Genomic DNA, 113,643 nt, shown 5'->3' with positions numbered 1-113,643 from the left:
CACCACCTGCGACGCGCCGCTCGCGGGCGTCAGACGCAATTGCTGGATTGAATAATGGACCGTCGCTTCATAGCGATACGACGTGTCGTGGCGGATCGTCAGGTACATAGAAACTCCGTCAGGCGACTGGCAGCATCAGATAGGTCCGCGCGACCAGGTTGCCCAGCTCGAACACGCGAGCCAGGAACTGGGTCAGATAGCCGTGCAATCCGGCTTCCAGAATCTGCCGGATGTCGGAATACAGCAGCTCCGCGCGCAGCTTGCCGGCAAAGCGTTCGCACTGGGTCGAACCCGCGGTGCGCAGCATCGCCAGATTCGCGCACACGCCTTCGAGCGACGCGAGCAGCGAGCGCGGCATCTGCTGGTTGAGGATCATCAGTTCGACCACGCGCGCCGGCGTGATGACATCGCGATACACCTTGCGGTAGATCTCCAGCGCCGATACCGAACTCAGAATCGAGGTCCAGTAATAGAAGTCTTCGAGCTGGCGCGCGGCATCGCGTGAATTCGGTTCGACATCCGCGAAGCGCACGTCGAGAATTCGCGCGGTATTGTCGGCGCGTTCGAGGTAGGTGCCGAGTTGCGTGAAAAAGAACGCGTCGTCCTGCAGCGCGGTACCGATCGTCACGCCGCGCGACAGATGCGAGCGGAACTTCACCCATTCGAACAGCGCGCCCGGATTGTTCGCGGCCTGCCCCGACGCAATGCGCTCGTTGAATTCGAGCCACGTGTCGTTGATCGTCTCCCACCATTCGGTGGTCAACGTGCCGCGCACGGCGCGGGCGTTTTCGCGGGCCGCCTGCAAACACGAATGGATGCTCGACGGATTGTTGGCGTCGGCCACCATGAAATCGAGCACGTATTCGCGAGTCGGCTCGTCGTAGCGCTGCGCGAACGCGGCTTCGAGTTCGGAGATGCGCAGCACCGAACGCTGCGCGCGCGCCTCGTGTTCGGGCGTCTGCGGCAACAGCAGCGCCTTCAGGTTGATGTCGAGCATGCGGGCGGTGTTCTCCGCGCGCTCCATGTAGCGGGCCATCCAGAAAAGGTGATCGGCGGTGCGGCTTAGCATGACGGCGTTCCGTATCTGATGAGGCCGGGCTTGCGTCGAAGCAACAGGCCCGCGCCGGTTATCCGTGGGCGCCGGCGGCGGGTTGCATGCCGCCGCGGCGCGCCGGGTTGCGAACGCTGGCCCGAGCGCGCGATGAGCGGCCCAGGCAAGCGCACCGACAACTGCGTCAGTCGACCATCCAGGTATCTTTGGTCCCGCCCCCCTGCGACGAGTTGACGACCAGCGACCCCTCCTGCAACGCGACGCGCGTGAGCCCGCCGGCCACCATCGTGACGGTCTTGCCGGACAGCACGAACGGACGCAGATCGATATGGCGCGGCGCGATGCCCGCTTCGACGAAGGTCGGACACGCGGACAGCGCCAGCGTGGGCTGCGCAATGTAGCCGCCCGGCCGCGCGATCAGACGTTCGCGGAACGCCTCGATTTCGGCCTGCGTCGACGCCGGCCCCACCAGCATCCCGTAGCCGCCGGCGCCATGCACTTCCTTGACGACCAGCTCCGACAGATGCGCGAGCGTGTAGGCCAGGTCATCGGGCTTGCGGCACTGGAACGTGGGGACGTTGTTGAGGATCGGCTTTTCGCCGAGGTAGAACCGGATCATTTCCGGCACGTACGGGTAGATCGATTTGTCGTCCGCGATGCCGGTGCCCATCGCGTTCGCGAGCGCGACGCGTCCGGCGCGATAGGCAGTGAGCAGCCCCGGCACGCCCAGCGCCGAGTCGTTGCGAAATGCCAGCGGATCGAGAAAGTCGTCATCGACACGGCGGTAGATCACGTCCACGCGTTTGGGCCCTTGCGTGGTGCGCATGAACACGTAGTTGTCGTCGACGAACAGGTCTTTGCCTTCCACCAGTTCCACGCCCATTTGCTGCGCGAGGAACGTGTGCTCGAAATACGCGGAGTTGTACATGCCCGGTGTGAGTACCACCACCACCGGATCGTCGACGCCTTCGGGTGCGACCGAGCGCAACGTATCGAGCAGCAGGTCGGGATAGTGCGCGACCGGTGCGATGCGATTTTGCACGAACAGTTCGGGGAAAAGCCGCATCATCATCTTGCGGTTTTCCAGCATATAGGAGACACCCGAGGGCACGCGCAGATTGTCTTCGAGCACGTAGAAGTCGCCCTCGTCGCCGGCGCGCACCACGTCGACACCGGCAATATGCGCGTAAACACCGAGCGGCACATTCACGCCCTGCATCTCCGGCCGATACTGCGCATTGGTATAGACCTGCTCGGCCGGCACGATGCCCGCGCGAACGATGTTGCGATCGTGATAGACGTCGTGGATGAACAGATTGAGCGCCTGCACCCGCTGGCGCAAGCCGGCTTCCAGCGTCTGCCATTCGCCGCGCGCAATGATGCGCGGGATCAGGTCGAAAGGAATTAGCCGCTCGGTGCCCGACAGATCGCCGTTCACCGCGAACGTGATGCCGACCCGGCGAAACAGCAAGTCGGCTTCCGCTCGCTTGCGAGCGATCGCCTCGTTGCCCTGCGTGACCAACCATCGCTCGAAACGCGCGTAGTGAGGCCGCACGGCATCGTCTTGATGACGCATCTCGTCATAGCATCGCATGTCACGCCCCACTCTTGTTGTCGTATGGAAGGCGAATGCGCTGCGCATTCGGTGTTCGACCTCAACAAAGCAAACGCTATGCCATTGGGTTTCTGGCACGCGAAACAGGTTGCCTGCCCGCTAACAGCGTCTTCCGGACGACCTCGCTACGTTGCCATCGTACTGCGGCGTTCTACGATGCGCTAGTACGGTGCATGGGGAGCACCGCGATGCACGCGCGCAGGCTTCGCCGGCCGCGAGCGCACGAAAAAAATCCCCGTGGATTCGCACCCACAGGGATTTGACAACTTGCACTGCCGATCTACTCAAACGTCAACCATGGTCAAACGCTGCGTTTCGCTGCGCCAAGCGCACCATGGCGACGCGTGATGTGCGATCAGCCGCCTGCAGCGTCTTTGAGCTTCTTCAGCGCGCGCGCCTTGATGCGCACGCTAGCCGGCTTGGCCGGGAACCAACGCTCTTCACCCGAGAACGGGTCCTTGCCGAAGCGGCGCTTTTTCGCCGGCACAGCTTGCACGACGATTTTCAGCAGGCCCGACAGCGTGAATTCGCCAGCGCCCTTCTTGTGCACGGCGCCGAGGATCGTGTCTTCGAGCGCGGCCAGCACGGCCTTGGCGGTCTTCGGTTCAACAGCGGCGCGTTCAGCGACGTGAGTAGCCAACGAGGCCTTCGTGAAGGTGTCCTTGATCGGCGACGGTGCGCTGGACGCCTTCACGGCGACCTTCTTGGCTGCGACGGCTTTCTTCGCAGGGGCTTTCTTTGCAGCAACCTTTTTGCTCGGTACCGGGGCAGCAGCCTTCTTGGCCACCTTTTTTGCGGAAGTCGGCATGTTTCTCCTACCTGTTGTGGTCAGTGAATTGCTCGAAGCGCACACGCCATGTGCACGCTTCAACGCCGGATTCTACAAGCGCCAATGCGATTTGCGCGACTCTTTTGTGTATCAGGCTCAAGGTTTGTTGCGCGGCGCAGACTCCGCAACACATTTTGATGCTTGTTTTAGCGGGTAAACGTGTGTGGACGAGGTGGGCAACAGCGGCGCGTAACGCACGTTACAGTTCATTTCCACACCTGAATACAGGCATTTTGCGCGTGCCAACGCATCGCGATATCTCGCGCCACAGGGGCGGCGCGCGCGTGAGGCGCATCACGAGCGGGTTGGTCGGCGCGGCGCCGTTCATGCTCGAGCAGCGCAAAACACGGCGGGCGCGCCCGATTTCGACCGGCCGACGCGAGCCGTCAGCGCCCCACGCGCGGCAGAATGCCCGCTAGCTTCGTGAGCGCGGCGTCGATGTGTTCGACCGCGATGCTGCCGTACCCGAACATCAGCCCGGGCTGCGGCTGCACACGCCGATGAAACGGCGCGAGTCCATACAGCCCAATCGACGCCTCGCGCGCCGCTTCTATCACCGCCTGTTCGGCCAACGGCGCGCGCAGACGTGCGGCCATATGGATGCCCGCGGTCGGCACGATCGGCTCCAACCAGCGCGCGAGATCGCCCTGCAAATGCTCGAGCAGCATCGCGCGACGCGCGGCGTACACCTTATGCACGCGCCGCAGATGCCTGGCGAAGTCGCCGTTGAGCATGAACGACGCGAGCGCGGTTTGCGTGAGCGTGCAGCCGTGCCAGTCGGCAATCTGACGCGCCTTGAAGAGCGGCCCGTAGAGCGACGCGGGCGGCACCACGTAGCCGACCCGCAGTTCGGGGAAGATCGTTTTCGAAAAAGTGCCCACGTAGGCGACGAGTCCCGCGCGATCGAGGCTCTTGAGCGGTTCCATCGGCCGGCCTTCGAAGCGGTATTCGCAGTCGTAGTCGTCTTCGATGATCACCGCGCCGCGCTTTTGCGCCCATTCGAGCAGTTCGACCCGGCGTTCGAGGCTCATCGGCATGCCCAGCGGAAACTGATGCGAAGGCGTCACATACACGAGTCGCGCCTTGTCCGGCAGCTTGCCGACGATCAGCCCTTCGCTGTCCACGGGCACCGGCACGACCTGCGCACCGGTGGCGGTGAAGCATGCATGTGCGGGCGGATAGCCGGGGTCTTCGAGCGCGGCGACTTCGCCTCGCCGCAACGTGATGCGCGCCATCAGATCGAGGGCGTGCTGCGCGCCTTGCGTCACGATCACGTCTTCCCAGTTGCTGGATACCGCCCGGTTGAACGCGAGGTAGCGGGAGATCGCGAGGCGCAGTTCCTGCTCGCCGGCCGCGTCGCGATACATGCCCGGTCCGCGCGCCTGCGCACGCAGCGCGTGATTCACGCAACGACGCCAGGCATCGAACGGGAACAGCGCCTTGTCGGTCGCGCCGCCGACGAAATCGTACGGCGCAGGCACAGAAGGGCGCGGCAGCGGCATGCGCGCGGGCATCTGCTCCCATAGCGGCAGCGCGCGGGCCGCCGGCCTGGCCTTGCTCCGTTCACCCGACCAGCCGGCGGCCCGCGCATGCGCGGAGCGCTCGATCGGCAGGCGTTGCAGACCCTCGGCGACGAAGGTGCCCGAACCGGCGCGCGCGCTCAGATAGCCTTCGGAGAGCAGGCGCTCGAACACATCGAGCGTGGTCTTGCGCGACACGCCCAGTTGCGTGGCGAGATCACGCGTGGACGGCAAGCGCGTGCCGCCGGCGAGCCGTCCTTCGAGAATCCCCGCGCGCAGTTGCCGATAGATCTGTCCGGACAGGTCGTGCTGCCCTTGAACCGCGATATGAATGTCCATTCCTGTGACTGCTTTGGAGAGGCGGGAAATCGCTTTCTGGAAACACCGGCGCTGCACGTAAGCGTGCCGCTGCCCGACGCAGGCGCAGCGCAGATCGGTGAAAACGAGCGTCTCATGACCGACGCGCGCAAGCACGGCGAAAGCGAGCGGCGTTCTGGCTTACGCGACGTCAGGAATCCTGCACGTCGACCTGCTGGCCGTACGAACGGGCCGGGCGCAAACGTCGGCCTAGAAAATCACCGAAATCGCCACCGCGAACCAGATCGCCATCACGCCTGTGAGAAACAGATGCCGTGCAATGCGAATCCGCGCATCGCTGGTTTCCGGCACGACGGGGCTCGTCGCCATCCACGGCACGAGCCCGAGGCACGCAAAGCCGATCAGCGCGGCCACGAATACGACGATGTCGGCCACGCGCCAATGCGTCGGCTCATACAAGCCCCAGTAGCCGAGAAAGACGATGCCGATCGAGAAGATCGTCGCCGAAGCGGCACTGAGCGCGGGTACGGAGCCGGTTGGCGTCGGCATGGTTCACCTCCGATCGTTGAACTGCGATGGTGGTCCTGCTCCATCCACTTCGATCCCGCACCGGCTTCGGCAATCGCTCACTCAGGACGTGCGGGCCTGGCGTGCTTCATATGTCTTCAGGTGAGTATGGGCGATGCGCAGCAGCGACAAACCGTGCTCGCCGTTTTGTGCGTCGCCGCCGCGCGAGATCAGATCGCCGAGAATGTGATCCGCCTCCGTATGCGCGTGATTCTCCACGTCGCGCAGCATCGACGCGGTGAGCGGCGCGGGCGTGAACAGCGTCTGCGTGGCGCGTGCGTCGAAGTCCGGCTCCATCGCGAAGCCGTTGCGTTCGGCCACCGCGCGGCATTCGCCGAGCAGATTCTCGATCACGCGTTTGCCGTCGGGCGCAGCCAGAATATCGCCGACCGAACCGCGCATCAAGCAGGTGCTCGCTGCCAATGTGGCCAGGAAGACCCATTTCTCCCACATGCGCAGCAAAATGTTGTCGCTGACCGAGACCTCGAAGTTCGCGCCGGCCATCGCGTCCGCAACGGCCTGCACACGCTCGGACGTGCCACCCGCCAGCTCGCCGAACGTCATGGCCTGCATCTCGTTGAGGTGCACGATGTGCTGCTCGGCATCGAGCGTCGCGGCGATCACGCATTGGCCGCCCAACACGCGCGACGCCCCGAACTTCGCGGTGAGCGCGTCGATGTGGCGCATGCCGTTGAGCACCGGCAGGATCAGTGTCGATTCGCCGACTAGCGGTGCGAACGAGTCGATGGCGTCGTCGAGACTGTAGGCTTTGCAGCTGAGCAGCACCAGATCGAACGGCTCCGCGTTCACACCGGCGAGAATCGTCTTCACGTCGCGCAACGCAAGGTCGCCGCGCGGGCTCCTGATGACGAGCCCCTCGCGCTGGAGCTTTTCGGCACGGCCCGCGCGCACGAGGAAGGTCACGTCCTGGCCCGCTGCCGCAAGACGTCCGCCGAAGTAACCACCGACCGCACCCGCACCCACCACCAGAATTCGCATCTTTGGCCTCTTGAGAAATTTTCGTCACGCGCGCCGCGCGCGACAGCGACCAGATACGCAGTCGCGTACGCGGTACCTGTGCAGCAATGTAGCAAAGAATGCGGGCCGGCATGGCGCGCGCGCACCGCAACGGGATGTGCTGCGACGCAGTGTCGGGGTTGGGGTCGGCTGGAATGGAAGCTGGACCGCCACGAGCGCGGCGGCCGGTGCAATCGCGTCAGGCGGCAATGCCTGGCGCCCTCGCTGCGGGGTTCATCTGCGCGCCCGCACCGCGCCCATCGAATCGCTCTCGTCAATTTCGGCCGAGCGTGCCGCACAGCGTGCGTTCGTACAGCGCCAGCACGCCTTGCACGTCGACGCCGACACACACGTTGCAGTCGGGGCGATGATCCCAGTCGGGCGCCGGCACGGGTAGCGTCGAAGGCTTCTGAATGGTCTGGCCTACGGCGATGCCTTCGGTCAACACACGCACGGGACCGCTGCGCGTCGTATAAAGATGGGGCGCCAGCAGGTACGCGACCGCCGAGGCGTCATGCGCATAAATGCCCTGCAGTTGCGCGCTTTCCTGATGAAACGCCTCGTAGTGCCGCGACACGTCCCACACGAACTGGCCCGCCGCGCCGCCGCGCTCGCGCAGCGACGCCAGATAGCGGCGGCTCATGATGGTAAGCTGCGTGACGTCGAGACCGACGATCGTCACCGGCCACGCCGCGCCGAGCACGAAATCGGCCGCATCCGGGTCGCCCAGCATGTTGGCTTCCGCCGCGGGCGTCACGTTGCCGAGCACGCCGCCCGTGCCGAACGCCCCGCCCATGATCACCACCTGTTTGACGAGCGCTGCGATTCCGGGATCGTCCGCGAGCGCCAACGCGAGGTTGGTGAGCGGACCGACGGCGAGCAGCGTGACTGCGCCGGGATGCGCGCGCACGGTGTCGATGATGAACCGGTGTGCAGGGCGCGCGTCGAGCGGCGCCTGGTCTACCGCTTGGTCTACCGCTTGATCAACCGCTTGTTTAACCCCTTGTTCAACCGCTTTTTCAACCGCTTCTTCAACCATAGCGAGCGCGATGTTGCCCAGGCCGTTGTCGCCATGAATCCGCGCGAGGGGTTCAGGCGCGGCGCGTTCGAGCGGCGCCGCCGCGCCCCGCGCGACCGGCACGCCAGGCGCGAAACGCCCGGCCAGATAGCGCGCGTTGCGGGTCGTGGTTTCGATCGTCGCGTTGCCGAACACGCTCGTCAGACCGAGCAGCGCGATGTCCGGATGCAGCGCCTGAAAGACCAGCGCCATCGCATCGTCGACGCCGGGGTCGGTATCGTAGATGACCTTGTGCTTGCTCGTCGTCACAGGTAGAACGCGTCCGGCAATTGTTCGCGCGCGGTGGTGTCGCGGGTCGCGCCGCGCAGATTGCCAAGGCGGATCGGTAAGTTCGGGCCGCCGAGTTCGAGGATCACCTGCCGGCACGCGCCGCATGGCGCTATAGGGTGGTCCGTATCGCCGATCACGGCGAGCGCCGCGAACTGGTCGCGCCGATACCCCGCGGCGATGGCGCTGAAAAATGCGGTGCGTTCCGCGCAATTGCACAAGCCATACGCGGCATTCTCCACGTTGCAGCCGTCGAATACACGGCCGTCGCGCGTCAGCAGCGCGGCGCCGACCTTGAAGTGCGAATACGGCGCATAGGCCTTTTCCCGCGCGACGCCCGCGCGCTCCAGCAGTTCTTGCATAGTCATGCGGCGATCCTCGATTCCAACCGGCTCGATGAGCGGGCCCTCGGCAGCACGCGGCACGAGAAAAACGCCGCATAGTGCGAACGACAGCATATCAAGCCGGTATGAATCGGGCACCGGCAATCGCGACGGCGTTGCAGTGCGTCGAGCGCCTAGCGAATGAGGACGACCCAGGCATCCACATCGACCTCGACCTTCAGCGCATCCAGATTCGCGCCCGCGCACGGCCCTTCGATGCAATGTCCGTCCTCGAAGCGAAACAACGCGCTGTGATGCGCGCACATCAGCACCTGCGCGCGATAGCAGGAGACGAGCCCCGGCTCGAAGTCGAGCGGCACCGAAAAATGCGGGCAGCGGTTCGCGTAAGCCCACACCCGCGCGCCCCGCCGCACGACGATGATGGGCGCGTCGGCGTGCGCTGCGTCGACGACTCGTGCGCCACCGTCCGGCACATCGGCAAGACGGCACAGCTGCATCGCGCTCATCGCTCAGACTCTCCGCTCGGGATTGCCCAGGCTCCAGTCCCACGGGCGGACCTCGACCCGGTCGAACAAACCCGCCTGCATGTACGGATCGCGGCTGACGAAGTCCATCACCTCGTCGATGCCTTCGGCCTCGACGACCAGCAAAGTCCCGTTCATCGCATCGCATTGCGGCGCGAGCGTCGGACCGCCGAGCCGCACGAACACGCCGCAATGCGCGGCGCTGCGCAGCCAGTTGCGATGGATCGGACGGACCCGCTCGCGCACTTCACGCATGCCGGGTTTATCGGTGGCGAAAACGGCGAAGTAACGTGCCATCGTCTTCAGCTCCGGTCGAGGTCGAGGACGAAGTCGTAGCGCGCCTCGCGAAACGGCCCGTCGAACCCGAATCTGCGCGCGAGCTCATGGTCCGCCCCGCATTCGCGATAGGCGACCATCAGCGAGGGCTTCACGCCGAACACCGCGTCAGACTGCAGATACGGATCGGCCTCGTCGAACAGATGCGTGACGAGCTTGCGGTGCCGGGGCGCGTCGATCATGAAGTGCAGATGCGCGGGGCGCCACGGGTGCCGTCCGGTCGCGTCGAGCATCCGGCCCACTGGGCCGTCGGTCGGAATCGGATAGCTCACCGGCACGATGGTGGAAATCGCGTAGCGGCCTTCGGCGTCGCTACGGAAACGGCCGCGCAGGTTGCCGTGCGGCTGCGCGGTGTCCTGTCCGGAGTACATGCCGTTTTCGGCGGTCTGCCACACGTCGAGCACCGCGCCTTCGATCGGCGTGCCGTCCGTGGACAGCACGCGGCCGTGGACGAGCGCGGGCGTGCCGGGGCTGAACGCGATGTTCTCGCCATAGGCCCGCTCGGGCATCCCGCGAATGTAGAACGGGCCGAATACGGTCGTGTCGGTCGCACCCGTCGCGTAACGGTGATTGATCGCATCGACGAGCATCGAGACGCCCAGCGTGTCGGACAGCAGGATGAACTCCTGGCGCACGAGGTCGTCGCACATCTTGCCGGTGTCGGTCAGAAAGCGGATCGCCGCCATCCATTCCGTCTCGCTCGGCTCGACTTCGCTCACGAACGCGTGCAGGTGCCGCACGAGGCTTTGCATCAGCGTGCGCAGCCGTTCGTCGGGTGTCGCGGCGAAGCTCGCCACCACCTGCTCGGTCAAGGCTCGTTCGGCGTCTTTGTCGTTGGTCGACATGTCTTCCTCCACTATGATTCGCGACGGCGCTCAGGCGGGCGCCGATCCTTGCCACGCGCGCTGCAACAAGGCGCGGATCGCATCGCGCTCGACGGCACGCGGATTCGCGTACGGATTCCGACACGCGAGCTCCGCTGCTTCGTCGAGTCCCTGTTCGGGCATGCCGAGTTGCGCGAGCGCGGCCGGAATGCCGAGCGCGCGATTCAATTCGAACAACAGCGGGCCGGCGTCGGCCGCCTCGTTGCCGCCGAGGGCGCGCGCCACGCGCCCGAGCGCCTCGGGCGCGGCCGCGTGGTTGTAGTGCGCGGTGTGTGGCAGCATCGCGGCGTGAGTTTGCGCGTGCGGCAAATTGAAGGTGCCGCCCAGCGTGTGACAGAGCTTGTGGTGCAGCGCCATGCCCACCGCGCCGAGACACGTGCCGGCGAGCCATGCGCCGTAGAGCGCGCGGCTGCGCATCGGCGCGTCGTCCGGTGCGCGCACGATGACCGGCAGCGCTTCGCCGAGCGCACGGATGGATTCCTCGGCCATCAGACTGATGACCGGGTTGGCGTCCTCGGCGTAGAGCGCTTCCATCGCGTGGGCCATCGCGTTCACGCCCGAGGCCGCGGAAATGGCCGCCGGCAGCGAAAGCGTCAGCGAAGGATCGTAGATCACGGTACGCGGCAGCACGCGCGGATCGCGCCCGGTGCGCTTCAGACGGCCTTCGGTCAAGCCGTAGATCGGCGTCATCTCGGAGCCCGCGTAGGTGGTGGGCACCGCGACGATCGGCAGCGACGACTCGAGCGCGATCGCCTTGCCGAGTCCCACGGTGGACCCGCCGCCCACGGCCACGCAGCAGTCGGCCTCGAGTGCGGAGGCGGCGTCGCGCGCGGCGCGCGCCACTTCCACGGGTACGTGCATCACGGCCTGCGCATGCACGCCCGCCGCGCGCGCGCCGAGCACGCGCATCACCTCGTCGGCCAATGGCCGTTGCTCGGGCGTGGCGAGAATCAGCGCGCGCCGGGCCCCGAGCCGCTCGACTTCCGCGGGCAGCGTCGCCAGCGCGCCCCACGCGAATACCACGCGCGACGGCGTCCCCTGATAGACGAAGTGCTCCATGGCGGCCCTTAGCGTTTGAAGTGAGGCGGCACGTTGCCGTCCACGTTGACCCAGACAGAGCGCGCTTCGGTGTAGTCGTGCATCGCCTCGAAGCCCATCTCGCGCCCATAGCCGGACTGCCCCACGCCGCCGAACGGGCTGCCCGGATTGACGCGCTTGTAGCAATTGATCCAGCACATGCCCGCGTCGATCTGCCCGGCGACACGGTGCGCGCGCGACAGGTCGCGCGTCCACAGTCCGCTGCCGAGTCCGTACGCGGTGCCGTTGGCGATCGCCAGCGCTTCGTCGTCGGTCTTGAAGCGCAGCACGGTCACGAACGGGCCGAACACTTCCTCCTGCGCGACGCGGTCGTTCGGGCTCGCGGCTTCGATCACCGTGGGCCGCACGTAGTAGCCATTCGCGAGCGATGCGTCTTGCGGTGCCGTGCCGCCGGTCAGCACGCGGCCGCCTTGGCCGCGCGCCACGTCGACGAAAGCCAGCACGCGCTCCTGATGCTGCTGCGAAGTGAGCGGCCCCATTTCGGTGTGTGGATCGAGCGGATTGCCGACCCGGATGGACCCAGCGAGCGACACGAATCGTTCGAGAAACGCATCGGCGATGCGCTCGTGCAGGATCAGGCGCGAGCCGGCAATGCACGCCTGGCCCTGGTTGTGGAAAATCGCCCAGGCAGCGCCGTTGATGGCCGCGTCGAGATCCGCGTCGTCGAACACGATGTTGGCGCCCTTGCCGCCCAGCTCCAGTTGCACACGCTTGAGGTTGCCTTGCGACGCCTCGACGATGCGCCGCCCGGTCGCCGTGGAACCGGTGAACGCGATCTTGCCGACGCCTTCGTGCTCGGCGAGTCGCTGCCCGGCCGTATGTCCGTAGCCTGGGACGATATTGACCACGCCCGCCGGAAAGCCGACCTCGGCCATCAGTTCGACGATGCGCAGCGTCGACAGCGGCGTGATCTCGGAAGGCTTGAGCACGACGGTGTTGCCTGCCGCGAGCGCCGGGCCCATCTTCCAGCTCGTGAACATCAGCGGAAAGTTCCACGGCACGATCTGCCCGACCACGCCGATCGGCGCACGCTGCACGTAGTTCAGAAAGCCGGTCTCGACGGGAATCACCGAGCCTTGCAGTTTGTCGGCCATGCCGCCGAAGTAGCGGAAGCAGGCGGCCGTACGCGGCACGTCGAGCATGCGCGAATCGCGGATCGGGTGGCCCGTGTCGAGCGACTCGAGCTGCGCGAGTTCCTCGGCATTCGCTTCGATGGCGTCGGCGAGGCGCAGCAGCAGCAGGCCGCGTTCGGCGGCGGGCATTGCGGCCCATCTCGGGAACGCGCGGGCGGCAGCGGCGACGGCGAGGTCGACGTCGGCGGCCGTGGCGGCGGCGATCTTCGCGATCAGCGAGCCGTCGTGCGGGTTGAGCACGTCGATCGTGCCGCCTTCGACGGCGTCGGTGAAGCGGCCGTCGATGAACAGTTGGGTTTGCATGAAGGGTCCTCGGTGGATGCGGGCGCGGCGGTTCGAAGTGGGCCGCTCAGAAGTCGACCGGATACGGTTTCAGTTCACCGCTTTCGTAGCGCTTGGGCAGGTTGGGCGTGGCGTTTTCCCACACCAGCAGCATCGAGCGCTTGGTGGAATAGCCCTGATGGCGGATGTCGGCCGGCATCGCGCAGATGTCGCCCGCGCGCATCGTGATGCGGGCGCGCGGCGCGCCGGTGTTCTTGTCGCCAATGTCCCAGACGATTTCGTCCGACAGTTGCAGGAACCACTCGACGCGGTCGTTGCCATGAAAGACCGGCAGAATGTATTCCTCGGTGGTCGGGCAGAACAGGCTCTGAGCGCATACGGACGTGACCGAAGGATTCCACGTCACATCGGAGCGCGACAGATACTTGAACAGGTTGAACGCGTGCAGCTCGCCTTCGAAGCCGGGCTCGACGTGCACTTGCGGCTCGTCCTGCTCGACATCGGCAAACGCCCGGTTCACCGGCAGATGCTCGCGCAGCGGCGAGTCGCCTGCGAGGCCCGGCATGCGGCGCGTCGCGACGCGTGTGCGTTCGATCGCCGCGCCGTTCTCGCCATGCTTGCGGCCGAATGCGCTGCCGGTTTCTTCCGGCGCCGCGAACGGGTCGAAGCCCTCGTTGGTCCAGTCGTGCAGCATCGCCTTGAAGGTCGCCATGATGGTCGGCGTTTCGAAGGCCTCCATGTAGTCGACGCCCGCTTCTTTCATGATGCCGTTGAACGAGCCCGCATATACGTCGACCTTGCCGTAATGATTGCACGTGCCGAACACATGATCGAAATTGACCCAGCCGTAGAAAAAGCCCCAGGCGACGTCGCGCATCATCGCGCGCAGGAACGCGTCGGCGGGGACCGCGTGAGTGCGGGTCCGACCTTTGGCCGGCCAGTTGATCTTGACGAAGTACTCGTCGCGCAGGAATTCGAACGCGCCGAGCGTGAAGCGGCGATAGCCGGTCACGGCATCGGGCTCGCTCGCGCGCACGGTGTCGGCGGCAAAGCCGGCCGGGTGGTCGAAGGTTTCGAGAGTCGCCATGGGTTGTCTCCTGAAGATGGACGAATGAGCGATGCGGGTAGGTGATCTGACTACGCGAGCGGGACGCGCATCAGTGCACGCAGATGTCGGCCCACTTCTCTACCGACAGTTCGCCGAGCATGGTCTGCAGAAGCGCCACGCCGGTGGTCGATGCGCTAAAGCGGTACGCGCAGCCGGCCGGCAACAACGCCTGGTGGCCGCGGCGCAGCACCACATGGCCCATCGGGCGGCCGGCCGGCTGCGAACCCGCGTCGACGCTACCCGCACCGCTGTGCGGCGGCGTGTCGAGCTTGATGAAGTCGATGCGGAGTTCGCCGTCCATCAGGATCACGAACTCGTCGTGCGCACAGGCGAACCACGTCGATTGCCCTTCGGTGCGCAGCGCCTCGATCACGTATTCGAGGTTCTTGCCGACCACGACTTTCTCAAAGGGCGCGGATACGGAAGCGACTTCGAATACATTGGAGAACACATAGTGGCGGGCATCGCCGCTGGTGATTTCGATCTCGCCCTTGCGGTAGCCGTCGAGCGAGCCAAAGACGGTGTGAAATGACGACTCGGTCATTGCTGTCTCCTGTTGTTGGAAGCTGTCGTTGGATTGAACTTTAGATCCGCTACAGGATGGCAACAACCGGCGATCAGCCGATTACATCATTTGCGCTTTGCAAATAATCGCCGCGCTAGCTGACCCAGCCACGTTCGATGAGCGGCCGGTCCCATGCGGGCTCCGGGCCCAGATATTCGGCGAGAAACTCGACGAGCGCCTTGACTTTCAGCGCCTGTCGCTGGGTGGCCGGATAGACGGCCGCGAAGCTCAGCGGTGAAAGCGTGTAGTCGGTGAGAATCGGTACCAGCGAGCCGTCCAATAGTGCCGCGCTCGCCACCAGCGTGGGCAGGCACACGACGCCACCGCCCGTCAGTGCGTAATCGCGCAGCAGATGCACCGAGTTCGAACGGATCATGCCGGGTAGTTCCATCTCGACGACTTCGTCGCCACGCGTCATCACCCAGCGGTTTCGCGACGGGTAGCCTGAATAGAGCGCCGTGGTATGTTGCAGCAGCTCGCGCGGATGTTGCGGCGCGCCATGCTGCTCGACGTAGGCGGGCGTCGCGCAAAAGAGCCGCCGCACCGCGAAAAGCCGCCGTTCGATCAGCGACTCCGCAATGGGCGGAAAGATCTGGAATGCGACATCGAAGCCCTCTTCGATCGGATCGACCACGCGGTCATTGACGATCACGTCGAGCTGGATGCCCGGATAGCGCCGGTTGAATTGCGCGAGCGGCGCACCGAAGTGGCCGAGCGCGAAGCCCGGCAGCATCTGGATGCGCAGCCGCCCGGTGGGTGTGGCGCGCAACTCGCGCATCTGGTCGGTCAGCTCGTTGACGCGCCCCACCACTTCCGAGCATTCGCGATAGAACGCCTCGCCCACTTCCGATAGACGCACGTGCCGCGTGCTGCGATGAAAAAGCGGCGCATTGACGAACTTCTCCAGCTGCTGGATGCGGGTCGTGACGACCGAGCTCGTCACGCCCAACTGCCTCGCGGCCTCGGCGAAGCTGCTCGTCTCCGCAACGCGCACGAAGGCTTCGATGCTCAGAAAACGGTCCATGCTGCTCCTGCTCCGCCAGTCCGGGATGCCAGTTTACACGGGCTGGTGCGGGGCGTGCGGGTGAATCCCGACGATGCATTGCACCGATCATCCGCAAGCAAGGGCGCCTGGGTGGCTGGGTCGGTTGGCCGCTGTTTGTGCTGGCAGCCGTGGTATCGAGCCAATTCATCGGGATGCGCGAAGCGGCGGGCATGGCGCCCGACCTGGCCTGCTTGCTGTATTCACCAGGCGCAGGTATGGATGCGCCTGGAGCGGGTTCTTTATTCGGGCTGCTCGCTCGCCGGCAGCTCGATTCCCGCACGGACTCGCCGACGTAGTGGGGCAGGCGCGGTTTCTTCGAGCAACAGGCATACACCGATGCCGAGCACCACCGCGCAAATCGGCAGCCAGAGAATATTCTGGATTCCGAAATGTGTCGCGACGAAACCGGCCAGCGCCGGCGCGACGCCGCCGCCAAAGATCTCGCCCGCACCCACCACGACGCCGATCGAAGTCGAGGTCATGCCGGCCGGCGCGGCTTCCGTCGCAACGGGACCCGACAGCAGCGACACCAGTCCGAGCGTGAAGAACGAAGCGACGAACAGCACCGCGAACAGTTCGAGCGGCTGCGCCCCAAGACCGCGAAACAGGTACAGCATGACCGCGGTGCCCGCAAATCCGACGATGCCCGCCATGCGCCGGCCCACCAGATCCGACAGACCCGGCAAGCCGAACTGGCCGATGAACCCGCCGAAGCCGATGGCCGACACCACGACGCCCATGCGCTGTGTGTCGAGCGCGAGATAGTCCGTGAGATATAACGGCAGCATGGCGCCCAGCACGAACACGCCGGTCATTGCGCAGAACAGCGCCACCATTGCGACGCGGATGTTGCGGCTCTTCAGCACATCGTGCCAGTTGCCGCGCTCGGTGCGCGTTTCGGTACCCCTCTGAGCGCCGTTCGGCGCGGTTTTCGGTTCGCGAATCACACGGAACATCAGCAGTCCCAGGATCAAGCCGGGAATCGACACCAGCGCGAATACCCAGCGCCACGTCATCACATTGAGCAGTTGCGTCGCGATGATCGGCGAGAGCGCGAGGCCGAAAAGTGCGAAACCGCTTTGCTGCAGTCCGAGATTGAAGCCGCGACGCTTGGGATGCGACGCGTCCGCGGTGGCCGCGAAGCTCGTCGGACAGAAGGAGCCCTCGGCGACACCCATCAGCGCGCGCACGGCAAGCAGGCTCGCGAGGCCACCGGCCAGCCCGGAAAAACCGGACAGCAGCGAAAAGACGAGAATCGCCGGGATCAGGACTTTGCGGCGGCCGACTTTGTCGGAGATGCCGCCCATCAGCGCCGCAAAGATACCCCAGGACAGCCCGAGGATGCCGATGCAGTTGCCGACGTCCTGCGCGTTCAGGTGCAGGTCTTTCATGATGGACGGAAAGAGCGGCGCGATCAGCCACCGGTCGAGCCCCACCAGCCCGAAGCCGAGGGCCAGCAGCACCACGGCCTTCCATTCGTAGGCCACATCCCAGTCGTTCGTTTTCATCTGCGTCTCCATGGGCCGCCCGGCGCACGCGGAGGACGTTGTCGATCGGACCTCCCTGCTGACGGACGACGTTTTTTGTTGGCGCTGGCTGCGCCGTCGGGTTGGTTGAGTTACAAAGTTGCGACGCTCCGCGGTTTGCGGATGCGCGGAGTTGTCGATGTCCGTGACGAGGTAGTTCGCTGCGCTCGATGTTCGTCGGAGGACAAACGGGTGGTGATGCGCGGGGGCGGCATCGCGATATCGGGCGTCGACGGGGCAAAGATATTCGCAAGTGCGCGCGGGCGGTACGGGGCAACTGGCGAATGGGCTATTTGGGAATTGCGAATAATGATGCGAGCCGGGCGATGGCCTTACCGACGGGGAGCGAATAATTTGGACGGCCGAAGTGACCGATCGGTGATCGGCGCCTTCATGACGCAGTCAGCGCGAACACGTGATAGCCCCACGGCGGCAAATCCAGGTAAAGACCGCGCGAGACGACGTCGTTGCCGTCGCGATCGAAACTCGCCGCTCCGATCATGTCCGTCAGCCGCACGGTGGTGCCGATCAAGTCGAAAAACGGGATCCGGACATGACACTGACTCCGGTTGCCGGCGTAGTTAACCACGACGAGCCGTCGTTCGCCGTCCTCGCGCTGCCAGGTCCACGCGATGAAGCAATCCGAAGTCCAGTTGCCGTCCCACGCCGGTGCGATTTCCGCGAGGCTCCACGTACCCTCCCGAAAGACCGGCTGCCGCAGCAAGGCCATCAGGTGCGCATAGAATCCTCGCAAGTTTGCGTCGACGGCCTCTTGGGGCGCGCGCACCAGATGCGGCGAAATCCGTTTCCTGCGGCCCTGGAACTGGCCATCGTGAAAGAAGCGCAAGCCGGGCGAAAGAAACGCGATGACCGCTGCTGCTTCGTGTTGGCCAGGTCCAAAGGTCGCCGCAGCCCGGGGCTCATCATGGTTTTCGAGGAAGCGGGCCAGTTTCTGCTGGTAATCGAGCCTGGCGTGCAAGTGCTCCCGCACTCGCCGCGCGTTCCCATCGCGCAAGCGGTCGTACAGCTGCTTGTCGTACGCGTAATCGAAGCCCTGCTGCTGCATCGTCCATTCGAGACCCCAATACACTTCAGCCATGAACAGGAAGTGCGGATGCTCGCGCCGCACCGCCTCTATCGCCTTCGGCCAGAAAGACTCGGCGCGGATGCCCCAGGTCCGTTCGAACACGTCGGGCAGGAGCAGCATGGCCATGTCGCAGCGCAAGCCGTCGCACTGTCCCGCGATGCGCTTCAGTTCACCGATCATCGCCTGCTGCAACGCCGGATTGCCGTAGTCGAGCTGCAGCGTGTCAGGCCATCCGTCGAAGTAGGGATCGCGGCCGTGGGCGAATACGAGCGGCCCGTTGCTCGTCTGGACACGGCAATAGTTGCGCGGTGCGCGAACCAGGTCCGACTCGCTGCCCTGGACGAAGTACGCCGGATGCGCGTCGACCCAGTCGTGATCCGGGGCCATGTGATTCGGCACAAAGTCGAGCATCAGTTTCAGCCCGCGTCGCCGCAGGCGCTGCCGCAAGCGCGCGAGCGCCTCGGCGCCGCCCAGATCGCGATGAACCGTGTAACCGCGGATTGCAAAACCGGAGCCGGCGATGTCGTCTTCGGTAAGGTCCGGCAGCGTCGCCGCAAACTCTTCGCACCAGCCGGTATGCGCGCACGAGATCGCCCGGGCCGCCGGGCCGGTCTGCCAGACACTCAACAACCATATCCAGTCGAAGCCCAGCGCGCTCAGCCGATCAAGTTCGGTATCCTGAATATCGTCCAGGGTCGCGCACCTGCCGAGCACGCGCGACAAGCCGGTCAGCCAGACGCGCGTGTTGATCTGGTACAGCGAGGGGCAGAGTACGTCGGGCACTTTGCTTGCCTCATCGTTCACCGGCGCCCTCCCCGCTCACCTGTTCCCTGACGACCTGCGACATCACGTGTCCGCGATCGCTTTCGAGCGCGGTCTTCGCGTCGACGCGCCCGAAGAGGTCGAGCAACGGCGCGACGAGACCCGTCCAGCCGGTTTGGTGACTGGCTCCCAGGCCCGCGCCATTGTCACCGTGGAAGTACTCGTAAAACAGAATCAGGTCGCGCCAGTCAGGATCGTTCTGGAATTTTTGCGTTCCCCCGTAGACCGGTCGTTTGCCGTCCGCATTACGCAGGAACGTGCCGGTCAGACGACGAACAAGCTCCTGCGCCACTTCGAAGAGCGTCATGTGCTGCCCCGAACCGGTCGGACATTCAACCTTGAAGTCATCGCCGAAGAAACTGTACAAGTTCACCAGCGCGCGAACGATCAGCAAGTTGACCGGCATCCACACCGGTCCCCGCCAGTTGGAATTGCCGCCGAACATGCCCGTATTCGATTCGGCCGGCAGGTACTGCACCTTGTAATCCGCTCCGCCGAGGTTGATCACATAGGGATGTTCCAGGTGATAGCGGGAGAGCGAACGGATGCCGTGCGGTCCGAGGAATTCGTTCTCGTCGAGCATATAGCGCAGCACCCGTTCCAGCTTGCGCTTGTTCAGAACGGACAGCAGCCTGCGCTGCTTGTAGCCGATGAAGCCGGCATCGGTCGGCGCGATGTGCGCGAGCAGTTCGGGGTAGCGTTTGCGAAACTGCGCGATCAGCTCGACCAGCTTGGGCAAGTGCTCGAGTGAGTGCGCCTCGTACACCGTCGACGCGCACAGCGGCAGCAGTCCGACCAGTGACCTTATCTTCAGGCGCGTGGTCTTGCCGTCGGGCAGGCGCAGCAGATCATAGAAAAAGCCGTCCTGCTCGTCCCACATCTCGTCTTCGTGTTCGCCACGCCGGTCCATCGCATAGGCGATCCACATGAAATGCTGCACGAACTTGAAGGCGACCTCTTCATATAGCGAGTCGTACTCGGTCAGATTGATCGCCATCTCCAGCATGGTCTGGCAGTAAAACGCCATCCATGCGGTGCCGTCCGCCTGTTCCAGCGACCCGCCCGTCGGCAGTTCCGCGCTGCGATCGAACACGCCGATGTTGTCGAGCCCGAGAAAGCCGCCGGCGAACACGTTGCGGCCTGATGGGTCCTTGCGATTGACCCACCAGTTGAAGTTGAGCATCAGCCCCTGAAACGAGCGCTCCAGGAAACGCGGGTCGGCTCGTCCCAGTTCTTTCTCATACTTGTACAGCCACAGCGTGGCGGCGGCATGCACCGGCGGATTGACATCACTGAAGTTCCACTCGTAGGCGGGAATCTGGCCGCTCGGGTGCACGTACAGGCTGCGCAGCATGAGTAGCAGCTGCTCCTTCGCAAAGTCGAAATCGACCTGCGCCAGCGCGATCGTGTGAAAGGCCAGGTCCCAGGCCGCGTACCACGGATACTCCCACTTGTCCGGCATCGAGATCACGTCGGCGTTCAACATGTGAAACCACTCGGTATTGCGCACATCGCGCCGCGCGAAGTCGAGCAAAGGATGACTGTGATGCTCGCGCAGCCACAGTTCGAGATCGAAGTAATAGTACTGCTTGCCCCACAGCATGCCCGCCAACGCCTGACGATGCACCCGGCGCTGGTCTTCGGACAGCGATCTGGGCGTAATGCGGTCGTAGAACTCGTTGGCATCAGCGAGGCGGCTGTCGAAAATCTGCTCGAAGCCGCCGAAGGCGTCGTCGAGCCTGGCTGGCGCAAGGCGCAAGCGGATGGTCGCGCTGCCGCCGCCAGGCACGTCGCAGGTGTAATGGGCCGCGGCCTTGGTTCCGGTTTTCGCGGGATTCACGGCGTCACGCTGTCCCGAGACAACGTACGCGTGAAAAGCATCCTTGACGTAGCGCGACCCGTTGGGCTGGTCCCATAGGCGCTGCGTATTGCTTTCGTTTTCGGTGAAGAGCGTCTCCGGTGCGCCGTCGCAGTGGAGCCAGTATTCGCCGAGATCCAGGTGCGCGGCCCGAATGACGCCGGCGCCCATCTCTTGCACGGACGGCTTGCGTTCGTCCTCGCCCCATGACCAGGTATTGCGGAACCAGAGCGTCGGCAGAACCCGCAACGGTGCGGCCTCGGGCCCGCGATTGTGCACGGTAATGCGCACGAGGATGTCTTCCGGCGCCGCCTTCGCGTATTCCACGAACACGTCGAAATAGCGGTCGTCGTCGAAGATGCCGGTGTCCAGCAGTTCGTATTCCATCTCCTCGCGCGACCTGTGGCGGTTCGTCTCGATGAGATCACGGTACGGATATTCGCGCTGCGGATATTTATAAAGGTACTTCATGTACGAATGCGTGGGCGTGCTGTCGATATAGAAGTAATACTCCTTCACGTCCTCGCCATGATTGCCCTCGCTGTTGGTGAGGCCGAACAGGCGCTCCTTCAATATGGCGTCATGCCCGTTCCACAGCGCCAGCGCAAAGCACAGCCGCTGCTGGTCGTCACACAATCCGCCGAGCCCGTCCTCGCCCCATTTGTAGGCGCGTGAACGCGAATGGTCATGGGTGAAGTAATTCCACGCATCGCCGTTGTCACTGTAGTCTTCACGCACGGTGCCCCACTGCCGCTCGCTGAGGTAGGGCCCCCACTTCTTCCACGGCACGTGCGCCTCGCGCGCGTCGTTCAGGCGTGCTTGTTCCACTACATCGGCGATTACGGGGCACATGCTATTCCTCCATAAGGGCTGAACAAACCCGGCTCGACGCAGTGCGCGGGAGGCCGCGCATGGCGCGCCGGAGGTCGGCAGCGCCGATCCTCTCCAAGTGTAGGTTGTGCCGGTGCGGATGCCAGCCCGGTAACGATTTCGCGATGCGACGTGAGCGCACCGTTGTCCGGGCAACGGGATTGGCGTCGAACGGATGCCCGTTGTCCGAAAGCGACCGGCACGCAAAACCGACCCGCAGTGACAAAGTGCGTTGAGTACGATGGCCGCGAATTTTTTTACTTTTCTGGGGACCGTCGGCCGTCGCCCAGCCTGCGACCATAGGCAGCAGTCAGGCTTTCGATCGCGACAGCTATGTCAAGCAGCGCTCACCCCTGCCATCACTCGGCCACACACTGGCCCGTCTCGACTCTCGCCAACATCGCTTCGAATTCGTCGATCGGCAAAGGGCGGCAGAAATAGTAGCCTTGATACGCATGACATCCTGCCGCGGCGAGAAAGTCCCGCTGCTCGGCGGTCTCGACGCCTTCGGCAATCACGCCCAGACCCAGGCTGCGCGCAAGCGCCACAATCGTTTTCGCAATGACTGCGTCATTGGGATCCACGAGCACATCCCGCACGAATGACCGGTCGATCTTCAACTGATCCAAAGGCAAAAGCTTCAAATAGGAAAGCGACGAATAGCCAATGCCGAAGTCATCCAGCGAAAAGACGACGCCCTTCGCTCTCAGCGCGCCCATTTTTTCGATGATGTCCTGCACATTGTCCACCAGCACGCTTTCCGTCAGTTCCAGCTTTAACCTGTCGGGTCTTGCGCCGGTCTTACGAATGATCGCGAGCACCGTGCCGACAAAATCAGCTTCGCGAAACTGCTGGATACTGACATTGACCGCAATCGCGAGATCCGTCGTTTCCGCCCGCTTGGCCCAGCGCGCCAATTGCGCGCAGGCCGCCTCCAGAACCCAACTGCCCAACGCGACGATGAGCCCTGTCTCTTCGGCCAGCGCAATGAAATCGGCGGGAGGCACGATACCGCGCATAGGGTGCCGCCAGCGCACCAGTGCTTCTGCGCCCGTGATGCGGTTGCCGTCGATCTGCGCCTGGTAGTGAAGCACGAATTGAGCGTCGTCGATGGCGTTGCGCAATCCCGCTTCCAGCGCCGCGCGCTTCAGCACCACGGTCTCCATGTCGGGATCGAAGAAATGCACGGCATTGCGTCCGCGTTCCTTCGACTTGTACATTGCCAGATCGGCCTGCTTGAGCAACTCATCCATCGCGGCCTGATGCGCCATGAACACAGTCGCGCCGATACTTGCCGTACTGCGGTATTCAATGTCGTCAAGCTGATAAGGACTGCCGAGAACGGTGAGGATCTTTTCGGCCATCGCTTCTGTCTGGCGGGCCGCTTCCTGCCGGCTTTTATGCAGATTGCCCAGCACCACCACGAACTCGTCACCCCCTACTCTCGCCACCGTGTCGTTCTCGAGCATGCTTGCTGCGAGACGCTGCGCTACTTGCTGCAGCAGCAGATCGCCTTTGTCGTGACCGAGCGTATCGTTCAAGGTCTTGAAGTGGTCCAGGTCGATGAACAGCAAAGCGCCGCAGGCCTCGTTGCGCGCGCTGGCCTCGATCGCCTGCTTCAGCCGGTCCAGCAGCAGCGTGCGGTTCGGCAAGCGGGTCAGCGCATCGAAGAAGGCCAATTCCTTGATTCGCTCTTCGGCGATCTTGCGCTCGGTAATGTCATGATGAGTGATGACGTAGTGGCTGACGACCTTATCGTCGCCCATGACCGCTGAGATGGTGAGCCATTTCGGGTACACCTCGCCGTTCTTGCGGCGATCCCATATCTCGCCTTGCCACACGCCGGCATCATCAATCGCATCCCACATCGCCTTGAAAAACGCGGCGTCGTGACGATCGGAATGAAGCACGCACGGCGTGCGGCCGACGATTTCTTCGGCCGTATAGCCCGTGCACTCGGTGAATGCGGTGTTCACGCGCAGAATCGTGCTGTTCGCGTCGGTGATCATCATCGGTTCCATCGAGTCGAACGCGACGGCCGCGATTCGAAGTTCAGCCTCGATCTGCTTGCGCTCGGTAATGTCGCGCCCGCTCGTGCGAAAGCCGATGAAAGCGCCCTTGGCATTGGTGATCGGAACCCATGACGCCGAAAGCCACATCAGCGAACCGTCCTTGCGACGGCAGCGAAATTCCAGGTCGTCGCCACGCAAGCCCTTGAGCGCCTTCCGGAACTCGGGTCGAACGCGCGGAGCATCTTCGGGATACATTACCGTGCCGGCAAAATCCGCCATCGCGATGCACTCGTCCACCGTATAGCCGATGTACTGCTGCACCGCCGAGTTCATCCAGCGGGGCTTGCCGTCGGGTCCCCACCAGATTTCCCAGTTGACGGTGCAATCGGCAATCGCGCGAAACTTCTCCTCGTTTTCGCGCAGTTCGCGGGTCATCGCCGACGCAAGCCGCATGGCGCGTCCGCGACCGGTCGTCATCAGCCAGGTGAGCAGCGCCAGCAGCAGGCTCAGGCCGGTGCCGATAGTGGCGATGAGAAACGCCGCGTTACGACCGAAACGCGCATTGAAGTCGTCGTGCGCACTCATCGTGAGCGTCCAGTCATGTCCGCCCACGACCAGATACTCATTGGCCGACATGGCCGCAGCGAGAGGGTGGCCGGGCCCCTCGGGCGTCTTGTGCAACAGCGCGGCGGGCGACTGTTCGACGCCGTCGTAGATGGCCATCGTCAGACCGGGCGGCTGCTCACCGTACAAACTGGCGATGACATCGTGCATCCGGAAGGACGCATAGACCCAGCCCGTCAGATGCGCGCGACGCTGCGCGACGCTGTCTTGCGGCTCGCCTCGCGCATAGACCGGCAGGTACATGATGAAACCGGGCGGCGCATTGTTGTGCGCATCTACTGCCAGACGGATCTTGCCGGAAATGGCCGCCATGCCGGAGTCGCGCGCCTGCTCCATCGCGCGCCGCCGCACGGGGTCGGCCCACGGGTCAAAGCCGGCGGGCGCGCGATTGATGCCGACATACGGCTCGCGCTGGATGATGGGTGCGTAGTTCTCGCGCAAGCCTTCGGGCGTGATCGTGTAATCGGCCACGCCTTGCCGGCGCATCCTGGCGATATGCCCGACCTTTTGCGCGGCGGGCACCCACGCGGCGATGCCGAGGGCCTGGATGCCGGAGAAGTTCGGATCCAGACTGAGCGTTTCGACATAGTCGCGAAACTGCTCGCGGCCGAATTCTCCGCTGGCGGCGAACAGGCTTTGCACGCCGCGCAGCATCAGTTCGTACGTGCCCATACGCTGCTCGATACGGCTGACGGCATCGCCCAGCGAGAAGTCGAACTGCGTCTGCAGTTCATGGCGGGCAGCTTGCCGCTCATGGTCCCACAGCGCCCACGTCACACTGAGTGACGCGAACAGGACACATAGTGGCAGCAGGACAAGGCGGGTCCAGTTCACTGCGGCGTCTGGAAATTGACCATCGACGCGGCGAGGTCCGGTTTGAAATACTTGCTGAAGATTCGCAGAACCGTGCCGTCCGCGCGCATCTGGTCCACGAGAGCGCGCCACTTCTGCCGTTCAACAGGCGGCAGCGCCTTCTTCGACATGATGAGGCCGTGCGGTATGGCAGGGTCGTCGAACTCCACGATGCTGGTCACGTCGCGGATTTTCTTTTCGTCGATTGCGGGGTAGTCGAAAGGCTCGATGATCATCCCTTCGATACGCCGCAGGGTCAGCGCCTGGTACAGCGGCTCCAGCCCGCCCGCCTGACTCACACGGTTTTCGGCCGACAAGGTATCGACCAGCCGGTTGGCCGACACGCTATAGCGGAAGCTGCGGATCACGCCGAGCTGGAACTGGTCGTTATGCTCGAAATCGGCGAGACGCCGGATGCCGGCGTCCTTGCGCACCAGCAGATAGTATTTGTTGCTGAAGTACCAGGCGAAATCCGCGTACTGATTGCGCTCGTCGTTGGCAATGCCCGACAGGCTGAAATCAAGTGCACCGGAGTCGATCAGCTTCCAGATGCGGGCCCGCGACATCAGGCTCACGCGAATCTGGCATCCGCTGCGGCGAATCAGCTCGTCGGCGAAGTCCTTGTCGATCCCGCTATCCGTGTCGACCGAATAGAGCAGACCGTGATCGTGTAAAGCCAGGGTGAAAGAGCGCGAACAGTCCGGGCCAGCCGCCATCGCATTGCCCATGCAGCTCAGCGCCAGCAGTAACCCGCCAAGACCATGTCGAATCACAATGTTTCCGCCGTACGAAGATCACTTGTATACCCCATTCAATTTTTCCAGCCAGGGACGCTGACGACGTGCCCTGTTCTCTGGTCACCTTGAATGCGGCTGGAGAGGCCTTTTGGCGGATGGGTCAGGAGGCACCGGTCCGCTGAACCTTCGGAGCATTCAAACCGAAGGCGGTCTACACGCAATTACGGCAGCGGGCGGCGCTTCTTTAGGGGACTTGGGGTTTTCCAGTAGATCTTCTGGCGGCAGCGCGATGGGGCGGATCGTCGCGCTAGTCCCTCGAAGCATTCACCGCGGCCACCTCGTCTTTCGCATCCCAACCGCCGCCCAGCGACCGGTACAACGCAACCGCTGCGAGCGCATGCTCGCGCTTTGCCTCATTCAGCGATTCAGAGTCGCGCAGAAACGCTTCCTGCGCGGCAAGCACGTCCAGAAAGCTCGACGCTCCACCCTTGTACAGTTCGGTCGACAGACGCAGCGCATGATTGGATGCATCGAGCGCGCCGCCGAGCCGCTGCACCTGAACGGCGCCACTCACGAGATCGCTGCGGTTATCCTCGATTTCCTTGAGCGCCTGCAACATAGTCTGCTGCAAGCCGAGTTGCGATTCGCGCATGCGGCTCTCGCTTGCGTCGATATTCGCAGTGATGCGGCCCGCGTTGAAGATCGGGCTCGCCGCGTTCAGCGCGGCGCTAAAGAGGTTGTCCGTAAGTGTCGGCAAGCCGAGGTAGGACGACGCAAGCAGACCATCGGCGAGATTGATCCTGAACTGCGGATAGCGCTGGGCCTTCGACGCTCCTACCTCGGCGGCGCGCTGCTCGACTGTCGCAAAGGCGTTGCGCACGTCGGGCCGTTGCAGCAGCGCGTCGGACGGCAGCACTTGTGGCGCGTGTTGCGCGGGCACCGGAATCGCGCGGGCATCGGCGAGCACGAAAGTGTCGACACTCTCCGGCGTGCGCCCCGAATACACCGCGATCAGACTCAATTGGTGCTGCATGGTGGATTGAATGCGGGGAATCTGCGCTTGCAGGTCTTCCAGCTGATTGCGCGCACGGGCGACGTCGAGCTGCGTCGACAATCCGTAATGCAGACGTTCCTGCGTGAGCTTCAGCGCCCGCGCACGAATCTGCTCGTTCTCGCTCAGTATTTGCAGCTGCGCTTGCGCCCAACGCAAATCGATATACGCGGCAGCGGTGTTCGCCGCAAGCGCGAGCCGCAACTGATTCAATGACGCCGCACGTCCCGACACCTGCGCCTGCGCGGCCAGCACGGCGAGGCGTTCGCCGCCGAACACGTCGGGCGTCCAGCTCGCGGCCACGCCGACACCGGCCTGACGCACATAGCCGAGCGGTGGCGGCGTGTTCTGCCGCCCGGTCGAAGCCGTGGCGGTCGCATTCAACTCGGGCAGCAGCGCAGCACGATCTTGCTTCACGAGGTCCTGCGCCTGCTTCACGCGTTCCACTGCGGCCTGAACGTCGAGATTGCCGGTCAGCACCGCCTCGACCAGTCGATGCATCACGGAGTCGCCGAATTGCGCCCACCACGCGTCAGCGCTCACGCTGTCTTGCGGGGCGTCGACACTCCACGCAACGGGCGCGATCGTGTTGACGGTTTGCGGCAAACTGTCGTGCGTCGCGGGTTGCACCGCACACGCCGCGAGCGTCAGCAATGCCGCGCTCGCCAGTACCTTGATCATTATCGGCTTCATGTTGGGTCCTCAATGAGCGTCGGGCGGCGGTGCGGTATTGCCGAATGGGCGCGAGAACAGCACGCTCAGCAAACCGACCACGAAACAGAGCGACACGGCAAAGAACGCGTCGGAAAATGTCAGCACGAGCGCTTCGCGCATCAACAGCGCGTGCAATTGGTCCAGTCCTGCGTTGGCCGCATTGAGCACGTCTCCTCCGATTGCCGCTAAATAGTCGGCCTGTTTCTGCAACAGCGACTCGACCACGGGGCGGCCTCGGGTCAGGTGCTCGTCGAGCCGCTCGTAATGAAAGTTCAAACGATCGTTGAGCATCGTGCTGCTCACCGCGATGCCGATCGCACCGCCCAGGTTGCGCATCAAATTGAACAGCCCGCTCGCGGAGCGAAGCCGCGACGGCGGCAACGCGCCTAACGCCATCGTGACGATGGGCGGAATACAGAACTGCTGGCCGATGCCGCGCAATGCCTGCGGAATCAATAATTGCTGCCAGCCCCATTGGCTTGTCAGCGGCACATACAGGTAGCAGCCAATACCAAACAACGCGAGCCCGAACACCATCAGCAAACGCATGTCGACAATGCGCGCGAGCGCCGAATACGCAACCAATGCCAGCAATTGGAAACAGCCGACCGACAGCAACGCCAGCCCAATCTGCAACGAATCAAAGCCACGTACACGCGCCAGAAACACCGGCGTCAGAAACACCGTGCAGAAGATGCCGATGCCCGTGATGAACGACAGCAAGCTGCCGATACCGAAATTGCGCACCGCCAGCGCACGCAAATCGACAATTGGCTCTTTCGCCGTGAACGCGTGCACGATGAAAAGAAACCCGCAGATCGCCGACACCCACGTGCACAGAACGATCACGTCGTCGCCGAACCAGTTCTTGCGCGGGCCTTCTTCGAGCACGTATTCGAGGCACCCGAGAAACCCGGACATCAGGAGGATGCCAGGATAGTCGCCCTTTTTCAGCAGCGAGAGATCGACTCTGTCGATATGAACGTACTTCGGCACCATCAGCGCAACGGCAATGCCGGGCACGAGATTCAGATAGAACAGCCAGTGCCATGACCATTGCGAGGTGATCCATCCGCCGATCACCGGACCGATGGTCGGCGCAAGCGAAGCCAACGCACCGATGGTGGTGGACGCGATCAGCCGCTGTTTGCCGGGAAACAGCACGAATGCGGTGGTGAACACCGTCGGAATCATCGCGGCACCGAGCGCGCCTTGCAAACCGCGAAACAGGATCATGGAGTTGATGTCCCAGGCCAGACCGCACAGCATGCTGGTGACCGTGAAGCCGAACGCGGAGAACGTGAACAGCCAGCGCGTCGAAAACACGCGCGTGAGCCAGCCGGACATCGGAATCACGATGATTTCCGCGATCAGATACGAAGTCTGCACCCACGAGAGTTCGTCCTGGCTCGCGGACAAGCCGCCGCCAATGTCGCGCAGCGAAGACGCGACGATCTGGATATCGAGCGTCGCCATGAAGAAGCCGACGCACATCAGTGCGAACGCGAAGACCTTGGTGCGGGTCGGCTGATCGGCGGGATTGTCGAGAATCTGGCTCATGATCGGCTCATCCGCGCTGCGGCGTGTCGTTGCTGTCGACATGCACTTTCACGGTTGCGGAGAGGCCTGGCCGCAGCACGCCTTGCATGTCCTTCGGTACCTCGAGGCGCACGCGCACCGGCACGCGCTGCACGATCTTCGTGAAGTTGCCGGTGGCGTTTTCTGCAGGCAGCACGCTGAACGTTGCGCCGGTGGCGGGCGCGAGACTCTCCACCACACCGCGAAGCCGCCTGCTCGATGCGTCGAGATCGACGTCGACCTGATCGCCGATGCGCATCTTCTTCAACTGGTCTTCCTTGAAGTTCGCGTCGATCCACAGTCCGCTGGAAGGGACCACCGTCAGCAGCGAGACGCCGGTGTTTGCGAGCAGTCCGACGCGCGCGGTGCGATTGCCGACATAGCCGTCGATGGGCGAGCGAATCGTCGTGTATTCGACGTTCAGTGCGGCGACGCGCTGCGCCGCCTGCGCGGTGGCGATGCGCGCCTGGGCGTCGCCGATCTGCGCGTCGAGCACCGCAATCTGGCGTTGCGCCGCAATCAGCGCGGCGCCGCTGCGATCGACCGCGGCATGCGCCTTGGTCAGATCGGCATCGGCCCGCTCGACGACCTGGCTCGATACCGCGTCGTCCTTCACAAGCTCACGGTAACGCGCCTGATCCGCGGCGCTGCGCGTCAGCTCGGCGCCGGAAGCCCGCACCTCGGCGGCCTGCTCGTTGATCGTCGCGAGTTGCAGCAACTTCTTCGCCTGCAACTCCGTGAGCGCGGCCTGCGCGCGCTGCACTTCCGCACTGGCCTGCGCGAGACGTGCGTCGTAATCGCGCGCGTCGAGACGAATCAGCACCTGGTTCGCGTGGACGAACTGGTTGTCGTGCACCAGCACGTCCGTGACAAAGCCGTTCACCTTCGGCGCCATCACAGTCACGTCGCCGCCCACGTAGGCGTCGTCGGTCGTTTCGACGAAGCGCGCTACGAAGAACCAGAACGACACGGCCAGCGCCAGCGCGACGAGCACCGCGAGGATCGCAAGCAGCATCCACGGAATGCGCCGTGCGCGTTTGGCGGTGTGGGCCGCGCTCGGCGGGGCGACAGTCGAAGGGGTAGTGGACATGATCTCGATGTGTGCGTACGCACTCTATGCGTTGAAAAAAACGGCGCGTGGCGCCGACCCGCGTTACCGCCAGAAACGGTCCTTCAATCTGAATCCCGGATAATGGCGAACAGTTCGCCGCGCAACGCGGCCGCGCGCTTTTCGCCGAAGCGGTGCTCGAATTCGACTTGTGCGGCGTACCAATGTTCGCGCGCTGCTCTGAGCCGGGCTTCGCCGTCGGCCGTCAATGCAATCGACAGCGTTCGCGGATCCACACCGAGCGCCTCGCTCGACACCAGGCCGTTGCGGCGCAGCGGCTGAATTGTGCGGACCAGCGTAGTGCGCTGCATGCGCATGGCTTTGGCCATTTGCTTCATCGTCATCGGGCCCGTACGTTTGAGCCGGCCCAACAGCGAAAACTGCGTGATCGTCAGGCCGACATTCGCCAGATGCCGGTCGTAAAGCTGGGATACATAACGCGCGGCCTGGCGGATCGCAAAGCAGTCGTCGTCGAGCAAGCCTTCCATTGCCGGTCCTTTCTCGCTTCGCTTCGTCGTTTGTAAGTGCATATACACAGAAATTGGCGCATTGGCGCTTGTCGATCCGAGCGCGTGCGTAGGAGCTAACCGGTGATGCCGAACAATTCCGCGCGCAGCGCCTTGGCGCGCGCCGGGCCGAACTTTTTCTCGAACTCGTCCTGCGCGGCGCGCCACGCAACGGTCGCCCGGTCGAAAGTGGTCTCGCCTTTTTTCGTCAAACTGAACACGAATGTGCGGCTGTCGTGCTCCGCCGATTCCGCAATCACGAGACCCTCGCGCTGCAGCGGCTTCATTGCGCGGACCAGCGTGGTGCGCTCCATCACCATTGCGTCCGCGAGGTCCGCCATTGGCAGACTCGGCTTGCGAGCGAGCTTGGCGAGAATAGTGAATTGCGCGGCCGTGAGGCCGACCGCGCCGAGATGGCGCTCGTAGATTTGCGTAACCCGCCGCGCCGCCTGCCGCAGCGCGAAGCAGTTGCATTCGTCGTAGGAGATTGGACGGTTCATGATGGGCAGTCTATCTGTGCATACGCACTCTGTCAAGCTTATTTCGATTCGACGGGTGGTCGATATTCTGGCAAATGCATGCTGCCGCTAGAAGATAAACGTCCGGTTAGCCGGACCCGCATAGAATAGTCACGAAGATTGCCCCAGGTTTGCACTCATAGCCGCCGTACTCACCAGCCCGGACCGATGAAAACCTTCCACTGCAATCACTGCACGCAACTCGTTTTTTTCGAAAACGTTCGCTGCGAACGATGTGAGTCGTTACTCGGCTATGTTCCTGAACTCGCCGAAATCAGCGCGTTCGAAGATGCAGGCGAACGACGCTGGCGCAGCGTCCATCCACAGGCGCACGGCGCGTTGTTTCGCCAGTGCCACAACTACGCCGTCGAACACATCTGCAACTGGATGATCGCCGCCGACTCGCCCGACATCTTGTGCCCCGCGTGCCAGTTGACCGTGACCATTCCGAATCTCAGCGCGCCGGACAACAGGCTCTACTGGTATCGCCTCGAAGTGGCAAAGCGGCGGCTTCTCTATACGCTGTCCGACCTGCGAATCGATGTGAAATCGCGGCGTGCGGACCCCGAGCATGGCCTCGCATTCGAATTCCTCGCGGACGGCGCCGACGGCTCGCGCGTGATGACCGGTCACCACAACGGGATGATCACGGTGAACATCGCCGAAGCGGACGACGCGCATCGCGAGAAGCTGCGTACCTCGATGGGCGAACCCTATCGCACCTTGCTCGGCCACTTGCGGCACGAGACCGGGCACTACTACTTCGACCGGTTGGTGCAAAACGATTCGCGCCGGCTCGAAGCTTTCCGCAAGCTGTTCGGCGACGAGCGCGCCGGCTATGGGGAGGCACTGACCGCGCACTATCACAACGGCGCGCCGGCCGACTGGCAGGCGTCGTACATCAGCGCGTATGCGACGATGCACCCGTGGGAGGACTGGGCGGAAACGTGGGCCCACTACCTGTTGATCGTCGATGTACTGGACACTTCGACTTCGTACGGGCTTGCGCTACTGCCCGAGGATCCGCGCGAGCCGACACTCGCCGACCGCACGCCGGTCGCGCATGCCAGCTTCGAGAATCTGATGAAGCGCTGGTTTCCGCTCACCTACGCGTTGAATAGCCTGAACCGCAGTCTTGGAATGAAAGACGCTTATCCGTTCACGCTGCCCGCGCCGGTGGTGGACAAGCTGCGCTTCGTGCATCAGGTGATTGCGGCAGCCGGTGAAAGTTCTGCGGCGTCCACCGCTGACGCATAGAAAGCCGCTGACACGAATTCGGCGCTTGTGGCGTCCCGGCATTGGCCCCTTGCTGACGCAAACCGAGCCACTCGACGGCCCTTGAAAGAGTCCACCGCCGGGCCCACCGGCAGGGCTTCATCGACCCGATGCGGAAACCCTCCAGAGCCATCGCTCAGTAGGCGACGTAGGGTCCGGTGCCGCCGGGCGTCGCGTGCTGCTCGATCGCCGCATACACGTTGCGGCCGTAAAAAAACGGCAATCCCCAGTCGAAGGTCGTCGAAGTCACGAAAGCGGGGCCGGCCAGCAGCGGCAGCGCTGCATCGCCGTTGTAGCTCTGCGCGATCGACGCGCCATTGCCGACGCTAAAGCTCACCGCGCTCGTCACACCGTTGACGCCTTCGATCAGCGCACTCAGTTGCTCGGTCGACACCGGGCAGTAGTACGCGCTGTTCGGGCTCGCGCAAGCGGGTATCGCGCTCGTCTGAAAGAATAGCCCGGTCGAGCCGCTGTCGAGGAGGCTGTGCGAGTATGTCGTGCCGTTATGCACGGTCGTGAACGTGCCGTTCGACGCACTGACGCCGATCACCTGCGCGCCGCCGAGCGCATTGTTGGTCTGCGTGCCGATGCCGAACACCAGTTGCCCCGTGACCGACTGCGCGCCACCGGACACCGCGGGCAGACTCAACATGGAACCATTGTTGTCGGTCGCGAAGTACGGCACCGGGTTCGCGACCTGCAGCACTTCGGCAAGCGCAATCGCCGTGCAGGCCGTGTCCTTGCAGCCGTAGTATGTGCCCGGCAGCGCCTGTTGCACGCAGTTCGCGCCGCAGTCGTGCTTGAACACGCCGATGCCGAGAATGCCGTTCGCCTGCAAAGCAGACGGCGTGTTACGGGGCGCACACAAGCTCGCGCAATCGGCAGGGAGCGCAGCGTAGTTCGGATCGATCACCTGAATCGGCAACGAGGCAGCTTTCTCGCCGGCGATCTGCAGGTCCGCGAGCTTGACAGAGCCCCACGTGTAGCCGTCGGAAAACTGCATGCATTCGGCGATCAGATTGCCTGAAGCGTCCTTCTGCTGCGGCAGGTTCATCGACGCGGGCAACTGCGAGGCAAACACCCGCACACCCCATGAGCCCGTGTCGACGAGCACGTGATCGATGGTCTGGCACGCGCTCGTCCCCGGCGCGCAAATCGTGATGCTGACGAACGGCATGTTCGGCACGCTGCTTACGCCGGCGTCGACGGTGACGCGCGCCACGTTCGCGGCAAGCACTTGCGGCGCAGGCGAACTGTTGCTCACGGTCGTGCCAGATGGCCCGTTAGTCGAACTGGAATTGGCGGCGGGGCTCGGGCTGCCTGAGCCGCCGTCGGAGCCCCCGCCTCCCCCGCCGCACGCACCAACCAGCAAAGCAAGCAGGGCCGCACTCAGCAGCGTCATGAACGAAGACATGTGACGCATCAGACGCTCCGTTATTGAATGACGCCGACGTCGACGCCGGCGGGCACCGCTTGCGGCAAATAGGCGTGGCCCGAGAATGCGCGCAAATGCCCGCCCGAGAACACGACAAGATCGCTGCTCGACACCGCGAGCGGCGTGCCGCGCCGCGTTGCGGTGGCGGCGACGTAGGTCTCGAAGGAAGTGCCTAGCATCGCCTTCAGATCCGGCAACGTCGGGCCTTCCCACGCGACGCCAAACACGATGCCGTTGCGCGCAACGTATTCACGCACCAGCGTGCCCGAGGGCATCGTCATCAGGTGTACCGAATACGCGTTGTGCGTAGTCGTCGTGCGAGCGACCGCATGCAGGCGTGTCTGATCGGCATCGACACTGCTGACGTTCTGGCCGAGCGCGGCGTGCGCGGCAAACGAGAGCGCGCAGCTTGCGCCGAGCGTCGCGCGAGCCATGCGGGCAGGGAGCATTCGTTTCAAGAGAATTCCTTCGAGATGAATCGTGGGTGACGCGCATGCCGGTCACGAACGCGAGATTAGAGGCGCGCATCTGACGGGCGATGTGGATGCCGCATTCACGTCAGGGGCAACGTCAATGCGTCTACGGAGTGGCGGAACGAAACTTTAATGGATTGCAGCGATGCGCGGGCAATCGTTTGCGGGCCTATTGGACTGTTTGCCAGGCGGCGAGCAGTCCGACGACATTCACGATGGACGTCGCGATCGCGAAGGGGCGCTGGTTTCGCGCCTGTTTTCCGGGCGATAGTGCGTTCCAGCTAACAGTCGCGAGAACAACAGCGTGCGCAAAGAAAGAATCTTTTCGCTTTGCAGACGCTGTGCTTCGATGTAAACAGTTGCTGCAAAAAGCCCGTCGTCGCAGTGCTTTCCTCTGAGGAGTAGGGCTCGATGCGGGCTTTCGGCTGAAGAAAGACGTTGAGCCCACTGTTGCGGGGACAACTGTCATAAGCCGAAAAAAAACCGCGAACGACATAAAGTCGTGCGCGGCAGTGACCACTATTGCTCCCACGTTGTCGCTACTTCTTTTGCTCCAGTAGCGACTTCAGTTCCTGCACGTTTTCTTCCACGCGTTTTGCGATCACCGCATACGATTCCGCTTGCGTCTGATATGCGGCTTGCGCGAGTTGCTGCATGTCGGCGAGCGACTTGTGCAGGCTTTGCTGGATCAGCTCGGCAGTCTTCGCTGAAGGCGCCGCGCCGCCCGCCGACAACTGCCCGGTCAGCGACTGCAATTCGCTCAGCGTCGTGCGCAACATGTCGGCCTGCTTCTGCGCGAGCGACTGCATTCCCTGGAAGGCGGTCTGATTCGCCTGCACCAGCGCTTCCACATCTTTGCGTCGCGCTTCCATGATGGCGGGCACGTCGAAGCCGGGGAGCTTGAACTGCTCCAGCATTTTGGTGAAATCGCCAAACGGATTGGCGGCGTCAGGTCGGTCCATGCGAAATCCTCCTTAACGGTTGAATACTCGCCGGCGGTGCACCGCTGCGACACGATTGCGGCACGGATGCAACGCCGGCTTCTTGCGCCGCGAACTCCGCCAAGGCTTGCTTGTGGGGTCGGACGGCACATTGGCTCAATCATGCGCCATCCGGACACATTGCGCCAGCGGTCCTCGCCCCGGCTCGCTGGGCCGGCGTTTGGCGGCCTGCGTTGCGGGCTTCGACGGCGAGGCGCGACTGAGCTACGCGACTCAATTCAGAAGCGTCGCCAATAATGAACCGGGCATGCATTCGGCACACTGCGTTAGCTGGCCAACACTATTGACTCGCGGGCTACTTTGTCGTTTTCCGCCAGGTCGCTACGATTAGTGCAATAACATGCTAGTGCGTGGTGAGAAATGCGCTATCCATTGAATCTGCTGGTCGCCGCCGCGCTGCTCATCTTCGTTCTGGGCTGCATCGTCAAGCTAGCGCTGAGCTGAGACGCGGTTATGGCGGCGCGCCGCGCGCGGCATCGTCGCTTAACCCGCTCGCCGCCAACGCCGAGCGCGACTCGCACGCCACTCGCACGCCACTTCACGCACGTAACCCCCGCTTCTTCACACCGCACACCACCGCGAGCGACACCGCGCGCGCCGCCGCTTTGGGGCGTGACATCACTCGAAATAATTGCTCGATGGAATCCGCGAAGTGATTTGCCCATACTTCATTTCGCCGCCGGTGCGTACGAACAAGGACGCATGAGATCAAGAGTGCTTCACGCGCGAATACGTTCGCCGATGATCAACGATCCCACGGTTGCCCGATCATCGGCTGATACGTTCGAACATTCCGGCACCGTGTGCCGATCACAGGATGAACATGTCGACTTCAGTGAATTTCTTCAAAAGGAACGCTACCCGTCTGGTCTGCGCGGCGATGGTCTGCTGCACCGTGTTGCTGACCGGTTGTGCGGGCAGCAGCATCAGGAACGCGAGCGCAGCGAGCGTGCAGCCGCAACTGCGTCCGGACACCATCTACGTCTACACATTCGACGCCGATCCCGATCAGGTCAAACTCGACGGCGGCATGCTGCAGAAATTGAAGACGCACATGGGCGGTGCGTCGGCGGAGCAAAAGCAGATTGCCGACGCGGACCAGGTGCGCGAGCAGGCCGCCGACGAAATCGTGCATCAACTCCAGGCGTTGGGTCTGCACGCGATTCGCGCCGATGGCCCCGCGCCGGCCAACCAGAACGTGCTGCTCGTACAAGGCAGTTTCGATACCATCGACTCCGGCAATCGCCGCCGACGGATAGTGATTGGCCTCGGCGCAGGCAAGAGCCAGGTCAGCAGTTCCGTGCAGATTCTGTATCAGCCCGCCGGCGGCGCACCGCGCCTCGTGCAAAGCTTCACGGCCGGCGCGGACAGCGGCAAGGCGCCGGGCATCGCCGAAACTGCGGGCGTGGGCGCGGCCACAGGCGCCATTGCGACGACGGCGGCAGTGGGCGGCGGCTTGCATGCCGTATCCGAAACCAAACGGGCCAGCGTGTCGTCGGACGCAAAACGCGTTGCCGACGCGGTGGTGAAACAGATCGCACAGATCGGCGTCGACAGTGGATGGTTGTCGACAGCGCATACCAAGAGCTGATCGACTGCGCCCGGTCAAGGCCGGGCACTTGAGAAGCGCGATGCCGCAGTGCGGAGAAGCATCCCACTTTCACACCGACGGCACGTTCCGCATTCCCATTTCGCTACGGCAAGTCCGCGATCTCCAGACTCATCAACGCGGAACTCAACGACTTGCCATGCGCGTCTAATGCCAGCGAACGTGTGACGCCGCCGCCAAGCGCATCCCGCAGTACAAAGTTGAATGCGGCCAGATTCGGAAGTTCGTAGCGAACCACATCCCCACGCACGATCTCATGCAGATGCAACTTCACGCGCTCCGCGGATAATTCCCGCCGTAGATGTTCATAGTGACTCGGGTCATAGCAAATGACCGACACGTTCAGCGTATTGCCCTTGTCGCCGGTTCTGGAATGGGCCAGCTCTCGCAGTTTCAACTCATGCCTCCACAAACTGGAACGACGGATCGACATGGACGCGCGGCAGCAGCACGGATTGAACCGCCAGCACTTCTCGCGTGAGCCTGGTAACGCCGCCGCCTCCTGCCGGACCGTTCGTATAAAGCGTTTCGACTTCATTGCCGATCCGCACGGCTTGCGCCGCCGACGTCGCACGTCCCGCCACGCGTGCGCGCACCTCATACGGTTTCGCACCGCAAGCGCCCAACGTGTCGCCATGCAGAGCGTTCACGCCAATCAGATCGAAGCGCAGCTCGCGCGTGTCGACGCCCGTGAGTTGCAACCTCTCCCTGACAATATCGAGTGCGAGCCGGCCTCTTTCGAGCGCGCCTGGACCGGCATACGATATCTGCCCTTCCCCAATGTAGCCGTCGACATAGGCCACCGACACCTTGAGCGTATCGGTGCACGGCGTGCCGCGCCCGCCGCTCACACGGACGCGATCTGGCGCTTCCTCGGTCACGCGAACACCGGTGAAATCAGCGACGACATCGGGTTGCAGATAACGAGCCGGGTCGTGAATCTCATAGAGCAGTTGCTCCTTGCAGGTCGCCTGCGTTACGCGGCCGCCCGCATGCGCCACTTTGGTCACGATCACGGAACCGTCCTCGCCCACTTCGCCAATAGGAAACCCGAGGCGCGCGAGGTTCTGCACGTCCTTGAAGCCGGGGTCGGCGAAGTAGCCGCCTGTCACCTGGCCCGCGCATTCGAGCAAGTGCCCGACTACGGTCGCTTGACCTAATGTGTTCCAGTCGTCCATCTTCCAGCCGAACTCATGAATCAATGGCGCCGTGAAAAGCGACGGGTCCGCCACGCGCCCCGTCAAGACGATATCCGCGCCGGCCGCGAGCGCGGCGACAATGGGCGCTGCGCCGAGATACGCGTTGGCCGACACGATGCGGTCAGTGAACGAAGCGACGCTCTCTGCCGATTCCTCGAAATGAAAATGGCCTTGCTGCACGATGTCCAGCACGTCGTCGCCCGTAACGGCGGCGATCTTAAGGCCGTCGAGTCCGAGTTCGCGCGCGATCTCCGCAGTCTTTCGCGCGGCCGCAACGGGGTTGGCCGCGCCCATGTTGGAAATGATGCGCACGCCGTTGCGCGCTGCGACCGGCAGCACCGCATTCATGCGCGCCTCGAGCAGCGGATCGTAGCCGAGCGCCGGATCTCTACGCCGGCTTTGTTGCGCGAGTGCGATCGTGCGCTCGGCAAGGCATTCGAACACGAGATAGTCGAGCGCGCCGTGTTCGGCCAGTTCCACCGCGGGTTCGATGCGGTCGCCGGAATAACCCGCTCCTGCGCCGATGCGCACGCGTCGTTGAGCTTGAGTTGTGGTCATACGGATAGCGCCTATCGGAAAAGCTTCACAAAGGAAACACGCCGAGCACGACGCACGCGATCGTCATGACGATCGACGCGCCGAACAGCAGCGGGAACGTGAACTTCTGGTGGTCCGCGAGATCGATGCCGCACAGACCGACCACCAGAAACGTAGCGGGCGTCAGCGGGCTCACCGGAAAGCCCGTGGTCATCTGACCCAGCAAAGCCGCCTGGCCGACATGCACCGCGGGCACACCGAGTTGTCCCGCGACTTCGGCCACCACGGGCAGCACGCCGAAGTAAAACGAATCGGGGTCGAACAGCATGCTCAAGGGCATCGAAACGAGCCCGAGCGCGATCGGAATGTGACTCGCCATGGGCTGCGGCACAAAGCCGACCGCGGCCTGCGCCATTGCCTTGAGCATGCCGCTGCCCTGCATGATGCCGGTGAAAACACCCGCTGCGAGCAGAATGCCGGCCATCATCAGTGCGGCGCGCGCGTGTGCATCGATTCGTTTGCGCTGCATGTCCACGTTCGGATAGTTCACCATCAGCGCGATACACAAGCCAACCATGAACATGATCGCCGGCGGCACTTTCTCACCCAACACGACCATCGTGCCGAGCACCACCACAGTGAGCACGATGTTGAACCAGAAATTCTTCGGCCGACGCAGCGCCTGTTCCTCTGCAGTGAGCTCACGCCTGGGCAGGGGCACCGAGCCGTCCGCGCCCGCATACCCAAGGCGCTTCTCCTCGCGCCGGCCGAGCCAGAACGCCATGCCGAACACAAACACGAGCCCGACGATCTGCACCGGAATCAGCGGATTGAACAGCGCCGAAACGGGAAGATGCAGCGACGCCGACGCGCGGATCATCGGCCCGGTCCATGGCAGGAAGTTGATGCCCGCGGCCATCGACACCGCGGCGGCGAGTACGCGCCGATCCATTTTCAGGCGGTCGTAAAGGGGCAACATCGCCGGAATCGTCACGAGGAAGCAGACCGCGCCTGAGCCGTCGAGATGAATCAGGAGCGCGAGCAGCGTGGTGCCCATCACGATGCGGGTCGGCTTGGTGCCGACTGCGCGCAATATCCGGTCGATGATCGGGTCGAGCGTGCCTGCATCAGCGATGGTTCCAAAGTAAAGGATCGCAAATACGAACATGCCGACGACCGGCGCGAGGCTCTTCAGCCCCTCGATGACGAACTTGCTGGTCTGAAACCCGAAACCGCCAAGCAGCGAAGCCGCGATGGGCACGATGATGAGCGCGACGAGCGGTGACATGCGTTTCGAAAGGATCGCCCCGAGCAGGACGACGATGGTGGCCAGCCCCAACAATGGAAGCATCAGCTTGTCTCCAATCTGTTTTTTAATGCCGTCCAGCCTAATTTCCCGCCTACAATAAAGCAATTGAAATGATTTGATCGCAACAATCACAAAACGTAATGGACCTGATCTTCCGCGATATTCGCGCTTTCATCGCCGTGGCCCAGGCGGCCAGCTTCACCCGCGCGGCGACGCGCCTGAACATCTCGCAGCCCGCGTTGACCGTGCAGATCCGCCGTCTGGAGCAGACGGTCGGGGTGCGGCTGCTGGACCGCAACAGCAGGAACGTCGCATTGACGCCCGCGGGCCGTGAGCTGCTACCCGTGTTGCAAAAGTCGCTTCAAGACATGGAGCACGTATTGAGCGACGCACGCTCGCTCGGCGACGGCACGAGCGGTACGGTAAGACTCGCGTGTCTGCCCACATTCGCGGCGAGCGTATTGCCCGAGTTGATCCAGGATCTGAAGAGCCAGGTGCCGGGCGCGCGCTTTTTCATTCGCGATGTCGTCGCGGACATGGTGAACATGTTAGTGCGCACTGAAGAAGTCGACATCGGGCTAACGGGGGGCGATTGGTCCGATACGGATCTCGAAGTTTTGCACGCCGGTGTCGATCGGTTGGTTGTCGTATGCCCGGACGATCATCGTTTGGCGCGCGGGCGGTACGTCAAGCTGGAAAGTCTGGCGAGCGTGCCGCTGGTGCTCACCGCGCAGGGTACGAGCGTCAGGGCCGTGGTCGACGCCGCGTTTGCAAGCAGCGGCTACACGCCCGACATCGCGTGCGAACCGACCTACATGATGACCGCTGTGGCGATGGTTCGCGGCGGACTGGGCGTGACGATTCTGCCTGGCTCGGCTCGTGAAGTCCGCGCGGAACCAGGGCTGGTGGCGCGCCCGATCGCAGGTCGGGCGTTCGTGCGTCCCATCACGCTGATCAAAAAACGCGGGCTTACTTTGCCCGCAGTAACCGAGAAATTCGTCGCGGCGATGAAGAAAAAGATCGGGGCGACGCGGCGCACTCCATAGCAAGATCGAGCCGTACACGCCTTCAACCGGTATCGCGTTCTGCCATCAGCGCGCCGAGTTCGCCTGCGTTGCTTGCTCGCAGCGCAGCCGCTCGCGGTTGTCGTTCCTCGCGTGGCGTGGGCATCGTTTGGCATTCCGAATGATCTACGCGTACCGGTCATCGTCCTGCTTGCGATGCACACAGCGGCCGCATCTTCACGAGTCAGTGCATAACCGAGCGGATCAGCGGCTCCTTCGCGGCGACGGGCTGCTCCTGCGCTGGCTCCCCGCAGCGTTGGACGCGATCTGTCCCGCCGATTCCCGGTCAAGCACGGCGCGCGCCCTGTTCATATCGAGCGCACCCTCCCAACGCGCGACCACGATGGCCGCTCAAGCGGACAACTTGCGCATCTCGGCAATCAGATCGGCTTTGCCTTCGAAGCCGATGCCCGGCAAATCGGGCATGGTGATGTACCCGTTCTCCACTTTCACGCCATCCGGAAAGCCGCCATACGGCTGGAACAGATCCGGATACGACTCGTTGCCGCCGAGACCGAGGCCGGCTGCGATGTTCAGCGACATCTGATGCCCGCCGTGAGGAATGCAGCGGCTTGGCGACCAGCCATGCTGACGGAGCATGTCGAGCGTGCGCAGATACTCGACGAGGCCATAGCTCAATGCGCAGTCGAATTGCAGCCAGTCGCGATCGGGGCGCATGCCGCCGTAGCGGATCAGGTTGCGGGCGTCCTGCATCGAGAACAGATTTTCGCCGGTGGCCATCGGCTTGTCGTAGTAATTGCGCAGCGTCGCCTGCAGTTCGAAGTCGAGCGGGTCGCCCGGCTCCTCGTACCAGAACAGGTCGTATTGCGACAGCGCCTTTGCGTACTGAATGGCCGTGTCGAGATCGAAGCGGCCGTTCGCATCGACCGCAAGTTTCTGTCCGTCGCCGAGCACGCTCAGTATCGAGTCGATGCGGCGCAGATCTTCGTCGAGCGACGCGCCGCCGATCTTCTTCTTGACGACCGTATAACCGCGATCGATGTAGCTGCGCATTTCGTCTTTCAGCTTGCCGTGATCCTGGCCGGGGTAGTAATAGCCGCCCGCCGCATAGACGAAAATCTTGCGCTCGGGCTGGCCGTTGCCATAGCGATCGGCGAGCAACTGGAACAACGGCTTGCGTTCGATCTTCGCGACCGCATCCCAGATCGCCATGTCGATCGTGCCGATCGCTACCGAGCGCTCGCCGTGACCGCCCGGCTTTTCGTTCGTGAACATGGCGGCCCAGATCTTGTGCGGGTCGAGGTTGTCGCCGGTCGAGTCGACGAGCGTCGAGGGCTCGGCTTCGAGAATGCGCGGAATGAAGCGCTCGCGCATCAGCTTGCCCTGGCCGTAGCGGCCGTTGGAGTTGAAGCCGTAACCGACGACGGGCTGCCCATCGCGTATTACGTCCGTCACCACGGCGACGAGACTCAGCGTCATCTTGCTGAAGTCGATGTAGGCATTGCGGATGGGGGAACTGATCGCAACGGTCTGTTCGCGGATTTCAACGATTTTCATGGAATGTCTCCGTAAGGCACGGCCGGTTGTCGAAGCAACGGGCGATGGGAGTGCGTAGGTTATGCGCGCCGACCGGCGTTATGATTCACCTGAAGTCACTTCTTTATTAACTCACGGTGAAAAGCGATCTTTCGTCCCAACTGGAGTTCTTTGTCCTGCTGGCGCGCAACGGCAACCTGTCCGCCGTCGCGCGCGACATGGACATCACGCCGCCGGCCGCGACCAAACGGCTCGCGCAACTGGAAGCGCGCCTGGGGGTGCGGCTCGTCAACCGCACGACGCGCAGCATCAGTCTGACGGCCGAAGGCGAGACGTATCTGGAGTACGCGACGCGCATCCTGAGCGACGTGCGGGAGATGGAGGAAGTCGTTTCATCCAGCCGGTCGGTGCCGAGAGGCTTGCTCCGGATCAATACGACGCTTGGTTTCGGGCGCACTACGATCGCGCCGCTCGTCTCCGTGTTCGCGAAGCGCTACCCGCACGTCGAAGTGCAACTGGACGTCACGGACAGGCCCATCGATCTGGTGGAGAGCGGCGTAGACCTCGCGATCCGTTTCGGCGAGTTGCCGGACAAGCGGCTCAACGCTCGCCGAGTCATGTCGAACCGCCGGTTTCTGTGCGCATCGCCGCGCTATCTCGAACTGCACGGCACGCCTCGCACGCTTGCCGATCTGGCGGATCATCAGTGCATCGTTCATCGGCAGAACGACGACGCGTACGGCATCTGGCGACTGGTCCAGAACGGCGATGCGCATGCGGTGAAGGTGCACGGCATGCTGTCGAGCAACGACGGCGATATCGTGCTCGGATGGGCGCTCGACGGTCACGGCATTCTCGTGCGATCGGAATGGGATCTTGCGAAGTATCTGGAGAGCGGCCGCTTGACGATCGTGTTGCCCGAGTTCACGCAGCCTTCGGCCGACCTGTTCGTCTATTACCCGAATAAACGCAATCAATCGGCACGCGCCAGAGCATTCATCGACTTTCTCGTGGACCGCTTCAAGCGCAACACCAATACGCTACCGCCGATATCCGCGTGACGGGGTGGCCGTTCTGTTCGGCGCGGCAAAGCGACCGGTGCCGTGCACTCGAAAATCAATTCGGTTTGGCAGTGGAAACTTCGGGGCTAAACTCCGTTGGTTCATGCGCTGCAGCACATGCGGTTGCGAAGCGATGTCTCGCGGCTCGCGTCCTGTGCGGTGCTTCTCGGGTCGCGCTTGCGCGGCGCGAGAAGCTAGCCGCGATCATCGCGTGAGGTCCCGACATGGACGTCATTCTCGTCATGAATTCCGGCTCGTCGAGTATCAAGTTCGAGGCGTTTTCGGTAAGCGGCGGCACACGCGAACCGATCGCGGGCGGCAAGCTCGAAGAGCAATGGATTGCAGCCGGAGCATCGCCAACACGATGGGATTTACTGCAGTGGAAGGGCTGGTGATGGGCACCCGCTCCGGCAGTCTCGATCCGGGTGTGCTGCTGTGGCGAGCGCGAACGCGCGACATGGACCGCGCATCGACGATACGCAAACTGCGATCGAACTATGGGTCACACCCGACGAACAAAGAATTGATGATTGCCCGGCATACGTTGAGTCGTCTAGACGGCTGAGCATGGAGGCGGTTTGCGCCCAGCCAATCGCGCAACGCAAGCTTCTGATAGCCGGCATTGCCACTGGGCGCTCGACCGCCTACGCATGCACACGCGGCTTTCGCGAGTTGCGCGCGGACCTCGCGATTGCCTATCTCTGCGACGAAGCTTTCCGGCTCTAAAAGCGTTGCCGCTCGAACCCCGGCAGTGCCCGCGTTCCCTCCACGGCGACCGAATGCAGCAGTTCAGGGTTGAGCCCAAGCATGCGCAGGATAGTCGGTGCGACCTGTGTGGTCAGTACCGGTTCGTCGATAGTTTGTCCCGCTCGGCGAGTGCCCGGAACGGACACAACCAGACCGAGATGGTTGTCGTCTGCCGCGTTACCGCCGTGCTCTTCGTCTTTGGATTGGCTCGACATATAGATCACACCCGGATTCGGCTGCACGATGATATCGGGCGTACGGCCGCGCGCCGGATCGCCGAAGGGCTCGGCAATTTGCGAGCCGTACAGGATGTACGCCTGCGGACCATCCGCGCGAATGCCCGGCGCATTGCACCAAGGTTGACGTTGAGCGTCTTCACGACTGCCGGCAATTGACCTTGGTCACGCAACCAGATGAGCCCGACGTCATCCGACTGGACCATGCCAGTACCGACCAGCCCCGTGCCGTCGTTCAGACTGCCGCTCTTCGTCGCGTTTTGCCCGAAGTTGCCATCGAGGTCCAGAAAATTGTTTGCTTCCAGCAATCTCGAGAGCGTGTCACCGTTCTTCACCAGCTTCGAGTGATCGGTCGGCGACTGACCATGTTTGGCCGTGACGATGATTGCCGTGGACGAATCGAGCCCGCGCTGCTTGAGTTCGGACACGACACGGCCCAAAGCATCGTCCAGATAGGCCATCGCACCGGCAACCTGCGGGCCCGGCGTAAAGCTCGCATCCAGATAGCCGCCGCCTGCCGCGACGGTGGCCTTCTGGGCTACGCTGAGCGTCTGAAAGTTGGTGCCGAATAGCGTGGGTACATCGGCCTGCGACTTGCCCGTCGAGTCCTTACTATCGATCTCGGCGTATGGGCGTTGCTGTAGTTCATACCCGACTTCGCGAGCAACGCGAGATTGGGACAGGAGTTGGAACCGATACAGCGGGCGACGTCCTGTTCATGCAAGCCGTCAAAGCTGATCAACAGCACATGCTTCACCAGCTCGCGGTCATGATCGCCGAAAGCACCCGCAACCGCGCCTGCGGCGTGGAGGGCGGCGAGAAACGCAACGCCAGCCGCAGCGGTTCGTCGTACGCACATCCATCTCCTGCTTGTCTCCATATCCGATCCTTTTTCAAGTCATTTTCGAAAGCCCTCGCCACCAAAGCTGAACGTGCAATGAAATTTAGTCATGCCTATGTATCGAAACTTTCGTTTCGCCGACACGAGGGACTTTTCCCGTGCCTCAAAAGGCCGCTGTGCAACATCATCATGCTTATTGCATTTGGTGCACCGCAGTTGATTTCATCGTCCAACGCATGCGATGCTGTCCATTCTTGTATTCCGGCAGTGCCGTATCGGACCCGCATGCCGCAAACAGACGGCATCGCATGACGTAGCGCGACGAGACCAGTGAAGCGCCCATACTCCCCAGGAGGCGAAATGAGCATCCAGTCACAGTCTCGTATCAGCGCAGCGGCAGCCAGCGACGCGCAATCCGTCGAACCGCCGTTTCACGCATCCGCATCGCGGCTCGCTTTAAATCTTTCTAGCAGTCGAAAGCGCACCACGCGACAGCGTTCGCTCACTGCGATTCGCGCCGCGTGCATTGCAACGGTCGTGTTCGCGTCGGCGAGTGGCCTTGCCGATACTCAGGTCGGCTCGGCGTTGCCGCCCGCACCGGATATTCTGTATGGCGATTTGTTCGTGGCCGTGCAGACCGCGCAGATTTACAGCGATCAGAAAACTTTCGTGGACTCGACGCCGAAGATCAACCCCGCGACAATCGTGCAGCTTTACGAAGCACAGAAGAACCAGCCGGGCTTTTCACTGCTGGCATTCGTGAACCAGTACTTCACGCCGCCAGCCGACCAGAGCATCACGCCGCCGCCCAACCAGAGCCTGCGCGAGCACATCGACTGGCTATGGTCGGGTCTCACGCGCACGACAACGAGCGCGCCCGACTACAGCTCGCTGATCCCGATGCCCCAACCGTATGTCGTGCCGGGGGGCCGTTTTCGCGAAGGCTACTACTGGGATACCTATTTCACGATGCTTGGCCTGCAGGAGTCGGGACGCGAAGATCTCGTCGACAACATGCTCGACAACTTCGCGTACATGATCGACACGTTCGGCCATATCCCGAACGGCAATCGCACGTACTACCTCAGCCGGTCGCAACCGCCCTTCTATTCCTATATGGTGGAACTCGCCGCGCAGAAGGAAGGCAATAAGGTCTATCAGAAGTACTTGCCTCAATTGCGCAAGGAGTACGCGTACTGGATGCAAGGTGCAACCAGCACCGCGCGCGGTAGCGCGACGCGCAATGTCGTCATGCTGCGTGACGGCACCCTGTTGAACCGCTACTGGGACGAGCTGGATACGCCGCGCGACGAGTCATACATCGAAGACGTGCAGACCGCGGCGCAGGCGAGCGGGCGGCCGGCGAACGAGGTCTACCGCGATCTGCGCGCCACCGCCGAAAGCGGCTGGGATTTCAGTTCGCGCTGGTTTGGCGACAGCCAGAACCTGTCGACCGTGCGCACCACGTCGATCATTCCAGTCGATCTGAACAGTCTGCTGTTCCACCTCGAGACGACGATCGCGCGTGGCTGCACCATCAGCCGCGATTTCCGCTGCGTCGCGCAATTCATCGGCTACGCGGCGCGCCGCGCGGAGGGAATCAACCACTACCTGTGGAACAGCAAGGGCTACTACGGCGACTATGACTGGCAGCTCGGCAAGGCTCGCGACAATCAGACGCCCGCAATGCTGTATCCGTTGATGGCGGGCGTCGCATGGCCCGAGCGCGCATTCAAAACCGCGCAGACCGTGCAGAGCGTACTGCTGAAGGAAGGCGGTCTCGCAACCTCGACCTACAACACGACGCAGCAATGGGACGCGCCGAACGGCTGGGCGCCGCTGCACTGGATCGCGATCCAGGGACTCAAGCGCTATGGACGCGCCGATATTGCCAGGCCGATCGGCACGCGCTTTCTGGCGGATGTCGAAAACGTCTATAAGACGCAGCAGAAACTCGTCGAGAAGTATGTCGTCGAAGGGGCCGGAGAAGGGGGTGGCGGTGGCGGCGAATATCCGTTGCAGGACGGCTTCGGCTGGACCAATGGCGTGACCTTGATGCTGCTCGACCTGTACGGCAACGGCCAGTAATGTCGGCGCCGCAGACGATGCCTGCAACTTGCGCTCACCGCACGCGGTGAGCGCAAGTTGTCGTTGGACCGAGCGTCATCGCTTCGGCCGTCGTACTTCGAATCAAAAGCCGCGCCGTACAAAAAGCGTTGCGCCTGTACTGTGCGAATGCAGGATAGCGATACGCGCAGTGGCGGAAAAGACCCAGTCGTCGACCTTTAACGTGAGCCTTCGCTGCGGCCCCGAACCGATCGTCAACGTCGCGTTTGCTGATTCGACAATCGAAAGCTGTGGCGCCGTGGACGCAGTGAGATGGAGAACATTCGACGCCGGTTGCAATGCCGGGTCGCGCGTTGGCGAGGTATTCGCGGCGCCGAACTGAAACTGATGCGTCAATGGTGCGCTATAGAAATTCTCGATTTGCGTATGAAACGGCGAATCCTGATTCGACGCGTGTTCCATTTCATAGTGCTGCAAATAGGTTCCCGGCTGCGGAACAGGCGCAATGACCTCCACGGGCAGCGTTGGGATGTTCGCAACCGTCATGGGTGCGGGCGAGTCGAATGCAAAGTCGCCCGCAAACGCGAAGCCACTGTGCAGAACAAAGATAACGCAAACAACCCTTTCGTTCAGGCACGTCATGAGCATGCCTCCAATGAAGGAATTGAAACGTCACACTACTGAACGCCGCGTCCAGGCCGACCGGATCTGAACCGGGAGCCTTCCCGCCCGCTTGCATTTACACAGTGTAGTCAGTCATCCGCGCTTGGCTACTACACAATGTGCAAAGCGGTAATGGCGACGAGCGGCATCGCGCGAGACATCAGGATGATGGTCTCGAAGTAGCACTCCGCGTGCCGCGCCGAAGCGACCCGGGGCATCTGGTTCTATACGTTGAGCAAGTGGCTGTTGTGCGGCAGTGCGCGGCGAGGCGATCCATTGCAGGCTTTACAATGGCGCGAATGAATCCTTGGACAACTGCGCCCGATGACGGACATGCTGACTTCGTTTTTCTGGAGCGGCGACGCGATCCGCAGTCGACGCGTGAGCGACCTCGTGCTATCGGGCATGGTCGACGTGCGCGAGCCCCCTCGTCGCCTGCTGGCGGATTGGGACAGGGAGATATCGTCGAACGTGATACTCGAACCCGGAGACGTCGAAGCATTGCCATTCGCCAGGGCGCGCGCGCGTTGGCCGGACTACGCGCGCTGCGTGCAGGCAGTGTCCGACTGGACGCGCGCACTCGGAATGCCTGCTGCGCTCGCCGCCAGTGACGTCGCCCTCATGGCCTGCCGTGGCGCGAGGTATCACCATGACGGCGATCAATATGGCAGCGCGGCCTTTTGCAATCTCTTCCTGAGCGACGACAAGGAACTCGACCTGCATTTTGCCGCGACCGGCCATCGCATTCCTCTGCGCCGCGGCACGGTTGTGATCTTCGACACTTGCCAGCCCCATGCCGTCGTTCGGCGCGGCAGCAGTGCTTTCAATGCCGCCGACTTCGCGCCGGATCAGGATTGCCTCCAGATTTTCCTCACGTGGGAGCTTCCTATCGAAAATACCGACGTTGCCCAAGCGCTCGGGATTGCATTCGACGTCTGCCCTTCGACCTCCCCGCAACCCGATGCGGAGCAATTGCTGATGAATCACGAACCGGCCACCGTGTGTCCGGAGTCGGGTCGTTGGCGCGGCGGTCGGTAATCGACACTCAGGCCGCGATGCTGCGCTGAGCGGCATGCGCTGCCTCATGCTTAACGACAGCCGTCGAGCGCCTGTATGATGGCGGCCTCGCGCCTCCCGCAAAAGACGAAGGCGGCAACTCATCCATTCACGATTGTCCGGAGAAAAACCGTCATGACGGCCGCAACGCAATTCGATCAGGTTTCCGTTATCAAACGCGCCAACGTTTACTTCGAAGGCAAGTGTGTCTCACACACGGTTCTCTTCGCCGACGGCACCCGCAAGACGCTCGGCGTGATCTTGCCCGGCTCGCTGAACTTCGGCACCGACGCGCCGGAACTGATGGAAGTGCAGGCAGGCCGATGCCGCATCCGCCTCGAAGGCAGCGATGCGTGGACAAGCTACGGCGCGGGCGAGTCTTTCCACGTGCCGGGAAAGAGCCGCTTCGATATCGACGTGATCGAAACGCTCGACTACGTCTGCAGCTACCTGTAAGACGCTCGCGCGCGGTCAAAACCGCTGAATGCCAGCGGGTCGAACCCGTACCGGCCAGCATCCGCGCAAGCGTATCGGTACTGTACCGGCCCCGCTCGCTAGAATGGGCTCCATCGTCTTGCCGCCGACACCGGAGCCATCATGTCGTACCTCACTCTCAGCGCGTTGCCCGCCGGTATTCTGTTCGCGCTCGTCACCAGCATCACGCCCGGTCCCAACAACACGATGCTGCTCGCCTCGGGCGTGAACTTCGGCTTTCGCCGCACGCTGCCGCATCTTTCCGGCATCAGTCTCGGGGTCGTGCTGTTGATGCTGTCGGTCGGTATCGGTCTGGGCGAAGCCTTCGTCCATTTTCCTGTGCTCTACACGGTGCTCGAAGTCGCGAGCGTGGCTTATCTGCTGTACCTCGCGTGGAAAATCGGCACTTCCGGCGAATTGAAAATGAAAAAAGGCGAGCGCCGGCCGATGCGCTTTCACGAAGCCATCGCGTTCCAGTGGGTCAATCCCAAGGCATGGATGATGGTGCTGACTGCGGCGACGACCGTCCACCTCAGCCACAACTACAGCATGAACGCGGTCGCCATGGCGGTCATCTTTTATGTGGTCGGCTTTCCGTGCATCTGTCTGTGGGCCGGCTTCGGCACCGCGATGCGCCGTGTGCTGTCGGACCCGAAGCGTTTGCGCATCTTCAATGTGGCGATGGCGCTGCTGCTCGTGTTCTCGCTGTATCCGATCGCGCTGCGCCTGCTCGGCATCTCGGGCTCCTGAGCCGGCACTGAGACGGCACGCCTAGAGCCTGCCCTGCCCGACTCGCTCGATGAAGCGCCATAACGCGTCGTCGGTCGAGTACGGGACGTTGAAGCGGAACCAGGCGCTGGGCGCGTCATTGGGGCGGAAGTAGGAGCCCGGTGCGAGCCAGATGCCGTGGGTGAGCGCGGCGGTCGCCACTTCGCCAGCCCGCTCGGCTTCGATCGGCAAGCGCGCCCACAGAAAGAGTCCAGCGCGCGGCCGGTGAAACACTTCAAGGCCGAGCGTATCGAGCCGTTCTTCGACGCTCGCGTGCACGATTTTGAGCCGCTCGTTCACCTGCTCCACATGACGCGCGTAGCGCCCTTCGAGCAACACCTTGTCGACGATCCGCTCGATTGCCTCCGACGACGTCAAGCCCACCGCCATTTTCGTGCGCGCCAGTTCGCGCAGCACCCCCTGCTCGGCGACCACGTAGCCGCAGCGCAGCCCCGGCGTCACCGTCTTGGAAAATCCGCCGACGTACAGCACGCGCTGCAAGCCTTCCATCGCGGCGAACAGCGGCGCGCCCGGCGGCGCGAGTTCGCGGCTCACGTCGTCCTCGATCACCCACATGCGCCGACGCTCGGCGAACTGCAGCAAGCGGAACGCCGCCGACATGCCAAACGTCGCGCCGGTCGGATTCTGCAGCGTGGTGTTGACGAAGATCGCCTTCGGCTGGTGCTGCGCGACGAGCGTTTCGAGCACATCGGTATCGACACCCGCCGGCGTGCGCGGCACGCCATGCACGACGAGCCCGGCGAGCTTGAGGATCTGCAGCAGATTGCAATAGCCGGGGTCTTCGACGATCACCGCATCGCCCGCGCGCAGCAGCGTGCGCACGATCAGGTCGAGCCCCTGCGTCGCGCCCTGCGTGAGCAGGACATTGGAGACGTCGACGGGCAGCCCGCGCCGGTCGAGCTGCTCGGCGATCCGCTCGCGCAACGGCGCGAACCCGTACGGATGCCCATAGTCGCCCAGGCGCGCGGCCGGCACCCGGCTGGTTGCGCGCAATGCATGCTGCAAGCCGGTCTCGTTGATCCACTCGTTCGGCAGCCAGCCGCCGCCTGCCTTGATCGGCACCGAGTGGTCGGCGAACACGTCGGACAGCAGCCAGGTGGCGGTGAGGCTGGGCGGCTGCCACTCGGCGACGGCCGCGCGCGGGGATGAAGCGCGCGCGGCCACGCGGTAGCCGGAGCCCCGCCGCGCGACCACGAGGCCCATCGACACCAGCCGGTTATAGGCCTCGGTCACGGTGAACGTGCTCAACGCATGGCTGTGCGCGAGTTGCCGCACCGAGGGCAGCAACGCGCCCGCGCGCAGCGTTTGCGCCTCGATGGCGCGCGCGAAGCCTTGCACCACCTGCTCGACGAGCGTGGGCGCGGCGCGGCGGTCGCGCTCGAGTTCGAGTTCGATCATGGTCAGGACGAAAATCCGGCAAAAGTTGGCGGCGAGCGGACGGCAACCCAACGCGAGTCGGGGCGGCTCGGCCAGGTGGCGCAGCGCTTTCCTCGACACAGTTGACGCCAATCCACCAGCACAGTGAGCACCACACTGCGTCAACTGTTTATGCCGTCATTAAACCGCGAACGCTACAGTTTGGCTATCAACGGAAGTCCCCAAGGGGACGCCACTTCGAGGAGATACCCATGACTTCGCGCCCCGTCATCGACGACCTGTCGTCCTTCTGGATGCCTTTCACCGCCAACCGCCAGTTCAAGGCCGCTCCGCGCCTGCTGGAATCGGCCAAGGGCATGTACTACCGCAGCACCGACGGGCGCGAGGTGCTCGACGGCTGCGCGGGCCTGTGGTGCGTGAACGCCGGTCACGGGCGCGACGAGATCGTCGCCGCGATCAGCCGGCAACTGTCGACGCTCGACTTCGCGCCGACCTTCCAGATGGGCCACCCGCTCGCGTTCGAGGCCGCCACCAAGGTCGCCGAGCTGATGCCGGCCGGTCTCGATCGCATCTTCTTCACGAACTCGGGTTCCGAATCGGTCGACACCGCACTGAAGATCGCGCTCGCCTACCACCGCTCGCGCGGCGAAGGGCAGCGCACGCGGCTGATCGGTCGCGAGCGCGGCTATCACGGCGTGGGTTTCGGCGGCATCTCGGTGGGCGGCATCGCGCCCAATCGCAAGACGTTCTCCGGCGCGCTGTTGCCGGCGGTCGATCATCTGCCGCACACGCACGATCTCGAACACAACGCGTTCTCGAAGGGGCAGCCCGCGTGGGGTGCGCATCTGGCCGACGAACTGGAGCGCATCGTCACACTGCACGACGCGTCGACCATCGCCGCAGTGATCGTCGAGCCGGTAGCCGGTTCGACGGGCGTGCTGATTCCGCCGCAGGGCTATCTGCAGAAGCTGCGCGAGATCTGCACGAAGCACGGCATCCTGCTGATTTTCGACGAAGTGATCACCGGCTTCGGCCGCGTCGGCAAGGCGACCGCGAGCGAATACTTCGGCGTGACGCCGGACCTGATCACGATGGCGAAGGCGATCAACAACGCGGCGGTGCCGATGGGCGCGGTCGCGGCGAGCCGCACGATCCACGACACAATCGTCAACAGCGGCGCGCAAGGCGCGATCGAGCTGTTCCACGGCTACACCTATTCGGCGCACCCGGTGGCGGCCGCCGCCGCCGTGGCGACGCTCGACCTGTATCGCCGCGAAGGCCTGTTCGAGCGCGCGGCCATGCTCGCCCCGACTTTCGAAGCCGCGGCCCATTCGCTGCGCGGCGCGAAACACGTGAAGGACGTGCGCAACCTTGGCATGATCGCGGGCATCGAGCTCGAATCGCGCGACGGCGCGCCGGGTGCGCGCGCTTATGAAGCGTTCGTGAAGTGCTTCGAGGCGGGCGTGCTGGTGCGCTTCACGGGCGACATCCTCGCGTTCTCGCCGCCGCTCATCATCGACGAAGAGCAGATCGCGCACATCTTCAAGACCGTGGGTGACGTGCTGGCTACCGTCGAGTAAGTCGAGCAACGGCATCCTGGCAAGGCAAGAAGAAAGCGGCGCATGCGCCGCTTTTCTTTGCGCAGCCAGGGCACGCGGGTTTGCCGCTGCGCGCGGATGCCGCGCACCCGTACCGGCACGCGTCAGTGATGCGCGCGCGATGCCCGCGTCTGCGCTGCTTTCTTTGCAGCCGCCGAGCGACCCGCTGCACCTTTCGTCTCGGCGGCTTTCTTCGCCGCCGCCGAGCGGCTAGCCGCCGGGCGCTTGGCCGCCGCCGACTTCGCCTGTTTGGACATCGCCGCGTGCGACGCACCGGCGGTGCTCTCGCGTTTCAACGCATTGGTCGAAGCTTGCGAGCGTTTGGCCTTCGACTCCGTGCTCGCGCTCTTTCGCGCGGTGCTCTTGTGCTGTCCGGCGTCGCTGTCCTTCTCGGCTTTCTTGCGCGTCGCTTCGCTCGTCGTGCCCTTCTTCGGGGGCTTCACGTCGACGCCCGCGCGGCGCGCTTCCGACAGGCCGATAGCAATCGCCTGCTTCGGCGACCTGACGCCGTGCTTGCCGGCGCGTACCTTGTCGACCTGTTCCTTGATGAACTCTCCTGCCTGAGTACTGGCTGACTTGCCGGCACGCTTGTCGGCTTCAGCGCGCTTGAGGGTTTTCTTTTCGGGCATGACGGTTCTCCAGTTGACTGTGGCCTTCTCAGTGCAGCAACTGCTATGCCAAAGCGATCCGGCGCATGTGCGTTCCAACGTGAACCACCTTCTGCTTGAGCGCGTTGTCCTCTGGGCGGCTTGCACTTGTGCGCTGACGGTCACTGGCAGATCCAGGTGGACCCGCACAAGCGTCGCAAGCGCGGCAGCACGCCGGCAAAACGCGTTGCGGAACTCGCACGCGTCAGCTGGACGGCGTATGGTGTAAACAAGGGTCGGCGCCGTGGTCCGGCCCGACGGGAGAGCACCATGAAGATACCTACCGTTCGCGCCGGTGCGCATATCGAAGGCGTGCACTGGGTCGCGTAATACGCGGAAGACGTTCACGAGATCCGCGTATTCCGCGAAGGCCAGGAGGTGGATGTGCACAACGCGCCATCCACGCTGTTCGGCGATGAGGAAAACGCGGGCTCGAAGAGCACCGCGGATCATCGCGCGGTCGAAGCCGCGGTGCTTGCTTATCTAAGGCGCTTCGTCATGGAGCACGACGCGGAAGAGTAGCCGTGCGCGGCTTGTTCGCGTCGTGACTGCCGGCGTGGGCCGGTTTTCTTTCGACGCCGGCGGCATGGAAAACCGCCGGCGCTGCCGGCATAACGTGCGCCGATAGCGAGCAGCGCGTTCAGTTTCAGTCGGCAGGCCGCAGCTTCTTGACCTCGGCATCCGACGGCTGAACGCTTGCGCCGTCGATATACCGGTACGACGTCATCACGCCCTTGCCATCCTTCAAGCTGGTCACGCCGACATACGCGCCCATGGTCGACTGATTGTCCTGCGCGCGATACGTGATCGGGCCGAACGGCGTCTCGACCTTGAGGCCCTTGAAGGCGGCGGCAAGCTTGTCGGAATCGACCGAGCCGGCCTTCTTGATGCCGTCCGCGATCGACATCAGCGCCGAATAGCCGACCACCGAGCCCAGCCGCGGATAATCGTGGTACTTGGCCTGATACGCATCGACAAATTTTTTGTTCGCGGCCGTATCGATCGAATACCACGGGTAGCCGGTCACGATCCAGCCAGTCGGGGCTTCCGCGCCCAGCGGATCGAGATAATCGGGCTCGCCGGTCAGCAAGGACACCACGCTGCGATCCTTGAAGAGCCCCCGCGTATTGCCTTCGCGCACGAACTTGCCGAGGTCCGCGCCGAACAGCACGTTGAAAATCGCATCGGCCTTGGCATCGGCGATCGCCTGCGTGACTGCGCCCGCGTCGACCTTGCCCAGCGGCGTGGCCTGTTCGACCACGAACTGCACGTCCGGCTGCGCCGCCGTCAGCAGCTTCTTGAACGTCGCCACCGCGGATTGGCCGTACTCGTAGTTCGGATACACCAGCGCCCAGCGCTTTTTCTTCAGCTTGGCCGCTTCCGGCACCAGCATCGCCACCTGCATGTATGTGGAAGGACGCAAACGGTACGTGTATTTGTTGCCATCGGCCCAGACGATCTTGTCGGTCAACGGTTCGGCCGCGAGGAAGAAGATCTTCTTCTGCTTCGCGAAGTCGGTGAGCGCGAGGCCGGTGTTCGACAGGAAGCCGCCGAACAGCAACTGCACCTGCTCGCGCGCGATCAGTTCCTGCGCGACCCGGATCGTGTCGCCGGGGTTGCCGTTGTCGTCGCGCGACACGACTTCGAGTTGCTTGCCGAGCACGCCGCCCGCAGCGTTCACCTGGTCGAGCGCGAGGTTCCAGCCGTTCTTGTAAGGGCCGAGAAAGGCGGGCTGCGCCTTGTAGCTGTTGATCTCGCCGATCTTGATGGTCTGCTGGGCGCTCGCGGCGAGCGCGGCGAGCGAGCACACCGTCGACACCGTAAGGCGAGAGATCCATCCTGCGCGCGTGGTCATGCTTGTTCTCCGTTATCAGAAGGATTGCTTGAATGGTGGTGCTCGGAATGGGGCTTGTGATGCGGCCGGTAATCGTGCGTTCGAACCGCTTTGGAATTCACTCAGCCCGCGGCGTCGCGCGGATTCGGGCCACGCTCGCCGTGACGTCCCGCCATGCCGGCTTGCCGCCCGCGAACTGCTGACGCAAATACGACACGAGTTCGGCGACCTGGGCGTCGTTGAAACTGTCGCGGTAAGCCGGCATCGTACCCAGTTCGGGCCGCGCAGGCGAGCCGATGCCGTCGAGAATCACGCGAATCAGGTTGTCGGGGCTCGCGCTGTGCACATTGGTATTGAGCGCGAGCGACGGATGCGCGCCGAACAACTGCGGCCCGCTGCCCGTGTGATGACAGGCCGCGCACGCGCCGTCGAAGAGCCGCGCGCCGAGCCCCGCCGGCGCGCCGGTGATCATGCTGGCCCGCTCATATTGACGCGCCGTGGCGGCCGGATCGGCATTGGGTTCGAGCGGATTGAGCGACGCCAGATAGGCGGCCATCGCGCGGATATCGCTGTCGGGCAGCGCCGCCAGATCGGCGATCACCGGCGCCATCGGCCCCGCCGCCACGCCGTGCAGCGGCGCGTGACCGAAGCGCAGATAGCTGAACAGTTCGTCCTCGCTCCAGGGCACGGGCGCGGCCGATCGGATGGAGAGCGCGGGCGCTTCCCAGCCTTCCGCGCTGCCGCCGCCCATGAACGCCGCGCCGGTTTTCTCGGCACCGAATGCGTTGCGCGGCGTGTGGCACGCGCTGCAATGACCGAGGCCGTTGACCAGATACGCGCCACGATTCCATTGCGCGCTTTGGGTCGCGCTCGGCGTGAACGCGTTGCGGCCGAGAAAAAGGCCGTTCCATGCGGCCATCAACGGACGCAGGTTGAATGGAAACCGCAGCTGCGTTGCCGGTGCGCGGGAGCGGACCGGCGTTTGCGACATCAGATAAGCGTACAGCGCGTGCAGATCGTCGTCGGACACGTTCTTGAACGATGTGTACGGGAACGCCGGATACAAACGGTGACCGTCGCGGCTGATGCCTTGCCGCATCGCGCGAGTGAAGGCTTCCAGCGACCAGTGGCCGATGCCGGTCTGGCCATCCGGGGTGATGTTGGTGCTGTAGACCGTGCCGAACGGCGTATCGAGCGGCTTGCCGCCGGCGTTCGGCACGCCGTTGCGCGCGGTATGGCACACAGCGCAATTGCCGAGCGAAGCCAGCAGTTTGCCGCGCGCCACCAGGTCGGGCGCGAACGCGCTTGCGAGCGGCGGGGCAATCGGCGCGATGGCTGCCGGCGCGACCGACAGCGCGCCCAGCCAGCCCGCCGCGCCCGCCGCGAACGCGCCCAGCAAACCGAATCGCCAGCGCTTCTTCTTGCGCGCCGCGGCGGCCTCGGCCTGCGCGTCGGCAAGCGCGGCGCGGATCGTTTCCGGCGTGAACGGGGGGCGCCGAAAGCGCACGCCGGTCGCATCGAATAGCGCATTGGCGATGGCGGCCGCGCCGGGCAGCGATGTCGATTCGCCGACGCCCATCGGCGGCTCGCCGTGACGCGGCATCATCACAACGTCGATCACGGGCACCTCGCGGAAGGTCAGGATCGGGTATGCGCCCCACTCCTGGCTCGTCACCGCGTTGCCGCCGAAGGTCACGCGCTCTTTCAACGCACGGCTGGTCGCCTGGATCACGTTGCCGTGAATCTGATGACGCACGCCATCGGGGTTCACCATCGTGCCGCTGTCCTGGCCGACCACCACGCGCGTCACCGCCAGTTCGCCGCTTTTGCGATTCACTTCGACATCGGCGATCCACGCGGACCACGCTGCGCCGAAGCCGGGGAATTTACTGTGCACGTAGCGCGCGTAAGCGATGCCTCGGCCGCGCGCGATGTCGCCTTCCTGCTGGGGCGCGGGCTGTGCGGGTTGGGCGCTGTGCGCCGGCGCGCGCGGTTGCCAGCCGGCTTTCTCGGCGACGGCCTTCACCAGATCGATCGCGCGCGGGTCGTTCAGATGCTTGAGCCTGAATTCGACCGGATCGACGCCCGCTTGCGCCGCGAGTTCGTCGATGAACGACTCGTGCGCGAACGTATTCGGCAACGCCGACACGCCGCGCAGCCAGGACGCCCGCACGATCGGCGGCGTGTCGTCGCACACGATGCGCATGCTGCGGTAGTCGTAAGGCGGCACGGCTGTACGGTCGCCCATCTCGAACACCTGCGGCTGCGCGGAGATCGTGCCGGTCAGAAGCAGCGCCAACGTGGGCGCGTCGTTCGACGGATAGCGTGTCGCAAAGTCGTACGCAGCCAGCTCGCCGTCGGCGCTCAACGCGCCGCGCACGTCCATCAGCTGCGCCGCGCCTTTCGGCTCCCACGCATGCTCGTCCTCGCGTGACAGCTGCACGCGCACCGGCGCACCGGTTGCGCGCGAGAGCAGCGCGGCGTCGGCCGCGACATCGTCCGCGCAATTGCGGCCGTAGCAGCCTGCCGCATCCATCCGCACGATCTCGATGCGCGCCTCGTCCATCGCCATCAGCAACGCGAGGTCGGCGCGCAGCGAATGCGGATTCTGTGTACCCGACCAGACCTTCAACGCACCGTCGCGATAGTCGGCCACCGCGCACGACGGCCCAATCGACGCATGCATCTGGAACGGCCACACGTAAGTGCGTTCGAGCGTTCGACCCGGGTCTTGCGCGAGCGCCGCATCCACGTCGCCGTCGACGATCAGCTCGCGCCGCGTGGCCGGATTTGCGCGCAACGCGGCTTCCACCTGTTCGCTGGTCTCGAGCGGCGGCAAAGCGTCGACCGCTTTCCAGCGCACGTCGAGCCGCCTCACCGCCTGCTGTGCGATTTCCTCGCGCTGCGCGACGATGCCGACGAAATCGCGAATCACCACCACCTTGACGATGCCGGGCAAATCGCGGATGGACTCTTCGTCGACATGCAGCAGGCTGTTGCCGATGAAGTCGCCCTGCGCGACGCCCGCATAGGGCGGGCGTACGACGCGGCCATGCAGCATGCCGGGCACGCGCACGTCATGCACGAAACTCAATTCGCCGGTTGCCTTGGCGGGAATATCGATGCGCGGCGCACTGGTGCCGACGATCCGGTAGCGCTCCGGCGATTTCAAAGGCGCGTCGCAGGAAAGTTCCAGTTCGACGTGTCGCCCTTTGATCAGTTCTCCGTATTGAATGCTTTTTACCGGATCGCCGCCGCGTTCAAACACGCGGCCGTCCTGGACGTCCAACTGCTCGACGCCGACCTGCAAGCGCGCCGCCGCTTGCGCGAGCAGATAGTGACGCGCCTGCGCCGCGGCGTGCCGCAACGGCACCGCTGAAATCTGGATCGTCGCGCTCGCGATCGTCGGTCCCTGATTCGGTGTTTCGCGGGTGTGGCCAAGCACGATCGACACCCGCGTGAGCGGCACATCCAGTTCTTCCGCGACGATCTGCGCGAGCGCCGTGCCGATGCCCGTACCGAGATCGACATGCCCGTTGAACGCGACCACGCTCCCGTCGTCGCGCACGACGAGGAACAGGTCCGACTCGGTCGGCACGAACGACGAGCGCGAGCCCGGCTGACCGGTCACGCTCTTCACTGGCGCTTGCGGCGGCCGCGCGACGATCAGCACACTCTGCGCGTCATACAAGTGTTTGCGCGACGGCGGCGTGGCGCGTCGGTCGACGCTCAAATCCGGACCCGTCATGGGCGCGCTCCTTCCTGCACGGCGGCGGCCGCTTGCGCGGCGAGCAATTCGGCAGCGCGCTGGACCGCCCGCACGATCTCGATATGCGTGCCGCAGCGGCACAGGTTGCGCGACAGCTCGCGCTGGATCGTCTCGACGCCCGGATGCTGATCGCGATCGAGCAACGCCTTGGCAGTGAGGATCATGCCGCTCAGACAATAGCCGCACTGCGCGGCCTGCTCTTCGATGAACGCCTGTTGCACCGGATGCAGCGCGGCACGCGTGCCGAGGCCTTCGAGCGTCGTGATCTCGCGCCCCACTGCCACCTGCGCGGTCGTCACGCAGGCGCGCGTCGGCATGCCGTCGAGCAGCACGGTGCACGCACCGCACTCGCCCAGCCCGCAGCCGAACTTCGGCCCGTTCAACGCGAGGTCGTTGCGCAGCAGGTAAAGCAGCGGCGTGTCGGCGGCGGCGCACACCCGATGGGTCGCGCCGTTCACGTTCAGCACGAGCGGCGCGGGATGGTGGGTCACCATGTCGTTCACGTGTTGCGGCCCTTGCTCAGAACACCACCGGTACTTCGGTGGCCGGCGGTGTATTACGGCTTCGCCGGCAACGAATCAAGCCGTCGATCATCACCATGCCCACGCCCGGAATGTCGCCGAGCTGCACGCTTTCGAGCAGCGTGTCGGCTGCCGTGTGCTGCGCGCGATCCATGAATACGAGGTCGGCCGGACGGCCCACTTCGATCAGCCCCTGGCGCAGATTGCGTTGCCGCGCGGTATTGCCGGTCGCGAAGCAGAATGCGATTTCGGCCGGCACGTCGGCGAGGCTGGAAATCAGCGCGATCATCCGCAAGATGCCGAGCGGTTGCACGCCGGAACCGGCGGGGCTGTCCGTGCCGAGAATGATCCGGTGCGGGCACTTGAGTTCGATCGCATGTCGTGCGGTCAGCAACGCGATGCGTTCGTTGCCGTTGTGGACGATCTCGAGTGCGCGGCTCGACTGCTCGCACAGGTCGCACACATGGCGGTACGACAGCGACGTATGCCCGCCGTTGATGTGGCCGATCACGTCGGCGTCGGCGGCCAGCACCACGTCGCGATCGATCAGCCCCGAGCCGGGAATCGACGGGCCGCCCGTGTGGATCGTGCTTTGCATGCCGTACTTGCGCGCCCACGCGACCATCTGCGCCGCTTCCTCGCCGCCCTTCACGCTGCCGAGCCCGACTTCGCCGAGCAGCTTCACGCCCGCTTCGGAGAGCTCCTTGAAGTCCTCCTCGACCATGCCCTTTTCGATCACCGGCGCGCCCGCCATCACCTTGACGCCGCCGCCGACACCCGCGCCGCGCATTCCTTCGAACGACCGTTGCGCGGTAATCGCAAGCGCCTTCACACCCAGCACATCTTTAGGACGACCAGGTAAATGTACTTCTCCGGCGGAGATCATCGTGGTCACGCCGCCGTTCAGGTTCGATTCGATCCAGCCCATCTGGTTCTGGCGCGGCGTCCAGTCGCCGAACACGGGATGCACATGTGAATCGATCAAGCCGGGCGCCACCGCGGTGCCTTTGCAATCGACCGTGGTGCGCGCGCCTTCGAGGTCGCAGTCCTTCTCCTTGCCGAGCCCGACGATCACGCCGTCGTCGATCACCAGCGTGTCCGCGTCGAGAATCGGCTGGTCGATGTCGCCCGATAACAGCAGCCCGATGTTCGTTACCGCCACCTTGCCTGACAAGCCTGTCAACGTCTCTGCTGCCATCTGCCTCTCCTTTCGCAACGATTGCCCCACTATCCCTGCATGCACCTGTGCACGCCGAGCGTGAGCCGCATCACACGCTCACGCATCACACGCTCAGATAAGCGCGCCTGACTGTTTCGTTCCGCGCGAGTTCGCCGATCGTGCCGCTAAAGCGGATCTGCCCTTTTTCGAGCACATACGCGCGGTCGCTGACCAGTTCCGCGAAGTGCAGGTTCTGTTCGGACAACAGAATCGACAGCCCTTCGCGCTTGAGTTCGAGAATCACGTTCGCCATCTGTTCGACGATGACCGGCGCGACGCCTTCCGAAGGCTCGTCGAGCAGCACCAGATACGGATTGCCCATCAGCGTGCGCGACACCGTCAGCATCTGCTGCTCGCCGCCGCTCATCTGGCCACCCGGACGGCGGGGCATTTCGCCGAGATTGGGAAAGAGGCGAAACAGCTTTTCCGGCGTCCATTGCGGCGCGCCTTCGCGCGGCGGCTGACGGCCGCTGTCGAGGTTCTCCATCACGGTGAGATCCGCGAACACGCGGCGGTCTTCCGGCACGAAGCCCATGCCCATGCGCGCGATCCGGTACGGCGGCAACGCCGCGATGTTCTGCCCGCGAAACGTCACCACGCCATGACGGCGCGGCAGCAGCCCCATCACCGCTTTCATCGTGGTCGATTTGCCCGCGCCGTTGCGGCCCATCAGCGCGACGACTTCGCCGCGGCCGACCTCGAGCCCGACATCGAACAGGATATGCGCGCGTCCGTAGAACGCGTTGAGGCCGGACACTTTCAGCATCGGCTCGCTCATTGCGGCGCACCTCGTTGTCCAAGGCCCGGTTGGCCCGCTCGACCGGCCGCCGTGCCGTCGAGCGGCGCGTGCGGCCGGAAGGTTTTGCCGGTGCCGAAATACACTTCCTGCACGCGCGGGTCGTTGCGGATCGTCTCGGCGTCGCCCTCGGCGATCAGCTTGCCGCGCGCGAGCACGATCAGCCGGTCGGCGTACGCGAACACCACGTCCATGCTGTGCTCGGTAAACAGCACGCCGATCTGGTGCTCGGTGACCAGACGTTTGGTCAGTGCCATCAACTCGTTGCGTTCCTTCGGGGCCATGCCGGCGGTGGGCTCGTCCATCAGCAACAGCTTCGGGCGATTGGCGAGCGCGATCGCCAGTTCGACGCGCTTCACGTCGCCATACGCGAGCACGCCGCAGGCGCGCTTCGCGTCGGCGCCCATGCCGACCTGTTCAAGCAGCGCGAATGCTTCGTCGGCGTAGCGCAAGCCCGCGGACTTCCAGAGGCTGAAGGTCTTGCGTTCGCGCGACACCAGCGCAGTCTGGACGTTTTCGAGCACGGTCATCGAATTGAAGGTCGCGGCGATCTGGAACGTGCGGCCGACGCCGAGCCGCCAGATGTCGCGCGAACGCATGCCGACGAGCTCGTGTCCGTTCAGGCGAATAGATCCGGACGACGGCTGCAACTGCCCGTTGACCATGTTGAAGCAGGTGGACTTGCCCGCGCCGTTCGGGCCGAGCAGCGCGAGCAGTTGACCGGCTTCGAGATCGAATGAGACGTTGTCGACCGCCGTCAGGCCACCGAAAGATCGGCAGAGATTCGAGACCCGCAGCAGGCTCATAGCCCCTCCTTGATCGCGGCGGCACGTTGCGACGCTTGCGCGGTGCTGGCGTCGTTCGTATCGGCGCTGTCGTCGCCGAAACGCTCGCGAATGAAGCCGACGATTCCTTGCGGGAACGCAATCACCAGCAGCAGGATGACGACGCCCAGCAGCGCCTGCCAATAGTCGGTCTGCCGCGCGACGGTGTCCTGCAACCAGGTGAACACGGCCGCGCCGACGATCGGTCCGCTCAAGGTCTGCAAGCCGCCGAGCAGCACCATCACGAGGCCGTCTACCGAACGGCTCACGCTGATCACTTCCGGCGAGATGGTGCCCTTCGAGAACGCATACAGCGATCCGGCCAGTCCGCAGAACAACGACGCGATCACGAACGCGGCCCACTGCACGCGCTTCACGTCGATGCCGATCGCCTCGGCGCGCAGCACGGAATCACGCGACGCCCGCATCGCATAGCCGAGGGGAGAGAACAGCATCTTGCGCAACAGCCCCACACCGATTACCGCGCAGACCAGCGTGAGGTAGTAATACGCCACCGGCGAGGACAACCAGTTCGACGGCCATAAGCCCAGCACGCCGTTGCTGCCGCCCGTCACGTCGTCCCACTGAAAGACGACCGACCAGACGATCTGCGCGAACGCGAGCGTCAGCATCGCGAGATAAACACCGGACAGGCGCACGCAGAACCAGCCGAACACCAACGCACCGCCGACTGCCAACAAAGGTCCGAGCAGCAACGCCGCTTCCATCGGCAGATTCAATACCTTGAGGAACAGCGCGGCGCCGTATGCGCCCAGCCCGAAGTAAGCGGCATGGCCGAACGAATGCATGCCTGCTGGCCCCATGATGAAATGCAGGCTCGTCGCGAACAGTATCGCGATCAGAATTTCGACCAGCAGCACCGGCAGGTACGGAAACGCGTTGGCCGCGAGGGGCGCGAGCACCAGAATCAGCAGCGCCAGCGCGGCAAGCCACTTAAGGCGCTTGCCGGCCGGGCGCAACGGCGTTTCCGGCGCCGCCATGGCGCGCACCACGGCGCTCGCACGGCCGAGCAGGCCCCAGGGGCGCACCACCAGCACGATCGCCATCACGACGAATTCGGACACCAGCGTGAAGCGGGTCAACGACAAGCCGACGCCGAAGACGCTCACATGACCGATGCCGATGCACAGCGCCTTGATCTCCGCAATGATCAGCGCGGCCACGAACGCGCCCGGAATCGAACCCATGCCGCCGACCACGACCACCACGAACGCATTGCCGATGGTCTCCAGGTCCAGCGACAGATTCGCCGACATGCGCGGCCCTTGCAGCGCGCCGCCAAGACCGGCGAGAAACGCGCCGACGAAAAACACGCCGGTAAACAGCCACGCCTGGTTGATGCCGAGCGCGCCGAGCATCTCGCGATCCTGCGTCGCCGCGCGCACCAGCGTGCCCCAGCGCGTGCGCGTCAACGCGTACCACAGCAGCAGCAGCACGACCGGCCCGATCACGATCAGCGCGATGTCGTAGGTAGGCAGCGGATGGCCGAGAAAAGAGACCGCACCGGCCAGATGCGGCGCGCGCGGCCCGAACAGGTCCTCGGGGCCCCACAGCCATAGCGCGGCGTCGCGAAAGATCAGCACCAGCGCGAAGGTGGCGAGCAGGTGGAACAGCTCGGGAGCCTGGTAGATGCGCCGCAAGACGACCATCTCGACCAGCGCGCCCAGCACCGCGACCACCAGTGCGGCCGCCAGCACCGACAGCCAGAAGCCGCCCGCCGTATGTCCGAAGCGGCTCGCAATGCTGTACGCAACATAGATGCCGAACATATAGAACGAGCCGTGCGCGAAGTTGACGATGCGCGTCACGCCGAAGATCAGCGACAAACCGGCGGCGACCAGAAACAGCGTCGACGCGTCGGCGAGTCCGTTGACCAGCTGTACCAGCAAATTCGAAAGCATCACGACCCTCGGCAGCTTGCTGAACGGCGCGTGCGCGGCAGGCGCAGGCGGCGCGCCCAGCAGACGTTGAAGCGCGTGCGGCCCGATGCGCGCCCGCGTCAACGGCAGGACACTACCCCGAAAGAATTCCTTTTGGGAAGCGGCGAAACAAGCGCATTGCACGACTCAGCGCAAACCGTCTTCGCCCTCGATCTCACTCACCTGCAAGCCGCCGATGCGCGGCAGCGGCCGGCCCGACGCGGTCACCGCGACTGCGACCACGATTTCGTTGGCGCGCGGCGCGTCCGACACGCGCGCCTCGATCGCGTCGAAATGACTGCGCACGAAGGCGGCATCCTTGTGGCCGAGCGGCACGTCGATCGCGGTGCCGAGCGTGCCCATTTTTTTCGCCGACGGCACCAGCGCCGCGCCTTTTTCGACTGCGGCTCGCAGCGGCGCGCCGAGCTTCGGGTGCAGAATCGCGGCCGCATGTTCCAGCTCGCCCGCCTCGCCGACGATCGCAGCCTTGCCGTAGCTTTGCGCGTCGCCGGGCGCGATGCCGAGCGCCTCGACGCACCGGTTGCCGAGCAGCGCGCCCAGTTCTGCGCCGGCTTCGATCAGCGCGTCGAGCTGGGCCTCATAGCGGCCCGCGTAGGGATTCTCGATCACGGCGATCGCGACCGCGCGACGCGCGGGCGGCTCGACGACCTGGCCCATTTCAATGCGAGTTTCATCCACCTGCACGACCAGCTTGCGAAGCTTGATTGCCATTTCGCTCTCTCCGGGTTTCGTTGCTTCGATGTTGCGGCATTGCCATGTTTCGCTGCGTCGATGCAACGCTTCAGCGCAAACCGTCCTTGCCGACGATCGCCTCCTTCGCGAGGCCGCCGACCCGTGCATGCACGCGCTGCCCTGTGCTCATCGCGAGGATGTACACGAGTTCGTCGGCGGCGGGCGCGCCCGGAACGCGCACTTCGATTGCGTCGAAGTGGCTGCGCACGTAGCTCGCGTTCACGTGCGTGAGCGGCACGTCGAGCGCGGTGGACGGCGCGCCGACTTTTTTCGTGGACGGCACGATTGCGTTGGTGGGCACGCCGTGCTTCTCCAGCAGTTCGCGCATCGCATAGCCGCCTGGTACATGCCAGAGCGCGCCGTGTTCCAACTCGCCGCGCGCGCCGACAATCGCGCCCTTGCCGTAACTTTCAATCGACGCGTGCGGTACGGCCATCGCCGTGAGCAGCCGTTGCGCCATATCCAGGCCGATGGGTTTGAGCGCTTCCATAGCGTGCTCGATTCTCGCTTCGTAGCGGCCGGCGAACGGGTTCGTCATCACCGCGGCAATCGCGCCGCGTCTGAGCGGTTGCGCGGGCGCGGGGCCGAACTCGTGAAAGATGTCTTCGACGTGCGTCAGCACGCGGCGTATTTCGAACACGGAGCCTCCGTTATTGTAGGGGCGCGGCGCGCGGACAGTGCGCCGTTTTCATGAATGCCGGCAATGCGCACGCGCCCTTGCAGGAACAGCGCGGCGCCTTCGATCAAGCCTTGCTCTCGCAGACGCTGTGCGACCGCGGCGCCGCGCGCGAGCGCGAGGTCGATCAACGGCTGCGCCAATGCGGGGACGTCGACCGTGACGAGCAGCTCGCCCAGATCGCTATCGTCCTTCAACGACGACGCCGGGCGACGCACGATTGCGGCATGGTCCAGATCCACTGCATTCGCGATCATCGTCGCCGCGGCGTCGGCGCTGGCGGCGTCGCGGGCGAGCACGGTCACGCTGTCGGCAATACCGAGGCTGAAGCTGCGGCCGCGCCAGCCGCTCGTCGCGATGCCGCGCACCGGCATGCTGGCGTCGAGCGTCAGGTTGGCGTCGAGCGCATGATCGCGCGAAAGAGGCGAGCCGGTGCAGTTCGCCAGATCGGCGAATACGCCGACGCGGTACTGCTGCCCTTCGCTCAGATGCAGCGCGATATCGCCGCCATTGTTGATGAACGCACGCGCGACGCCTTCGCGCGCGAACGCACAGATCAACTCATCGGCGACGCTGCCCGCCACGGCCGCCATCGGCGTGATGTAACGCGCGCGATGCGGATGGCACGCGGACCACATGCGGCGGGCCACCTGGCCTTTCAACGCGCTGTCGTGCAACGCCGCGTCGGCGGGCACCGGTTGCCGCAGCCATTGCAACTCGGCGACCAGCTCGGGCAGCACGTCGGCGAAACGCGCCCAGCACGCTTGATACGCAGCCTGTACGGCCGCAGGCTCGCCGCTCGCGCCGAGGATCAGATCGATCGGCCCATGCTGCCAATGCCAGCGGCTTGCATCGAGCCGGATGCGGGTGGGGGACATGAGGGTGGTCGCGTTGGTCGTGTAGCTGTTGGGTTGCGTGTTAGCGGCTGACTCATGCTCAACCGAGCATCGGCGGCATGGTGGGCGGCCACGGATTGTCAGGATTGCGAATCAGCGTGCGGCGCGCGAGCGGAGCCCCTTCGGTATGCCAAGGCCCGTTCGCGAGCACGCTCTGCATCGAGCGTACCGCGTCGAGATGGCCGCCGAGGTCACGGTATGCGTCATATGTCATCGTGAATTCGATCGGTGCGACGATGGCAGGCGTCGGTACGGTGCCGAACGAGCGGTCCGGCATTCGCGATACATCCACCATCACGGTAATGCCGCCACCGGGCCAGACATACGCCGGCGCGCCGCCGCACGTCACGTTGACCAGCTTTTGCTTGATCGCGCGCGTGAGCAGCACCGGGTTCTCGGTGGCGCCCGCGCGCAGGCTGCCGCCCGCGCCGCCGAGAAACAGCACGGTGGCGAGCGACGGCTCGCAGTTCTCGCCAATGCGTTCGACCGTGCGGCGCACCGCGTCCGGCATTGGCGCGATGCGCGGCACCAGATTCCCATCGAGTTCGTACCACTGCGCGTGTTCGCCGGTCGTCGACACCATCAGCAAACGCACACCCGGTTTCGCGACGGCCGGGTCGAACCCTTCGACGATCGCCAGCGGGTCCTGAATGTCCGTGCCGCCCCACCCCGTGCCGGGATTCGCGACCTGAAAGTAGCGGCCGGGCGTCGATTTGCGTCCGCGAATCTTGAGCCCCGAGCGGGTCATGCCGAGGCAGCGACCGGCCTGGTGTTCGGTGAGCACGCCGGTAATGTGATCGTCGACGACCACCACTTCGTCCGCATGACCGAACCATTGCTTCGCGAAGATGCCGATGGTCGCGGAACCGCAGCCCACCCGCATGCGCTTTTCCTCGACGCCGTCTACCACCGGCGCCGCGCCTGCGCGAATCACGAGGCTCGCGCCGCCGTCGATGGTCAGCTCCACCGCCTCCTTGTTGCCGAGCGCGAGCATCATGTCGCACGTCACGCGGCCTTCTTTCTTGCTGCCGCCGGTCAGATGGTGGACGCCGCCCAGGCTCAGCATCTGCGAGCCGTACTCCGCCGTGCTGACGTGGCCGACAATCTCGCCGTGAGAGCGCACATTCGATTGCTCCGGTCCGAGAAAGCGATCAGTGTCGATCTTCACCTTGAAGCTGCAGTAGCTGAAGATGCCTTCTGTGACGACGGTGATCATATCGACGTCGTCGCGCCTGGACGCGACGATGAAAGGCGCGGGCTTGTAGTCGGGATAGGTGGACGACGCGCCGATGCCGGTGACGAATAGCGCGGCGTCCGCGGAAGAATCGTTCGCTCCGGATGACGCGCCGAATTCGACGGCGGTATCCGCCTGGGCGTCATTCGAGCCCACTGCGGCCGCTAACGGCGAGCGCGCGAGGAAGACCACCGGATCGACGCGAATCAGCCGTCCGTCCGCGTTCGCGTAACGATCGCACGCGCCGGTGCGCCCGGCCGAGATCTGGCACAGCACGGGACACGCATTGCATTCGATCTTGTTCGACGCCATCCGCTCGCTGCGCGGTGCGGCCTTGTCGAGCACAGTAGGGCCCGGCGTCGACGCGGTTTCGCTGTCCACACCGTCCGCGCCGAAATCGACCTTGGTATGTTCTGTCATGGTGCGCTTCCCATACGACGACATTACAAGCGGTCCTGCCCGACGGCGCAATGACCCGTGTTGCAGGGGCTTTTGCGTGACACGCCCATTTTCATGTTGCGGCCACTTACCGTTCATGTAGTATCTTCTACACCAACTCGATTGAAATCTACTCGATAAAAATACACTGTGCAACGTGTTTCCGGCCGCGGTAGTGAATGGTGCAGCGCGGCATCGGCACGGGCTCAGCCGAAAGCGCACAGTGCGATCACGGCGCGAGCGCGCCTCACCCACGCACGCACCCCTACCGTGCATGCCGTTTTATTGACGCCAACCAAGAGGTCCGAGACCGCCATGAGTCCCACTGCCGTCCGCAAACCAGGCGCCACCGGCATCCGCGCGAAACAGGCGCAGGACACGCGCGCCAAGCTTCTGAAAGCGGCAATCAAGGTGTTTGCCAAACAAGGTTATGCGAGCGGGCGCGTCGAAAGCATTTCGAAGGCCGCCCGTTCGCATGACCGCATGATCTATTACTACTTCGGCAGCAAGGAACAGTTGTTCGTCGAGGTGCTGGAAACGATCTACACGCAGTTCAACGAGGCGGAAAGCAGGCTCGATCTCGATCTGGACGATCCGGTCCACGGCCTGGAGCAAATGGTGGAATTCGTTTGGCAGTACTACCTTGATCACCCGGAGTTCGTCACGCTGCTGTCGAGCGAAAATCTGCACCAGGGCAAGCACGCGAAGAAATCGCAGAAGTTAAAGGAGATTTCGGGCTACGCGATTTCCGTCGTGCAAAAGTTGTTGAACGCGGGGCACGCGCAAAAGGTGTTTCGCGCCGACATCAGGGCGCGCGACGTCTATCTGATGATCGCGTCGCTCGGCTATTTTTATAACGCCAATCAATACACGTTGGGCGCGTTTCTCGGCGAGCCGTTGATGGAGAAGGCAGCGCTCGACCATTGGCGCGAGGTCATCAAAGACACGGTGTTGCGGGCCGTGCGTTTGCAGTTGCCGGAGCGTAGCGCGGCGGGCGCGGGTGTAGCTGCCAGTGCGGTCCCGGCCCCGCTCAAGGACAGCAAAAGCGTAGGCGAGCCCAAACGCGGGGCCGCATAAAAAACGCGCGCCGGTGGCGCGCGTTTCTCTTCGCAAGACGACGAACTGCCCGGGTTATGACTGCGCCGCCGCGTCGTCTTCACGAAATAGCCTGTCGGCGAGGTGAAACGCCGAATTGGCCGCCGGCACACCGCAATAGATCGCCGTTTGCAACAGCACTTCCTTGATCTGCTCGCGCGTCACGCCATTGTTCTTTGCAGCCCGCAAGTGCAACGCGAGTTCTTCGCTCCGGTTCAGCGCAACCATCATCGCGATGGTCAACAGACTGCGCGTATGACGGGGCAAGCCGTCGCGCGTCCAGATTTCGCCCCACGCATAGCGGGTGATCAGGTTCTGAAATTCTTCGGTCAACTCAGTGCGGTTCGCGAGCGACCGGTCGACGTGCGCGCTGCCCAGCACCGCGCGGCGCACTTCGAGTCCGGCCTCGTAGCGGTCTTCGTCGTTCATTTTGTCTCCGTGAGGAAATCGAGCACCGTCTTCGTGAAGGTGTCGGACCTTTCGATGTTGGAAATATGCGAAGCATCGAGCTCGACGTAACGCGCGCCCGGAATCGACTGCGCAAGTTCGCGGCCTTGTGCCGGCGTGGCGGCCAGGTCGTGCGTGCCGCTGATCACCAGCGTCGGCAGCTTGATGCCGGCCGTTTCGGGACGCAGATCGGTGGCGTCGATCGCGTCGCAATTCGATGCGTAACCTTCCTTGTCGGTATGCACGAAGACATCGCGAATCATCGCCAGCACCACCGGCTCGCGGTCGATGTAGTCGGCCGAGAACCAGCGCGGCAGCACCGCGTCGGCCAGCGCGAACATGCCTTCGCTGCGCGCCTTCGCGGCGCGCGGCACCCACACTTCGGGCGACCCGATGCGCGCCGCCGTGTTGCACAGCACCATCCGCTGGAACCGGTTGCCATGACGCGCGGCGAGCGCAACGCCGGTCAGGCCGCCCATCGAGATCCCGCAGAAATTCGCGCGGGCGACCTTCAGCGTATCCATCAGCCCCAGCACGTCGCCGGCCAACTGGTCGATCGTGTACGGACCCTTCGGCGCTTCGGAATGGCCATGACCGCGCGTGTCGTAGCGCAGCACGCGAAAGTGTCTGGACAGCGCCGCGACTTGCGGCGTCCACATGGACAGGTCGGCGCCAAGCGAATTCGACAACACGATCCACGGTGCGTTGCCGTGACGGTCGCCGTCGATTCGATAGTGAAGCTCGGTGCCGTTGACTGCGGCGTAGGGCATGCCGGTTACTCCTTGCAATGGGCGCGCTGGACGCGCGCGGTGTGAAGAGCCAGCGCGGCGTCCACATAAGCGTGCGCCTGGCCGACGTAGTGAGCGGGATCGAGCAGCTGCTTCAGGCGCTCGGGCGGAAGATGGGCGGTGACGGCCGGGTCGGCGGCGAGCACGTCGAAGAGCGTCTGCCGGTCGCGGAGCGCGGCTTTCGACGCACGTTCGACGAGGTGATGCGCGTCGAGCCGGCCGATGCGGTCGCCGAGCGCGAGCATCACCGCTTCGCCGAGAATCAGGCCATGCGTGACGTCGAGATTCGCGGCGAGGCGCGGCACGTTCACGTTCAGCCCGGCGGCGATCTGTTCGATGTTGGCGAGCGCGCCGCCCGCGAGGCGCGCGAGGTCCGGCAGCGCATCCCACTCGGCTTGCCAGCCGCCGAGCGCGCGTTCGTGCTCCTGCACCATGCCGGCGAACACGGTGGCGACCAGCCCCGGCGCGCGCGTCGCGGCGGTCAACACGGCGGCGCAGCCAACCGGGTTGCGCTTGTGCGGCATGGTGGACGAACCGCCCTTGCCAGCTGCGGCGGGCTCGGCCAGTTCGTCGATTTCCGTTTGCATCTGCAGCGAGATGTCGCGCGCGATCTTGCCGAGCGTGCCGATCAGCATGCCGAACAGCGATGCAGTTTCAGCGATACGGTCACGCTGCGTGTGCCACGGCAAGGCGGGCACGGCGAGGCCGAGTTCTTTCGCGAGCGATTGGGTGACTTGCGGCGCGGCTTCGCGCAGGCTCGCGAGGGTGCCCGCCGCGCCGCCGAATTGCAGCACCAGCACGCGGGTACGCAACGCATCGAGCCGCTCGCGATGGCGCAGCAGCGCGTCGAGCCATTGCGCGAATTTCAGGCCGAGCGTGATGGGCAGCGCTTGCTGCAACCACGTGCGGCCGATCATCGGCGTCGCGCGATGGGTGGCCGCGAGTTTCGCGACCGCGTCGCAGGTGGAGTGCAGGCTTGCGTCGAGCAGATCGAACGTGTCGCGCAACTGCAGCACCGTCGCCGTGTCGATGATGTCCTGGCTCGTCGCGCCCCAATGCACGTATTTCGACGCTTCGGCGTCGGCCGCCTTGACACGCGCGGTGAGCTGCTTGACGAGCGGAATCGCGAGATTGCCGCCGAGTGCGGCGTCACGCGCGAGCGCGTCGGCGTCGAGCTGATCGGCGTCGCATGCCGCTTCGATCGCGGGCACGGCGGACTGGGGAATCACCTGATGTGCGGCGCAAGCGCGCGCGAGCGCGGCTTCCACGTCGAGCATCCGTTGCAGGGTGGCGCGCGGCGCCCAGATGTCGTTCATCGGCTGCGTGCCGCAAAGAAGGCCGGTCAGACGGGCGCTGGAGTCGAGCATGATGACGTCGATGTTCGAGAGAATTGAGAGTGACGGTTGCGTTCGGGCACAGCGCGGTGTGTCACGTTGCGATGCCTCTCGTGCATGCGCCGAAGCGTCGCCCGGCGCGGCATGCACAATGGACGGTACCGCACGCGTTGCCAGGTATTGTGCGCCAAACACGGCCGGCCTGTCGCCGGGTCCGCGGGCAGGCGCATATGGGAGTTGCCGCAACCTGCGCGCCTGCTCGACCGCATAAGCGCTGAAAACCACCGGAAATCGCGGCCGAAAACGCCGCGCCGCCGCCTCAGGTCGCGCGGGCCGCTTGCGTGCCGTCGATCAGCGGCACACCGGTCAGCTTCAGCAGCTGATCGAAGTCGATGTCCGAAAAAATCTCGCGCACCACCAGGCCCTGCGCGGTCACGTCGATCATTGCGAGGTCGGTGTAGATGCGGTCGACGCAACCCACGCCCGTCACCGGATACGAGCATTCGGCGGCGATCTTGCTTTCGCCTTGCTTGGTGAGATGCTCCATCATCACGTAGACCTGCTTGGCGCCGATCGCGAGATCCATCGCGCCGCCGACGGCCGGAATCGCGTCCGGCGCGCCGGTGTGCCAGTTCGCCAGATCGCCCTTGGCCGACACCTGGAACGCGCCGAGCACGCAGAAGTCCAGATGGCCGCCGCGCATCATCGCGAACGAATCCGCGTGGTGGAAGTAGGCGCCGCCCGTGAGCAGCGTGACGTGCTGCTTGCCGGCGTTGATCAGTTCGTCGTCTTCCTCGCCTTTGGCCGGTGCCGGGCCCATGCCGAGCAGTCCGTTCTCGCTGTGCAGGAAGATCTCCTTGTCGGCGCCGAGGTGGTTGGCCACCAGCGTCGGCACGCCGATGCCGAGGTTCACGTAAGCGCCTTCGGGAATATCCAGCGCAACGCGCCTGGCCATTTCATCGCGGGTCAGTTTTTTCATGTCGGTCTCCGTTCAGGCAGCAGCGTCGTGGGGATTGGGCGTCGGGGCATGTGCCGCTTGCGGCACTTCGATCACGCGCTGCACGAAAATGCCGGGGGTTACGATGTTTTCCGGATCGAGCGCGCCGAGCGGCACCACTTGCGACACCTGGACGATCGCGGTTTTCGCCGCGCTTGCCATGATCGGGCCGAAATTGCGGGCCGTCTTCCGATAGACCAGGTTGCCCCAGCGGTCGCCTTTGTACGCCTTGATGAGCGCGAAGTCGGCATGGAGCGGCGACTCCAGCACGTAATGCTTGCCGTCGATCAGACGGGTTTCCTTGCCCTCGGCGAGCCGCGTGCCGTAGCCGGTGGGCGTGAAAAAACCGCCGATGCCGGCGCCCGCCGCGCGGATGCGTTCGGCGAGGTTGCCTTGCGGCACGAGTTCGAGTTCGATTTCTCCCGCGCGATAGAGCGCGTCGAACACATAGGAATCGGTCTGGCGCGGGAACGAACAGATGATCTTGCGCACGCGCTTCGCTTTCAGCAGCGCCGCGAGGCCGATGTCGCCGTTGCCAGCGTTGTTGTTGACGATGGTGAGTTCGCGCGCACCCTGCTCGATGAGCGCGTCGATCAGCTCGGACGGCATGCCGGCCGTGCCGAAGCCGCCGATCATCACGGTCGCGCCGTCGTGGACATCGGCGACCGCCGATTGAAGTGACTCGAAAATCTTGTTGATCATGTCGAATTTCCTTGTGGGGCGCTGCGTGCCGTGGAGCCGACCGCCGCGCGGCCAGCAGCGCCGCCGGGTACGGTCTGCTGGCCAATGCAGGCGGCGGCTCGCGCAGGACGGATGCGAGCTGGCGCCTTCGGTAAGTTCACCGCCGGTTTGTTCTTTACACGAACAGTGATTCGATTAGCGAACGTTTCGGCGATTATGGTTGGGGTTCGGGCAGCTTGTCAAGGCAGGGAAATCCCCTTAATCATAGGTTCTCCCCGCCGGAACGGCGGGCGGCCAGCAGGCGAGCGCGCCTTGAGCCTGAGCAGCGTCGACGCCCGCCGGACCGCGTGCGCCAGGGCGCAAGCCCCTTGACGGAAGAAAAACTCCACTATCGGCGGAAGCGATTTCTCGACTACCCTTTATGTCAATGGCGAATAGCCTTTACACTCGCTGGCTTCGCAGGGTCGCAGGCAAACCAAGAGCATGTCCGAGACACAACTGGATCTGAATCTGATCCCCTATCTGGTCGCGATGGAAGACGCGCGCAACGTCAGCCGCGCCGCGGAACAGCTCGGCGTGAGCCAGCCGCGCGTGAGCACCGCGTTGGGCCGCTTGCGCGAATACTTCAACGATCCGCTGTTCGTGCGCACGTCCAAAGGCATGGAGCCCACGCCGCGCGCGCTGGCCATCCTGCCGGCCGCGCGCGACGCGCTTCTGCGCATCGAGAAAGGCATGCTCGACGTGCAGGACTTCGACCCGGCCACCAGCAGCCATACCTTCTCGATCGCGCTGTCCGATGTCGGCGAAATCGTGTTCCTGCCACGGCTTCTGCAGCTGTTCGCCGAACGCGCGCCGTGCGCGAATCTGCGCTCCGTGACGCTGTCGCCTTCGCAGGTGGAACGCGGCCTCGAATCGGGCGACGTCGACCTCGCGGTCGGCTATTTCCCCGACCTCGGCGGCAACAACTTCTTCCAGCAGCGGCTCTTCACGCACCGTTTCATCTGCCTGATGCGCACGGGGCATCCTCTGTCGCACGCGCCGCTCACGCTCGCGCAGTTCGTGGCGGCCGGTCACGCCGTGGTGCGCGCCGAGGGCCGCAGCCAGGAAGTGCTCGAACAGTACCTGGAAAAGAAACGCATCAAGCGCCGGGCGGTGCTCGAAACGCCGCACTTCATGAGTTTGCCGTTCATCCTCGCGCGCAGCGATCTGCTTGCGACGGTGCCGCATGCGATCGGCTTCGCGTATGTGTCGGAACATGCGTCGATCACGCTGGTCGAGCCGCCGCTGCCGCTGCCGCGCTTCGATCTGCGCCAGCACTGGCATCGCAAGTTCCACAACGATCCACGCCTGGGCTGGCTGCGCGGCGTGGTCGCCGAACTGTTCAACGACGCGATGGACGAGTGGCCGAAGTAAAGCGATCGACAGGGTTCCGCAAACGGCCTGGAGCGGTCCCCAGCACGCCCCGGCGGCGGCGCCCCGATTCGCAAAGGGGACATCGGCACGATTGAACGCAAAACATGGAACAATGGCCGCACTCATTGAACCCGCGCGCTCCATACAGGCTCGACGCGCGATCCCGGAGGAGCGACGCATGACCAGCAGCAAAGAAAACGAAACGAAACCCGCGGCGGCCGTGCAACGTCCGAGCCGCGACGAAGCTGAAGCCGCCGTTCGCGTGCTGTTGCGCTGGGCCGGCGACGATCCGCGGCGCGAAGGTCTGCTCGACACGCCGGCGCGCGTGGTACGCGCGTACGAAGAGTTCTTCGCCGGCTATCAGGTCGACCCGCGCGAGATTCTCGCGCGCACCTTCTCCGAAGTGGACGGCTACGACGAGATGATCGTGCTGAAAGACATCCGCTTCGAAAGCTATTGCGAACATCACATGGTGCCGATCATCGGGCGCGCACACGTTGCATATCTGCCGGGTCATCGGGTGGTCGGAATCTCGAAGCTCGCGCGCCTCGTCGATGCATTCGCCAAGCGGCTGCAGATCCAGGAAAAGATGACGGTGCAGATCGCCGACACGTTGAACGAAGTGCTGCAACCGGCGGGCGTCGGCGTGATACTCGAAGCCGCGCATCAGTGCATGTCGACGCGCGGTGTGCACAAGGCCGGCGTGACAATGGTCACCTCGCGCATGCTCGGCAGCTTCCGCACCGATCCGTCGACGCGCAGGGAGTTTCTGTCGATCGTCGGCAACGCGGGGGCGGTGTCGGTCCCGAACACCTGAGCGCAACCGAAGTCGAGCGACGGGGAAGCTCCGCGGTGGCCAATGCAGGTCCTGCGCGCGGCGCGCGCATCGAACCCCCGGTGCAACCGCATTGACAGGAGCGGCGCAATTGGTAGAACTTCCGTCTTCGGCGGTTTCGACGTGGGGCGGCATTGCAGTGTTTGTCAACGTCGTGTTGACGCGTCTGGGCGTGCCGATTCCCGCGGTTCCCATGCTGCTGTTCGCGGGCTCGGCAATCGCCGCCGGCACGCTCTCCTTCTGGCCGATCTTTGGCGCGGCGGTGCTCGGCGCGGTGATCGGCGACGGCACCTGGTTTGCCGCCGGCCGCCTCTACGGCCCGCGGCTCCTCGCGGCGCTCGGTCGTCTGTCGCCCGCTGTCGATTCGAAAGTGGAGACCGCCCGCTCGCTGTTCGAGCGCTTTGGCGTGCCGCTCGTGTCGGTGTCGAAGTTCGTCCCCGGGCTTGGGCTGATCACGCCGCCGCTGATGGGCGCCAGCGCCGTCGACACCCGCATTTACGCCTTCTGGGACCTGATGAGCGCGATTGCATGGGCGACGTTCTGGCTGCTCGGCGGCGCGGCGGCAGAACGGGAGCTGCACCTGCTGCTCGCGTTCGTCGGATCGCGCGGCGGCACGGTCGTCGATATTCTGCTCGGCACAGGGCTGGTTTATCTGCTGTACCGTCTTCAACTGCGACGCCGGAACCAACGCTCGTACGGGAACGCGACGGCGCGAGGCGCGGCTGGTGCGAGGCGCCGCGTGGCGCCGTCGAAAGTGCTCGACGCGCGTCCCGCTGGAGCGGCGCTCAACGCGCCGCCCCAGATCCCAGGCGCGCTGGCGCTCGATCCTCACTCTCCCGAGCAGTTGGACAACGCGCTGCGCACCTATGACAGCGTGATCTACTGCATCTGCCCGGACAGCGTGACCGCCAGCGAAGTCGAGCAGCGCATGCGCAGCATCGGCTACACGCGGATTCGCGCGCTGCGCGGCGGGCTCGACGCGTGGCAGCGGCGCGGCTTTCCGGTCGAGCTGCTCGCGTCGGCGGGCGAACCGGGCGGCGCATGCCTGGCGCGCTCAGCCGGCGACGCGCGTGACGCGATCACGCTGCGCGGATTCGCGCCGCGCAGCAGTCCGGGCACGTGAAGCGGGCGCGGCGCACACATGGGTCGTTGTCGCGCCGCGCTCGCTGGTGGATGGCCGATGCTCGGGTTCACTGTTGGGTCGGTCAGTCCGGCGCAATCGAGTGCGGCTTGCAGTGCGCCGACCGATACGGCTGCGCCCGGTCGGCCTCGTCGCCGTCGCTTCCCGCTAGCCGTCGTCAAGCGCGCCGGCATTGCCGATGACGGTGGCTGTCGCCGCCACTCGCATCGTCATTTGCTGAGCAGCGCAGCCGCCTTGCGCACGCGGCGTTTGCGCTCCCTGTCGAGCCAGGCCAATGCCGCGCCGGGGTCGAGACCGGTCAACAACCCGCTCTGGTCGCGCACCAGCGCTTCGCTTGCAACGACGTCGTTCAGCGCACCGAAGCGCTTCTGGATTCGCTTGAGCCGCTTTATCGTGGGCTTGTGGCCGCCCTTCAAAACGGGCTCGAAAAAATCGAGCAGATAGCGCACTTTCTTGGCGGCTTTCCTGACCTCGTGAAGGGCCGGGTAGTCGGAGCGCTTCGCGCGGTTCGCGCGCTTCATACGTTTCTTCAACGAATGCTGCGCCGCGTCCACGCGCGTCGCCGCGAATTTGCGCAGCGGCACGCGCTCATGGGCGGTATTCAATTCTTTGGACGCGCCGGCCAGCGCGTCGCGCAGCAGATGCTTTACGTCGGCATTCGCGAGCGTTTCGCGACTGGTCCGCAGTGCGTCGTCGCGCACCTCGGAGAGCCTCGGCGTCATGGCTTGCGCGCCGCTGCCCTCCGTGCTCAGCAGTTCGATTACGATGTCCCAGTCGCGCGTCTTGCCAGCCGCCGACGCCAAGTACTTGAAGAGCGCCCGCTGACGCCTGTTTTCGGCCTCCTCGAGCAACGGGTGGAACGCCCACCATAACGAGCGCAACCGCCGCAGCGACACGCGCAGCTGGTGCAGCGCTTCCGGCGACGTGTCGTCGCGCACCGCGTGCGCGAGTTCGATCGCGTGATCGACGAGCGGCGCCGCATACGACGTGAACGCCGCTTGAGCCGACTGGGCCTGACTGCCGGCGCCGGCTGGCTCGCTGGCGGCGGACTGCTTGTCCGGCTTGCCGCTGTCCCGTTTCATCGATGCTCCCGGAAGCCGATGTCCTTTAAGGGTAGCAAAAATAGTTCTCCATGCAAAAGCCGGCGTGTTTCCCGGCGTGGACGCATCGAAAACCAGCGCAATGCGTGCTTCTCGACGGTGCGCGAAGTGCGACGTGCGCGCGTGCTATTAGCGTGGCGCCACGCGGTCACATGGCGTGGCGCGTGCCGAGCGACTATCTTTGAAGCTGGGGTCCGGCGCGCGGCACCGAGGCGCGAGCCCGCGCGTCATATCCGTCGGACTGTCAACGCACATGGCTTATGGCAGGAGGATGTATGAGAGTACTTATCGTCGGTGCGACGGGGCTGATCGGCGGCGAGATCGTCAAGCTGCTCTCGCCCGAACACGACATCGTCACCGCGAGCCGCAAGGGCTCGGACCTGCACGTCGACCTGTCCGACAAAAGGAGCATCGAGTCGATGTATCAGCAGGCGGGCACGTTCGACGCCATCGTCTGCGCGGCAGGCTCGGCGAAGTTCGCACCGTTGACCGCGCTCTCCGACGACGACTTCGCGTTCAGTCTCGCCAACAAGCTGATGGGCCAGGTCAACCTCGTGCGTTGCGGCGTGCCGCACGTGTCGCAAGGCGGCTCGTTCACGTTGACGAGCGGCGTGCTCTCGCAGCAGCCCATGGAAGGCAGCGCAGCGGTGAGCGTCGTGAACGCGGGCGTGGAAGCATTCGTTCGTTGCGCCGCGCTCGAATTGCGCGGCAAGGCCCGCGTCAACGCGGTCAGCCCGGGCTGGGTTGCCGAAACGCTGGAGTCGATGGGCCGTGATCCGTCGCAAGGCGTGCCTGCCGCGATGGTCGCGCAAGCGTATAAGCGCAGCCTCGGCGGCAGCGCCAGCGGCGAAGTAATCGGCGCTTCGTGAGGGCCTGGCCGCCGCCGTTCATTCGCGCTGTTGATTCGCGCCGTTCGTTCGTATACCTGATTATCTCTATGAAACGTGTGCCCGAGTTGGTATATGCAGCCCCCAAGGAAAGGCGCCACCGTTCTGAATTTGCTGCCTGCTGAACAGCGTTCTAACGACACGCTGCCAAGGGCGGCCGGTTTCGCAACCCGTCTTGCCTTCGCCACGGAAAAGCGCGGCCTGGCCGCGCTTTTCCGTGGCACCGCGCACCGCTCAATACACCTCGGGCACGATCATCGAGCTGGGCACCGGCTGGCGGCTGTACTCGTCGTGATAGACGCGCGCGGGCAATTCGACCTGTGGATGCTCGATCTCGTGATACGGCACCTGGCTTAGCAGATGATGAATGCAGTTCAGACGCGCGCGTTTCTTGTCGACGGCCTGCACGACCCACCACGGCGCTTCCGGAATATGGGAGCGCTGCAGCATCACTTCCTTGGCCTGCGTATAAGCTTCCCAGCGGCGCCGGCTTTCCAGATCCATCGGGCTGAGTTTCCACTGCTTCAGCGGATCGTGAATGCGGTTCTGAAAGCGGATCTCCTGCTCTTCGTCGGTAATCGAAAACCAGTATTTGAGAATCTGCACACCGCTGCGCACCAGCATCTTTTCGAATTCCGGCACCGAGCGGAAAAACTCTTCGTACTCTTCGTCGCTGCAAAAATTCATGACGCGCTCGACGCCCGCGCGGTTGTACCAGCTACGATCGAACAGCACCATTTCGCCGCCGGCGGGCAGGTGCGACACATAGCGCTGGAAATACCATTGCGTGCGCTCGCGATTATTCGGCGCCGGCAGCGCCGCCACCCGGCACACGCGCGGATTGAGCCGCTGCGTGATGCGCTTGATCGCGCCGCCCTTGCCCGCGGCATCGCGCCCTTCGAAGATGACCACGAGGCGATGGCCGGTCTGCACGATCCAGTCCTGCAGCTTGACGAGTTCGCCCTGCAAGCGGAACAGCTCGCGGAAATACAGCTTGCGCGCCTGGCGATGCTCGGGCGTGAAGCCCTCCGGGCCGTCGATGATGCGGTCGTCGACCTCCATTTCGAGTTCCTCGTCGTAGGCATCGATGAGGTCTTCCTCGAAACGGCGCTGCCGCTCTGCCAGCCATTCGGCATCGGGTCTCGGATCCTGCTCTTTCATTGCAGCTCTCCAGGCAACGGAAATGATTGGGCGCGCCGCGCTCCGCGCGACGCGAACGCGTCCGATTATCGGCGCGGCCGGTGTCAGCCGTGTTACTCAGCCCTATACTCAGCCGTGTACCGCCGCGCTTGTCCGGGCGGCGTGCGGCCGGCTCGCGGCCGACGGACGCGCCTGTCGCGAGCGAGCGCCGGCCGCTGCCGCAAGTGTCGGTCAGCACGCATTGCCGACCTTCATGATAGCCAGTTTTGCACGAAGGTCCGGCGCGATGGCCACGGTCTAACTCACGAGCCTAGCGCAGCGGCCGCGCGAAACTGAGTTCGTGGCCGTCCGGATCGGTGATGTGAAAATAGCGCTCGCCCCACGGCGCGTCGGACGGTTCGAGCGAGGGCTCGAGGCCGGCAGCCAGCGCTTTGCGGTAGAACGCGTCCACATCGGATACGTAGAAAATCGCGCGGCCCCACCAGTTGACCGGCGCACGCGTATCGGCAATCAGGTTCAGGTACGAACCGCCGAACGCGAACGAGGTAAACGCCTCGCGCGGGCCGCCGAACTTGATCGGAAAGCCGAGCGCTTCGTAGAACGACACGGAGCGCGCCATGTCGTGCGTGGCGAGCGTGATCGCACTGATCGATTCGACGTGCGGCTCAGTCGAGGCCGATGTGGTAGCGGAGTATGACGGCGTGGCGGCGGGCATTAGGTGTCTCCTTGGGGCGTGAGCGAACCCAGTGTCTCATAGCCGGCCGCAATGAACCTGCCGTTCGCCCGCCCTTGAAAACCCCCGCCGCGCCCTGCATCTGCGGGTTCGCCAATCCGGAGCATCGCCATGGGAAGCCGTCCACGCTTCATCGATGACCTGTCGCGCGCCGCATCCGACGCCCCCGGGCCGCACTCACTCAATCCTTTATCCGACGACGCGCTGCTCGACGCGTATTCCCGCACCGTGATCGGCGCGCTGGAACGCGTGCAGCAGGCGGTCGCCTTCATTGCCGTCGAACGCCGCCTGCCCGGCGAGCCGTCTGGCCGCGGCGGCGGCACGCGTGGCGGCACCGGCTCAGGCTTTCTGTTCACGCCCGACGGCTACCTGCTGACCAACAGCCACGTCGTGCACGGTGCCACGCACATTCGCGTGACACTCGCCGACGGCTCGAAGTTCGACGCCGACCTGGTCGGCGACGACCCCAGCAGCGATCTGGCCGTGCTGCGCATCGGCTCGCCGGAGCCGTTGCCGCACGTCGAGCTGGGCGAATCGTCGAAGCTGCGCGTCGGGCAAATCGCGATCGCCGTCGGCAATCCGCTAGGCCTCGCGCAAACCGTCACGACGGGCGTGGTGTCGGCGCTCGGCCGCTCGCTGCGCTCGAACTCCGGCCGCATGATCTACGACGTGATCCAGACCGACGCCGCGCTCAATCCCGGCAACTCCGGCGGGCCGCTGATCAATTCGGCGGGCCAGGTGATCGGCGTGAATACCGCGATCATTCCCGGCGCGCAGGCCATCTGCTTCGCCACCGCCATCGACACGGCCAAATGGGTCATCATGCAAATCTTCGCGCATGGCCGCGTGCGGCGCGCCTATATCGGCGTGGCCGGTATCACGACGCCGATCTCGCGTCGCGTCCAGCGTTATTTCGGTCTGAGTTCGGAGAGCGGCGTTCACGTGATGGAGATCGTCAAAGGCAGCCCGGCAGCGCTCGGCGGTCTGCGCACCGACGACACCATTGTCGCAATCGACGCGCAAGAGGTGCACGACGTGGATAGCCTGCAACGCACGCTCGACGTGTCGCGTATCGACAAGCCGGTCAACGTGACGGTGCTGCGCGGCGCGCAACGGCTCGAACTGACGCTGACGCCAGTCGAGCAGGCGGGCTGAGCGAGGCAACGCTTGGCGCGCTTGCAGCACGGTCGATCAAGTCGCGAGATTCGGAACCTGCGTGCCGCCTCTTCTTCACTATCTCCGCCCACGTCACGCACGCCCGCGATGGCCGCGCGCGATTTCATCGCCTGCGCCTGGCGGCAAGCGCGCGGTGACCGGAATCGACAGCAACGAGAACAGACCGACCACGAGGAACGCGGGCCAGAAGTCGGAGAAGACGATGCTCGAATGGCCCTGCACGTTGTGCGAAATCTGCAGCACGATGCCTGCGATCGTCACGCCGAGTCCCAGCGAAAGCTGCTGGATCACGCTCGCGACACTCGTTGCACGGCCGACATCGCTGCTGGGAATATCCGCATAGGCCAGCGTGTTCAAAGACGTGAACTGCAACGACGGGAAAAAGCCGCCGAACAGCACGACGCACCAGATCAACCAGTGCGGCGTGCCCGGAAAGAACAAACCGTACACCGCGATTGCCAGTCCCGCGCAAACCGCGTTGAACATCAGCACGGTGCGAAAGCCCAGGCGTCCGAGAATGCGCGAGGCCACCGCCTTCATGAAGATCGACCCGAACGCGGACGCGCAAGTAATCGACCCGGCGCGAAATGCCGTCATGCCCACGCCTTCCTGCAACGCGAGCGGCAATAGAAACGGCACTGCGCCAAGGCCGATGCGAAACAGCGAGCCGCCCAGCACGCTCGCATGAAAACTCGGAATGCGCAGCAGCCGCAGATCGAGCACCGGCAATTCGACGCGGCTCGCGTAGAGCGCGTAGAGCGCCAGCAACACGACACCGGTTGCGCACATGATGATCGACACGAGGTTCGATACGAGTTCCCCACCCACCAGCGAAAGCCCCAGCATGAACAGCGACGCCCCGCTCGCGGACAGCACGAAGCCGATCCAGTCGAGCCGACCGGGGTGCGCTTCGCGCACATTGGCGATGTGCTTGTTGGCGAGCCAGATGCCCAGCAGACCGATCGGAATATTGATGACGAAGATCAGACGCCAGTGCAGATACGTCGTGATGAAGCCGCCGAGCGGAGGTCCGACCACCGGCCCCAGCAAGGCCGGCACGGTCAGATAGTTGACCGCGCGGATGAACTCGGACTTCGGCACCGAACGGAAAATGATGATGCGGCCCACCGGCACCATCATCGCGCCGCCGATGCCTTGTACGAAACGCGCAAGCACGAAGGTGTCGAGCGACGTGGATGCCGCGCACATCAGCGAGCCGGCCATGAACACGCCGATGGCCGTGCGGAACACCGTGCGCGAACCGAAGCGGTCGGCCACCCAGCCGCAGATGGGGATGAACACGCCGAGGCCGATCACATACGCCGTGACCGCGAGCTTGAGGGTGATGGGGTCCTGGCCGAGATCGCGAGCCAGAACAGGCAGCGACGTCACGATCACCGTGCCGTCCACGTTTTCCATGAACATCGCGCAGGCGACGATCAGTGGGACGATGAATGCGCCTAAAGCGAGAGGCATTGCGGGACGTGCGGCTGCTAGGCCGTCGATGTAAAGCGACGATTATGGCATTGGAGCCGCAACAAATGTTGTTGCTTTTGGCTGCGGACGTACATGCGACAAAGGGGAATCGGCGTGCAGCCGGTTCGCCTTTGTCATTCAACGGGATGCTTCGGACAGCCGCTCAGCGCGAAGCGCTGACGAGTGGTTGCAATTGCGGCAGGATTTCGGTGTTCGCGCGAGCGACGTCGTTCGGAAAGTCGATTTCGATCCACGGCGCGCCTGTCACGTCCGCGGTGTCGAACACCTGGCTGCGCTCCAGCAGCAGATCGCGGACGGCTTCTTCGTGCGGCATGTTGGCCCGCCCGCTTTCGACATAACCCGCGACGATCTGCGTAAAGCGTCGCGCGGTTTGCTCGCGCAGGCGGAAGAACCCGACCGACTCGCCAATCGTGTCGTACTCCAGATTGACCGCGAGCTGCTTGCGCAATTCGACCGGTACGCCGTCTTTCAGACACAGCTTGACGGGCTCGTCGCCAGCTTCGAAATCGCGGTCGATCAACAGCCGGTTGACTGTTTCGCCCGCCACCAGCGCGCTCAGAATGCGCTCGTCATAGAGCACGTCGGCGTCCATCAGCAGCACGTCGCCGCCACGCGTGAGCGCCTCGGCCACCGTATGCACGGTGAGCACGCTGCCCAGATCGAAACGCGGGTTCAACACGGTCTCGACCTCGTGCGGCCAGTCAATGCGCTGCAGCTCCGCGAGCACCGAGTCCGGCTGAAAGCCGAGCGCGAGCACGACATCGGTCACGCCGGCGGTTTCGAGCATCTGCAGATGCCGTTCGAGCAGGCTCATGCCGTCGAATTGCAACAGACACTTCGGGAACTGCGCTTGCGGAGGTTGCTGAAGACGCAGGCCGAGGCCCGCCGCGAGGATGATGGCACGCATGCGCGGTCCTTTGCAAACTACCCAGATCAATCGGCAACGGGCACGCGCGCGGTAGCGCGCCGCCGTTGCCAGCTTCTTTCGCTGATATGCAAAACCAGCAGCCCTGGCAGCCCTAGCAGGACTTCGCGCGCGCGCTTGGCGAGCGACAACGCCAGCGCCGCATCCGGCGGCAGACCGACCAGCGGTGCGAGCAGCAGATAGCCGCCCTCCTGCACGCCGAGCGAGCCCGGAATCATGAAGGCTGCGCCGCGAATGGCCTGCCCGATGCTCTCGAGCAGCAGCGCGTCGATCCAATCCACCGGATGGCCGAGAAAGCGCAACGCGAGCCACACTTCCACCGTGCCGACCACCCAGCCGACCAGGCTCAATGCGAAACTCGCCGCGACCCGGCCGCGCTCGCGGTAGAGCGCGTTCACGGCGGCGTCGACCGCGTCCGCGCGCGTCATCAGCGTGGACCAGTCGCGCTTGCCGAATACTTTCGATACCGCACCGAGCAGCCGGCCGAACAGGCCGCGCCGCTGCGCATAGTAAAAGCACACGATCATCGCGCCTGGCACACCGGTGGCGAGGAGCGTCGCGGTCCGCAGATCGTGCAGCGCGCCGTGCGCGGCATACCCGCCGAACAGCAGCAGACCGCCCAGTGCGAAGACGATTTGCGCGAGCGCCTGCGCGGTCGTGCTGACGGTGATGACCGATGCGGCGTGGCGCATGCGCATGCCGCGTTGGAACAGTTGACGCACCATCGCCACCGGGCCGCCGATCTGCCCCGCCGGCAACAGGCTATTCACCGATTCGCCGATCCAGCGCGCGAACAGCGCGTCGCGCAACGACGGCTCGCGATCCGCGCCGTCGCGGCCGCGGTGGAACAACACGGAGATCGCGCCGGCGTCGAGCACGAGGGGCACCAGGTGAAACGCCGCGACGAGCGCGAGTCCCCAACCCGCTGCGAGCAGCGTCGCCGCGACCGAGCCGAACCCCTGCCACGCGAGCAGGCCGACGAACAGCGCCGTGCCGATCGACAGCAAAAGCAGGGCCGTGCGAGTCATGACCGGTCCCTGCCGCGCGACGCCATTTGACGGAACACCTGGCGAAAACCGAAGTACGCAATCGCGTCCTTCATGTTGGAGACGAAACGGCGCCACGGGCGCATGTTGGGGTCGGTGACGTACTCGAACGTGAGCGACACGCGCATCTCGTTCGGGCCGGCCGGCGTGATGCGATGGCGCAGCTTGTCGCCGTCGAAAAACACGAGGCCACCCGGCGGAATCTGCACCGAGCCCGGCTGATCCGGCACATCCGGGTTGCGGGTATGCAACTCGTAGTCGAGCCTGCACGAGGATTCATCGATCACGCCGAGCAGCAGCGTGTAGCGGCGGCCGTCGTAATACGAAGTATCGTAGTGCCAGCCGATGTGGTCACCCGGCCGCGTGTAGTAGTACAGCGCGTACGCGTGCGGGTCGTCGGCGGGCGAGACCTGCAGTTTGTCGCCGCTCAACTGCTCGAGCCAGCCGATCAGTTCCTTCGAGCGATACAGCTCGGCGATGAACGGCGCGAGTCGGTCGATCGTATGACGGCTCACGCTGCCACCCTGCTTGTGACCAGGCAGATAGTTGCGGTTCACTTCGCCAAGCAGCGAACGCGCGCTGTGAACCAGCTGCGCGGTGACCTCGGGTGCGAGGAAATCTTCCAGATAGAGGAACGCCCCCTGCGCGGCGAAGTCCTTGCGCAGGCGCAGGGTGTCGAACGTGCGCGTGCGGGTCGCAACCGCGTGGTCGGCATTCGGCGCGGCGGGCGCCGAAACGCGCCAGGGTTGAGCCGGCGCGCCTGCCATCACGTCGTTGTGGACCGGCGTATTCATTCGCTAGCCCATCTGGCGGGTTTTCGAAGCGCCCGCTGCGTTGCCCGCCGGACGAGCGGCGCGGCGCATCACGCGCCAGCAGTCGAACACGACCCAGACGGCGTACAGCGGCGCACCGGTCGAGGCGACGACTACGAACGGGAACACGACGTTCGCGAGCGTGACGATCGGCAGCAGATACAGCACGTCTTCCGTTTCGAAGCCTCCGACCGATGCCTGCTTCGTGCCCGCCTTGCCGGCCATCTCCTCGATGCGCATGCGCAGGAAGAAAATCAACGCGACGGCCACGCCAGCCACCGCGCCGAGCATGCCCGGCTCGAGCTTCACTCCGCGGATCTGCGCAGCGCCCGCGCCGACACCCATGCCCACGAACAACATCACGGTCACCACTGCGTCGCATGCCAGGTCGTAAAAATGACCGATCCGGCTCGACTTGCCGCCGATGCGCGCAAGTTCGCCGTCAGTGTGGTCGACGAAATTCGACAACACGATTAGCAGCGCGCCCGCATTGGCCCATGCGAACTCGCCGTGTGCAAGGCACAATGCGCCCGCCAGCCCGATCAGCAAGCGCAGGGTGGTCAGGTGATTGGGCGTGACCCATGTGTCGACCAGCGGCGTCACGAGCCGCCGGGCGAGCCGGGCGTCCCATGTGCGGGGCGCCGGGACACTGATCGGAGAAGGGAGTTGCGAAGTCATAACCCGGAAATATATACGGGATAGAAGAAGATTGCTTTCCTCCCATACGTTTCTTTCAAGGCTTTGAAGTTACCGGCGCGTTGGCCGTGCAGCAGGTTTCGCCGAATCGCGATACAGTGCGAACCCAGTTGCGCCTGTCAGAGGGAATCGCCCGGGTGCGCAACGGCCTGTGGGTCCCGGCATCACACCGCGACCTGTTGCAAAACCACGACGTCGAACGCAGCTCGCCGCTCTCGCCTATGAAACACCTGAGTTCTACTGTACTACTCCTTCTGGCAACCGCGCTGCCCGGCGGCGCCTTTGCGGCATCGGTGGACAGCGCCCTCGACTGCAATGAGAGCGCCCATCAGTTCATAGCCGAGCTCGCGCAGCAGCAGTTGATCGTTCCGAAGCCGATGCGCGTCGAACAGAATTCGATCAATGCGTTCTCGCCGGCCTCGGGCGCCGATGTGACTGCGTTCGGTTTCCGCGTGTTCGCGGTCGTCGGCTACGAAAAGGACGACCCGATGTTCCGCGTCGGCGACGGCGAACCGCTCGCACGCTCGGCCTATGGGGTCGTCGTGCTGGGCAGCGAATCCGGGGTCCAGCGCGCGCTTGCCGGCACCGGCAGCACTGCGATCGTGCACCGCGTGGCACCGCTCATTACGGCGATCTTCTGCAAGCGCAGTTGAGGCGGCGCTGAAGCGGCGTCACGGCTCACTGCAAGCGCCGGGACACCGCACGACCACTAGCCTGGACGGCGAAATCCGTTTTCCACCCATGCCGTAGCGCTCGCCTTCGTCAGCTTGAAAGAGGGGGTGACCTGCACCTGCGCAAGCTGTTCACCGAAGGCGTCCAGCGCGCTCAGCAGCGCATACGGCTCTATTTCGTCGGGGACAATGTCCAGCGTGACGTCGAGTTCGTCATTACCGTCCGCGCTCGCCACGCGTACCTGCTTGTGCATTTGCGCGCGCAGTTGCTGCTCGTGACGGCGCAGCACTTCCGACGCAGTCTTCACCAGCGTGTTGAACGCCGACGTGTCGAGCGGCTTCGGATCCTTCTTGTTGCGGCCCATCGTCCACGGTCCGACGAGCGCCGGTTCCGCTTCGCCGTCCTTGATCATTTCGACGGCCCAGCCTTCGTCGTCTTCATTCTTGATGACGCGCGCGGTCCAGCCATCGTCGCACCATAAACGCGCTTCGTGAACGCTCTCGCCCGGCTGGGACGAGCCTTCCAGGATGAAATCGGCAGCAGGGTCGGACGATGGAAGGGGTGTATCGGTCATTGCAGGTTCACTCACGTTCGCGGGGCGGGAAGACAGATCTGAATCCCGCAATTCTACCCGCCCAAGGCATCCCATCTGCGCGCGTAGGACGAACGGACAAGTCGTTTTGAGCCGATCACCCTACGCGATTCTCTATATCGTCAGTCGTCCATGCAGTGATTGCGGCGCAAATTGACCGACCCCGTCTGCCAGCGGGCACGCGCCCCGTGCCGTCACATCGCGGGCCCCTTTTATGGATGACGACGCTTGCGCGCGCTGAGTATACTGACGCCCGTTGCCGCTCTTGTCGGCCGCGTTGCGGCGCCCGAACGGCAGCTTGATCGCGAAGCATGACGTAGCGCTTCGCCCGCGCCCCAAGTTCCCGTCCACGACCGGGGACGTCGACGATCGGACCATGAAAAAACTTCTCCTGCCCACTTGCGCTGTCGCTGTCATTGCCTCTCTCGCCGCTTGCGGTTCGAGCGGCCCCGCCCGCGACGCGTCCCTGCCGATCGTGTATGTGTCGTCGCAACGCGCGCCCGCCGCGATCGCCGATTGCCTTCATAGCCGTTTGCCGCGTGTGCGCACGTCGCACGTCGGCAGCGCGACGCAACTCGCGGTCGGCTCGGATTCGAACAACTCGTACGTCGTCACGCTCACGCCGCATAACGCGGGCTCGGTCATCAAGGTAATGCGTCCCGCGAACGCACCTGAGGATCCGCCGGAAGCCGAAATGCGCTTCGACATCGCACGCTGCGCGACCTGATAGCGCGCTGCGCCTCGCCATGCCCAAGGCGGCCGCTGCGCAAATCTTTATCGCGTGCAGCGGCTATTTTTTTATCTGCGCATCTGCCAACATAGCCGCCCTTTGTCTTTGCAGCGACGCTGCGCGGCGGGACTTTCGATGGCATCCAGCAAGGCACATCATGCGACCGGTTTCGCAGCAGGCGCGATTGCTGCGGCGCTCGTCGCGCGCATCGGCGGCGGTTCGTTTCCCGGCATGTTGCTGAGTTTCGTCGCGGGCGTCGCGGGCAGCACGGCGCCCGACTGGCTCGAAGTGGCGTGGTGGTCGCGCGCGCGGCGTTTGTGGATCACGCATCGCACTTTGACGCATTGGGGCGTGGGGTGGCTCGCGCTGCTCGCGCTCTCGTACCACTGGCTCGGGCATTCCATCTATGCAGCGCCCGCGTTCGGCTTCGCGTGCGGCGGGTTGATGCACCTGCTCGCCGATTGGCCGAACCCGCTCGGCGTGCCGTGGATTGCCGGACGGCACTCGCTGAATCTATGGAACAGCGGGCACTGCGATCTGATCGTGGTGGCGGCTGCGTGGGCGGCGGCCTGGTTTATCGGCGCGCATGTGTGGTGGCATGGCGCGCATCAGTTCGCGCTGTTGCGGCATTGGCGTGCGGGGTGAAGGTCGTCGGCTTGCAGCTGGCGTGCGACGCGACGTTACGCACGCAAGGCAGGCGACTCAGCGCGGCCCGTCAGCGCCGCCCGTCATCGTTGCGCTCCACTTCACGCACCTTGCCTTGCGACACGCTGCTGCCCGGCGGCACGCTATGGGTGAGCCACACGTTGCCGCCGATCACCGAGCCGCGTCCGATCGTCACCCGCCCAAGTATCGTCGCGCCCGCATAAATGACCACGTCGTCCTCGACGATCGGATGCCGCGCGTTGCCCTTGATCAACGCACCGTCGCCGTCGGCCGCGAAGCTCTTTGCGCCGAGCGTCACCGCCTGATACAGGCGCACGTGCTCGCCGATGATCGCGGTCTCGCCGATCACGACGCCCGTGCCATGGTCGATGAAGAAGCTCGGCCCGATGGTCGCGCCAGGATGGATGTCGATGCCGGTTGCCGAGTGCGCGATCTCGTTGATGAAACGCGCCAGCAACGGCACGCCGAGGCGGTGCAATGCGTGCGCGAGCCGGTGATGGGTCATCGCCCACACACCCGGATAGCACAGCAGGATTTCGGTGATGTGCTGCGCGGCGGGGTCGCCGGTGAAGGCCGCCTGAATGTCGCTGACCAGTAGCGCGCGAATCGCCGGCAGTTGCGTGCCGAACTTGCGCGCGACGTCGAACGCGCGCGCTCCCAGTTCGGCATCGGGAGTGGTCGCGAACTCGGGCAGAAAGCGCAACGCGCGGCGGACCTGTTCGGCGAGCAGCCGCAACGTGCTTTCGAGTGTATGGCCGACGTAATAGTCGACGGTTTCGTCGGTCAGATCCGGCGCGCCGTAATGCGTGGGAAACAACGCGGCGCGCAGACCGTTGACGATGCCGATCACGGCTTCGCGCGACGGCAACTCGCGAATGCCGAGCGGATGCCGGGTGCGGTGCAATTGTTCGCGCGAGGCGCGCAAATCCGCGACGATCTGTTCGAGACCCCAGTTCGGGGAAGGCACGTTAGGCATAGAAGGACAGCGCCGAGCGGCGAGCACGGGGGGAAGTGAATATGCCGAGAGAGTACCGCGTTTTGGCACCCCTCGCGCGGGAGCCCGGCCGGCCGGTGGGCGCACGCCGACAGACCTGCGTCCGGCAATTGATGGACGCGGGTCGCGTGTCCTGTTCAGATGGTCACACTGCTTGCGTCGATCCAGCGCACTGCCCAGTCGCGCGCATGGGCGATGGCGGTGGCCTCGTCGGGGAAGCGCAACTCGGCGGGGAAGAAACGGTTGGCGACCAGTTCGCCGTCGCTCGAGCGGGAGATGACCACATAAGGCTGCCAGGTGCCATCGACCGCGCGCGCCGGCGCGCAATTCAACAAATAGCCGCGATGTGTGAATGCAGCATCGAAGTGCATGTGTCACCCGCCCTGACAGCCCCGTAGAATGTTTTGAGTCGCGCGACCGTTGTTGGGTGGTTTGCGACCACGAACGGATAGGTTCACCCGTGTCGTCAATTAACCGCGCTTCGCTCGTCGGAGTAAGATCATACTCTGTAGAAAATACGCGTCCATTAAAAAAAACCAAAAGAATCCCGAACGCAATCGCCTGGCGAAATGTTCGTTACATGCGTCAGATGGCGGGCATTATGCTATTGCAAGGCAACCCGCGCGAGCAAGTCGAGCCGGGCGGAACGCATTGTGCTGCCCTTCAACCATGTCCCTCTTCAAGGAGAATGCATGATGAACAGCGATACCGACAAGCCAGCAGCCGTGGCGCCCGCGGGCAAGCGCGGCCCCGCCACGATGGAGCTGCACAACGACCGCACGCACGACAGCACCGTCGACACCGACGGCAAGAACCTCGAAGCCGCACGCATTGCGGGCCTGAGCCCGATCGCGGCGGACGAGATCACCACTAGCAACGCCACGCTAGACAACAGCGTGCCCGAGGGGCTCGACGGAATGGCCGGCTTCGATAGCCGGATCGGCGGCAATCATCTATTGCTGGCGCTCGAGCCGGGCTACGCCGTCATCGACAAAGGCATGGTCGAACCGCAAGGCGCCTATTCCGCCGACCATCAGTTCGACGACCCGCGCCCGATCGGCAGCCGCAGGGATCGCGGGCGCATTCATTATGCGCTGAATCATTTGCGGCCCACACGGGTCATCGAATTACAGCGTGTGAAATAACGGTGCGGGAGGCAGGTTCTGTTTGTGTTTGTCGCTGGATTTTAAACTCCCGGTTTATTCCTATTAACCGAGGAATATCAACGTGTGCCGCGCTTAAATAATGGGTGCGCGCCTTGCTTTATTTTCCGCACTGCACAGCGGGTTGCGAATGCCTGCGGTGGCGGCGAGTTTTTTTGCGGCGAACAACACTGCGGAACCGGTTGCACGCAGTTCGCACCGAGGCTGCATTTCCATCGCACTCAACGGAGCATCGGATGAAAAAAATCGTCGTGATCGGCGCCACCGGCACGCTGGGCCAGGCAGTCAGCGCGCAATTGCGAGCCCGCCATGAAGTAATCGAGGTGGGCGCGACGCGCGGGCAGTATCGCGCCGACATCACTGACCCCGCGAGCGTCGAGCGGCTCTTTGCGGAGATCGGCAAAGTGGACGGCATCGTCACCGCGACCGGCAAAGTGCACTTCGGACCGCTGCCGGAGATGAGCGTCGAACAGTTCTGGCTGGGTCTGCGCGACAAGCTGATGGGCCAGATCAACGTGGTGCTGCTCGCACAGCAATACATGAACGACGGGGGCTCGTTCACGCTGACGAGCGGCATCATCGGCGACGAGCCGATTCGCCTGGGCGCGAGCGCGACGGCGGTCAACATGGCGCTCGAAGGTTTCGTGCGCGGCGCGGCGATCGAATTGCCGCGCGGCATTCGCATCAACGTAGTGAGTCCGACGGTGCTGACCGAAGCGATGGACGCTTATGCGCCCTACTTCCGCGGCTTCGAGCCGGTGACTGCGCAACGCGCTGCGCTCGCTTATGTGCGCAGCGTGGAAGGCGCGCAGACGGGGCGGGTGTATCGCGTCGGCTATTGACGACGGCCCGATGGAAGAGCGCGCAGAACGACCCGTCAGCCTGCCATGCGCGCTCGCCGTATCACGCGTCCCGGTTTCGAGGTAGGGCGCCCCCGTGGCGCGGGCTTTGCGTCGCAAAGAGCTTCCATGAACCCGTTGCGTCTCGCGCGGTGAAGCTCGCTCAGTGAATCTCCGGCTCGCGCGGCGCGTCGGAATCGGGGGCGGCTTGCGCCCCGCCGCGCTGCAGAAAGTCGAAGTCGCAGCCTTGATCGGCCTGCAACACATGCGCCTGATACATCGCGCCGTAGCCGCGCGCGAATCGCGGCGCCGGCCTGACCCACGCGGCCTTGCGGCGCGCGAGTTCTTCATCCGACACCAGCAGGTCGAGCCTGCGGCGCGGCACATTTAGTTCGATCATGTCGCCGCTGCGCACCAGCGCGAACGGTCCGCCGACAAAGGATTCCGGCGCGACGTGCAATACGCATGCGCCATAGCTCGTGCCGCTCATTCGTGCATCGGAGATGCGTACCATATCGCGCACACCTTTTTGCAGCAGCTTGCGCGGTATGGGCAATTGCCCCCACTCGGGCATGCCCGGCGCGCCTACCGGGCCCGCATGCTGAAGCACGATCACGCAGGTTTCGTCGATGTCGAGTGCTGCGTCGTCGATCCGCTCGGCCATGTCGTCGTAGTCCCGGAACACGACCGCGCGGCCGGTATGCACGAGCAGATGCGGTTCGGCCGCGCCGGGTTTGATCACCGCGCCGCCGGGCGCGATATTGCCGCGCAACACCGCGAGACCGCTGTCCGGCACCAGCGGTTTGTCGACGCGGCGAATCACTTCGTCGTTGAAGATCTGCGCGCCTTCGAGGTTCTCGCCGAGCGTGCGGCCGTTGACGGTTTTCTGGGAACGGTCGATCAGCTCACCCAGTTCGGCCAGCAGCGCACGCAAACCGCCCGCATAGAAAAAGTCCTCCATCAGATACGCGCCGGTCGGCCGAACGTTCGCCAATACCGGCGTGCGGCGCGCGATGTCGTCGTAGCGATCGAGCGTCAAGCCGATGCCTGCACGGCGCGCGAGCGCGATCATGTGCACGATCGCGTTGGTCGAGCCGGACAGCGCGAGGCACGTGGTCACGGCATTGTCGACCGAGCCGGCGGTCAGCAGGTCCGACGGCTTGAGGTCTTCCCACACCATGTCGACGATGCGCATGCCGGTCTTGACCGCCATCCGCGCATGGCGGGAATCCGCGGCGGGAATGGATGCGAAACCGGGCAGCGTCAAGCCGAGCGCTTCGGCCGCGCTCGTCATGGTCGACGCGGTGCCCATCGTCATGCAGTGCCCCGGCGAGCGCGCAATGCCGCCCTCGATACCCTGCCAGTCCTCCTGCACGATCGTTCCGGCGCGCAGCTCGGCCCAGTACTTCCACGCGTCCGTGCCGGAGCCGAGCGTCACGCCGTTCCAGTTGCCGCGCAGCATCGGACCGGCGGGCAGGAAGATCGCCGGCAGGTCCATCGAGATCGCGCCCATCAGCAGCGCGGGCGTGGTCTTGTCGCAGCCGCCCATCAATACGGCGCCGTCGACGGGATAGGAGCGCAGCGTTTCCTCGGCTTCCATGGCGAGGAAATTGCGGTACAGCATCGTCGTGGGCTTCTGGAACGGCTCGGACAGGGTCTGCACCGGCAGTTCGACCGGAAAGCCGCCGGCTTGCCAGATGCCGCGCTTCACCTCTTCGACGCGCTGCTTGAAGTGGGTGTGGCACGGGTTGATCTCGCTCCACGTGTTGAGAATCGCGATCACTGGCTTGCCCGCATATTCCTCGCGCTCGTAGCCCATCTGCGCGCTGCGCGAGCGATGACCGAACGAGCGCAAATCGTTCACGCCGTACCAGCGGTGGCTGCGCAAGTCCTCTGGGCTCTTTCTCTTCGTCAAGGTCGGCTCCGCCAATGTCGTGGCGCGTGCGTCAGCGCTTGTGCTCCTTCACGCGCGAGACGATCTGCGTCGGACTCACGAATTGCAGCGCGATCAGCACCCAGATCAGCGTGATCGCCATGTAGATCATCGCCATCGCATCGATCGATTGCGGGGCGCGCACGCCGGTTGAAAATACAGCGTAGTACAAGGCGACCACCAGCGTTTGCGTAGCGGGCCCCGCCGTGAAGAAAGTCAGTTCGAACATCCCGATGGTGCGCACCAGCACCAGCAGTCCGGCCGCGAGCATGCCGGGCACCAGCAGCGGCAGCAGCACGTAGCGGAAATAGCGGAACGTGTTGGCGCCGAAAATGCGTGCGGCCGCTTCGAGATTCGGGTCGATCTGCTCGATGAACGGCGTCATGACGAGGATCACGAACGGCAGCGCCGGCACCAGATTCGCAAGAATCACGCCGCTCAGCGTGCCCGCGAGCCCGACCTTGTACATGACGGTCGCCATCGGAATGCCGTAGGTGACGGGCGGCACCATCAACGGAAGCAGGAAGATCAGCATCGCGATGCGCTTGCCGCGAAATTGCACGCGCGCGAGCGCATACGCGGCCGGCGCGCCGAGCAGCACCGACAGCAGCACGACCGCGCCGACCACCTCGACCGTCACCCACAGCACGCTTGCGAGCTGGAAGTCGCTCCATGCCTGCGCATACCAGTGCAGCGTAAAACCTTGCGGCAGCAAGGTGCCGAACCAGCGCGTCGCCACCGAATTCACCGCGACGGTGGCGATCAGCAGCACCACGTTGAGCAGGAAGAACACCATCACCGCCCACACCAGCACGCGCCACACGCGGCCCGGCAAACCGGCGCGCTGGGTTTCGCGCTTGACGGGTTCGCGCGCGCCATTGCTCTCATCTTCGGACGCGGACCAGCCGGGCTGCGCCGCACGACGCTCGCTCGTCATCAGCCTTTGCCTCCCGTTGCCGGACCGCTGTAGAAGAAGCGGCGCGCGCCCAGCAACGCGGCCACCACCAGCAATTGCACGAAGCCCATCACCATCGCGATCGCGGAGGCCAGCGAGTAGTCATAGCTTTCGAACGCGGCTTCGGCCGCGGCGATCGACATCACGCGCGTCGGGCCCGCGGGCGCACCGAGCAGCACGGCCGATGGGAACACCGAGAACGCCTGCACGAACGACAGGCACGCGGCCATCGTCAGCCCCGGCACCAGCAGCGGCAAATAGATGCGGCGGAACTGCTGCCACGGACTCGCGCCGAGCGTCGCCGCCGCGCTCGCGAGCGTCGGGTCGATGCCGGTCATGTACGACAGCGTCAGCAGAAACGCGAACGGAAAGCCCGACACGATCAGCGAGATCAGCACGCCCCAGAAGTTATGCGTGAGGCGCACCTCGGTTGCGTACAGGTGCAAGCCATGCAACGCTTGCGGAAACCAGCCGTTGGGGCCGAAGTAGGTCAGCATGCCGTCGGCGATCAGCACCGTGCCCAGCGTCACGGGAATCACCAGCAGCGTCGTGACGATCTTCTGATAGCGCGAATAGCGGCGCAGCGCGAACGCCACCGGCACGGACACGCCGACGTTGATCAGCGTCGCGGGCACCGCGAGCTTCAGCGTGACCAGGATGGTCGGCCACATCGACGTGTCGGTGAAGAACGTCAGATAGTTGGCCCACAGGCCGCCGCCGTTCATCGGCCGCAACGACAGCGCGAGACCGTATGCGAACGGATAGATGAACATGGCAGCGATGAACAGCAACGCCGGCGCGACCAGCCAGGCCTTGGCGTCGCGCGGCGCGAGCGGCGGCGAGGCAGGCGGCAGACCAGGCGGCGACAGCGTGGGCGTGTTCATGCGCCCTCGGCGTCGTAGACCAGCACGCGCGCGGACGGCACACGCAGACTGATGCGCTCGCCCGGCGTGAATTCGCCGACGCAGCGCGCCCACACGCTGCCGAAGCCGGTCTGCACGCGCAGCAGCGAATCGTGCCCCCCATATTCGACGGCGTCGACCAGCGCGTCGAATGCGTTATCGGCGCCGGATACGGTGTGCTCCATGTCCTCGGGGCGCAGCGCGACGCTCACGCGTTTGCTGTTGAAGCTTGCCATCGGCGTGCCGATCAGACGCACGCCGTTCGCGCTTACCGCTACGCCTTCGCCCTCGGTGCCTTCGAGCGTGAATTCAGCCACGTTCCGATAGCCCATGAATCGCGCGACGTGCAGATTGTGCGGCCGCGTGTACACCTCTTTGGGCGACGCAACCTGCTGCACCACGCCTTCTCTCATGACGACGATACGGTCCGCCATCGACAGCGCCTCGTCCTGATCGTGCGTCACGTAAAGGGTCGCGCGTTCGAGCTGGCTATGAATGCGGCGAATTTCCGCACGCATTTCGATGCGCAGTTTGGTGTCGAGATTGGATAGGGGCTCATCCATCAGAATCAGCGGCGGCTCGATCACGATCGCACGCGCAATGGCCACACGCTGCTGCTGACCGCCGGACAGCTGGCCGGGCAGCTTGTGCTCGTGACCGACCAGTTGCACGAGCTGCAATGCTTCGAGCACGCGCCGCGTCGCTTCGCTTCTGCCGACGCCGCGCATCTTCAGACCGAAGCCGACGTTATCGAGCACGCTCATATGTGGAAACAGCGCGTAGTTCTGAAACACCATGCCGAAGCCGCGCTTTTCCGGCGGCAAGACGTCGATGCGTCTATCGTCGAGCCAGATGCCGCCGCCGCTCAGCGGCTGCAAGCCGGCAATGCAATTGAGCGCGGTCGATTTGCCGCATCCCGAAGGTCCGAGCAAGGCGATGAACTCGCCGCGCTGGATCGTCAGGTCGAGTCCCTGCAGCGCCGCGATGGCGTGGCCTTGCGCATTCGTGAAACTGCGGCTCACCGAATCGAGCCGCAACTGTTCAAAGTGATGCTTCATGGCGGTTTCCTGGCACGCGCGACGTGTCGAGCTTTCGAGCTATCGACTTCGAGCTCGGTCGACACGTCACGCGTGAATCACGGCGGAGGCGGCATGCATCGCTAACGCACGGACTATTTGGTCTTCTGCGCGCCGACGTCTGTGTCCCACTTCTTGAAGGCCGCGACCATCGCCGACGCATTCAAGGGCAACACATGCGGTCGATCAGCCAGCAGCTTCGCGTATTCCGGTCGGCCGTATTTCTTCAACACCTCCTGGCTGTGCGCGGGCGCCTGCTCGACAGTGACGCCCTTGATCGCGGGGCCCGGATAGAAATAGCCGTCGTCATAGGTCAGTGCCTGCTGCGCCGGTTCAAGCATGAAGTTCATCATCTTGTAGAGCACGTCCAGCTTTTCCTTCGGCACGCCCTTCGGGATCACCATGTAGTGCGCGTCGTTCACCCACGTCATGTTGTCGAATGCCTGCACGCGAAATTCGGCAGGCACGATGCCGAGGGCACGCGGATTGATGTCCCAGCCCGTTACCGTGACGGTCATGTCGCGCGTGCCCTCGCCGAGTTCCTTCATCACCGCCGAGGTGCCGCCAGGATAATAAGGAATGCAATCATTCAGCTGCTTCAGGAAAGCCCACGTCTTGTCCCAGCCGTGAATCGGGTCCTGCGGGTCCTTGTCGCCGAGCACATAGGGCAGGCCCATCAGGAACGTGCGACCAGGACCGGAGTTCGCCGGCCGCGCATAGATCAGCTTGTCCGGATGCGCCTTGCACCATTGCAGCAGTTGCGCGGGCGTCTTCGGGGGATCGCTGACTTTGGCGGGGTTGTATTCGAGCAGCGGACCGGCCGGCATATAGGCGACTTCCAGACCGTAGCCCTGTGCGAGGTCCTGCATCTTGCGCGGACCCGGCGCGTATTTGTCGAGCACGCCGGGGAACTGCGCCGCGTTCTCGGGCAGCAGCTTGATCCACAGATTCTGTTCGATGCCGGCGGCCAGCGCATCCGTGCCGGTCAGCACGAGGTCGATGTCGGAGCGGCCCGCGGCCTGCATCGCCTTGATCTTGCCGGGCAACTGCGGAGCAGGCGCGTTCGTGAACGTGAGATTGGCGACGAGATTCGGATACTTCGCCTTGAAGGCCTCGAAGCCCTTTTGCGTGAGTTGGAGATCGCCGGCCACGTCGACGATGTTGATCGTGACCGGATCAGCCGCGTGCGCGGGGGAGGTGACAACGGCGCTTGCCGCGAGACATAGGGACACCAGCTTGAGCGACAACCTGCATGAAACAGTCATTGCGTCTCCTCGCTTCTTGGTATGGATGTCCGCCTGTCAGATGCTCTGCGGGCGGTGTCTTTCTACTCATGGAACATAGCTAAGCGCTGCAGCCGATGTCAAGCAAATAACTTGGCCGCATCGGCTCGAAGAATGGCGGTTTCTTGTGTTGGAATGCCGTATCGTCGAAACGTTATGCGCTGGGTCCAAGGGCAAACCCGCGGGACCTGGCGAGTGCGGTTCTCGCGGTTTCAGTGAAGCCGTGAACGCAATGTGCCGACGCTTGCGCTCAGCCGCCCTGCACGCCCTGCGTGTTGACGTACAGCGAATATAGACCGTGGCTTGCCGCCATGAACAGCCGGTTGCGATGGCGCCCGCCGAAGCACACGTTTGCGCAGCGCTCGGGCAACGCAATGTGCCCGAGCGGTTCGCCCTGCGCGGTGAACACGCGCACGCCGTCGAGTTCGTCGGTGCCCATGCCCCAGCCGCACCACAGGTTGCCGTGGATATCGACGCGAAAGCCGTCCGGCGTGCCCGGGCCCGCGTCGATCAGTACGCGGTTGTTCGACAGCGTGGTGCCGTTGCCGACGACATCGAATGCGCGAATCTTGCGCGGCTCGCCGCGCGATTCGACGATGTACAGCACGGACTCGTCCGGCGAAAACGCGAGGCCGTTCGGGCCGAGCACGCCGTCGGCGACCATCGACACTTCGCCGGATCGACCGTCGATGCGATATACACACGCCGGCAATTCGGACTCCTGCTGCTCGCCTTCGTAGAAAGAGTCGATCCCAAAGGTTGGGTCGGTAAACCAGATGGAGCCGTCCGATTTCACGATCACGTCGTTCGGCGAATTGAAACGCTTGCCGTGATAACGGTCGGCGAGCACGATAATCGAGCCGTCGTATTCGGTGCGCGTCACGCGGCGCGTGAGGTGCTCGCAACTGACGAGGCGGCCCTGGCGGTCGCGGGTATGGCCGTTCGCGTTGTTCGACGACTGGCGGAAGACGCTGACCGCGCCGCTCGGTTCGTCCCAGCGCAGAATGCGGTCGTTCGGAATGTCGCTCCACAGCAGATAGCGGCCGTCGCCAAACCAGACCGGCCCTTCCGACCACCGCGCGCCCTGATACAGGCACTCGACGGAAGCGGACGCGAGAATCAGCGACTTGAAGCGCGGATCGAACGTGCGGATGCAGGGGTCGGGATAGCGTCGGCTGTTGTCGGTCATGCTGGTGCTGTGTGCCTGCGCGCGCGGGATGAAGGCAATGACGGTAGCATCGGCGTTGCAATGTTGTCAAACAACTGGGACCAGATCAGGCGAAGGGATTGCACCCGTACGCGTGAAGATCGCGGCGGGGGTTAGCCGCCGCTCGGTACGACATACGGGCCGAGCAAACAGCGCGGCCTCGCCACAGTATCGGCAACGGCCGATAATCTGACCAATTAGCACGCGCACGCCTCACAATCGGCCGATAATACTTTCATACTGTATTGATAATAATATATCGGTCGAAAACCAAAAACATCTCCGCGCGAAAACCCCCAGTTCGCTGCTGCGCGCATCTTAATCAGGCTAAAGACAGACCGCAATAAAAGACATCGATTGCTGTCGCGCTACCCGCGTCGCGGCGATATTGTGTGCAAGTGCCGACGGCGCCGGGAAAATAATTTAGTGTTAGATTGTCGGCAGAAAAGCAGCGGCACGGAATGCGGTGCCGCGATTAACCGCAACAAGATGGTCGCGAGCCTGAGAGAGTTAAGAAATTGGCGCTACATTTTATCGAGCAGATGGCCCCGCTACTGGACGCCGCCGACGAGGCGCAATGGTTCGGTGCAATCGCAAGTCTCGCTAAGACGTGGGGCTTCGACAGGCTACTGATCGCCATGTTGCCGCGTCCGACCATGCGCCTGGAAGATGCGTACATCCGCAGCACCTACGCGGCGGCATGGCGCCAGACGTATGACAAGGAGGGGCTGGTTCACATCGACCCGACCGTCGAGCATTGCATGACGCGCGCCGCACCGCTGATCTGGTCACCGGACGTTTTCGCCACCGCCGCGCAGCAATCCTTGTATGAAGAAGCCCGTTCGTACGGGTTGCGCGCCGGGGTCACGATACCAATTCATGGGCCCAACCAGGAAGCCGGCATGATGTGCTTCGTCAACGACAGCAAATCGAACGACGACTTCGAGCGCCATGTCAACGCGACGCTGCCGAATCTCGTGTTATTGCGCGACCTGGTAATCGATACCAGCCAGCGGCATCTGGAGACGCACGCTCAGACTTTCTTACCCCAGCTCACGCCCCGTGAGCGCGAGTGTCTGAAATGGACAGCACGCGGCAAATCCACGTGGGAGATATCCCATATCCTGAACTGTTCGGAAGCGGTGGTGAACTTCCACATGAAAAACATCAGGACGAAATTCGGTGTGAATTCGCGGCGTGCGGCCGCCGTGATTGCTGCGCAACTGGGGCTTATTGACCCGGGCTGAACCACGCAGCTGCGTCGCGGCTATACAGCACCCGCTCGGCGCGGCCGAGGTCGGCGTCGGAAACCGTTTTGGTGAAGTACAGGCCCAACAGGATCGCGACCGGCGCCGGAATTTCGGCACCGGATTCAAACCGGCTGCCGCGCGACTGCGTGACGCCAAAACGCGCCCAGAAGCGGCGCTGGCTCTCCTTTTTCTTCTTGCGGTACGCAATGATCAGCACGCGATCCACCGCCGAGGAAACCTCCGCTGGACGCGCCTGAAGGCCGGTCTGCGGGTGCCAGTGATTTTCGAGAAGTTCCATTTGGATGCCCTGTCGGTTGAGTGCGGATACGTGTCTCGAATTCTGCGTTACCCGATAAGCATGCACACCTATCCAGGTAGGTAGGTGGCGAAGCAATTCAGAATGCATAAGTTTTCCAGCGTATTGGGACCCCCAACACGTTCAGGAGAACGTCATGCAAACAGCCATTCGGATTGGAATGCGGCAGGAATTCGACAACGCTGAAATCAACGAGATGTACCGCCTGCGGGCTCGGGTATTTCACGGCCGGCTCGGCTGGGACCTGCCGACCATCGCGGGCATGGAGATCGACGGGTACGACGCCCTCGGACCGCACTACATGCTGATTCATGCCGATGACGGCCAGCTGCGCGGCTGTTGGCGCCTCATGCCCACCGAGGGGCCCAACATGCTGAAGGACACCTTTCCCCAACTGCTGCACGGTACGCAGGCGCCGGTCGGGCGCGACATCTGGGAGTTGAGCCGGTTTGCCATCGAAACCAGCGGCGAAGGACAGTCGTTCGGCTTCACGGACCTGACGATTCACGCGATTCAGGAAGTCATGACATTCGCACAGCGGATGGGCATCACGCGCTACGTCACCGTTACCACGACGCCGATCGAACGGCTGCTGCGCAGGACCGGCATCGACATCAGCCGGCTCGGGGCGCCGGTGCAGATCGGCGTCGAGCGGGCGGTCGCGCTGAACGTCGCGGTGAGTCCGAAGACGCTGACCGCCCTGTTTGGGCCGATTGCCGTGGCAGCGTAGCGCGCGGCAGCGGGTGGCGGTTCCGCTGACCGGCCGCAACGGTCAGCGAAACTCAGGGGCCGAACATCCGCGCGAGCGCATTCTCCAGGTGCAACGGTATCGCCGTTGCAGCGCCTTTCGCGCACGGTCGGCGACGACGTGACAGAGCGTTCGGCCAGTGCTTGTCCGGTTGGCAAGCGCTCGCCTTGTACTCGGGTTCAAGAATGAGGATGTCGGCGTAGATCTTGTCGGGCAGGTCCGTGGTTTTGCACCCGGCCATCAGCGGGGGAAAAGCCGCTCGTCTGATTTAGCCTGATTGTCAGGGCAAGGTCGGCACTCGTTTGCGAATATGGCGTTTTTTATTGAATGCAACGGTCGAGAATGCGACGGTAATTTGATTTACATCGGGTCGGGTGGATGTTTTGCGGCGATCATCTAAGCTTGGTTGGTAACAAACATCAACGAACTCAACGAACGCCGTCGTCATCAACGGCTGCGGCAGACGGATTTTTCAGACGCGGAGCCGATATGTACAAACGCATCCTTGTAGCGGTCGACGGCAGCAATACTTCCCGCCGTGCATTCGAAGCAGCGCTCGATATCGCCAAATCCAACGGCGCCCTTCTGAGGCCCTTTTATGTGGTCGAAAACACGCCCATGTATTTCGATTCGCCAGGCTACGATCCGTCCATATTGCGTAACAGTCTGATCGAAGAAGGCACGGAACTGCGTGCGGAGTTCGACAGGACCATGGCCGAACATGGCGTGAAGGGAGATGCCGCCGTGAGCGAAGCGTCGTCGCTCGCCGACGTTTCGCAGATGGTGCTGCAGGCCGCCGCAGAATTCGATGCGGACCTGCTGGTCATGGGCACCCACGGCCGACGCGGTTTCCAGCGGCTGATCCTCGGCAGCGTCGCCGAACGCTGCGTGCGCCAGGCAACCCTGCCGGTGCTGCTCATTCCGTCGGCGGCCGGTCAGGAGAAGGAGCCGGGCTGATGCGGCTCGGGTTGCGGCTCGGGTTGTGGCTGTCGTTGCGAGTGTGGTTCGTCGTGTAGAGCGGCCCTGCGCAGTGCCCCGCGGTTAACGCGATCCGGACTGCGCGTCGCCGGAGAAGCGCTGGCGGCGGTGTCAGGATTTCAAAGCCGCGGCCCGATCGGCACGCCAGCGCCAACAGATGCCGATCGCCGATTCGCCGGTGCTGCGGCAGGTCCAGGCGGCCAGCCGCCGCTGGCCGGCGTCTGCCGCGCCCCCGTCCCTCTTCTGCGCGGCGCGCGCGTCTTGGCATGGTCCCTGCGAGCAGGTACAGTCTTTTAGTCATTCCCTCGCAAGGAGAGCCAGCGAAATGAATTGCGACCCCGCCCCACATCACACGCTCGTCCAGCGTCTGATCGATGCGCGCCAGGTCACCGACGCACTGTTTGCAATCGTCAAACCCGAATTCCTCTACGAGCGGCCGATCCGCGAACGTCACCGGATCGTGTTTTACATTGGCCACCTGGAAGCGTTCGATCGCAATCTGTTCGACCGACGGGTGTGCGAGTTGTCGGCGTTCAGTCCCGAACTCGACCAGCTTTTTGCGTTCGGCATCGATCCCGTCGACGGCGGCTTTCCGACCGATCAGCCACACGACTGGCCGTCGCTCGACACCATCCGCGAATACGCGTCGCGTGCGCGCGCGCAGATCGATCACGCGCTCAATGGACTGGCGAATGCCGCGCAGTTGGGCCACGACGGCGCTCAGGCCGGTGGTTCAGCGCAGTTGCTGAACGTCGCGATCGAGCATCGGTTGATGCATGCCGAAACCCTCGCGTACATGCTGCATCAGTTGCCGCTTGCGCAGAAGGTCACCGATCTGCGCGAGGACGTGATGACGCGGCCCGAGCGCCGCGAGGGGTTGTCGTCGATGGTCAGCGTGCCGGCCGGTGCGACCGTGCTCGGCATGTCGCGCGATGGCGGGCGTTTCGGTTGGGACAATGAATTCGACGAACTGCATATCGATGTGCCGGCGTTCGAGATCGATCGCTACATGGTGACCAACGGCGCGTTTCGCGAGTTCATCGAGGCCGGCGGCTATCACGAGCCGAAGTGGTGGTCGCAAAAGGACTGGGCATGGAAAGAGGCCGGGCAGATCGCGCATCCGGCTTGCTGGTCGCAGCGCGACACAGCGGCAGGCAGCGCGGCTACCGGGGACAACCGGTGGCTGCTGCGCACCATGTTCGACGAAGTGCCGCTGCCGCTCGACTGGCCGGCCTATGTGAGTCATGCAGAAGCCAGTGCGTACGCACGCTGCGCCGGCAAGGCCTTACCGACGGAAGCGCAGTGGCAACGCGCGGCACATGGCGCACCGCACGCCGGGTCGGGCAATTTCGATTTTCGCAGCTGGGACCCGAAGCCAGTCGACGCCTTTCCCGAGAACGTCAGCGCGTTCGGCGTGGAAGGTCAGTTCGGCAACGGCTGGGAGTGGACCTCGACGCTTTTCGATGCGTTGCCCGGCTTCGAAGCGTTTCCGTTTTATGCCGGCTATTCGGCGAATTTTTTCGATGGGCAACACTACGTGCTCAAAGGCGGTTCGGCGCGCACCGCGGAGTGCATGCTGCGGCCGGCTTTCCGTAACTGGTTTCAGCCGCGTTATCAGTATGTGTATGCGGGGTTTCGCTGCGTTTCGGCGATGAGTGAAGCGTGATCGATACCGACCGTCGGGCATTGCATGCTCAGCCAATCCGATCAGGCCCGGAGACGACGATCGCTTGACCCAGGCGGCCCATGTCGGCCGTTGATCGTCGCTGCGAAGGATCGTCAGATCGGTGTAAAGAACGGACCTCTTCCCGTGAGTACGGTACGTCGACCGCATCACCGTCCCCCGCATTCGGCGCTATGAGCCATCAGTCCGGGCAAATTGCCCGGACTCCCGCGATCCGTTCGCTACCGGCAATCGCGGCACCTCACGCGCTGCAAACGGGCTGCAAACGGGCTGCAAACGCGCGCTCGACGAAACCATGAACCACGCGCAGACGCCCGTCGCGCGCGAGCGTTCATCTCGAGTCCGATCGCCCGGAACAGGCCGCGCGGCCGCATAACGGCGTGATAACAGCGGCATGCTTTTAAAGCACAACCTTCGACCGTCAGACCGATCAAGACATGAGGAGCGACTGCAAACTGGACCGGATTGACCTGCGCATTCTCTCGCAACTGCAGAAGAAAGGCCGCATTACGAATGTTGAGCTTGCCGATGCCGTAGGGCTGTCGCCCAGCCCTTGCCTCATCCGTGTGAAGCGTCTGGAGAAAGCCGGCTATATCGTCGGCTATGGCGCGCAAATTCAGCTTGAAAAGCTGGGGGACGTGCAAATCGTATTCACCGAAGTCACCCTGGCGGATCATCGCCGGGAAGACTTCGTCAAGTTTGTTGCGGCCGTGCGCGATGTGGACGAAGTCGTCGAATGCCATCTCGCGAGCGGCGGCTACGATTATCTGCTTAAGTTCGTCACGCGCAGCGTAAGCCACTACCAGAGCATCATCGAAAGCCTACTCGAACGCGACATCGGCATTGAAAAGTACTTCAGCTACCTGATCATCAAGACGCCGTTCGTCAAGACGCACTACCCGCTGGAAACACTGTTTTCCCAGAACCACGATTGAGCGGTAGGGCAAAGCAAGCCCGCCCCTGACTCGCGCGAATAGCTTTGTCGACGCACGCCGCTGCATAAAAATCTCGCGAGACCGCCGTTTCCTCCTATTCGGCCAGCTCACGATGCAAGGCCCGATACTCCTGCGAAAGTTTGTGCCCCGGATCGAGGTGAATCACGGGGGTCGCCTGTTGATGCGATTCGCGGATCTTCACGGACGACGACAGCCGCGAAGCCAGCACCGGCAAGCCCTCACTGACGAGTTCGTCGACGAGCTTTTGAGGCAGGCTGGCACGAGGCTGAAACTGATTGATGACAATCCCCTCCACCTCCAGTGCTACGTTGTGATCCTGCTGGATCTCTTTCACGTTTTCCAGCAGCGTGTACAGCGCGCGACGAGAGAAGTCATCACAGTCGAACGGAATCAGACAACGCTCGACCGCGATTAGCGCAGAGCGGGTGTAGAAGTTCAGCGCCGGCGGCGTGTCGATATAAATTGCGTCGTACATGTCGAGTTCATTGAGCGCATCACGCAACTTGTAGATCTTGTAGCGGGATTCGAGTTTGCCGTGCAATGTGTCGAGATCACTATGAGCGGGCATCAAGTCCAGATTCTCAAACCGCGTCGGGTGGATGAAGGACGTGACTTCTACGGGCCTGAAGCTGAACGTCAGCGCAGTTTCAAAGAAGCCGGCGACGGTAGGGTGCACTTCGCCGGCCTGTGGGCCGAGCAGGTATTGACTTGAATTTGCCTGGGCATCCAGATCGATCACCAGAGTGCGCAGACCTTCACTCGCGCTGATGGCCGCCAGGTTGCAGACGATAGTCGATTTGCCGACACCGCCTTTCTGATTGAATACGACGCGCCGCATGTTTTCCCCTTGAATAAAGCGAATTTGAATGATCAAGCATACCTGAGTCGGCGCACGGTTGGGCCGTGAGCCTCGAGCTGGCGCATCGGGCAATATTGGTTCTCTTCTGAGCAATACCGTAGTCGATCCCGAGCGGACGCTACCTGCCAGTGAAGCGTTGACCGGCAAACGGGACCGCTGCGTGATCGAGGCGTCAACCCGGCTGGGCGACTCGTCCAATTCATAGGGCGTGGCCGACTTTGTCAATAGATGGGCCGATTCAGATAGTGGTTTCCCGTGCTGACGGGACTAATATCGGCTCAACGTTAGCGCCGGATCGCCGTCAAGTCTGCACTGCCCGCGCCCTGTGCGATCGCATCTCGGCAGTTCCATCATGAGCCACCGTGGCCATCAAGACATGTCAACACTGGCAACCTGGCGCGACGGCAGAAGTTCTGCCTTGCGGTATGTCGAGGCGTCGCCGTGAAGAATCAGCCCTGCGCGGGCGGTAGCGCTTCGGAATCAGACAGTCCATTCATTCGGTAATAACTAGTTGAGCGACAGATGAACGAAATCGGCGGTTACGATATTGAAGACCTGCAAGTGGGCGTCAGCGCCACGTTTGCGAAAACCATTACAGATGCGGACATCCTGTCCTTCGCAGCCGCATCCGGCGATAACAACGCAGTCCATATCGATGAAGCATTCGCGCGGACCACGCCGTTCAAGGGGCGCATTGCCCACGGGATGCTGTCCGCAAGTGTGATTTCCGCGGCTCTCGCAAAGCACCTGCCGGGCCCGGGTACCGTGTACCTCGGACAGACGCTGCGCTTTAAAGCACCTGTCCGACCTGGGGATATCGTGCATGCAACGGTTGTCGTGAAAGAACTGCAGTTGGAAAAGAGCCGCGTGGTGATGTCTACCGTCTGTACGGTCAACGGAAAAACAGTAATCGACGGCGAAGCAGTCGTCATGATCACGTCCAATGCGCGTCGTCTGGCTGAACGCGCGGCCGCCGCCGAGCAGTCGGTCAGCGCGAATGAATCGGGGGGTTGCCATGACCTTCGCGTTTAACGTACCTACCGAATACGTGCAGGGCTTCATCAAGTCCGGGCAGCCGTTGTGGGGCGCCATGATGCGCCAGGATACGCATTGCAGTGCTCTGGACGACACAATCCCTGGAGCGCAGCCGCCGCAAGCGCGAGTCGATGCTATGGCACTGCTCGCCGCGTACTCGGCGTACTGGCCGCGGTTGGCGTCCGTCTGGACCCACACGCTGGCCAGCACAATGGGCGCGCAAACCGCGCCCGTGATCGCCCCGGAGCGCACTGACCGTCGCTTCGTCGCGGAGGATTGGCGCAAGAATGCCTGGTACTGCCTGCTCAAGCAGAACTACCTGCTCAACGCCCGGTTGCTCGAAGACGTCATTGGTGCAGTGGTGCTGAGCGAAAAGGACAAAAGGAAGCTCGAATTCTTCGCGGGCCAGTTGATCGACTCGCTAAGCCCGGCCAATTTCGTCGCCACCAATCCTGAGGCGCTCAAGCTCGCATTCGAATCGGGCGGCGACAGCTTGCGCGACGGTTTCACCAATCTGCTTGCCGACCTGCAGCGCGGCAACATCTCGATCACAGACGAGACCGCCTACGAGGTCGGGCGCAACGTGGCGGCTTCACAAGGCGCGGTCGTGTTCGAGAACGATCTGTTCCAGTTGATCCAGTATGCGCCAGTCACCGACAAGGTATCCAAGCGCCCCTTGCTGATCGTGCCGCCCTGCATCAACAAGTACTACATTCTCGATCTCCAGCCGGAGAACTCCTTTGTGCGCTTTGCGTGCGAGCAGGGAATGACGGTATTCATGGTGTCGTGGCGCAACGCGGATGCCGCGATGGCCCACACGAGCTGGGACGACTACGTCGAACAGGGCGCGCTGACCGCCATAGACGTTGCGCAGGCGATTACTCGCGCCGATCGGGTCAATGCCGTCGGCTGGTGTGTCGGAGGCACTATTTTGTCGTCGGCCACGGCGATCTCGCGAGCGCGCGGCGAGGACAAGCTCGCTAGCATCACGTTGCTCACCACGATGCTGGATTTCGAGGAACCGGGTGAGCTGGGCGTATTCATCGACGAAGCGGGCGTCGCTCAGCGTGAGACTGCAATCGGGAAAGGCGGGATCTACTCCGGCAAGGAACTGGGGTTCACGTTCCAGACATTGCGGGCAAACGACCTGATCTGGCCTTACGTCATCGACAATTACCTGAAAGGCAAAGCGCCACCGGCATTCGACCTGCTGTACTGGAACGCCGACAGCACGAATCTTCCGGGACCGATGTACACCTGGTATTTGCGCAACATGTACCTCGAGAACAACTTGTGCAAATCCGGGCGATTGACGATGTGCGGCACACCCGTCGATCTTGCACGCATCGACGCCCCCGCCTATGTGCTGGCAACCGAGGAAGACCACATCGTGCCATGGCGATCGGCTTATCGGTCCACACATCTGATTGGCGGTCCGACTCAGTTCGTTCTCGGCGCGAGCGGGCACATCGCTGGGGTCGTCAATCCAGCGTCCAAGAACAAGCGAAGCTTCAAGACCAGTGGCGATTCGACCGGCGATCCGGACGCCTGGCTTGCGTCAGCAGAAACCCGGCCCGGCAGTTGGTGGAACCACTGGATCGAGTGGCTCAAGCCGTACGCCGGAGAATCGGTCAACGCACGCAAGACACCAGGAAACGCCATTCACAAGCCGATCGAGCCGGCGCCCGGGCGGTATGTGAAAGTGCGCGCGGCATAGTTCGCGCTCCGGACTCCAATCAAACGGTCCGAGGTACGGGAAACACACCATCGATCCTACTCATCCAATTTATTTATTATTATGAACTCCAAATCAATCCATTCTAATCCGGAACTGGACGACGTGAAGCCAGGCTCGACAGCGAACCGCGTTGGCTCCGCTGAAAAAGACGAGCGCGAAAGCAGCGCTCGGCGCGCTGCATCGACGGGCAAACGCGCGCCAAAATCCAATTGGGCATGGGCCGACGGGTCGCGACATTTCGACTGGATGGACTGGCATGACCATTCGGCTCTGCCGATCTCCTCTGACTTCGAGCTGTAGACGTATATAGCCTGTGACCGAACCGGGAGTGTGCCGTACAATGAACGGACGTGTCCAATAGCGAGCCGCTGCCGTTCGTTACTTTCTCTGGCTGACATGGCCACGATGGGACCCATGCCCAAAAGGGGCGCTCGGCGATGATTGGCGGGCACAGTGCGTCGCGCGAGCTCCCGCAGCGCAGCGTGTCTCCCTGGCCGCCTCCATGGTGAACTGACGTCAACAAGCCTCGTCAACGCTCATGCACTCGCCCAGCGCCACCGTCCCGATCTCACTCCTCAACGGGTTCCTTGCGGCCGCGGGTGCGCGGCCAGGTCTGGTCGTCAAGTATCTGGACGAGGCGAGCATCTCACCTGCGCTTCTCAGCGAACCGGGCGCGCGCGTCACGGAAGAACAGTTTTCGACCTTATATCGTGCGCTCGCCATCGAATTCGACGATGAAATGCCTGGCATCTTCGCGCGTCCCATGCGCAGCGGCACACTGAAGTTTCTTTGCCTGAGCCTGCTCGATGCGCCCAACCTGGAAATTGCCATGCATCGGTTCGGGCAGTTCTTTCACATCGTCCTCGACGACTTCAGGTTCGAATCGCGCCGGGACGGCTTGATCGCGTGCGTCGCGCTTCATCCTGATCCATCGTCGAACGTCAGCAAGCTGGGGCAGCAGCTCATGTTAAAGCTCGCCCACGGCGTGGCTTCGTGGCTGATCGGTCAGAAGATTCCGCTGCTGCAAGTGGAGTTCGCGTTTTCCTGTCCACCGCATACGGTGGATCATCTGTATCTGTTTCCCGGACCGGTGCGTTTCGACTGCGAGAAAACGTTGATGCGATTCAGTACAGCGTATTTCGACATGCCCATCCGCCAGCGCAAGACAAATCTGCGCAAATTTCTCGCCCGCGCTCCGGAGGACTGGATTTTCGTGTCCTTCAGCGAGCAGCTCACGAGTCACCGCGTCAGGCAGTACCTCGCATCGTGTCTACCGGACGTGCCGACCATCGAAGACGCCGCGCGCAGTCTTCATTGCTCGGTGCGAACATTGTGCCGGCGACTCGCTGCCGAGGACACGGCATTTCAGACGCTCAAGGACGAGCTGCGGCGCGATATCGCTATCCAACGACTCACCGGTACCCGCGACGCGATCGCCGCGATCGCAGGCGACGTCGGCTTCGACGACCCCACTGCATTTCATCGGGCCTTCCGGCACTGGACCGGCAGCACGCCGGGCGAATACCGCAGACAACCCTGAGCCCTTGACCACCTGCGTGGCGAAGCGTCGAGCGGCGAAGGGTTTGGCTCAGCCATACAAGGGTCAACCCTCATCGGCGACGGGTGGCGTTCGGGAATCGTGGCCGGTTTTGTCAATAGAAGGGCTGATTCAGGTAGTCGGTTCGCGCGCGGGCAGGACTAATATCGGCTCATCGTTACCGCGCCGGCACACATGCAGCCTCTCCTGCCCGCGGCTCTTCTCCGATTGCTTTTTCTGGAAATCCACTATGAGCTACATGGCCCCCGTCAAGGACATGCTGTTTGTCATCAATGAACTTGCCCATCTCGATCGCGTGTCGGCACTCGCAGGCTTCGAGGACGCTACTGCCGATACGGCACAGGCGGTGCTCGACGAAGCGGCGAAGTTCAGCGCCGACGTGATCGCGCCGTTGAATTTCGAAGGCGACAAAAACCCGAGCACCTGGCGCGACGGGGAAGTCTACGCGACGCCTGGCTTCAAGGAAGCCTTCCGCCAGTTTGCCGAAGGGGGCTGGCAAGGGGTGATGCATCCGGTCGAATACGGCGGCCAAGGGCTGCCTAAACTGCTGGCGACGCCCTGTATCGAGATGCTCAACGCCGCCAACCTGTCGCTCGCCCTGTGTCCGCTGTTGACCGACGGCGCGATCGAGGCGCTCCTGACCGCCGGCACGGATGCGCAAAAGCAGGCTTACGTGCCGAAGCTGATCTCCGGCGAGTGGACCGGCACGATGAATCTGACCGAACCCCAGGCCGGCTCGGATCTGTCGTTGGTACGCACGCGCGCCGAACCCCAGAGCGACGGAACGTATCGCGTGTCCGGCACCAAGATTTTCATCACCTGGGGCGAACACGACATGGCGAAAAACATCGTCCATCTCGTGCTGGCCCGCACACCCGATGCACCCGAAGGCGTCAAAGGCATCTCGCTCTTTGCCGTGCCGAAGTTTCTCGTCAACCAGGACGGCTCGTTGGGTGAGCGCAACGACGTGCACTGCGTGTCGATTGAACACAAGCTGGGCATCAAGGCGAGCCCGACCGCCGTGCTGCAGTTCGGCGATCGGGGTGGCGCAATCGGGCATCTGATCGGCGAAGAAAATCGCGGCCTCGAATACATGTTCATCATGATGAACGCGGCCCGCTTCGGTGTGGGCGTGCAGGGCATCGCCGTGGCTGAGCGCGCGTATCAGAAGGCAGTGGCCTACGCGAAGGATCGGGTGCAAAGCCGGCCGGTCGACGGCTCCGCGAAGCAGTCAGTGACGATCATCGAGCACCCCGACGTTCGGCGCATGTTGGCGACCATGCGGGCGCTCACCGAGGGCGCGCGAGCCCTCGCCTACGTCGCAGCCTCACATAGCGACATCGCGCATCGCCACGCGGACCCAGCCGTCCAGGCGGAACATCAAGCCATTTATGAATTTCTCGTGCCGATCGTGAAAGGCTGGAGCACGGAAATGTCGATCGACGTGGCAAGCCTGGGCGTACAGGT

At 63.8% G+C, this 113,643-nt stretch carries 103 protein-coding genes and 3 pseudogenes (2 of these 106 only partly in view); 33 read left to right on the top strand and 73 right to left on the bottom strand.

The features are described from left to right. The 27 genes from ABQJ48_RS10550 to ABQJ48_RS10420 form a co-directional block, all read right to left on the bottom strand. Positions 1-108 carry the 5' portion of a transglutaminase family protein gene (locus ABQJ48_RS10550; RefSeq protein WP_367837854.1) on the bottom strand. It extends 693 nt beyond the left edge of the window, so 108 of the gene's 801 nt are visible here — the first part of the coding sequence; the start codon lies at positions 106-108; its stop codon lies off the left edge, out of view. Positions 109-118: 10 nt separating this feature from the next. After that, a complete protein-coding gene (locus ABQJ48_RS10545) occupies positions 119-1,069 on the bottom strand; it encodes an alpha-E domain-containing protein (protein ID WP_367837853.1) in 951 nt (316 codons plus the stop codon). A gap of 166 nt (positions 1,070-1,235) precedes the next feature. Then, positions 1,236-2,645, bottom strand: coding sequence for a circularly permuted type 2 ATP-grasp protein (locus ABQJ48_RS10540; RefSeq protein WP_367837851.1), 1,410 nt, complete (start codon positions 2,643-2,645; stop codon positions 1,236-1,238). Between the two features lie 376 nt (positions 2,646-3,021). Then, positions 3,022-3,474, bottom strand: a complete 453-nt coding sequence (locus ABQJ48_RS10535; protein ID WP_367837850.1) for an HU family DNA-binding protein — start codon at positions 3,472-3,474, stop codon at positions 3,022-3,024. Between the two features lie 407 nt (positions 3,475-3,881). Next, the gene (gene pdxR / locus ABQJ48_RS10530) at positions 3,882-5,354 is read right to left on the bottom strand and encodes a MocR-like pyridoxine biosynthesis transcription factor PdxR (RefSeq protein ID WP_367837848.1); all 1,473 of its coding nucleotides are present in this window, start codon (positions 5,352-5,354) and stop codon (positions 3,882-3,884) included. A 228-nt stretch (positions 5,355-5,582) separates the two neighbouring features. Further along, complete coding sequence (locus tag ABQJ48_RS10525) at positions 5,583-5,882, bottom strand: hypothetical protein (protein WP_367837847.1); 300 nt, start codon at positions 5,880-5,882, stop codon at positions 5,583-5,585. Positions 5,883-5,963: 81 nt separating this feature from the next. Beyond that, the gene (panE, locus tag ABQJ48_RS10520; RefSeq protein ID WP_367837846.1) at positions 5,964-6,899 is read right to left on the bottom strand and encodes a 2-dehydropantoate 2-reductase; all 936 of its coding nucleotides are present in this window, start codon (positions 6,897-6,899) and stop codon (positions 5,964-5,966) included. 292 nt (positions 6,900-7,191) lie between these two features. Further along, positions 7,192-8,187 (bottom strand): nucleoside hydrolase, encoded by a 996-nt coding sequence (locus ABQJ48_RS10515; RefSeq protein ID WP_473094126.1) that lies wholly within the window; start codon positions 8,185-8,187, stop codon positions 7,192-7,194. Positions 8,188-8,240: 53 nt separating this feature from the next. Then, positions 8,241-8,630, bottom strand: coding sequence for a cytidine deaminase (locus tag ABQJ48_RS10510; RefSeq protein ID WP_367837844.1), 390 nt, complete (start codon positions 8,628-8,630; stop codon positions 8,241-8,243). A gap of 149 nt (positions 8,631-8,779) precedes the next feature. Continuing rightward, positions 8,780-9,112, bottom strand: coding sequence for a Rieske (2Fe-2S) protein (locus tag ABQJ48_RS10505; RefSeq protein WP_367837842.1), 333 nt, complete (start codon positions 9,110-9,112; stop codon positions 8,780-8,782). Between the two features lie 3 nt (positions 9,113-9,115). Then, complete coding sequence (locus ABQJ48_RS10500) at positions 9,116-9,427, bottom strand: YciI family protein (RefSeq protein WP_367837840.1); 312 nt, start codon at positions 9,425-9,427, stop codon at positions 9,116-9,118. 5 nt (positions 9,428-9,432) lie between these two features. After that, a complete protein-coding gene (locus ABQJ48_RS10495) occupies positions 9,433-10,311 on the bottom strand; it encodes an intradiol ring-cleavage dioxygenase (RefSeq protein ID WP_367837838.1) in 879 nt (292 codons plus the stop codon). 30 nt (positions 10,312-10,341) lie between these two features. After that, a complete protein-coding gene (locus tag ABQJ48_RS10490) occupies positions 10,342-11,409 on the bottom strand; it encodes a maleylacetate reductase (RefSeq protein WP_367837837.1) in 1,068 nt (355 codons plus the stop codon). A gap of 8 nt (positions 11,410-11,417) precedes the next feature. After that, positions 11,418-12,884: an aldehyde dehydrogenase family protein gene (locus tag ABQJ48_RS10485; protein ID WP_367837836.1), complete on the bottom strand. Its 1,467-nt coding sequence runs from the start codon at positions 12,882-12,884 to the stop codon at positions 11,418-11,420. Between the two features lie 46 nt (positions 12,885-12,930). Next, on the bottom strand, positions 12,931-13,950 hold the full coding sequence (locus tag ABQJ48_RS10480) for a hydroxyquinol 1,2-dioxygenase (RefSeq protein ID WP_367837834.1): 1,020 nt from the start codon (positions 13,948-13,950) through the stop codon (positions 12,931-12,933). A gap of 70 nt (positions 13,951-14,020) precedes the next feature. Further along, a complete protein-coding gene (locus tag ABQJ48_RS10475) occupies positions 14,021-14,515 on the bottom strand; it encodes a cupin domain-containing protein (protein ID WP_367837833.1) in 495 nt (164 codons plus the stop codon). Between the two features lie 115 nt (positions 14,516-14,630). Continuing rightward, positions 14,631-15,560, bottom strand: a complete 930-nt coding sequence (locus ABQJ48_RS10470) for a LysR family transcriptional regulator (RefSeq protein WP_367837831.1) — start codon at positions 15,558-15,560, stop codon at positions 14,631-14,633. A gap of 260 nt (positions 15,561-15,820) precedes the next feature. Beyond that, positions 15,821-17,089, bottom strand: a complete 1,269-nt coding sequence (locus tag ABQJ48_RS10465) for an MFS transporter (protein WP_367837829.1) — start codon at positions 17,087-17,089, stop codon at positions 15,821-15,823. A gap of 409 nt (positions 17,090-17,498) precedes the next feature. After that, on the bottom strand, positions 17,499-18,998 hold the full coding sequence (locus tag ABQJ48_RS10460; RefSeq protein WP_367837827.1) for an alpha-amylase family glycosyl hydrolase: 1,500 nt from the start codon (positions 18,996-18,998) through the stop codon (positions 17,499-17,501). Then, the gene (locus ABQJ48_RS10455) at positions 18,988-21,726 is read right to left on the bottom strand and encodes an MGH1-like glycoside hydrolase domain-containing protein (protein ID WP_367837826.1); all 2,739 of its coding nucleotides are present in this window, start codon (positions 21,724-21,726) and stop codon (positions 18,988-18,990) included. The genes ABQJ48_RS10460 and ABQJ48_RS10455 overlap by 11 nt, the downstream gene beginning before the upstream one ends. A gap of 377 nt (positions 21,727-22,103) precedes the next feature. After that, on the bottom strand, positions 22,104-25,214 hold the full coding sequence (locus ABQJ48_RS10450; protein WP_367837825.1) for a bifunctional diguanylate cyclase/phosphodiesterase: 3,111 nt from the start codon (positions 25,212-25,214) through the stop codon (positions 22,104-22,106). Continuing rightward, complete coding sequence (locus tag ABQJ48_RS10445; protein WP_367837824.1) at positions 25,211-26,005, bottom strand: substrate-binding periplasmic protein; 795 nt, start codon at positions 26,003-26,005, stop codon at positions 25,211-25,213. Before ABQJ48_RS10445 ends, ABQJ48_RS10450 begins: the two co-directional genes overlap by 4 nt. A gap of 271 nt (positions 26,006-26,276) precedes the next feature. Further along, positions 26,277-27,713 carry an efflux transporter outer membrane subunit gene (locus ABQJ48_RS10440; protein WP_367837823.1) on the bottom strand — a complete coding sequence of 479 codons (1,437 nt, stop codon included), beginning with the start codon at positions 27,711-27,713 and terminating at the stop codon, positions 26,277-26,279. A 9-nt stretch (positions 27,714-27,722) separates the two neighbouring features. Continuing rightward, a complete protein-coding gene (locus ABQJ48_RS10435; protein WP_367837821.1) occupies positions 27,723-29,294 on the bottom strand; it encodes a DHA2 family efflux MFS transporter permease subunit in 1,572 nt (523 codons plus the stop codon). 7 nt (positions 29,295-29,301) lie between these two features. Continuing rightward, a complete protein-coding gene (locus tag ABQJ48_RS10430) occupies positions 29,302-30,402 on the bottom strand; it encodes an HlyD family secretion protein (RefSeq protein ID WP_367837820.1) in 1,101 nt (366 codons plus the stop codon). A gap of 83 nt (positions 30,403-30,485) precedes the next feature. After that, positions 30,486-30,908, bottom strand: coding sequence for a MarR family winged helix-turn-helix transcriptional regulator (locus ABQJ48_RS10425; protein ID WP_367837819.1), 423 nt, complete (start codon positions 30,906-30,908; stop codon positions 30,486-30,488). 95 nt (positions 30,909-31,003) lie between these two features. Then, positions 31,004-31,426 (bottom strand): MarR family winged helix-turn-helix transcriptional regulator, encoded by a 423-nt coding sequence (locus tag ABQJ48_RS10420; protein WP_367837818.1) that lies wholly within the window; start codon positions 31,424-31,426, stop codon positions 31,004-31,006. Between the two features lie 186 nt (positions 31,427-31,612). On the opposite strand from ABQJ48_RS10420, the gene ABQJ48_RS10415 reads away from it, so the two are divergent. Next, positions 31,613-32,701 carry a zinc-binding metallopeptidase family protein gene (locus ABQJ48_RS10415; protein ID WP_367837817.1) on the top strand — a complete coding sequence of 363 codons (1,089 nt, stop codon included), beginning with the start codon at positions 31,613-31,615 and terminating at the stop codon, positions 32,699-32,701. 154 nt (positions 32,702-32,855) lie between these two features. Here the strand turns inward: ABQJ48_RS10415 and ABQJ48_RS10410 are convergent, their stop codons facing one another. From ABQJ48_RS10410 to ABQJ48_RS10400, 3 genes are all read right to left on the bottom strand, one after another. Next, on the bottom strand, positions 32,856-34,142 hold the full coding sequence (locus ABQJ48_RS10410) for a DUF3443 domain-containing protein (protein WP_367837816.1): 1,287 nt from the start codon (positions 34,140-34,142) through the stop codon (positions 32,856-32,858). Positions 34,143-34,153: 11 nt separating this feature from the next. Further along, positions 34,154-34,603 carry a DUF2844 domain-containing protein gene (locus tag ABQJ48_RS10405; protein ID WP_367837888.1) on the bottom strand — a complete coding sequence of 150 codons (450 nt, stop codon included), beginning with the start codon at positions 34,601-34,603 and terminating at the stop codon, positions 34,154-34,156. 563 nt (positions 34,604-35,166) lie between these two features. Further along, a complete protein-coding gene (locus ABQJ48_RS10400; RefSeq protein WP_367837815.1) occupies positions 35,167-35,589 on the bottom strand; it encodes a phasin family protein in 423 nt (140 codons plus the stop codon). An 862-nt stretch (positions 35,590-36,451) separates the two neighbouring features. Here ABQJ48_RS10400 and ABQJ48_RS10395 point away from each other — a divergent pair. Continuing rightward, the gene (locus tag ABQJ48_RS10395) at positions 36,452-37,219 is read left to right on the top strand and encodes a DUF4410 domain-containing protein (protein ID WP_367837813.1); all 768 of its coding nucleotides are present in this window, start codon (positions 36,452-36,454) and stop codon (positions 37,217-37,219) included. Positions 37,220-37,322: 103 nt separating this feature from the next. On the opposite strand, the gene ABQJ48_RS10390 is transcribed toward ABQJ48_RS10395, so the two are convergent. The 3 genes from ABQJ48_RS10390 to ABQJ48_RS10380 are packed head-to-tail and all read right to left on the bottom strand — an operon-like array spanning position 37,323 to position 40,324. Next, on the bottom strand, positions 37,323-37,634 hold the full coding sequence (locus ABQJ48_RS10390; RefSeq protein ID WP_367837811.1) for an AtuA-related protein: 312 nt from the start codon (positions 37,632-37,634) through the stop codon (positions 37,323-37,325). Between the two features lies 1 nt (position 37,635). Further along, positions 37,636-38,994, bottom strand: a complete 1,359-nt coding sequence (locus ABQJ48_RS10385; RefSeq protein ID WP_367837809.1) for an acyclic terpene utilization AtuA family protein — start codon at positions 38,992-38,994, stop codon at positions 37,636-37,638. A gap of 25 nt (positions 38,995-39,019) precedes the next feature. Then, entirely contained in the window at positions 39,020-40,324 is a 1,305-nt protein-coding gene (locus ABQJ48_RS10380; protein WP_367837808.1) for a CitMHS family transporter, read from the bottom strand. A gap of 98 nt (positions 40,325-40,422) precedes the next feature. On the opposite strand from ABQJ48_RS10380, the gene ABQJ48_RS10375 reads away from it, so the two are divergent. After that, complete coding sequence (locus ABQJ48_RS10375) at positions 40,423-41,328, top strand: LysR family transcriptional regulator (protein WP_367837807.1); 906 nt, start codon at positions 40,423-40,425, stop codon at positions 41,326-41,328. A gap of 369 nt (positions 41,329-41,697) precedes the next feature. On the opposite strand, the gene ABQJ48_RS10370 is transcribed toward ABQJ48_RS10375, so the two are convergent. Next, entirely contained in the window at positions 41,698-42,864 is a 1,167-nt protein-coding gene (locus ABQJ48_RS10370) for a mandelate racemase/muconate lactonizing enzyme family protein (protein ID WP_367837806.1), read from the bottom strand. A 116-nt stretch (positions 42,865-42,980) separates the two neighbouring features. On the opposite strand from ABQJ48_RS10370, the gene ABQJ48_RS10365 reads away from it, so the two are divergent. From ABQJ48_RS10365 to ABQJ48_RS37820, 3 genes and pseudogenes are all read left to right on the top strand, one after another. Next, positions 42,981-43,904, top strand: coding sequence for a LysR substrate-binding domain-containing protein (locus ABQJ48_RS10365; protein ID WP_367837805.1), 924 nt, complete (start codon positions 42,981-42,983; stop codon positions 43,902-43,904). A gap of 224 nt (positions 43,905-44,128) precedes the next feature. Continuing rightward, a complete protein-coding gene (locus tag ABQJ48_RS10360) occupies positions 44,129-44,299 on the top strand; it encodes a hypothetical protein (protein WP_367837889.1) in 171 nt (56 codons plus the stop codon). Continuing rightward, positions 44,236-44,367: pseudogene (locus ABQJ48_RS37820) on the top strand (acetate/propionate family kinase); the annotation flags it as partial. The gene ABQJ48_RS10360 and the pseudogene ABQJ48_RS37820, both read left to right, overlap by 64 nt. A gap of 259 nt (positions 44,368-44,626) precedes the next feature. Here ABQJ48_RS37820 and ABQJ48_RS10350 read toward each other — a convergent pair. Continuing rightward, positions 44,627-45,510 (bottom strand): annotated as a pseudogene (locus tag ABQJ48_RS10350) (alkaline phosphatase family protein); the annotation flags it as partial. Between the two features lie 95 nt (positions 45,511-45,605). Between ABQJ48_RS10350 and ABQJ48_RS37815 the strand changes: the two are divergent. After that, positions 45,606-46,040: a hypothetical protein gene (locus ABQJ48_RS37815; RefSeq protein WP_473094123.1), complete on the top strand. Its 435-nt coding sequence runs from the start codon at positions 45,606-45,608 to the stop codon at positions 46,038-46,040. A gap of 48 nt (positions 46,041-46,088) precedes the next feature. After that, entirely contained in the window at positions 46,089-47,816 is a 1,728-nt protein-coding gene (gene treA, locus ABQJ48_RS10345; RefSeq protein WP_367837804.1) for an alpha,alpha-trehalase TreA, read from the top strand. 102 nt (positions 47,817-47,918) lie between these two features. Here the strand turns inward: treA and ABQJ48_RS10340 are convergent, their stop codons facing one another. Beyond that, positions 47,919-48,437 (bottom strand): hypothetical protein, encoded by a 519-nt coding sequence (locus tag ABQJ48_RS10340; RefSeq protein ID WP_367837803.1) that lies wholly within the window; start codon positions 48,435-48,437, stop codon positions 47,919-47,921. A gap of 345 nt (positions 48,438-48,782) precedes the next feature. On the opposite strand from ABQJ48_RS10340, the gene ABQJ48_RS10335 reads away from it, so the two are divergent. The 3 genes from ABQJ48_RS10335 (at position 48,783) to ABQJ48_RS10325 (ending at position 50,738) form a co-directional block, all read left to right on the top strand. Then, positions 48,783-49,496, top strand: coding sequence for a hypothetical protein (locus ABQJ48_RS10335; protein WP_367837801.1), 714 nt, complete (start codon positions 48,783-48,785; stop codon positions 49,494-49,496). A 153-nt stretch (positions 49,497-49,649) separates the two neighbouring features. Continuing rightward, the gene (gene ppnP, locus ABQJ48_RS10330) at positions 49,650-49,970 is read left to right on the top strand and encodes a pyrimidine/purine nucleoside phosphorylase (RefSeq protein WP_367837799.1); all 321 of its coding nucleotides are present in this window, start codon (positions 49,650-49,652) and stop codon (positions 49,968-49,970) included. A 141-nt stretch (positions 49,971-50,111) separates the two neighbouring features. Next, entirely contained in the window at positions 50,112-50,738 is a 627-nt protein-coding gene (locus ABQJ48_RS10325; protein ID WP_367837798.1) for a LysE family translocator, read from the top strand. A 21-nt stretch (positions 50,739-50,759) separates the two neighbouring features. Here the strand turns inward: ABQJ48_RS10325 and ABQJ48_RS10320 are convergent, their stop codons facing one another. Beyond that, positions 50,760-52,175: an aminotransferase-like domain-containing protein gene (locus ABQJ48_RS10320; protein WP_367837887.1), complete on the bottom strand. Its 1,416-nt coding sequence runs from the start codon at positions 52,173-52,175 to the stop codon at positions 50,760-50,762. 230 nt (positions 52,176-52,405) lie between these two features. Between ABQJ48_RS10320 and aptA the strand changes: the two genes are divergently transcribed. Beyond that, positions 52,406-53,734 (top strand): omega-aminotransferase AptA, encoded by a 1,329-nt coding sequence (gene aptA / locus ABQJ48_RS10315; protein WP_367837796.1) that lies wholly within the window; start codon positions 52,406-52,408, stop codon positions 53,732-53,734. Between the two features lie 122 nt (positions 53,735-53,856). Here the strand turns inward: aptA and ABQJ48_RS10310 are convergent, their stop codons facing one another. Beyond that, the gene (locus ABQJ48_RS10310) at positions 53,857-54,381 is read right to left on the bottom strand and encodes a DUF6496 domain-containing protein (RefSeq protein WP_367837795.1); all 525 of its coding nucleotides are present in this window, start codon (positions 54,379-54,381) and stop codon (positions 53,857-53,859) included. Between the two features lie 330 nt (positions 54,382-54,711). On the opposite strand from ABQJ48_RS10310, the pseudogene ABQJ48_RS10305 reads away from it, so the two are divergent. Next, positions 54,712-54,921 (top strand): annotated as a pseudogene (locus ABQJ48_RS10305) (hypothetical protein). A 124-nt stretch (positions 54,922-55,045) separates the two neighbouring features. Here the strand turns inward: ABQJ48_RS10305 and ABQJ48_RS10300 are convergent. The 11 genes from ABQJ48_RS10300 to ABQJ48_RS10250 form a co-directional block, all read right to left on the bottom strand. Next, positions 55,046-56,254 carry an ABC transporter substrate-binding protein gene (locus ABQJ48_RS10300; protein ID WP_367837793.1) on the bottom strand — a complete coding sequence of 403 codons (1,209 nt, stop codon included), beginning with the start codon at positions 56,252-56,254 and terminating at the stop codon, positions 55,046-55,048. A gap of 97 nt (positions 56,255-56,351) precedes the next feature. Next, positions 56,352-59,981, bottom strand: a complete 3,630-nt coding sequence (locus ABQJ48_RS10295) for a molybdopterin cofactor-binding domain-containing protein (protein ID WP_367837791.1) — start codon at positions 59,979-59,981, stop codon at positions 56,352-56,354. Then, the gene (locus ABQJ48_RS10290) at positions 59,978-60,496 is read right to left on the bottom strand and encodes a (2Fe-2S)-binding protein (RefSeq protein ID WP_367837790.1); all 519 of its coding nucleotides are present in this window, start codon (positions 60,494-60,496) and stop codon (positions 59,978-59,980) included. Before ABQJ48_RS10290 ends, ABQJ48_RS10295 begins: the two co-directional genes overlap by 4 nt. A gap of 25 nt (positions 60,497-60,521) precedes the next feature. Continuing rightward, on the bottom strand, positions 60,522-61,721 hold the full coding sequence (locus tag ABQJ48_RS10285) for an amidohydrolase family protein (RefSeq protein WP_367837789.1): 1,200 nt from the start codon (positions 61,719-61,721) through the stop codon (positions 60,522-60,524). Between the two features lie 85 nt (positions 61,722-61,806). Continuing rightward, the gene (locus ABQJ48_RS10280) at positions 61,807-62,520 is read right to left on the bottom strand and encodes an ABC transporter ATP-binding protein (RefSeq protein WP_367837787.1); all 714 of its coding nucleotides are present in this window, start codon (positions 62,518-62,520) and stop codon (positions 61,807-61,809) included. Next, positions 62,517-63,344 carry an ABC transporter ATP-binding protein gene (locus ABQJ48_RS10275; protein WP_367837785.1) on the bottom strand — a complete coding sequence of 276 codons (828 nt, stop codon included), beginning with the start codon at positions 63,342-63,344 and terminating at the stop codon, positions 62,517-62,519. Before ABQJ48_RS10275 ends, ABQJ48_RS10280 begins: the two co-directional genes overlap by 4 nt. Further along, positions 63,341-65,284 carry an ABC transporter permease gene (locus ABQJ48_RS10270; RefSeq protein WP_367837784.1) on the bottom strand — a complete coding sequence of 648 codons (1,944 nt, stop codon included), beginning with the start codon at positions 65,282-65,284 and terminating at the stop codon, positions 63,341-63,343. The genes ABQJ48_RS10275 and ABQJ48_RS10270 overlap by 4 nt, the downstream gene beginning before the upstream one ends. A gap of 165 nt (positions 65,285-65,449) precedes the next feature. Next, positions 65,450-66,034, bottom strand: a complete 585-nt coding sequence (locus ABQJ48_RS10265; protein WP_367837782.1) for an amino acid synthesis family protein — start codon at positions 66,032-66,034, stop codon at positions 65,450-65,452. A gap of 70 nt (positions 66,035-66,104) precedes the next feature. Then, the gene (locus ABQJ48_RS10260) at positions 66,105-66,695 is read right to left on the bottom strand and encodes an amino acid synthesis family protein (protein WP_367837780.1); all 591 of its coding nucleotides are present in this window, start codon (positions 66,693-66,695) and stop codon (positions 66,105-66,107) included. Next, a complete protein-coding gene (locus ABQJ48_RS10255) occupies positions 66,671-67,609 on the bottom strand; it encodes a UPF0280 family protein (protein WP_367837778.1) in 939 nt (312 codons plus the stop codon). Before ABQJ48_RS10255 ends, ABQJ48_RS10260 begins: the two co-directional genes overlap by 25 nt. A 58-nt stretch (positions 67,610-67,667) precedes the next feature. Further along, the gene (locus ABQJ48_RS10250) at positions 67,668-69,281 is read right to left on the bottom strand and encodes a 6-hydroxynicotinate reductase (RefSeq protein WP_367837777.1); all 1,614 of its coding nucleotides are present in this window, start codon (positions 69,279-69,281) and stop codon (positions 67,668-67,670) included. A 333-nt stretch (positions 69,282-69,614) separates the two neighbouring features. On the opposite strand from ABQJ48_RS10250, the gene ABQJ48_RS10245 reads away from it, so the two are divergent. Beyond that, positions 69,615-70,376: a TetR/AcrR family transcriptional regulator gene (locus ABQJ48_RS10245; protein WP_367837776.1), complete on the top strand. Its 762-nt coding sequence runs from the start codon at positions 69,615-69,617 to the stop codon at positions 70,374-70,376. 54 nt (positions 70,377-70,430) lie between these two features. Here ABQJ48_RS10245 and pcaC read toward each other — a convergent pair whose 3' ends face one another. The 5 genes from pcaC to ABQJ48_RS10220 all read right to left on the bottom strand — a co-directional run bounded on the left by pcaC (position 70,431) and on the right by ABQJ48_RS10220 (position 74,662). After that, the gene (gene pcaC, locus ABQJ48_RS10240; RefSeq protein WP_367837775.1) at positions 70,431-70,823 is read right to left on the bottom strand and encodes a 4-carboxymuconolactone decarboxylase; all 393 of its coding nucleotides are present in this window, start codon (positions 70,821-70,823) and stop codon (positions 70,431-70,433) included. Beyond that, on the bottom strand, positions 70,820-71,611 hold the full coding sequence (gene pcaD, locus ABQJ48_RS10235) for a 3-oxoadipate enol-lactonase (protein WP_367837773.1): 792 nt from the start codon (positions 71,609-71,611) through the stop codon (positions 70,820-70,822). The genes pcaC and pcaD overlap by 4 nt, the downstream gene beginning before the upstream one ends. 5 nt (positions 71,612-71,616) lie before the next feature. Then, positions 71,617-72,996, bottom strand: a complete 1,380-nt coding sequence (locus tag ABQJ48_RS10230) for a 3-carboxy-cis,cis-muconate cycloisomerase (RefSeq protein WP_367837771.1) — start codon at positions 72,994-72,996, stop codon at positions 71,617-71,619. A 286-nt stretch (positions 72,997-73,282) separates the two neighbouring features. Further along, a complete protein-coding gene (locus ABQJ48_RS10225) occupies positions 73,283-73,942 on the bottom strand; it encodes a 3-oxoacid CoA-transferase subunit B (protein ID WP_367837770.1) in 660 nt (219 codons plus the stop codon). 12 nt (positions 73,943-73,954) lie between these two features. Then, positions 73,955-74,662, bottom strand: a complete 708-nt coding sequence (locus ABQJ48_RS10220) for a 3-oxoacid CoA-transferase subunit A (protein ID WP_367837768.1) — start codon at positions 74,660-74,662, stop codon at positions 73,955-73,957. Positions 74,663-75,124: 462 nt separating this feature from the next. On the opposite strand from ABQJ48_RS10220, the gene ABQJ48_RS10215 reads away from it, so the two are divergent. The 3 genes from ABQJ48_RS10215 to ABQJ48_RS10205 all read left to right on the top strand — a co-directional run bounded on the left by ABQJ48_RS10215 (position 75,125) and on the right by ABQJ48_RS10205 (position 78,012). Then, entirely contained in the window at positions 75,125-76,054 is a 930-nt protein-coding gene (locus ABQJ48_RS10215) for a LysR family transcriptional regulator (RefSeq protein ID WP_367837767.1), read from the top strand. A gap of 178 nt (positions 76,055-76,232) precedes the next feature. Beyond that, the gene (gene folE, locus ABQJ48_RS10210; RefSeq protein ID WP_367837766.1) at positions 76,233-76,871 is read left to right on the top strand and encodes a GTP cyclohydrolase I FolE; all 639 of its coding nucleotides are present in this window, start codon (positions 76,233-76,235) and stop codon (positions 76,869-76,871) included. Between the two features lie 109 nt (positions 76,872-76,980). After that, complete coding sequence (locus ABQJ48_RS10205) at positions 76,981-78,012, top strand: VTT domain-containing protein (RefSeq protein WP_367837765.1); 1,032 nt, start codon at positions 76,981-76,983, stop codon at positions 78,010-78,012. Between the two features lie 227 nt (positions 78,013-78,239). Here ABQJ48_RS10205 and ABQJ48_RS10200 read toward each other — a convergent pair whose 3' ends face one another. Next, positions 78,240-79,112: a CHAD domain-containing protein gene (locus ABQJ48_RS10200; protein ID WP_367837763.1), complete on the bottom strand. Its 873-nt coding sequence runs from the start codon at positions 79,110-79,112 to the stop codon at positions 78,240-78,242. Positions 79,113-79,405: 293 nt separating this feature from the next. On the opposite strand from ABQJ48_RS10200, the gene ABQJ48_RS10195 reads away from it, so the two are divergent. Beyond that, a complete protein-coding gene (locus ABQJ48_RS10195; RefSeq protein WP_367837762.1) occupies positions 79,406-79,999 on the top strand; it encodes a short chain dehydrogenase in 594 nt (197 codons plus the stop codon). A gap of 252 nt (positions 80,000-80,251) precedes the next feature. On the opposite strand, the gene ppk2 is transcribed toward ABQJ48_RS10195, so the two are convergent. Together ppk2 and ABQJ48_RS10185 are read right to left on the bottom strand one after the other, a co-directional pair. After that, positions 80,252-81,178: a polyphosphate kinase 2 gene (gene ppk2, locus ABQJ48_RS10190; RefSeq protein WP_367837760.1), complete on the bottom strand. Its 927-nt coding sequence runs from the start codon at positions 81,176-81,178 to the stop codon at positions 80,252-80,254. Positions 81,179-81,467: 289 nt separating this feature from the next. Continuing rightward, entirely contained in the window at positions 81,468-81,872 is a 405-nt protein-coding gene (locus ABQJ48_RS10185) for a VOC family protein (RefSeq protein WP_367837759.1), read from the bottom strand. 129 nt (positions 81,873-82,001) lie between these two features. Between ABQJ48_RS10185 and ABQJ48_RS10180 the strand changes: the two genes are divergently transcribed. Then, positions 82,002-83,045 carry a S1C family serine protease gene (locus ABQJ48_RS10180; protein ID WP_367837758.1) on the top strand — a complete coding sequence of 348 codons (1,044 nt, stop codon included), beginning with the start codon at positions 82,002-82,004 and terminating at the stop codon, positions 83,043-83,045. Between the two features lie 93 nt (positions 83,046-83,138). Here the strand turns inward: ABQJ48_RS10180 and ABQJ48_RS10175 are convergent, their stop codons facing one another. The 5 genes from ABQJ48_RS10175 to ABQJ48_RS10155 all read right to left on the bottom strand — a co-directional run bounded on the left by ABQJ48_RS10175 (position 83,139) and on the right by ABQJ48_RS10155 (position 88,024). Then, a complete protein-coding gene (locus tag ABQJ48_RS10175; protein ID WP_367837757.1) occupies positions 83,139-84,542 on the bottom strand; it encodes an MFS transporter in 1,404 nt (467 codons plus the stop codon). 163 nt (positions 84,543-84,705) lie between these two features. Then, positions 84,706-85,470 (bottom strand): phosphocholine cytidylyltransferase family protein, encoded by a 765-nt coding sequence (locus tag ABQJ48_RS10170; protein ID WP_367837756.1) that lies wholly within the window; start codon positions 85,468-85,470, stop codon positions 84,706-84,708. 26 nt (positions 85,471-85,496) lie between these two features. Beyond that, the gene (locus ABQJ48_RS10165; protein ID WP_367837755.1) at positions 85,497-86,516 is read right to left on the bottom strand and encodes a lysylphosphatidylglycerol synthase domain-containing protein; all 1,020 of its coding nucleotides are present in this window, start codon (positions 86,514-86,516) and stop codon (positions 85,497-85,499) included. Then, positions 86,513-87,301 (bottom strand): HalD/BesD family halogenase, encoded by a 789-nt coding sequence (locus ABQJ48_RS10160; protein ID WP_473094125.1) that lies wholly within the window; start codon positions 87,299-87,301, stop codon positions 86,513-86,515. Before ABQJ48_RS10160 ends, ABQJ48_RS10165 begins: the two co-directional genes overlap by 4 nt. 30 nt (positions 87,302-87,331) lie before the next feature. After that, positions 87,332-88,024 carry a CDP-alcohol phosphatidyltransferase family protein gene (locus ABQJ48_RS10155; protein WP_367837753.1) on the bottom strand — a complete coding sequence of 231 codons (693 nt, stop codon included), beginning with the start codon at positions 88,022-88,024 and terminating at the stop codon, positions 87,332-87,334. A 239-nt stretch (positions 88,025-88,263) separates the two neighbouring features. On the opposite strand from ABQJ48_RS10155, the gene ABQJ48_RS10150 reads away from it, so the two are divergent. Then, complete coding sequence (locus ABQJ48_RS10150) at positions 88,264-88,695, top strand: hypothetical protein (RefSeq protein ID WP_367837886.1); 432 nt, start codon at positions 88,264-88,266, stop codon at positions 88,693-88,695. Positions 88,696-88,751: 56 nt separating this feature from the next. Here the strand turns inward: ABQJ48_RS10150 and ABQJ48_RS10145 are convergent, their stop codons facing one another. Next, the gene (locus ABQJ48_RS10145; protein WP_367837752.1) at positions 88,752-89,288 is read right to left on the bottom strand and encodes a hypothetical protein; all 537 of its coding nucleotides are present in this window, start codon (positions 89,286-89,288) and stop codon (positions 88,752-88,754) included. A gap of 394 nt (positions 89,289-89,682) precedes the next feature. On the opposite strand from ABQJ48_RS10145, the gene ABQJ48_RS10140 reads away from it, so the two are divergent. Further along, positions 89,683-90,033 carry an LPS-assembly lipoprotein LptE gene (locus tag ABQJ48_RS10140; RefSeq protein ID WP_367837751.1) on the top strand — a complete coding sequence of 117 codons (351 nt, stop codon included), beginning with the start codon at positions 89,683-89,685 and terminating at the stop codon, positions 90,031-90,033. A gap of 138 nt (positions 90,034-90,171) precedes the next feature. Then, positions 90,172-90,681, top strand: a complete 510-nt coding sequence (locus tag ABQJ48_RS10135; RefSeq protein WP_367837750.1) for a metal-dependent hydrolase — start codon at positions 90,172-90,174, stop codon at positions 90,679-90,681. A gap of 70 nt (positions 90,682-90,751) precedes the next feature. Here the strand turns inward: ABQJ48_RS10135 and epsC are convergent, their stop codons facing one another. Further along, positions 90,752-91,678: a serine O-acetyltransferase EpsC gene (gene epsC / locus ABQJ48_RS10130; RefSeq protein ID WP_367837748.1), complete on the bottom strand. Its 927-nt coding sequence runs from the start codon at positions 91,676-91,678 to the stop codon at positions 90,752-90,754. 155 nt (positions 91,679-91,833) lie between these two features. After that, the gene (locus ABQJ48_RS10125) at positions 91,834-92,067 is read right to left on the bottom strand and encodes a hypothetical protein (RefSeq protein ID WP_367837746.1); all 234 of its coding nucleotides are present in this window, start codon (positions 92,065-92,067) and stop codon (positions 91,834-91,836) included. A gap of 324 nt (positions 92,068-92,391) precedes the next feature. Here ABQJ48_RS10125 and ABQJ48_RS10120 point away from each other — a divergent pair, with 324 nt between their 5' ends. Both ABQJ48_RS10120 and ABQJ48_RS10115 read left to right on the top strand, forming a co-directional pair. After that, on the top strand, positions 92,392-92,841 hold the full coding sequence (locus tag ABQJ48_RS10120) for a DUF3005 domain-containing protein (protein WP_367837885.1): 450 nt from the start codon (positions 92,392-92,394) through the stop codon (positions 92,839-92,841). A 254-nt stretch (positions 92,842-93,095) separates the two neighbouring features. Next, on the top strand, positions 93,096-93,701 hold the full coding sequence (locus ABQJ48_RS10115; RefSeq protein WP_367837745.1) for a short chain dehydrogenase: 606 nt from the start codon (positions 93,096-93,098) through the stop codon (positions 93,699-93,701). A 160-nt stretch (positions 93,702-93,861) separates the two neighbouring features. Here the strand turns inward: ABQJ48_RS10115 and araD are convergent, their stop codons facing one another. From araD to ABQJ48_RS10085, 6 genes are all read right to left on the bottom strand, one after another. Next, the gene (araD, locus tag ABQJ48_RS10110; RefSeq protein ID WP_367837744.1) at positions 93,862-95,613 is read right to left on the bottom strand and encodes an L-arabinonate dehydratase; all 1,752 of its coding nucleotides are present in this window, start codon (positions 95,611-95,613) and stop codon (positions 93,862-93,864) included. 31 nt (positions 95,614-95,644) lie between these two features. Then, positions 95,645-96,568, bottom strand: a complete 924-nt coding sequence (locus ABQJ48_RS10105) for an ABC transporter permease (RefSeq protein ID WP_367837743.1) — start codon at positions 96,566-96,568, stop codon at positions 95,645-95,647. Beyond that, a complete protein-coding gene (locus ABQJ48_RS10100) occupies positions 96,568-97,470 on the bottom strand; it encodes an ABC transporter permease (RefSeq protein ID WP_367837741.1) in 903 nt (300 codons plus the stop codon). The genes ABQJ48_RS10105 and ABQJ48_RS10100 overlap by 1 nt, the downstream gene beginning before the upstream one ends. After that, positions 97,467-98,546, bottom strand: a complete 1,080-nt coding sequence (locus tag ABQJ48_RS10095; RefSeq protein ID WP_367837740.1) for an ABC transporter ATP-binding protein — start codon at positions 98,544-98,546, stop codon at positions 97,467-97,469. The genes ABQJ48_RS10100 and ABQJ48_RS10095 overlap by 4 nt, the downstream gene beginning before the upstream one ends. 113 nt (positions 98,547-98,659) lie before the next feature. Beyond that, the gene (locus ABQJ48_RS10090) at positions 98,660-99,829 is read right to left on the bottom strand and encodes an extracellular solute-binding protein (protein WP_367837739.1); all 1,170 of its coding nucleotides are present in this window, start codon (positions 99,827-99,829) and stop codon (positions 98,660-98,662) included. 268 nt (positions 99,830-100,097) lie between these two features. Next, complete coding sequence (locus tag ABQJ48_RS10085) at positions 100,098-101,036, bottom strand: SMP-30/gluconolactonase/LRE family protein (protein ID WP_367837738.1); 939 nt, start codon at positions 101,034-101,036, stop codon at positions 100,098-100,100. A gap of 560 nt (positions 101,037-101,596) precedes the next feature. Between ABQJ48_RS10085 and ABQJ48_RS10080 the strand changes: the two genes are divergently transcribed. Next, positions 101,597-102,301: a helix-turn-helix transcriptional regulator gene (locus ABQJ48_RS10080; RefSeq protein ID WP_367837737.1), complete on the top strand. Its 705-nt coding sequence runs from the start codon at positions 101,597-101,599 to the stop codon at positions 102,299-102,301. Here the strand turns inward: ABQJ48_RS10080 and ABQJ48_RS10075 are convergent. Further along, the gene (locus ABQJ48_RS10075; RefSeq protein WP_367837884.1) at positions 102,285-102,602 is read right to left on the bottom strand and encodes a helix-turn-helix domain-containing protein; all 318 of its coding nucleotides are present in this window, start codon (positions 102,600-102,602) and stop codon (positions 102,285-102,287) included. The genes ABQJ48_RS10080 and ABQJ48_RS10075 overlap by 17 nt on opposite strands. Before the next feature lie 154 nt (positions 102,603-102,756). Here ABQJ48_RS10075 and ABQJ48_RS10070 point away from each other — a divergent pair, with 154 nt between their 5' ends. The 4 genes from ABQJ48_RS10070 (at position 102,757) to ABQJ48_RS10055 (ending at position 106,965) form a co-directional block, all read left to right on the top strand. Beyond that, positions 102,757-103,350 (top strand): acyl-homoserine-lactone synthase, encoded by a 594-nt coding sequence (locus tag ABQJ48_RS10070; RefSeq protein WP_367837736.1) that lies wholly within the window; start codon positions 102,757-102,759, stop codon positions 103,348-103,350. 507 nt (positions 103,351-103,857) lie between these two features. Continuing rightward, positions 103,858-104,325, top strand: a complete 468-nt coding sequence (locus ABQJ48_RS10065; protein ID WP_367837883.1) for a universal stress protein — start codon at positions 103,858-103,860, stop codon at positions 104,323-104,325. Between the two features lie 346 nt (positions 104,326-104,671). Further along, positions 104,672-106,012: an SUMF1/EgtB/PvdO family nonheme iron enzyme gene (locus ABQJ48_RS10060; protein WP_367837734.1), complete on the top strand. Its 1,341-nt coding sequence runs from the start codon at positions 104,672-104,674 to the stop codon at positions 106,010-106,012. A gap of 455 nt (positions 106,013-106,467) precedes the next feature. Further along, positions 106,468-106,965: an Lrp/AsnC family transcriptional regulator gene (locus tag ABQJ48_RS10055; RefSeq protein ID WP_367837732.1), complete on the top strand. Its 498-nt coding sequence runs from the start codon at positions 106,468-106,470 to the stop codon at positions 106,963-106,965. Between the two features lie 94 nt (positions 106,966-107,059). On the opposite strand, the gene ABQJ48_RS10050 is transcribed toward ABQJ48_RS10055, so the two are convergent. Next, positions 107,060-107,824 carry a ParA family protein gene (locus ABQJ48_RS10050; protein ID WP_367837882.1) on the bottom strand — a complete coding sequence of 255 codons (765 nt, stop codon included), beginning with the start codon at positions 107,822-107,824 and terminating at the stop codon, positions 107,060-107,062. 543 nt (positions 107,825-108,367) lie between these two features. Between ABQJ48_RS10050 and ABQJ48_RS10045 the strand changes: the two genes are divergently transcribed. The 4 genes from ABQJ48_RS10045 to ABQJ48_RS10030 all read left to right on the top strand — a co-directional run. Further along, complete coding sequence (locus ABQJ48_RS10045; protein WP_367837731.1) at positions 108,368-108,877, top strand: MaoC family dehydratase; 510 nt, start codon at positions 108,368-108,370, stop codon at positions 108,875-108,877. Further along, positions 108,861-110,597 (top strand): PHA/PHB synthase family protein, encoded by a 1,737-nt coding sequence (locus ABQJ48_RS10040; protein ID WP_367837729.1) that lies wholly within the window; start codon positions 108,861-108,863, stop codon positions 110,595-110,597. The genes ABQJ48_RS10045 and ABQJ48_RS10040 overlap by 17 nt, the downstream gene beginning before the upstream one ends. Positions 110,598-111,156: 559 nt before the next feature. After that, complete coding sequence (locus ABQJ48_RS10035; RefSeq protein ID WP_367837728.1) at positions 111,157-112,158, top strand: AraC family transcriptional regulator; 1,002 nt, start codon at positions 111,157-111,159, stop codon at positions 112,156-112,158. Between the two features lie 247 nt (positions 112,159-112,405). Next, positions 112,406-113,643: the 5' portion of an acyl-CoA dehydrogenase gene (locus ABQJ48_RS10030; protein WP_367837726.1), read on the top strand. It continues 565 nt past the right edge of the window; 1,238 of the gene's 1,803 nt are visible here — the first part of the coding sequence; its start codon is at positions 112,406-112,408; its stop codon lies off the right edge, out of view.

The organism is Paraburkholderia suaedae (genome assembly GCF_040812055.1).
Taxonomy (GTDB): Bacteria; Pseudomonadota; Gammaproteobacteria; order Burkholderiales; family Burkholderiaceae; genus Paraburkholderia.
This window is presented reverse-complemented; position numbering and strand designations above follow the sequence as displayed.

Excerpts from the sequence above, each read along its gene's own strand:
- ABQJ48_RS10545 (WP_367837853.1), bottom strand. The coding sequence starts at position 1,069 with ATGCTAAGCCGCACCGCCGATCACCTTTTCTGGATGGCCCGCTACATG.
- ABQJ48_RS10540 (WP_367837851.1), bottom strand. The coding sequence starts at position 2,645 with ATGCGATGCTATGACGAGATGCGTCATCAAGACGATGCCGTGCGGCCT.
- ABQJ48_RS10535 (WP_367837850.1), bottom strand. The coding sequence starts at position 3,474 with ATGCCGACTTCCGCAAAAAAGGTGGCCAAGAAGGCTGCTGCCCCGGTA.
- pdxR (WP_367837848.1), bottom strand. The coding sequence starts at position 5,354 with ATGGACATTCATATCGCGGTTCAAGGGCAGCACGACCTGTCCGGACAG.
- ABQJ48_RS10525 (WP_367837847.1), bottom strand. The coding sequence starts at position 5,882 with ATGCCGACGCCAACCGGCTCCGTACCCGCGCTCAGTGCCGCTTCGGCG.
- panE (WP_367837846.1), bottom strand. The coding sequence starts at position 6,899 with ATGCGAATTCTGGTGGTGGGTGCGGGTGCGGTCGGTGGTTACTTCGGC.
- ABQJ48_RS10515 (WP_473094126.1), bottom strand. The coding sequence starts at position 8,187 with ATGGCGCTGGTCTTTCAGGCGCTGCATCCGGACATCGCGCTGCTCGGT.
- ABQJ48_RS10510 (WP_367837844.1), bottom strand. The coding sequence starts at position 8,630 with ATGACTATGCAAGAACTGCTGGAGCGCGCGGGCGTCGCGCGGGAAAAG.
- ABQJ48_RS10505 (WP_367837842.1), bottom strand. The coding sequence starts at position 9,112 with ATGAGCGCGATGCAGCTGTGCCGTCTTGCCGATGTGCCGGACGGTGGC.
- ABQJ48_RS10500 (WP_367837840.1), bottom strand. The coding sequence starts at position 9,427 with ATGGCACGTTACTTCGCCGTTTTCGCCACCGATAAACCCGGCATGCGT.
- ABQJ48_RS10495 (WP_367837838.1), bottom strand. The coding sequence starts at position 10,311 with ATGTCGACCAACGACAAAGACGCCGAACGAGCCTTGACCGAGCAGGTG.
- ABQJ48_RS10490 (WP_367837837.1), bottom strand. The coding sequence starts at position 11,409 with ATGGAGCACTTCGTCTATCAGGGGACGCCGTCGCGCGTGGTATTCGCG.
- ABQJ48_RS10485 (WP_367837836.1), bottom strand. The coding sequence starts at position 12,884 with ATGCAAACCCAACTGTTCATCGACGGCCGCTTCACCGACGCCGTCGAA.
- ABQJ48_RS10480 (WP_367837834.1), bottom strand. The coding sequence starts at position 13,950 with ATGGCGACTCTCGAAACCTTCGACCACCCGGCCGGCTTTGCCGCCGAC.
- ABQJ48_RS10475 (WP_367837833.1), bottom strand. The coding sequence starts at position 14,515 with ATGACCGAGTCGTCATTTCACACCGTCTTTGGCTCGCTCGACGGCTAC.
- ABQJ48_RS10470 (WP_367837831.1), bottom strand. The coding sequence starts at position 15,560 with ATGGACCGTTTTCTGAGCATCGAAGCCTTCGTGCGCGTTGCGGAGACG.
- ABQJ48_RS10465 (WP_367837829.1), bottom strand. The coding sequence starts at position 17,089 with ATGAAAACGAACGACTGGGATGTGGCCTACGAATGGAAGGCCGTGGTG.
- ABQJ48_RS10455 (WP_367837826.1), bottom strand. The coding sequence starts at position 21,726 with ATGTGCCCCGTAATCGCCGATGTAGTGGAACAAGCACGCCTGAACGAC.
- ABQJ48_RS10440 (WP_367837823.1), bottom strand. The coding sequence starts at position 27,713 with ATGAAGCCGATAATGATCAAGGTACTGGCGAGCGCGGCATTGCTGACG.
- ABQJ48_RS10435 (WP_367837821.1), bottom strand. The coding sequence starts at position 29,294 with ATGAGCCAGATTCTCGACAATCCCGCCGATCAGCCGACCCGCACCAAG.
- ABQJ48_RS10430 (WP_367837820.1), bottom strand. The coding sequence starts at position 30,402 with ATGTCCACTACCCCTTCGACTGTCGCCCCGCCGAGCGCGGCCCACACC.
- ABQJ48_RS10425 (WP_367837819.1), bottom strand. The coding sequence starts at position 30,908 with ATGGAAGGCTTGCTCGACGACGACTGCTTTGCGATCCGCCAGGCCGCG.
- ABQJ48_RS10420 (WP_367837818.1), bottom strand. The coding sequence starts at position 31,426 with ATGAACCGTCCAATCTCCTACGACGAATGCAACTGCTTCGCGCTGCGG.
- ABQJ48_RS10415 (WP_367837817.1), top strand. The coding sequence starts at position 31,613 with ATGAAAACCTTCCACTGCAATCACTGCACGCAACTCGTTTTTTTCGAA.
- ABQJ48_RS10410 (WP_367837816.1), bottom strand. The coding sequence starts at position 34,142 with ATGCGTCACATGTCTTCGTTCATGACGCTGCTGAGTGCGGCCCTGCTT.
- ABQJ48_RS10405 (WP_367837888.1), bottom strand. The coding sequence starts at position 34,603 with ATGCTCCCTGCCCGCATGGCTCGCGCGACGCTCGGCGCAAGCTGCGCG.
- ABQJ48_RS10400 (WP_367837815.1), bottom strand. The coding sequence starts at position 35,589 with ATGGACCGACCTGACGCCGCCAATCCGTTTGGCGATTTCACCAAAATG.
- ABQJ48_RS10395 (WP_367837813.1), top strand. The coding sequence starts at position 36,452 with ATGTCGACTTCAGTGAATTTCTTCAAAAGGAACGCTACCCGTCTGGTC.
- ABQJ48_RS10385 (WP_367837809.1), bottom strand. The coding sequence starts at position 38,994 with ATGACCACAACTCAAGCTCAACGACGCGTGCGCATCGGCGCAGGAGCG.
- ABQJ48_RS10380 (WP_367837808.1), bottom strand. The coding sequence starts at position 40,324 with ATGCTTCCATTGTTGGGGCTGGCCACCATCGTCGTCCTGCTCGGGGCG.
- ABQJ48_RS10375 (WP_367837807.1), top strand. The coding sequence starts at position 40,423 with ATGGACCTGATCTTCCGCGATATTCGCGCTTTCATCGCCGTGGCCCAG.
- ABQJ48_RS10370 (WP_367837806.1), bottom strand. The coding sequence starts at position 42,864 with ATGAAAATCGTTGAAATCCGCGAACAGACCGTTGCGATCAGTTCCCCC.
- ABQJ48_RS10360 (WP_367837889.1), top strand. The coding sequence starts at position 44,129 with ATGGACGTCATTCTCGTCATGAATTCCGGCTCGTCGAGTATCAAGTTC.
- ABQJ48_RS37815 (WP_473094123.1), top strand. The coding sequence starts at position 45,606 with ATGCAAGCCGTCAAAGCTGATCAACAGCACATGCTTCACCAGCTCGCG.
- treA (WP_367837804.1), top strand. The coding sequence starts at position 46,089 with ATGAGCATCCAGTCACAGTCTCGTATCAGCGCAGCGGCAGCCAGCGAC.
- ABQJ48_RS10340 (WP_367837803.1), bottom strand. The coding sequence starts at position 48,437 with ATGACGTGCCTGAACGAAAGGGTTGTTTGCGTTATCTTTGTTCTGCAC.
- ABQJ48_RS10335 (WP_367837801.1), top strand. The coding sequence starts at position 48,783 with ATGACGGACATGCTGACTTCGTTTTTCTGGAGCGGCGACGCGATCCGC.
- ppnP (WP_367837799.1), top strand. The coding sequence starts at position 49,650 with ATGACGGCCGCAACGCAATTCGATCAGGTTTCCGTTATCAAACGCGCC.
- ABQJ48_RS10325 (WP_367837798.1), top strand. The coding sequence starts at position 50,112 with ATGTCGTACCTCACTCTCAGCGCGTTGCCCGCCGGTATTCTGTTCGCG.
- ABQJ48_RS10320 (WP_367837887.1), bottom strand. The coding sequence starts at position 52,175 with ATGATCGAACTCGAACTCGAGCGCGACCGCCGCGCCGCGCCCACGCTC.
- aptA (WP_367837796.1), top strand. The coding sequence starts at position 52,406 with ATGACTTCGCGCCCCGTCATCGACGACCTGTCGTCCTTCTGGATGCCT.
- ABQJ48_RS10310 (WP_367837795.1), bottom strand. The coding sequence starts at position 54,381 with ATGCCCGAAAAGAAAACCCTCAAGCGCGCTGAAGCCGACAAGCGTGCC.
- ABQJ48_RS10300 (WP_367837793.1), bottom strand. The coding sequence starts at position 56,254 with ATGACCACGCGCGCAGGATGGATCTCTCGCCTTACGGTGTCGACGGTG.
- ABQJ48_RS10295 (WP_367837791.1), bottom strand. The coding sequence starts at position 59,981 with ATGACGGGTCCGGATTTGAGCGTCGACCGACGCGCCACGCCGCCGTCG.
- ABQJ48_RS10290 (WP_367837790.1), bottom strand. The coding sequence starts at position 60,496 with ATGGTGACCCACCATCCCGCGCCGCTCGTGCTGAACGTGAACGGCGCG.
- ABQJ48_RS10285 (WP_367837789.1), bottom strand. The coding sequence starts at position 61,721 with ATGGCAGCAGAGACGTTGACAGGCTTGTCAGGCAAGGTGGCGGTAACG.
- ABQJ48_RS10280 (WP_367837787.1), bottom strand. The coding sequence starts at position 62,520 with ATGAGCGAGCCGATGCTGAAAGTGTCCGGCCTCAACGCGTTCTACGGA.
- ABQJ48_RS10275 (WP_367837785.1), bottom strand. The coding sequence starts at position 63,344 with ATGAGCCTGCTGCGGGTCTCGAATCTCTGCCGATCTTTCGGTGGCCTG.
- ABQJ48_RS10270 (WP_367837784.1), bottom strand. The coding sequence starts at position 65,284 with ATGCTTTCGAATTTGCTGGTACAGCTGGTCAACGGACTCGCCGACGCG.
- ABQJ48_RS10265 (WP_367837782.1), bottom strand. The coding sequence starts at position 66,034 with ATGGCAATCAAGCTTCGCAAGCTGGTCGTGCAGGTGGATGAAACTCGC.
- ABQJ48_RS10255 (WP_367837778.1), bottom strand. The coding sequence starts at position 67,609 with ATGTCCCCCACCCGCATCCGGCTCGATGCAAGCCGCTGGCATTGGCAG.
- ABQJ48_RS10250 (WP_367837777.1), bottom strand. The coding sequence starts at position 69,281 with ATGACAGAACATACCAAGGTCGATTTCGGCGCGGACGGTGTGGACAGC.
- ABQJ48_RS10245 (WP_367837776.1), top strand. The coding sequence starts at position 69,615 with ATGAGTCCCACTGCCGTCCGCAAACCAGGCGCCACCGGCATCCGCGCG.
- pcaC (WP_367837775.1), bottom strand. The coding sequence starts at position 70,823 with ATGAACGACGAAGACCGCTACGAGGCCGGACTCGAAGTGCGCCGCGCG.
- pcaD (WP_367837773.1), bottom strand. The coding sequence starts at position 71,611 with ATGCCCTACGCCGCAGTCAACGGCACCGAGCTTCACTATCGAATCGAC.
- ABQJ48_RS10230 (WP_367837771.1), bottom strand. The coding sequence starts at position 72,996 with ATGCTCGACTCCAGCGCCCGTCTGACCGGCCTTCTTTGCGGCACGCAG.
- ABQJ48_RS10225 (WP_367837770.1), bottom strand. The coding sequence starts at position 73,942 with ATGAAAAAACTGACCCGCGATGAAATGGCCAGGCGCGTTGCGCTGGAT.
- ABQJ48_RS10220 (WP_367837768.1), bottom strand. The coding sequence starts at position 74,662 with ATGATCAACAAGATTTTCGAGTCACTTCAATCGGCGGTCGCCGATGTC.
- ABQJ48_RS10215 (WP_367837767.1), top strand. The coding sequence starts at position 75,125 with ATGTCCGAGACACAACTGGATCTGAATCTGATCCCCTATCTGGTCGCG.
- folE (WP_367837766.1), top strand. The coding sequence starts at position 76,233 with ATGACCAGCAGCAAAGAAAACGAAACGAAACCCGCGGCGGCCGTGCAA.
- ABQJ48_RS10200 (WP_367837763.1), bottom strand. The coding sequence starts at position 79,112 with ATGAAACGGGACAGCGGCAAGCCGGACAAGCAGTCCGCCGCCAGCGAG.
- ABQJ48_RS10195 (WP_367837762.1), top strand. The coding sequence starts at position 79,406 with ATGAGAGTACTTATCGTCGGTGCGACGGGGCTGATCGGCGGCGAGATC.
- ppk2 (WP_367837760.1), bottom strand. The coding sequence starts at position 81,178 with ATGAAAGAGCAGGATCCGAGACCCGATGCCGAATGGCTGGCAGAGCGG.
- ABQJ48_RS10185 (WP_367837759.1), bottom strand. The coding sequence starts at position 81,872 with ATGCCCGCCGCCACGCCGTCATACTCCGCTACCACATCGGCCTCGACT.
- ABQJ48_RS10180 (WP_367837758.1), top strand. The coding sequence starts at position 82,002 with ATGGGAAGCCGTCCACGCTTCATCGATGACCTGTCGCGCGCCGCATCC.
- ABQJ48_RS10175 (WP_367837757.1), bottom strand. The coding sequence starts at position 84,542 with ATGCCTCTCGCTTTAGGCGCATTCATCGTCCCACTGATCGTCGCCTGC.
- ABQJ48_RS10170 (WP_367837756.1), bottom strand. The coding sequence starts at position 85,470 with ATGCGTGCCATCATCCTCGCGGCGGGCCTCGGCCTGCGTCTTCAGCAA.
- ABQJ48_RS10165 (WP_367837755.1), bottom strand. The coding sequence starts at position 86,516 with ATGACTCGCACGGCCCTGCTTTTGCTGTCGATCGGCACGGCGCTGTTC.
- ABQJ48_RS10160 (WP_473094125.1), bottom strand. The coding sequence starts at position 87,301 with ATGGCAGGCGCGCCGGCTCAACCCTGGCGCGTTTCGGCGCCCGCCGCG.
- ABQJ48_RS10155 (WP_367837753.1), bottom strand. The coding sequence starts at position 88,024 with ATGACTTCGCAACTCCCTTCTCCGATCAGTGTCCCGGCGCCCCGCACA.
- ABQJ48_RS10150 (WP_367837886.1), top strand. The coding sequence starts at position 88,264 with ATGAAACACCTGAGTTCTACTGTACTACTCCTTCTGGCAACCGCGCTG.
- ABQJ48_RS10145 (WP_367837752.1), bottom strand. The coding sequence starts at position 89,288 with ATGACCGATACACCCCTTCCATCGTCCGACCCTGCTGCCGATTTCATC.
- ABQJ48_RS10140 (WP_367837751.1), top strand. The coding sequence starts at position 89,683 with ATGAAAAAACTTCTCCTGCCCACTTGCGCTGTCGCTGTCATTGCCTCT.
- ABQJ48_RS10135 (WP_367837750.1), top strand. The coding sequence starts at position 90,172 with ATGGCATCCAGCAAGGCACATCATGCGACCGGTTTCGCAGCAGGCGCG.
- epsC (WP_367837748.1), bottom strand. The coding sequence starts at position 91,678 with ATGCCTAACGTGCCTTCCCCGAACTGGGGTCTCGAACAGATCGTCGCG.
- ABQJ48_RS10125 (WP_367837746.1), bottom strand. The coding sequence starts at position 92,067 with ATGCACTTCGATGCTGCATTCACACATCGCGGCTATTTGTTGAATTGC.
- ABQJ48_RS10120 (WP_367837885.1), top strand. The coding sequence starts at position 92,392 with ATGAACAGCGATACCGACAAGCCAGCAGCCGTGGCGCCCGCGGGCAAG.
- ABQJ48_RS10115 (WP_367837745.1), top strand. The coding sequence starts at position 93,096 with ATGAAAAAAATCGTCGTGATCGGCGCCACCGGCACGCTGGGCCAGGCA.
- ABQJ48_RS10105 (WP_367837743.1), bottom strand. The coding sequence starts at position 96,568 with ATGACGAGCGAGCGTCGTGCGGCGCAGCCCGGCTGGTCCGCGTCCGAA.
- ABQJ48_RS10100 (WP_367837741.1), bottom strand. The coding sequence starts at position 97,470 with ATGAACACGCCCACGCTGTCGCCGCCTGGTCTGCCGCCTGCCTCGCCG.
- ABQJ48_RS10095 (WP_367837740.1), bottom strand. The coding sequence starts at position 98,546 with ATGAAGCATCACTTTGAACAGTTGCGGCTCGATTCGGTGAGCCGCAGT.
- ABQJ48_RS10090 (WP_367837739.1), bottom strand. The coding sequence starts at position 99,829 with ATGACTGTTTCATGCAGGTTGTCGCTCAAGCTGGTGTCCCTATGTCTC.
- ABQJ48_RS10085 (WP_367837738.1), bottom strand. The coding sequence starts at position 101,036 with ATGACCGACAACAGCCGACGCTATCCCGACCCCTGCATCCGCACGTTC.
- ABQJ48_RS10080 (WP_367837737.1), top strand. The coding sequence starts at position 101,597 with ATGGCCCCGCTACTGGACGCCGCCGACGAGGCGCAATGGTTCGGTGCA.
- ABQJ48_RS10075 (WP_367837884.1), bottom strand. The coding sequence starts at position 102,602 with ATGGAACTTCTCGAAAATCACTGGCACCCGCAGACCGGCCTTCAGGCG.
- ABQJ48_RS10070 (WP_367837736.1), top strand. The coding sequence starts at position 102,757 with ATGCAAACAGCCATTCGGATTGGAATGCGGCAGGAATTCGACAACGCT.
- ABQJ48_RS10065 (WP_367837883.1), top strand. The coding sequence starts at position 103,858 with ATGTACAAACGCATCCTTGTAGCGGTCGACGGCAGCAATACTTCCCGC.
- ABQJ48_RS10060 (WP_367837734.1), top strand. The coding sequence starts at position 104,672 with ATGAATTGCGACCCCGCCCCACATCACACGCTCGTCCAGCGTCTGATC.
- ABQJ48_RS10055 (WP_367837732.1), top strand. The coding sequence starts at position 106,468 with ATGAGGAGCGACTGCAAACTGGACCGGATTGACCTGCGCATTCTCTCG.
- ABQJ48_RS10050 (WP_367837882.1), bottom strand. The coding sequence starts at position 107,824 with ATGCGGCGCGTCGTATTCAATCAGAAAGGCGGTGTCGGCAAATCGACT.
- ABQJ48_RS10045 (WP_367837731.1), top strand. The coding sequence starts at position 108,368 with ATGAACGAAATCGGCGGTTACGATATTGAAGACCTGCAAGTGGGCGTC.
- ABQJ48_RS10040 (WP_367837729.1), top strand. The coding sequence starts at position 108,861 with ATGACCTTCGCGTTTAACGTACCTACCGAATACGTGCAGGGCTTCATC.
- ABQJ48_RS10035 (WP_367837728.1), top strand. The coding sequence starts at position 111,157 with ATGCACTCGCCCAGCGCCACCGTCCCGATCTCACTCCTCAACGGGTTC.